This window comes from Roseovarius sp. AK1035 (assembly GCF_003288315.1).
GTDB classification, from domain to species: Bacteria; Pseudomonadota; Alphaproteobacteria; order Rhodobacterales; family Rhodobacteraceae; genus Roseovarius; species Roseovarius mucosus_A.
This window is the reverse complement of the sequence record NZ_CP030099.1, coordinates 2269967-2382521: the sequence shown is the minus strand read 5'-3', so window position 1 is coordinate 2382521 and position 112555 is coordinate 2269967. Positions and strand designations below refer to the sequence as shown.

Sequence of the window (112555 nt, the reverse complement as noted above, 5' to 3'; positions counted from 1 at the left end):
TCTTGGCAGAGGAGACGCGGATCATGTCCTTCTGAGGGATGATCTGCGGGGCCGCCTCACATTCCCGCCCGGTGTAATCGGTGAATTGGTCCTGAACGGGACGCGTTTGCGAGGCGGTCCACCATAGTCGATAACGTCGGCATCTTGCCGACGTCACGCCGCCTCGCCATCGGTGAATTGCAACCGCGCGAGCCGCGCATAGAGGCCATTCTCAGCGACAAGGCTGTCATGCGTGCCCTGCGCGACAATGCGGCCCTGATCCATCACCACAATGCGGTCGGCCTTTTTTACCGTCGCCAGACGATGGGCCACGATAATCGTGGTGCGGGTGCGCGCCATCGCTTCTACCGCTGACTGCACCGCGCGTTCGCTCTCGGCATCAAGCGCCGATGTCGCCTCGTCCAGCAACAGAACTGGCGCATCTCGCAGAATAGCGCGGGCAATGGCGATGCGCTGTTTCTGCCCACCGGACAGCATCACACCACGCTCGCCCACATAAGTGTCATAGCCGTCCGGCAAGCGGCAAATGAAATCATGCGCATTGGCTGCGTGCGCCGCGGCCTCGATCTCGGCGTCGGTCGCATCTAGTCGGCCAAATCGGATGTTGTCGCGTGCCGAGGCGGCAAAGATCACCGGGTCCTGCGGCACCAAGGCCAGATCACGACGAAATTCGTGCCGCGCCATATCGGCAAGCGACACGCCATCGAGCGTGATTCGCCCTGCATCCGGATCATAGAAGCGCTGGATCAACTGAATGACGCTGGTCTTACCCGCCCCAGAGGGACCGACAAGAGCGACCGTTTCGCCGGGACGGATCGTCAGGCTCACGTGATCCAGTGCAGGGATGCCGGGGCGCGATGGATAGGCGAATTGCACATCCTCAAAGGCGATCTCACCCCGCACCGGGCGTGGCACAGGGGATGGTCGGGCGGGATCGCGCACCGGATCTTCGGCTTGCAACAGCTCGACCAGACGCTCGGTTGCACCTGCCGCGCGCTGCAATTCGCCCCAGATTTCCGAGAGCGCCGCAACCGCCCCTGCGACCATCACCGCGTAGATGACAAATTGCACCAAACTACCTGCGGTCATGCCCCCTGCGCGCACATCGCGTGCGCCGATCCAAAGCACGCCCACAATCCCTGTAAAAACGAGAAAGATCACGATCACGGTCATCAGCGCGCGGGTATTGACCCGGCGGCGTGCGGCGTCATGGCTGCGTTCGGTCACATCACCAAATCGCGCGCGGCTCTCGCGCTCATGGGTGAAAGCCTGCACCGTCTGCACAGACAAAAGCGCCTCTGACGCATTGCCCGAACTCTGCGCGATCCAGTCTTGGTTCTCGCGGCTGAGCACGCGCATCCGTCGGCCAAGCGTTAGAATGGGCACGATGACGAGGGGTACGATCAACAGAACTAGACCCGTCAGCTTGGCTGAGGTCAGCATCATCAACCCCATGCCCCCGATCAGGATCAGCAAATTTCGCAGCGCGATCGACACCGAAGAGCCAATCACTGACAGGATCAGCGTGGTATCTGTCGTGATCCTGCTCAGAACCTCGCCCGTCATCAGCCGCTCGAAAAAGGCTGGGCTCATGCCGATCACGCGGTCAAACACGGCCTTGCGAATATCGGCGACGACGCGCTCGCCCAACCGGGTCACCAGCAGATACCGCAACCCGGTGCCTACCGCCAAAAGCGCCGCGATCAGCACGGCCGCCGCGAAATACTGGTCAAGGATAGCGCCGTTCTCAGCGCTGAAATTATCCACCACCCGGCGCACTGCCAGTGGCAGCATCAAGGCCACGCTTGCGGTGATGACCAACGCCAGAACCGCGGCAGTCAGCAGTTTACGATAGGGGCGCAAGAATGGCCACAGTTCAGCCAACGCGCCCACATGTTTCGATTTCTCGCGATCCAGCAGATCAGCCCCGTTTTCGGCCCTGCGCACCATAGATTTTTATTCCTCATCCTTTGGCCAAGGTTCTTGGCGGGCGATGAGGCCGTGGTCAAGGGGACAGATCAGCCACAAGGGCCATGGTAGGGGGAATTTGGTGGAGCGGGCGGCGGGAATCGAACCCGCGTCTCTTGCTTGGAAGGCAAGGGTCTTACCATTACACAACGCCCGCGCTCTTGCGCTAGTTAGTAGAGGCGCGCCCAAGGGTCAAGCCCGGCTGTCCGGACTTTTGCCACGACGCGTCTTGACCAAAAGCGCGCCCAAACGCTGATGCACGCGCTGAATAGTCGCACTGAGCGGAACCCGTCGCGAGTCGGCGAATTTGGCCAAGCCGGGCGCGCATATCTTTACTTGAAGCGCCCGCGCAATGGCTGCAAAGTTGACCGGCGGGGGCCTTGGGATGGTCGACGCGCTCAATCCAACACCTAGGGAGCCCCGTTATGGCCATTCCTGATACCCTTGCTGCCCGGCTGATTGAGACTGTAAAAGGTCATGAGTTGAACGGTAGTTTCTTGATGCTTGGGCGGCAGCGCTGGATCGGGTCAAGGCGCGGTGCGTCATCGCGGGTGTTTGCGCAAGCGTTGGCAGACCACTTGCCGGGCCTGAGCGAGGCCGATCTGGTTCCCGAAGGTGCAACCTATTCCGAACCCTTCTTCGAGAAACTCGGTTTTGCCTCGGTCGATTCCATGGATTACTCGGATTTTGAAAAGGCCAGTATCATTCAAGACCTCAGCGCCGAATTGCCCAAGAAACTGGAGCGCAAATTCGACGTGATCTATGACGGCGGCACCTGCGAGCATATCTTTGATTTGCCCACCGCCTATCGCAATATTCACAAGATGCTGAAACCCGGTGGCGTGCTGATAGGGCACAGCCCCTGCAACAACTGGGTCAATCATTCATTTTACCAGATCAACCCCGAGATGGTCTATGGCTTTTGGGAGGCGACACTGGGCTATGAGGTGCTGCATTGCGCATTGCAACCGATCAAGCCTGCGCATGCCCGAAAGGTGGTGACAACCACCAATCCCAATGTGACCGGCAAGCGCCCGCGTCTGTCGGGATCATTGGCAGAGGGCGGGATCATCCTCGATTATGCGGTGCGCAAGCCGAAGCGCTCAACAAAATCAGCAGACAAGGTGTATCAATCCGATTACGTCAACCGCTGGACCGCGCCAGATCAAGAGAGCACAGAAGACGCCGCCTGAGGCGTGAAAGCGTTTCGGGTTGCGGCGATCTTGGGCTAGGCTGATCCTGTCTCAGTGACAAGGGATACGCCAGATGACAGATACGAATGCGCCTCTCCCCGACCTGCGCGACCTGCCTTTTGACATAGACCTGCGCCGCCTCAATCTGGGCGTCGGCTATGTGGCGCTTGGTCTGCCTGGATCACTTGGGCTGGTGTCCCTGCTGACCAACACCTGCTTCAACGCCTCGATCAGCCACTATTACTTCAGCCGGATCGGCGGGGATATCCTTGTGGGCGCACTCAGCTTTATCGGCCTGTTGCTCATGTTCTTTTACAGTTTTCGTGCGCCGGGGCGCGAGGGGTGCTTGGGCTGGCATTGGTATGATGTGGTACTACTAAAACTGGCCGGGGTGGCCGCCGTCATCGTGGCCTTCGTGCCGACCACCGGATCAGGGTGCACCTATTCCGGCGAGGTGGCGCGTGTGTTCCTGACCAATGCCAGCGGCTCAGAGGGGTTTCACCCGCCGGGCGGCACGGTCGCGGGCACGATCAGCTATGATTTTTGGGCCAGCTTTGCCGCCCTCGGTGCAGATGTGCCAACCGTTCTCAAAATGATGCATTTCGGCGCGGCGGGGGTGATGTTTTTGGTGCTTGGGTATTTCTCAGCCTATGTCTTTACCCGTGAAAATTCCACCGCCGCGCGCCTTGCTGGCAATCGCAAGGACCGGCGCAATCTGTGGTATCGCACGCTTGGGCGCATCATTTTTGCCGTGGTGGGCGTGCTGGCGATCAAGGCCGCGCTGCTTGAGATGATCCTGCCTCTTGGCCTTGCTCAGAGCATCGAGGCCATCTGGGACAGTCTCCGCCTAACCTTTTTGTTTGAATCCCTCGGCCTATGCGCCTTTGGCCTCAGTTGGATGATCAAAGGGCGGTTCATCGCAGCCTTCGAGGATGCCGCCGCCCGCCCTCAGCCTCGCGCTGCGTAAAGCGCCACAGCCGCCGCGTTGGACACGTTGAGCGAGCCGAAATCGCTGGCGAACTCGATCCGCACCAAGGCATCGCACACCTCGCGCGTCCTCTCGCGCAGCCCCGGCCCCTCGGCGCCGAGCACAAGGGCAACCGGACGGTCACGCTTGCCCTCAAGAGCGGCCTCAATGGTCAGTTCCGCCTCACCGGCCAGCCCCAGCACCGTATAGCCCATGGCCTGCAACTCGATGATCGCATCGGCCAGATTGCGCACTCTGAGGTAAGGCTGGCGTTCGAGCGCGCCGCTGGCGGTCTTGGCAAGCGCCCCGGTTTCGGGTGCGGCGTGATGGCGGGGGGCAATTACTGCCCGCGCGCCAAATACTTCGGCAGAGCGCAGAATCGCACCCACGTTGTGCGGGTCTGTGACCCGATCCAAAAGCACCACGCGGGGCGCGGTGCGACCATCCCCCAAACAGACCTCAGCCATCGGGCCCCAATCCAGCGGCTTGACTTCTAGCGCGGCACCCTGATGCACCGAACCGGGATCAAGCGGCGCGTTGAACTTGCGCGGATCGACCTCTTCGGGTGTTATGCCGCTTGCAGCAATCGCCGCCTCCAGCTTGTCAGCGGCGTTTTTCGTCACGATCAGCCGCAGTTTTTCGCGGGCCGGGTTTTCCAGCGCATCACGCACCGCATGCAAACCAAACAGCCACACAGTCTCAGAGGCTGCCGCCCGCTTGGCCTGTTCCTTGTCGATCACCCAACGGGGTTTTTTCATGGCTGTAAGGCCCCTCTTTTCCGGCCCGTGACAATGCGACGGGCGGCCACTGCTTGCAAGCGATTTTCCGGTTGACGCAGCATCCGGCCACTAGTAATCAGCCCCCCACGTCCGGCGCGCAAGTGCTGGGAAAGTGGGCGACAGGCCGCAAGGTGTGGCAGGGGACTGTAACTCCCTCGCGGAGACGCACGCCAGGTTCGATTCCTGGGTCGCCCACCACTTTCCCTCTTAATTTCAAGGGATCACGGGCCCGCCTCTGTGCAGAGCATTGGCGCCTTTATGTGCTATTGCGTTGACGTCGCGCCTGATGTCCCTAACTTCTGACAAGCGGAGACAGCGCGGCGTGCCCTCTGCCGATCAAGATCAAGGTAAGAGGCGAGACCGATGTGCCAGATATGCTGCCCTTCCCCTTCAAACAGCCACGACGAAATTGATTGCTGCCTCTGCGGCGCCCCCACTACTCAAGCGGCCTTTGCCCGGATCGAGGCAGACCTCAACCGCCGCGCTATGTTGGGTGGTCTGGCGGCGGTGGTGGGTCTTTATGCGGGGTTTGGTCTGGCGTCAAAACCGGCTCGGGCACAGGCCCCCGGTCGCCCGCTGCTCTTGACCAACCTGCGCTATTTCAACGGCCATGACCTCTCTCTGATCCAAGGCCGCGAGATCTTGATCGACGGCGGGCGGATCACCGGCCTGCCCGCCGCCGGACAGGGACCGACGGAGGCTGAGCGCATTGACTGTGGTGGTCGGGCGGTCATTCCGGGCCTGATCGACGCACATTGGCATAGCACGCTGGTCGGTGTGACCCAACTGCAGGCCATGACAGCCGACATTGGTTTTGTGCATCTGATGGCCGGGCGCGAGGCAGGGGCCACGCTCTTGCGCGGCTTCACAACCGTGCGCGACACCGGCGGCCCGGCTTTTGGCCTCAAGCTGGCCATTGATCGCGGTGCTTTGCCCGGACCGCGCATTCTTGCGTCGGGCGCGATGATTTCGCAAACCTCGGGGCATGGCGATTTCCGCATGACTTCGGAACTTCCCCGCGCCGACGGCGATCTGAGCTATAGTGAGCGGGTCGGCGTGGTGGCCATCGCAGACGGGCGCGCCGAGGTGCTGCGCCGCACCCGCGAACAATTGATGAAGGGCGCAAGCCAAATCAAGATCATGGCCGGCGGCGGTGTCACCTCGCTTTATGATCCGCTCGAAAGCCTGCAATTCACCGAAGACGAAATGCGCGCCGCCGTCGAGGCCGCAGAAGATTGGGGCACCTATGTTTGCGCCCATGTCTATACGCCCAAAGGTATCCAGCGCGCCCTGCGGGCTGGGGTGAAATCCATTGAACACGGTCAGTTAGCGGATCTTGAGACGGTTCGCCTGATGCGCGACATGGGCGCGTGGTGGTCGATCCAGCCCTTTTTGGCCGATGAGGATTCCAACCCAAGCAGCGATCCAAGACAGAACGCCAAGCGGCAGGAAGTGTCGGTAGGCACCGTGCAGGCCTTTGAAATGGGCCGCACTGTGGGGGTCAACATGGCCTTTGGCACCGACATCCTGATGAACCCCACAGGGGCCAGCAGTCAGGGGCGGCAATTGGCCAAGCAGACCCGCTTCATGCCCCCGCTCGAGGCGTTGCGCATGGCGACAGGGGCGGCGGGCGATCTGCTGGCGCTCTCTGGGGAACGCAGCGGCTATGACGGACAACTTGGTGTCATCGCAGAAGGGGCGATGGCCGATCTTCTGGTGGTCGAGAGCGATCCCGAGGCAGGGCTTGACTGGCTTGATACGCCCGAGCAAAGCCTTGCAATGATCGTCAAGGGCGGTGCGGTCGTGAAGGATCAACTCTGATGTTTGCGCGGTTCGCAGCCCTGTTGACGATACTCAGCCTCGCGCCGCCTGCACATGCGCAAGACTGGAACGCCCAGATCACGCCCTATGCATGGGGGACCGGCATTGGTGGGACGATCACACCCCGTGCAGGCGGCCCGTCATTGCGCTTTGACAAAGGGCTGTCAGACGTTCTCGAAGATCTCGATACGGCGTTCTTTCTCACGGGGTATGCCCGCTATCAGCGTTTGGTGGTGATGGGCGACCTGTCCCATTCGGCAAGTTCGCGACGCGGAACCGTGCCGTTGCCACCCCCTGCCCCCGGCCTGCCCGCGCGTGGCCGGATCGAGCAATCCTCGCTGACGCTTACCGCAGGATATCGGGCGCTTACGACGCCTGATGCCATGGTTGATTTCATGGCAGGCCTGCGCCACTGGCAGGTTGAAGGACGCGCCACCACGCCGGTGCCGGGGCTTGCCGCCGGGATCGACGTGAGCTTTACCGATCCGATCCTCGCCGCGCGGACCAATCTGCGGCTCACGGACCGCTGGTCCTTTATCGGTTACGTCGATGTCGGTGGCTTTGGGGCGGGCTCAGACATGACATCTCAGCTTGTCGGCACGCTCAACTGGCAGGCCAGTGACCGGCTCTGGCTCTCGGCAGGATACCGGCATCTTTACGTCGATTATAGCAAGAATGGTCGAAAGTTTGACGCGACATTCTCTGGCCCACTTGCGGGATTAACCCTGCGCTTTTGACACGCAGCGCGCGCTGACCTGCGATAACCGCTTTATCTGTGCGGTGGAAAACCCCATAGTGAGTGTGGCAGTCAGGCAGGATCACGACAAGAATGGCCCCCAAGACAAAGGTCCCCGAGACAGAGGTGCCTCAGACCTACAATATCCTGATCGTCGGTCAGGCCGGTCGGTTGCAATACGAGGCTATTCTCTTTGCAGCGTCACTGCGCGCCACCTCACCCGGCTTTGCGGGGCGTCTTTTTGTGGCAGAGCCGCAGCCCGGGCCGCTCTGGGGCGACGATCCACGCATCAAGGACGAGGACAGCCGCGCGCTCTTGACTGATCTCGGCGCGGAATTCGTGGCCTTTGAAAGCCGCCATTTCGGCGCAGCCTATCCCTATGGCAACAAGATCGAGGCGCTGTTCGCGCTGCCCAAGGGCGAGCCCTTTGTGTTCTTCGACACCGACACGCTGATCTGCGGCGATCTTGCCTCTGTTCCCTTCGATTTCAGCCGCCCCACAGCCTCTTTGCGCCGCGAAGGCACATGGCCGCAGATCGAGCTTTATGGCCCAACCCATACCCAGATCTGGAAATCGCTCTACGACAAGTTCGGCCTCACTTTCGAAACCTCTCTCGATCAGGGCCAGCCAGAGGGCTATTGGCAACGCTATCTCTATTTCAACGCAGGCTTTTTTTTCTATCGCTGCCCGCATGTCTTTGGCCGACGCTTTCTCGACTATGCGCTCAGCATACGCGATGACGGGCCGCGCGAATTACTCCTGCAATCCCTCGATCCTTGGCTCGATCAGGTGGCACTGCCCTTGGTGATCCATTCGCTTGGAGGCGGGCGGGACACGCTGCCACCCGACCTGCTGGATGGTCAGATCAGTTGTCACTATCGGTTTTTGCCGCTGCTTTATGCACGCGAGGCCGATCATGTGGTCGAAGTTCTGCAAGAGGTGACGGCCCCCAACAAGATCAAGCGCGTGCTGAAGAATTACGAACCTGCGAAGCGGATGATCTATCAGGGCCGTGGAATGAAGGTGCGCGCGCTTTTTGACCAAAACGATCTGCCCCGTCGCGAGCAAGTGATCCGCAATACCATCAAGCGCAACGGGTTCTGGATGCGCTAAGGCAGATCCACGCACCGCCTTGGCTCAGGGCAAAACCTGCAACCAGATCCAAGCCGTAACGATCGTCAAGCCAGTGGACAAAAGAACGCTCGAGGCCGCCACACGCTTGGCGTGACCATAGATATTGGCAAAGACATAGGCGTTGACCCCCGGTGCCATAGCCGCCGTCACCACCGCCGAGCGCACGCCCTCAACCGGCAGCCCGATCCCCAGACCAAGGCCAAAGGTGATCGCCGGATGCGCCACCAATGAGATCAGGCAGACATAGAGGATCACCCGCAAATCGCCTTCGGGACGGTATTGCACCAGCACGCCCCCCAGACCAAAGAGCGCCGCCGGCAGCGCCGCGCGCGCCATAAGATCAAGCCCATCCTCCACCGGCGCAGGCAGAACCAAACCCGACAGGTTGACAACAAACCCTGCCGCGACGCCCATGATCAGCGTGTTGGAAAACATCGCCTTGAGCACTTTGACAACAACCTTCGGCCCCGCCGTTCCGCGCGCCTTGACGATTTCCATCACGGTGATGCCCAGACCGTAGCAAAACGGCGAGTGCACAGCGATGATGGCGAAATTGGCGGCCAAGGCATCCGCCCCATAGGCACGTTCCATGATCGGCAGGCCCAAAAGCAGCGAGTTGGAGAAGAGGCAGCAAAAGCCGATAGCGACGGCATCCTCCCATGTCCGGCCAAAGATCAGCCTTGCGCCCAAAAGACCAAGAGCAAAGCCGGAACTCGCCCCGACGTAGAAACTGAGCAAGAGCCGCCAATCGAAACTCTGCCCCAGATCGAGGCGCGAAATGGCCGTAAACAGCAAACAGGGAATGGCGAATTTCTGGGTAAAGCTCATCAGGCCATCCACGCCCGCCTGACTGAACCAGCGCCGCCAAACCGCGAGATAGCCAAAGCCGATCACCAGAAAGACCGGCAGGATGATTTCAAACAGCGCCTGCATCGCGCTTAGACCGTGTAACGCAGGATCATCCCGTCATAGGCGGGGGTCACATGCGCCGGTGTCTCCTCTGCCACAGTCTGATAGTCGAGATCGATATGCATATTGGTCAGGACAGCCCGGCGCGGGGCCGCGCGCGCGATCCATTCAAGCGACAGCGCCAGATGGGCATGCGTCGGATGCGGCGTGCGGCGCAGCGCATCCAATATCCAACAATCCAGCCCGCTCAGCACTGGCCAGACATCCTCGGGAATGGCGGCCACATCAGGCAGATAGGCAAGATCACCCACGCGAAAGCCAAGCGAGTCAATCGATCCGTGATTGACCTGAAACGGTGTGAGCGCGATAGCCCCTCCCGCACCCTCGATCTCAAACGGACCGTCGATCGTGTGCATGTCAAGAATGGGGGGATAAGGGCTATCCGCGGGTTGGACAAAAGCATAGCCGAACCGAGAATAGAGCGCGTTTTGCGTGTCGCCATCGGCCCAGACCGGCAAACGCTTGCGCATGTTGAACACGATCATCCGCAGATCGTCGATGCCATGAACATGATCGGCGTGGGAATGGGTATAGACCACCGCATCCAGCGCGCCGATGCCTGCATCCAGAAGTTGCGCGCGCAGGTCGGGCGAGCTGTCGATCAGCACGCGGGTAATGCCCCCCTCGGTCTCTCGTTCGATCAGAAGGGAGCAGCGGCGGCGCGTGTTGCGGGGGTTGGTGGGATCGCACTCGCCCCAATGCCCCCCAAGGCGCGGCACCCCCCCTGACGATCCACAGCCCAGAATGATAAAACGCAACTCTGCCATCACAGCACCGCCTTGGTAAAAAGTCGCTCAAAATTGGCCTCGGTCTGCGCGGCAAATTCGGCCCAGCCCATGCCGAACACTTCGGCCGCCTTTTGGCCCGTGTGAAGCGTATAGGCGGGCTCATTGCGGCGGCCACGATGGGGGGGCGGCGCCAGGTAGGGCGCGTCGGTTTCCAACAGGATTCTCTCTGCCGGTGCACTTGCAAAGATATCGCGCAAGTCCTGGCTTTTGGGGAACGCCGCAATGCCTGACATCGACAGGTAGAACCCCAGATCAAGCGCAGCGCGCGCCAATTCAGCGCTGGAAGAAAAGCAATGCATGACGCAGGTATACGCGCCGTTGCGATATTCCTCGGCCAGAATGCGCGCCATGTCGTCATCCGCGCTGCGCGCATGAATGATCAGCGGCAGTCCCGTACGCCGTGCGGCCTCGATATGCACCCGCAGGCTTTGTTTTTGCACCTCGGCACTCTCGGCAGTGTAGTAATAGTCGAGCCCCGTTTCGCCGATGCCCACAAACTTGGGATGTTCCGCCAATTTTACCAAATCATCGACGTTCACCAAGGGGCTCTCGGCCGCGCGCATCGGGTGAATACCCGCCGCATAAAACACCGGCGCATGCGCCTCGGCAATTGCGCGCACGCGCGGCTCTTGGTCCAGACGGGTGCAGATCGTTACCATGCGATGCACACCCGCAGCCACAGCGCGGGAAATGACCTGATCCCGCTCCTCGTCGAAATCAGGGAAGTCGAGGTGGCAGTGGCTGTCAGTGATGCGAATGTCGGTGCTCATGCCTGTCCTCGGGCGCGGGGATTAGGCCCCGGCGGTTTGCTGAATCCTGAACACCGTATCTAGGACCAGGCTGGCAGGGTCAAGGTTGACCGCCCGCCCATGCCGGGCCCGTGCGCCGATGGTTTCGGCACAGTCGGCCCATGCCCGACCCTGATAGGCATCAGGTGCCAGCCGTGCCAGCATCGCGGCCTCGCCCGCTGCGGCCTCGGCGGAGGGGGGCTGGCCTGTGGCGCCTGTCCGCGCCAAGCGCGCCAGCAAAAGATCGGTGAGAGAAAACAGCAGATCCAGCCGGTCTTCGGCCCCGCGCGTCGCCGCCGCTTCGGCCAGCCGCAGGGCGCGGGGGCGATCAAGGCGCGGCAGGCTTTCCATCAGGCCCACCAGCTCTGCGTAGAGTTTGAGCCCGCCCAGATTGAGCAGCCGCACCGCCGCCCCAACCGAGCCGCCTGAAAGCTCCGCCAAGGCCGCCGGATCGCCCTCGGGCGCTATTCCTGCCTGCTCCAGCGCCTGCGCCATCTCTTGCGGTCCCAGAGGGGCCAACCGCAATGTGCGACAGCGCGAGCGGATGGTGGGCAATAGACCAGAGGGCTGATGCGATATGAGCAACAGGACCGTGCGCGCAGGCGGCTCTTCCAGCATCTTGAGGATGGCGTTGGCCGCTTGGGTGTTAAGATCATCCGCGGCATCGACAATCACAACCCGCCGCCCGCCATCTGCGGCAGAGAGGGCAAAGAAATTGCCCAACTTGCGCACCTCGGAGACGCGAATTTCGGCGGCCAGCCGATCGCCCTTGTCAGTGGGGCCGCGCCGCAGCAGAAATAGCCCCGGATCGGACAAAGCCAGCAATCGCCGCGCCACCGGATGATCAGGCGCGACATCCAGCGTTGCGGGTGGCGGCGGCGCGCCAAAGAGCCCCTCGTCCTGCACCAGCGGGGTTGCCAGCAAAAACCGTGCAATGCGCCACGCCAGTGTCGCCTTGCCTACACCACGCGGCCCGGTGATCAGCCAGCCGTGATGCAGCCGTCCGGTGTTGAAGGCCTCGAGAAATTCGGCCTCCGCCGCACTTTGACCAAACAGTTGCACCGTCTCGCGTGGATGCGGCGCGCCCTCGACGCGGTCAGGTTCAGGCAGCAGGCCATCGTCGTTCATGGCAGGTGCGCCTGCACCACACGGGCGACGTCCTCGGCCACGGCGTCCATGTCTCGCGCGCCGTCGATCACCGTAAAACGTGCGGGGAATTCCTGCGATAGGGCCAAAAACCCGGTGCGCATCCGCGCCTGCATCCCCTCGCCAAAGGATTCAAACCGCGCCTCGTCGCCCCCGCGCGACAGCGCCCGCCCAAGGCCCACACCGGGATCAATATCAATCAGCACGGTCAAATCCGGCTCTCGCCCGATCATCAGCGCATGTAACTGATCGACAATCCCACGCAAATCAGCGCGGCCAAGACCCTGATACATCCGCGTGCTGTCGGCAAAGCGGTCGCAGATCACCACCGCACCACGGGCCAGAGCGGGGGCGATCACCCGCTCTAGATGATCGCGCCGCGCGGCGGTGAAAAGCAGAATTTCGGTTTCGGCGGACCAGCGGTCCTTGTCGCCTTCGAGCACCAGACGCCGAATTTCCTCAGCCCCCGGACTGCCCCCCGGCTCGCGCGTCAAGACCACATCGCGGCCCTTGGCGCGCAGCGTCTCTGCCAGCCGTCGCGCCTGTGTGGATTTGCCTGACCCGTCAATCCCCTCAAAGCTGAGGAACAGCCCCTGCCCGCTCAAAGCGCCCCCTCGGGGCCCTGCTGCAAGCGCGTCAAAAGCACGCCTGAAACAGTGCGTATCCGGGTCATGAACCCACCCTGCGCCACATCCTCGGCAGCCACCAAAGGCACGCGCGTGGACGGCAGCCCCTCGGGCGCAAAGACCAATTCGGCCAGCACATCACCTTTGGCCACCGGCGCGCGCACCGGGCCGGTATACACCACCTCGCCCTTTAGCTCACCGCCATCAAGCACCGGAAGCAGGGTCGAGACATCCTCGGCCACGGTCAGACCCACGCTGGTGGCCTCGCCCATCCAAACCGCAGCGCGCGCAACCTCCTCGCCAGCCGTGAGCACGGATTTCTCTGCAAATTGCCGAAAGGCCCAGTTTACGATCGACTCGGATTCGCGCGCCCGGTCCTGCGCTGTCGCCAGCCCCGAGATCACGAAAACCACCCGCCGTTCACCCTGCTTGGCCGATCCGGTCAGGCCAAATCCCGCCTGTTCTGTATGCCCAGTCTTAAGACCATCCGCCCCAATCCCCAGCCCCAAGAGCGGGTTGCGGTTGCTGATATTGCTCGGTGCGCGACCGTCAAAGCGAAACTCGGTTTCGGCGAACATCGGATAGAATTCTGGGAAATCCTCAATAATGTGGCGCGCCAAAAGCGCCAGATCACGCATGCTCATGACATGCCCCTCGGCGGGCCAACCGCTGGCATTGCGGAAAATGGAGTTGGTCATGCCCATTTGCTGCGCGCGCTGCGTCATAAAGCGGGCAAACCCGGCCTCGGTCCCATCTGGGCTGAGGGCCTCGGCGATCACCGCGCAGGCATCATTGCCGGAGAGTACGATAATACCGCGCAACAGGTCCTCGACCCGGACTCGGTCGGTGGTGTCAAGAAACATTGTCGAGCCACCATAGCTCATGGCGTGCTGGGATACAGGCAGACGCTCGTCCAGCGTCAGTCGCCCACTGCGCACGGCCTCAAAAGCCACGTAGAGCGTCATCAACTTGGACATTGACGCGGGCGGCATGGGTGTGTCGGCGTTCTTGTCGAGCAGAACCGTCCCGGTGGTCACATCCATGACATACGCCGCCTTGGCACTGGTTTCAAAGGCCTGCGCAGGCAGCGCCACCCCAAGACAAAGCGTTGCAGCAGCAATATGGCGGATAAGGCGCATCAGACCCTCCTAATCTTAGTTGGTGACGGCATAGGCGTCTTCAAAACCGATGCCTTGGATCTTTTTGAGCAAGGCTGCCCGCTCCGAGGAACTGGTTGCAGGCCCCACGATCACGCGCCAGAATGCTTTGCCTTGGCTGTTTTGCTCTAGCACCGTCGGCACCATCCCGGCCTGCCGCATCGCCGTCGCAGTATTTCGAGCGTTTTCTTCAACGCTGAAAATCCCGATCTGGATAAAGGGCTTATCAAGCCCAGAGGCGCGAGGGGGAGTGGGAGTGGCCGCAGGAGCAGGGATTGGCGCCGCCGCAACGGTTGGTTGCGTTGCAGTCGCTGGCGTTTCCGCAGAAGCCTCGGCCGCATCAATTGCCGCCGCCGCCCCGGCGACGGGATCAAGCGCCGTCGCTTCGATCTCGGACGGTGCTGCAAGAACCTCTGCCGCATCCGGCGCGGTCTCGGGCTCGGGGGTTTCTTCTTTGGCCTCTTCTCGGCGCAGGGCGGTTACATTGAGCTGTACCGGCGCCCCCGCCAGCATACCAAGTGCGGCTGCGGCATCCGAAGACACCTGTAACGCCGGTCCGGGAATATCTCGCGCGCGCCGGAACAACGCGCCGATCACGAATTTCGAATCCGCCGTGCTGCGGATGATGACCCGCTCCGGTTCTTTGACGTCAGGATGTGCCACCCAAACCCCGCCGAGCGATGGCCGCCCGTCCCAAAGGCCCATATCTGTCACCTGAAAGACATCCGGGGCCTCGACATCACGCTCCACCAGCTTGACCGACTGACGTGCAGGCGTCGCGCCCCCCGTCGAGGATTGCGCGGCGCTGTCGGGCTTGAGCCATGAGGGCGCGCCCTCTTCGCATCCAGCCAGCAGCATCATCGCCGCACCGACGAGGACGAGCCGCGATAGCCGCACCTGTCCGCCCTTGCCCTGTTCCGCAATTGTCATCTCTTGCCCCTTGCCCTTTGCCCCGTGCCCGTATGCGCAAGTTTTCAGCGGTGTTAGCCGGTGGTCCGGTCTTGCCTGTTATCGTCCCGGTCCTGTCGCGCGCCCGCACTCTAGCGCCTTGCCCCCCGCGTGAAAAGTGCGCAGGCGTTCGATGCGCGATTTTCCCCAGCATCCCCCCCTTTCAGAATCGCCCGGACCTCTATAGGCACAGTCGCACCACACAGTGGCGCACTGCCGGGCCGAACCCGGCCTGGATGCGCCGGTGTCGTCTAAGGCATGGAAGCTTGGCAGAGTGGTCGATTGCACTGGTCTTGAAAACCAGCGTACCGAGAGGTACCCAGGGTTCGAATCCCTGAGCTTCCGCCAAAAACCCCTGATTTCAAAGAGTTAAGTGAAGCCTTCGGGCGCTCTCCTCCTTTGAAGCCCCAAACCACAAAAATGATCGGATAAATCCATCTTTCTGGTTGGCGGCAAAATTTGAGTTGGGCTTTGAGACGCGGCTTTACGCGACATCCCTCACGCTAGCGGCATCTGGCAAGGGCATAGTCATGTCTGGGAGATTTGAGGCTCAAAGAACCCACTGCCTCAGATTTGTCCAAAGATTTTCCAGACCGGCCGCGCCGCGCCTCAGCCCTTGCTGCCGAAGGGCCCAAATGGACGTTTGTCGCTCCTCTCACGGTTTGCGGTGCGCAAGCCGTGACTTCAGACGCTTTCTGGCCGTGGTATTTGCGGTGTTATCTCAAAAACGCCTCTATCGGCAACGCGGCACCGGATTCTTGAAACGAAAAAATTCAGTGCGACTGCCACTCTTTTGGCACGACAAAACCCTCTGTTTCGACTTCATGTGTAATGCGCTCTATGTCCTGCGCGAAGATCTTGGCAAAGAAATCGGGCATAGGGCGCGAAGCACTTTCAGTGAAGCGGCGGTTCAGCAGGGGTTGCGGATACTGAAAGGGCGCCACACCAAGAAACTCTTCGATGCGCGCCAGAGTACCGCGCTGGTCGGCATGAAGATCTTCATAGAACATTACCATGCGTTCCTGCTCTTTGAGGCCAGATTTCATGCGCCGTAGAACCGCCCCGTACTCCGCATTGTCCCATATATGCGGTAAACGCACGAAGGTCTCATAATCACCGGCGGTCCACTCATCAAGGAGGTGCAGTTTGCCGGTCAGTTGAAGATGAAACTTGGTGTGGCTCCACAGCCGCTTGAGCGGATGCCGCATCGTATAAAGAACGCGCAGCCGCTCGCAGTCGGCAGAAATCCTAGGCCATGCCGCCTCGGGCACAAAGGCATGAAGATTAGAGAAATCACAGGCCCAGACCTGATGATCCCGCAACTGGAACAGATTGCGATACCAGAAATCATCCAAAGGGCTGTTCAGATAGTTCGACACCCAATGCAAATTCGCGCGGATGCGGTCGATATTCGCCTTTTCTGGATCATAGCGGAACAGGTAGCGATCCTTGGCGTCCTTGAGCCGTCGCTTTTCGTTCAGGTAACTGTTGTCCACATACCTATGATAAAAATAATGCAGTTCCTTTTCGGGCGTGAAATGAAGCTCTGGGTGACGCTCCAAGACTGCATAGAGCCATGTTGTGCCCGCTTTCATCGCGCCGATGCTCAGGAAAAGGTTTGAAAACAACTTGTTATTCATTCTAGAGCAGTCCCGTTTTTCTCGACCCATCACTATCTCGCGTCGCATTTAAGGTAAACAGTGGAATGCTTCCGGTTGAGCGGAAAAATGACGGCATGGGAGGATACTTGCTTAAATGACGTTACGTAGATGTCAGTTGGATACCACCGGCATCTTGCAGAGGCGCATCGGCTCGGTGTCCGCAGTTGACATTTTTTGACCTGCGCAAGAAGGTGAGCGCGTGCGTAAGATCGAATGAAACTGCGCGTCAAGCAGTCGGTCATTCGGAGGGAACACCTTGCAACAATCCGATCTTTTCGGTCTCTGCACGATCTGTGGTCACGTCGGCACTATGCTTCGCGGCGATCAGCGGTCTGTGCGGGAATCCTATGCCTGTTCGAACTGTCGCTTTACGTTGCGCTGGCGAGACCAGGCTGGCGTCATCGTAGATGAGTTCGGTCGCGGACGGGCGATTTCTCTTGATCAACTTGTCGAGCGCGGCCTGCTGAATGACATATCGATCTACGAACCGGCGCTGCGGGGGCCGTTCGTTGCACGCCTCAAAGGCTTGCAAAACTACGTCCGGTCCTATTTCCGCCCCGATGAGCCGCTTGGCGACGTCTCTTCGGACGGCGTGCGCAACGAAGATTTGACCCGGCTGACTTTCCAAGACAACAGCTTTGATCTGATCATCACCAGCGATGTGATGGAACATCTTCCCGATATCGAGAAAGCCTTTGCCGAGACGCTGCGTGTGCTTCGGCCCGGTGGCATCCATGTCTTCTCTATCCCGAATGACTATCCTCTACCGGATCGCACCGAGACACGGGCACGACTGGAGCAGGGAACGTTGGTTCATCTCAAACCCGAGCGCTATCATAACGCTGGGGATGGGACAAAATGCTTGGTGTTCACCGACTACGGGAGCGATCTGTCGGAGATCATCCGCTCTTTGGGGGGGCATCTGGCCGTGGTGAGACGCAGCGGCGTGCAGGAGCCCTGTTACACCAATGCGACATTCGTGATGCGCAAAGTCGCATCGCCAGAGATGCGGAGCGTTCACAGTGCCGTGCAACCGCCTGTGCAGGAGCGTGCCAAGGATCTGGAATGTCCGATTTGCAAGGGCTCCGAGTACGAAGACTTCAACGGTCGCCAGAACGCGCGGTGCTCGACATGCAGAGCCGTAGAGCGCAACCGGCTGATGTGGATGATTTTGGATCGGCTGGGCGGTTTTGAACCGGGCAAGCGAGTGCTGCAGTTGGCACCGGAACCAAGCCTTGCGCGAAAGTTCAACGACTTGTCCGGCGATGCCTACCACGGGGCCGAAGTGAACGCGGAACGTTTCCAGAAAAGCCAAAACAAAAGCATCCGCATGTTGGATTTATGCACGGACCTCGCGGCGATCCCGGATGCCAGTTATGATGTGATCCTTCACAACCATGTTCTGGAGCATGTCCCGTGCGACGTGCGCGAAGTCTTGCGTCAGTTGGACCGGATATTGGCACCGGGCGGGCTGCATTTCCTGTCTGTCCCGATCCGTGGCGAGAAGACTGACGAAGATCTATCGCCTGATCTGACGGATGCTGAGCGCCTGGCACGCTTTGGCGAAAAGGATCACATGCGCATTTTCGGGTCAAGCGATCTGAGGGATTTGCTGCAAGAGGTTTGGGGAACAGGCCCACATCTGATCGAGCCAATTGAGATCTTTGACCGCGACGACCTGCGGCGCGCAGCGATCCCCACGGCGGCGCGTCAAGGCGCGTCGGGGCATAGCGTATTCCACTATTGCAAGGGGGCGCATCCGCCTGCGGTGGTCTTGGCCGAAGCCCGATCCAAGAGCGCGCCAAAACCTGAGAGGACCATCGCACCGGGGGCTTCGGCGGCGGTTCGGACGGCGCGCAACGAGGTGGATGCTAGCTATCCTGCGGAAGACGCGCCACCGGGGTCGCAGCTCATGTTGGGATTAGAGGCGCTGAGACGCGACAATCCATGGCCGGATTTCCCATGGGAAGACCACGCACCATTCAAGCTGGCGCTGGACGCGAATGGCGATGGGGGACGCGACATCGTGTTGCGTGAGATCGTCGCAAAGGACGTGCGTCTCATGGTTGAGGTGGGCTGTTTCTTGGGGGGATCGGCGCTGCACTGGCTGACGGCAAATCCTGATCTAAACTTGATTGGCGTTGATCCTTGGGATGGCAACTGGGCGGATTACGTTTTGGGGATGGCACATCATCCGTCGATGTCGCTCCATGTTGAACATCTGTCAGATACCGAAGTGAAACGCATCGCCCGCCTCTTGTCCGACTATGGGAATTTTGCTGTCGCCCTGAACAATCTGCGGGACTTCAGGCATCGCTTCTATCCGGTTCGTCGGTTCTCGCCTGAGGCGCTCTATTACCTGAGGCGCCGGGAAATTCCGGTGGACATGATCTATATCGACGCGTTCAAGCATCGGGCCGATCTTGATGCGGCTTATGCGCTCTATCCCGATGCGATCTTGTGTGGTGATGACTGGCTCTGGCCGGACGAATCCGGATGCTTTGTGATGCAGGAGGCAATCAAAGAGTTCGCACGCGACCATGGGTTCGAGATCGAGGCAAAACGGCAAACCTGGGTGCTGCACAAGTAAAAAAGCCTAGACGCGGCAGGGACATGAGAAGGCGTCACGAGGCTTGGATGCAGTAATGGCCGCTGTCGCGAAGCGTTATGGCGAGGATCGCTTGATCGGTCGTGGCAGGCCCGTTGAGTATGACAATGGATCGGGCGCGAATTGCGTCACACGGCACTGCAACGGGTGTTCGACCGAGTCTTTGAATTCCAAAGCAAATGTGTTTGGGCAAGCTTCGTGTGGTTTGACGCCTTGGCACTGGAACGCGGGGTGGTTCTGCCCTGTGCGGCGCGACAGGGGGGGCGGGTTACACGTCCTCTCTCCCCAGTCGTGATCTGATCGGCGTCTGGCCCAATTGATTGCAAGACCGGGATAATTCGGGGATACTTAGGCCAACCCACATCTGGCCCATAACGAAATAACGCAGGTGATTCATGCCCAGCCGAACACCTCTAATCCAACCCGCTGACAAGGGCGTGATCCGCGGCGGGATGGCGGCATATATCACCACAGTGATCAAGGTGCCGGATCCCGTTTCGACGAAGGACCGTTTCGATGTCTACGGGCTTGATACCACCGAAACCACAAACATCGGCGCCCAGAAGAACGAGCAGTTCGCCATTCAAGTGAACCCTAATGAGGTTTTTGACAATCCGAGCGTCAGGGCCCTTGGCCACCATCTCGCTCATCCGATTGGCGAGAGCCGAGCGACGACATAGCCATGGGCAACGCTTGCGGCAAAAGACCGCTCGATATCATGATCACCGGCATGTTCGACATGCCGAATTTCGGCGATCTCATGTTCCCCGTGGTTGCCGCACATGAACTGGGCCGTCGCGGATGTCGCGTGCATGCGATGTCACCGACCGGGGCAGAAACCGGCCTGCGCGAGGCGATGGCATCTCGCGACCTTGCCACAGCCTTTGATCCGCTTGCCCCGTGTGATGGCCTACTCATAGGCGGCGGATATATTGTGCATACCCATCGCATGGACCCGCTCAAAGAGTATCGCGAGGGTGGGATCGGCGCTGCGATTGGCCCCTTGACCTGGCTCGGGGCCACGTTGGCGGCGGCGTTGCGGGATGTGCCTGTGGCGTGGAATGCCCCCGGCGTTCCGCACCCTCTTCGGCCCGGACTAAAGCCGCTCGCGGCGGCGGCCTTTGACTGTGCCGATTACCTTGCACTCCGGGATGCCGGTTCGATCCGGATGGTGGGCCTGTCAGAGCATCCAGAGGTCGAGATCGTTCCAGATACGATTCTGGGCCTTGAAACAGTCTGGCCAAAAGCAGAACTGGCCCAAGATTTTGCCCGGGTCTGCGCCACTCTGGGCGTGACACGGACAGACCGGGTGCTGGCAACGCATGTTCGGCGCCGATCGCTTGGGGAGGCATCGCTGTGCGACCTCGCCGAAAGTCTGGCGCAGATGTGCACGCGCCTTGACGTATCGCCGATTGTGATCGGGCTTGGCACAGCGCATGCCGACGACCGGATGGCGCGCGAACTGACGGCAGCACTTGTGGCGCGGGGGGTGGCCGCCGCAGCCCTTGACCGGCCGCGCGGGCTCCGGGATATCGCAGCACTTCTTGCGCATGCGCGTGCCTATGCCGGGTCATCGCTACACGGCTATATCACCGCCGCTGCGTATGGTGTGCCTGGGCTTTTGGTGGCGCGCCCGGCCTACCGAAAGTTCGACGGCCTTGTCAGACATCTGGGGCGTAGTTGCGACCTGATGAAGGATTGGCCAGAGGCGCTTGCCGCGCTGGAACAGGCTGTGCAAGGCCCATCACAGCCCATACCGCCAGATGTGCTCGCCAGACTTGATCGCCATTGGGACAGAGTTGCCGAGACATTTCGGGCCGGACCAGACGCGAAACGGCGTGAGCGGCTCGCGTTCGCAGCGCTCGCCTTTCGTGAAGGTCTGAGGCAAGATGGGTTGAGCTGGGCGATGACGCCTTTCAGCACGCCGCAGGACCGCAAAGCCGCCCTGACGGGGCAGGACATACACGAAACGGAGCCATTCTAGCCCATGCCCTCGACGGATGCCTATTCCTCACAACGCCATGCGCTTACCCCCGAATCCTGCGCCTCTTTCGGGCATGATGGCGTGCTCTGTCCTCTCGACGTCATGTCGGAAGAGGAGGCCGCGACGATACGCGCGCATATCGAGGCACAGGAGGCGCAATCGCATGGACGCCTCTCAGGATTGACACGGGTCAAGCCGCATTTGCTTCTGCCGTTTCTTTGGGACATTGTGCATGATCCGCAGATCGTCGGCCCCGTTTCAAGCCTGCTGGGGCCTGACATTTATTGCATTGGATCAAGCATTATCGACAAGCCGGCGGGATCTGACGGGTATGTGGCCTGGCATCAGGACGCAACCTTTTGGGGACTGAGCGACGCAATTGGTGCGACCGCCTGGTTGGCGCTGAGTGCTACCAATTCCGAGTCGGGCTGCATGGAGGTGATCCCGGGCACACACACGCGGCAATTGGCGCATCTCGATACGCAGGATGCCCGCAACATGCTGGGTGCGCGCGAGGCAGTACGGCAGGAAATCGACCGCTCTCTTGCGCGCGCACTGGTGCTTCGACCGGGTCAAATGTCTTTGCATCATCCGCTCGTCTTGCACGGGTCTGGGCGCAATCTTTCGTCGGATCGACGGCTTGGGTTCGTTATCCGCTATGTACCAGCCACCATCAGCCAAGATGGGGCCACCGTAACACTGGTGAGCGGGCGCAATATATCGGGGATGCCGCTAGAAACCGCACCAGAGGGCGCGCTGAGCGCTGACGCGCTCGCACGGCATGCGGATGTCATCCGCCAGGCCGGGCGGGTGATCCGCCGCGCGAAAGAGGCCCACCTTAGGCAGGTTGATCCATCACCGGAGACTGGGACATGACCGAGGATATCATGCAGAGCTACGCGAGGGACGGCTATGTCTCGGCTGTCCCGGTGATGACCGAGGCGGAGGCGGCAGAGCTTGTCGCAAAGTTCGAGCAGGTGGAAGAGCGGCTCGGGCCAAGTATTTTCAAACTGCTGAACGTCAAAGGGCATCTGCTCTTTCCGTTTCTTTGGGATGTTGTGCAAGATGCGCGGATCGTTGCGCGCGTTGCCGAAATCCTGGGGCCTGATGTGCTGTGCTGGGGATCGAGTTTCTTTTGCAAGCAAGCGGGCTCTGCCGATGTGGTGCCGTGGCATCAGGATGGAACCTGCTGGGGGCTGAATGCGCCAAGGGGGTTGACCGCTTGGCTTGCTCTTACGCCAAGCACGCCGGAAACCGGGTGTTTACGTGTCATACCAGAGAGCCATACCGCGGCGGTGCCCCATGCCGTCCGAAATGCCGCGTCCTCTATGCTGCCATTGGGCGAAGAAGTGCGAGAGCCAGTAGACGAGACGCGCGCAGTGGATTGCGTGCTCAGACCCGGAGAAATGTCGCTCCACCATGTGATGCTGGTGCATGGCTCAGCGACGAACCGCGCAACCACGGGCCGCAGAATTGGGTTTGCCATCCGGTATATCGCCGGGGATGTGGCGCAGCGTGGCACGACCAAGGGCTATGCGACAATGGTCCGCGGTCAGGATCACGGCACCTATTTGCTCGAGGCAAAGCCCAAGATCGATCTAGAGCCAGAGGCCCTCAGGAGACACCGCGACATCCTGCGCCATTCCGCCGGGATTGTGATGCGCGAGGCGGCGACCTTGGACGCGGACCCGCGGTAGGGAGGGCCGACCCTCGCTTTGGCGTTGAACCATTGGGGGATGCCATCTTTCCGCGATGCGCGCGGGGCCAATCAGACTTTGGACGAACCATAGTCCATCGTGGCGGTTGTGGCGTCGTAAACCCAACCGCGCGCGCGCTGCTTGCGCGGGGGATGGCCGCGCAGGGCGACGTAGGCGCGTGTGGCCTTTTTGACCATCTCAACCGCCCGCATCTCGTCCGAGGTCGACGTGCCGCCGTGAAACTGGTGAAAGGTAGCCACGCCCGACATGCGGATGAACTGGGTGCCCGGGTGTCTTAGGGCGCGGTCCAGCATATCCGGATTGCACATCCCACCGCCGGCCTCGACAAAGGCAGGGTCATAGCCGCTCAACGCAGCCCAGTTATTGCGATGCAGGAACAAGGCGTTTGATTCCAGCATGGGCGCTGTTGGCGAGGGCTCTTCCGGCCAAGACACGGCGAACAGATCGGCCGAGGGTTCTGGCCAGCCAGCCGCCGCAAGCAGCGCATCTTCTGCTGCGCGATCATATCCTTGTAGCGCGGCGGTGGCTTGGCGCTCTGATCCGAATTGCCGATTGGGGATGGCGATGACCGGCGCCTGATGGGCCTTGGCCGCGCGGGCGACACTGGCCAGTAGATTAGGCGAGGCCATGCGAGCGCCGTCGATCCAGGCACCGATGATCTGCCCACGCGCAAGCGCAAGCGCCTCATTCATGGCACCCACGGGCGAGGGCGCGGGGTGGCGGGCCGCGAGGATGCGCGGCGCGGGCTTCATCGTGGGGGAGAGGGGAAGACGGTCTGAGCCGTTGTCGACAACGATGATCTCCCAAGTCAAGTCATCTGCCCCCTGCTGAAAGGCACGGGACAACGACCAAAGGGTGCGCGGAAGTTCCCGCTCCATGTTCCAGCAGGTGATGGCTATGGAGATGTCTGGGGTCGATAAACCTGTCACTTTGGCCGGGAAAACTTTACTCATATCCTTGATCGATTCCCCTGCCCCATCCTGTCCAGAGCTTTTCATGCCCTCACCTGTCCCCCCAACGCAAGATGCTCCGCGGTTGGCCGCCCCGCCTGCGCTGGACCCCAACGCCGATCCGTTGCTGGTTGGGCTGCCAAAACAGCGCGGATATGGGCAGTGGATCGTCTCGCGGATGTGCGATGTGCGGACCGTTCTGACCGATCCAACCACGACGGTGGATATGCTGACCCCCAAGGCGATGGCGCGGTTTATGTCGCAACAGGGGGTTACACTTGAGCAAACGATGGAAATCGTAAGGATCGTGGCGCGCGCACATCGGGTTCCCAACGACGCAGAAAGACGTGATGCCATTGCAATCACGCGGCTTTTTCAAGGCACGCTTCAGGATCTGGACATGGCGTCCGCGCTTGGGGCTATTGCCTCAACCGAAGGCCGCACGGTCGATGTGATGGCGGACCTCTTGCGCCCCATACTTGGCGCATGTCGGGCAACGGCGTTGGCCATCGACCCCGAGTTGGGTCAGAGGGTCGAAGACGGGTTGCTGGCGATAATGCTCACGGTCGAGCGGCACGGGCCGAGCGATCTTGCACCTGTTGAACCTCTGGCGCGTGCCGTGATGCAGGACCTGTCAATTTTGGAGAAAACACGCGGCAAGGCGCGTGAAATGCCGATCACGCATTGGATTTTTCCTGCGTTTCTGGCGCTTTTGCCGATCACCTACACAAGCGTGTCGATGCTGGCCCATTTGGCGGAGACCCCAGAGCTTCAGGAGACATTGCGCGCGCGGCCCGAGCTGCGCCCCGGCTATATCCGAGAGGTGGAGCGGCTGATGACTTCAATCCGATATGGAACACGGCAAATCGGAGCGACGGGGTTGAACCTTGGCGATGTCTGGCTACCGCCGCGCAGTCTTGTGGTGCTGGATTTTTCCGCTGCGAACCGGGACCCTGCGCTCTGGCAAGAGCCTGACACCTGCCTGTTGGATCGGCCCCGTCAACCAACGGCCACGTTTTCTCTTGGCCCACTGGCGTGTGTTGGGGGGCAGGCAAGTCGTCAGTTCCTGTCTCTGCTTCTGGATGCGGTGATGCAACGTGTTCGAGTGTCTCTGCCGCAGCCCGGAGCCGAGCCTGATCGGCTGGTAACGCAGTGGTCGATTACACGGGGATACCGCCTGTGTCGGCTCTGCCTGTCGACCCTATGAAAGCGGCTAAAGCCGTTGATTTTTCTCAGATTAGCATTCTGTGCCGCCCCGGTTTGAGCAACCGCTTTACACGGATCCAGACATCTTGGAGCGCAGGCGTTGGTCAACCTCTGACCAGATTGTGTCCATACGGTTTTGCCAAGACAGGGAGGCTCTCAGATCGGGGGGCAAGAACCGCCGCCCCTGTTTTGCCACCCTGACCAACGCCGCCTCGATTGCGGTCACAAAGCCATCGGCACCTTCTGCGATGGTCAGATCGTCGCGCAGATCATCGAGATTGGCAATGTCCGTCGCGACAACAGGCAAGCCAAGCGCCCGATAGACATAGACCTTGAGCGGATTCATCCGATCCGACAGATCCGAGCGCTCGTGCGGAACAATTGCCACGTCGAAACCCGCAATGCAGGCCCGTGCCTGATCGTAAGGGCGAATGCCAAGCAGATGAACATTCGGCAAGGCGGTCATCCGTTCCCGGTGTGCAGGGCGGGACAGCTTGCCGATCAGAACGATTTGCCACTGCGGTCTTGCCTGCGCCAGTGCCTCGACCAGCTCAAAATCAAAGCGGTCGTCCATATTGCCGCAATAGCCGATCACCGGGCCACCCAGAAGGGTGATTTCGGGGGCGGCCACGGGCATTTCGGCGCGCATGTCGATGCCATTGGGTACGAGCAGAGGCGCAAGCGACTCTTGTTTCAGGGCCTCTTGCATGGCGGCGCAGTTCGTGATCGCGACATCCACGGTCTGCGCCATGAAGCGATAGTTTTGTTCAATTTTCCGGCGCCGCTGCTCGGACATGGGCCAGCAGCGTTGGTCGTCGATATAATCACCGATGACAAAGGGAAAACGGAGCCGTTGCTGAACCTGTTCGAAGCCCTGAACCACCGGACAGACCCACGCAATACAATTGTTGCGCATGTCGAGATCGTCCATCCAAGCTTCGACCGCGTTTGGGAAGCTTTCATGGCTGTGAACCGGGCGGCCCAGCATGGTCTGACCCGGAGTTCCGATTAAAAAGCTGCGACGATGAATATTGCCCTCGTCGGCCAAACCCGTCATCCGGGCCAAAGTGGTCGCGGCGATGATCGGCCCTTCGGCGTTGACGGGCGCACGCATCGGGTTTGTGTGAACCCGGAGGTCCGTCACAGGAAAGGGAGCGTCGATGTGCAGAATACGCCCGACTTCCGGCCTGAGCGAGAGTTCGTGCAACAGCATGTCTTGCCGACGTCCATAAAGACCTGAATCATTCTGTTTCCAGAAGAAAACCACGTTGATCGGTTGGTCAGGGTCCACCAGAGGCGCAGGTGCGGTTGCATGGGCCAGCCATGGTGCAGTGAGAGTGCCAATATCTGACGAGAGCACCCCAGGCATTTCGCGGCGCAGAAACGACAACAGGCCGGGCATGTCCGGGTAGACGCGCGGCGGGGCCGCATGCGCCGCCGCAATCGCCTGCAACGCTCTCGGAAGGTTCGCCTCATAGGACATCTCGTTGGCAAAGAACGGGTGTGCGTGACCTGATTGCCGATCAGCCGCAAGCGCGGCCTCAAGGCGATGGACCAAAATGTCGCCCTTTCGGATCGCCATGGCGGCGCCCGAGGCGATCACATCGGCAACGGGGCCTGCCTCGGTCACAAGAACCGGGGTCCCGACGGCAATGGCGTCAGTCAGCTTGGCAGGTGTCTGGCTTTGGGTTATCGGGCTATCGTGATCCTGCAAGAGCACCACCACATCCGCCACGGCATTTAGGTCCAGCACGCGCGAGAAGGGTTGCGCACCAATCCGGCGCAGTTTGAGGCCTGGTATGGCGGAGAGTTCGCGTTCCATGTCCGGGTCTGCCACCGAACCAACGATGCAGAGTTCCACATCCGGGCGGTTCAAGGCGACAACAGCATGTGCCAGTTCAACAAGGCCCTTGTGCCTCCGGGGGGTTCCAAGGAACAACACCACCCGATCCGAGGGCGTATAGCCAAGCTCTGAGCGCGTGGCGTCTCGACGTGCCATGGCGTTTTGCGCGTCGATTTGAGAGCGGCCGTGGCGAACCAATGTGGCGGTATTGCGGGACGCAAGGACCGGGTTGCAAGAGGTGACGGCATCAACAAATGGCAGAATGCCCATCCCAAGTTCTGTCCAGGTTCGACCATGCGGGCGATCCCAATCTTGCGGATTGAACTCTGCTAGGAAACTGTTGAAATCGCGTGGCGCAGACCCTTTGACAAAAGCCAATTCATCATCGTCTAGGTCGCAAATAATGCGGGCACCAAGGATTTCCCGGTATAGCAGGCCGATGAGAAGCCCCGGAAAGCGGGGTTTCGACACCCAGACCGTTGCTGCGGGCCAGGTCTTGACCAGCTTCAGGGCGCCTTCGAGGAAGTGGCGAAAATGAGGAGCGCGCCAGCCTGCGATCGGCACGCGGCGATCTGCTTCGGCCAGTGGCGACCATAGGGCATCCCCATAGGTGGGGAAGAGGGGCCCGGCCATGGCGGTGGGCCGGGTGTCGCAGATGGTTTCGGCCATGGTGATGCCGCGCCCGGCAACATTATGGCCAAGGTCCCATGACACGACGAGAACCCGGTCTTGTGGAGCGGCCTCAAGAAAGGTCGACGGGCCGGACGCTGGCCATATTTCGATCTCGACCGGCGCATTCCAGCTAAACTCACGGGCGTGCTCGGCCACGGCCTCATCCAAGCGCGTCTTGATCGCTGCCTTATCGGGCATCCGGGTCTGTGCCTCGCGGTAGAGCGCGATTGCACGGGCATAATCAAGCCGCGCCATGGCCAGATCACCTTCGACCATGGGGGTCCACTGAAAATCCGGAAAGCGCTCGCGCAGAACACCCAGATACTCTTGCGCCTTGTCCAACTGCCCCATGCGGGTCGAGAGCCCTGCAAGACGGATCAGCACAGTGCTGTGCGGTGGATGGAGTTGGGCGGCAGTTTCAAAGACGGCCATCGCCTCGACAAAGCGTTCCGCCTTGAACAGCGCCTCTGCGTCCTGAACCAGTGTCGCCAGCCGGGGGGCGGATTGGTGGTCAAATCCCACATTTGCAATGTGGTCAGTCATCTAAGGCAGGGCTCCTGTCGCATTTGGACGAGTTGAACCCACACTAAGACGCATCTGTGTCCGGGCCCCGCTCTTGCCAACACACTGATGTTCCGGCAAAAGAATGGCAAGTCGAATATCCGGATGCCGCCCATAAGCCTGAGCGCACGCCGCGCCCGGTCGCGCCACTTGGAGGTGGAACATGCCCAAAGAGCGCCCGCTTCGTCTTGCGATTTTTGGCACGTTTGATGTCGAGAACTATGGTGACCTGCTGTTCCCTTTGATCGCCAAGCAACGTCTTGGGCCTTTGGGTGTCGAAGTGGTTGCAATCTCTCCAACCGCCCATGCGACCCGCTACCGCGACGCCGTCTTGCCTCTCTCCTACTCGGAGTTTGTCCGAGATGTCGACCGCTTCGATGCCGTCCTGATCGGGGGCGGGAACATTGTGCATACCAAGGATTTCGAGTTGCCGGATTATTCGGCGACAGCCTATGCCGCGTTGTGGATCGGCGCCACCGCGCAGGCGGTGCGGCAGGGGTTGCCCGTCATTTGGAACGGGCCAGGCGTGTTGCAGCAGAGGGTGGACCGGCAGGCGCCTGAGTGGTTGCAGCGGACGGTGGATGCTGCAGACCGCTTTGTGGTGCGCGACAACGATAGTGCCAAAGGACTGGAATTGTGGTCAGGTCGAAGGCCGTCTGTGATCCCCGATACGGCCCTGGACCTTGCGCGCCTGTGGCCGCTTGCGTTGGTGAAAGACAGGTTCCGCGATATCCGCGCCAGTCTTGGGATACCTGACGAGAAGAGGGTTGTGGCGCTCCACGTCAAGGCGCGCAGTCTGGCAGGTGTCGACATCCCGAGCTTTGCAAACGCCCTTGAGGGCGCGCTGCGCAGGACAGGCACGGTTGCGGTACTGGTTGCGCTCGGAAGGTGCCACGGTGACCACGCGATTGCGGAGGAGATCCGCCGGCTGAAGCCTGATTGCACCTTTTCCATCACCGATACCGAGCATCTGATTGATATGGCGGCGGTCATCGCGGGCTCCGACGCCTATCTCGGCAGTTCGCTGCATGGCCATATCACCGCTGCAGCTTACGGGGTGGCATCAAAGCTCGTGGCGGTGCCCCTGCTCCACAAGTTTATGGGGCAAGCCGTACAAATGAACCGCGCGCAGGATATTGCCACCAGTTGGGCCGAGGCGCTCGACGCTCTGCCCAGCCTCTTGGCGAGTGATCCGCCGTGCTTGCCGGATGCCATTGCCGTGCAGCTTGATTCTCATTGGCAAGATGCGGCCAAACTCCTAACTTCTGGGCGCAAACATGTCCGATGTAAGGACGTCTTCTCTGGTGCTGATCCGGACGCCGCACTCGTTCGCGCGATCCGCGAGGAAAACATGCAAGCACTCGGCAGAGCTTCGACATCAAACCCGACCACGACACTCCCGGCGAAAAAAGGAAACTTCATGACCGAGACTTCGCAGACCCAATGGGACAGCGCCGCCGTCAATCAAATGATCTTAGGGGGAGATCTGGACGGGGCCTCTCGCCAGATTGATGCCATCCTCGACCAACAGCCTGATTTTCTGCCCGCGCGACTGGCAGAGGTGCGATATGCGCTGGCCAAGGGCGATGCGGCGCAGGCGGTCACGCTTGCATCTGCTCTCTCAGAGGCACGACCCGAGAATCCTTGGGTCCTGATGTCTCATCTGCAAAGCCTCTGTAAGGCTGCACAGCATGATGCGGCATGCACGCTCTTTCTGACCCGGTTGGCAGAGATCGAGATTGACGAGCCGATGATGACCACAGCGCTGAATACGCTCTTGGGCTCTGTGCCGCAAAAAAAACAGGTCACGTTTCTGAAATCGGTTCATGACTTGAAACCTGAGAGTTCCGTGGTGCAACTTCGGCTTGCGATGCGTGCCCATGTCAGCGGGGATACAGCCCTGACCATCGACATGCTCGAACGGGCGGAACGCGCCGGGCCGCTTCCAGCCTATGCCGCACGCATTAAAAGCCAGGTATTGCCACTCGTCGGCACGATGGATGCGGCGACCGATGCGGTGTTGTCGCTTTGGGAGGCGGGCGCGGAGGATGTTGAAACGCTCTGCCGTCTGTGTCGGTTTGCGGCGGCGGCAGGCCGCTTTGATCTGTCGCTCACGGTGTTGCGGAGGACGCTCGACCTGCATCCGCTCGAGTGGCGGTCTTTGTATCGGCTCAACCGGATTTTTCTCGATCATTCCGAGGATCGCGCCATTTTTGAGACCCTAGCGCAGATCGACGCCACGGCGCAGACCGGTGCGAACTGGCGATTGCAGTTCGCGTTGTTCAGCTTGCGCGTGGGTCAGGACGAGCATGGCCGGGCCGTGCTGGCAAGTTTGACGGATCATCCTGCCACCGGGCCGACAGCACGCAGCCTGTTGGCCGCTATATCAGCGCTCGGCTCGGCGGTCCCGCGTCCAGAAGTGACGCAGGATGCGGATGTTCGCATCGTCAAGAAAGCCGGCGCGCGCGGCACAATCCTTGTCTTTGGGGGGTTCCTCGGGGGGCTAAGCCACCTGAGTGATCGGCATCTCGACCTTCTTTTATCTGAGATCCCCGCAAATGTGATCTACCTGCGCGATCCATATGGACGGGTCTATTTGAACGGACTCCCTGAATTTGGTCAGACCGAAGCTGAGATGCAGTCTGGTTTGGCCCGACGTGTGGCAGAGCTTGGCGGCGGAAAGGTTTTGACCATCGGGGGATCAGCGGCAGGATATGCTGCGCTTCGCACCGGGTTGGCGATCGGTGCAGATGAGGTGATTTCACTGGCTGGCTTTGTGACACCGGCTCTGGCGGACCATGATGAACTGCCACATGTCCAGCAGGGGTTGGTGGAGCTGTTCAGCGGCGATCTGCAATCCTATGATCTTCGGGGCGCTCTGAACGCAAAACCCGAAACCAAACTGGTTCAGATCATTGGCGGCGATTACGCGCCAGATGTTGCCCGCGCGCAGGCCTTGGCGGGTCTTGGGAACGCTCAGGTCGAGATCCTTGCAGGGGTCGACACGCATCACGTCGCCCTGCCCGTGATTGCGGACGGGACGCTTAAGCGTCGCTTGCAAGAGTTCTTTTCGTGATCCCTCTCTGGCGTTGCGGGGGTTTTGCCTGATAGGCTTTGGGCCAGTTCAACGCCCTTTACCTCTGACACCATGAATTCAAGGACCAGCCCCAGATGCACGCAGCGCGCACGGATTTGAACGCATATCTCCAGACTGGCATTCACAAGGTCGATGGGTGGTGTATCCCCCAACTGTGGCAAAGCATATGGCCGCTGAGACAGGCCATCGGTGCCGGTCCGATTGCAGAGATTGGTGTTTTCGAGGGCAAGTTCTTTATCGGCCTCGCAAAATGCTTTGCCGAGAACCGCCACGATTCTGTAGCAATCGACGTCTTTGACCTCCAGCAATTCAATCTTGACGGGGCTGGCGTTGGAGTAGCCCCCTGAAAGTGGTCCACCAACTGGGATAGATTGTCCCGTGAATTGGAGGATCAGCGATGGCTGGAAAACGAGAGAAGCCCGAAGAGATCGTATCGAAGCTTCGGCAGGTTGAAGTTCTGCAAGGACAAGGCGCGACGATCGCCGAGGCGGTGCGCCAGATCGGCGTGACACAGCAGACGTTCTACAGGTGGCGTAAGCTCTATGGCGGGATGGGGAGGTCTCAGCTCGCACGCCTGAAGGAGCTTGAGAAAGAGAACCAGCGATTGCGGCGGGCTGTGTCCGACCTCACCCTGGACAAGCTGATCCTGACCGAGGCAGCAAAGGGAAACTTCTGAGCCCTTCGCGTCGCCGGAAATGCATCGACCATGTGCGGCGGGAACTTGGCGTATCAGAGCGCCGGGCCTGTCGCACACTGGGGCAGCACCGATCCACGCAGCGTAAGATGCCGCAAGGCCGTGCTGACGAGCAGCGTCTGACCGACGACATCATTGAATTGGCTGATCAGTACGGGCGCTATGGATATCGCATGGTCACTGGCCTGCTCAACAATGCAGGTTGGTGTGTGAACCATAAGCGGGTCGAACGCATCTGGCGGCGTGAAGGGCTGAAGGTCCCTCAAAAGCAGAAGAGAAAGGGGCGGCTCTGGCTGAACGACGGGTCGTGCGTGCGTCTGCGGCCCGAGCGCCCCAACCATGTCTGGTCCTATGACTTCGTCCAGGATCGCACCGCAGATGGCCGTGTCTACCGGACACTGAACATTATCGACGAATACACCAGGGAGGCGCTCATGATCCGCGTCGATCGCAAGCTCAACTCAACGGACGTGCTGGATGCACTGACCGATCTGTTCATCCTCCGCGGCCCGCCTGAATACATCAGATCCGACAATGGCCCGGAATTTATCGCTCAGAAGGTGCGGGACTGGATCGCCGCCGTCGGAGCGAAGACGGCCTATATCGAGCCGGGATCACCCTGGGAGAACGGATACTGCGAAAGCTTCAACGCCCGGTTCCGTGACGAGCTGTTGAACGGCGAAATCTTTTACAGCTTGAAGGAAGCCCAAATCCTGATCGAGCAATGGCGGGTTCACTACAACACGGTCAGGCCGCACAGCGCATTGGGCTATCGCCCACCCGCGCCCGAAAGCATCGTTCCGCTGGATCAAAGGCCCACAATGCACTAACAATCAAATCGGACCACCCGATGGGGGCAGACCAACATTGCATCGAACACAGGCTTGAAATACGGCGTGGTCGAAGAGCCACCTCACCTCGCAATCTTGCGGCTCTCGTCCAAACTTAGGTCAGAGTGGAAGCTTCTCCGCAAGACATCTCCCAATGCGAGCACTTGTTTTTATTCTGACTTTTCACTTCGCGCGTAAACTTATCTGTTAAGTTGCTGGACCCCCTGACGCAACCTGCTTATAGATGAGTGTAAAGTCGCGATATGCATTTAATCATCAAGGATAAACTGAAATGGGCTCATTTACGTCAACGCACTCCATTACGTACAGCAGCGGCTCGCCCTCAATTCAGAACGGAAACTTTACCATCACGGATGGCGATGCAGACACGACATTCGAAATCGGTGACACCTATTTTGAGCCAACCAATTCTCTGAATTATGAGTACCTCGGCACAATGGAGGTGGACGGCACGATCTGGCCGGTATTTGAATTTTTGGAATTTCCGGGTTTCTTTGCCGTCTTTCTTGATCAGGAACCTGTTGTTGTCCCGCCCACTTTGGCACTGAATAGTGGTGAAACATTTGATCGGGCCTGCTTTGCTGAAGGTACGCGGATTGCGACGGCAGAGGGCGACATCAATGTTGAGGATCTGGAAATCGGCACACAGGTCGTCAAGTCGGATGGCACCCTGACCCGGGTGATGTGGGTAGGAAAGCAGACGACGTCCACCCGCTTCGGGTCTGCCGCGCGCAATGACCTTATCCGTGTGGACCAAGGCGCGCTAGAGAACGGATTGCCGGTGCGCGACCTGACCTTGACGGCAGACCACGCTCTTTTCATCGATGGTTTGCTCGTCAACGCCGGTGCGATGGTCAATGGCTATTCCATCACGCAGGTTCCGTTGGCCGAATTGGGCGACAGTCACTCGGTTTACCATGTCGAGACTGAGAACCATGACGTGATCTTGGCCGAGGGTCTGCCGGTAGAGACGTATATAGACTACATCGGGAGGCAAGCCTTCGACAATTACCAAGAGTATGTATCGCTCTATGGCGACGCCCGCTCGATATCCGAGAACTCTACTCCTCGGATCACGACGTCTCGGTATTTGCCTGCTACACTTCGCAAACGTTTGGGCATCAAAGACGCCGCCTGATATTCAGCGTAATTTCACGCGTCCAAAGTGTGTAGGCCGCCGTTTTGCTGTCAGAGGTGGTTCAGTTGATCCACCTGCGCCAATTGGCGTGTCAGGCGATCGGACACTGGTCCAAATCGGATGAAACTTCTGTGACTGGGCATGGCTTGATCCTAGCCTTCGCTGATGCTTGCGATGATGTGGATCGAGTCACGCATGCCTGACGGTGCTGTTCTAGCGCTCGTCACAAGCGTTTGGCTATGGCTGTCCGGGTTGGATGTGCTGGATCGTGATACCTTGGTTCTCGGTCTATTCTCTCGGGTTGTCTCTGATCTACACGGGGCCATTTTCAACCCTAATTGTCCATCCTTGCCGAGGTTTCCGAAGATGCGGTTCGAACGTCAGATAGCCCGTTTGGCCGCTCGTAAAGAATCGACACTTATTCACGAGTATTGAACCACTTGGCGAATTGAGCGCTACTGACTGGGACCACGTGTAGAGTGAGACAGAAAAACGCAAAGGCACATGTATGACCAAGTGCGACCGTGACGATCATAGCGGCACTTTTGCTCAGACCCTGCGCAGTCTGGCGTTTCAACTTGAAGGCCAAACTGGTGACCAAGGTTGGCTTGCAGCCTTGCGCTTTGGCCTCGCGGGTGGTCTCGCCGAAGCTGGTGAGACCCACTTGGCCGAGTCTTTGTTCCGCCAGATCGTTGATGCAAATCCTCATCACCTCTGGGCGTGGGTCGGACTTGTTGAGATGACGCTTGCACGCGGAGAAGCGGACGCTGCTGCGGATATTGGGCACAAGGCCCTCGCAACCCTAGCCAATGAGCCAATTTTACATCGAAAGACTGCTGAAGCACTCGACCTTGCACAGAGGCATGTTGAAGCCATTGGGATCATGACATCGAGGACTATCGAAGCGCCAGATGATCTTGCTTTCGTCATCTCGTTGCACCGAAAGGCGGCAAAATTAGAGGATGCGACATCTTTTTGTGAGCGACTTTTAGCACTTCGCCCGGATCACGACTTGGCACATCTCGCGCGGATCGAAATCGCATTGCAATCCGGCGATTACGCAGGTGCTGTCAGTTTTGCAAACGAAGCGCTGATGCATCATTCGGATCATCCCGAAATCGTCTTGCGTGCTGCGCAAGCATGCCGTGGTGCCGGAGATTACCAGCGCGCCCTGCGCCTAGTAGAAAGCGCGCCTGAGGATACGCAGTTTGCTCCTTGGTTTTTACAACTGCGTGCCAACCTCGCCGAAGATCAAGGTGCCGTGCAAGACGCGCGGGTGCTGTGGTCTAAGCTAAAGAGCCTGAATTTGTCAGCATTCGATGTGTTGGCAGACGAAGCGATTGCACGTCTTGATGCCGCGCAAGCGACACAGACGAAAGACGCTCAAGGTCTTGTTGCGCCAATATGCGAGGACGAGCGCCATCTTGGCCTTGCTGCTCCAGAGTTCGACATCGACAGGTTTATGCTTCAGCTTGATGCGCCGCGGGCTCAAAATGGCCTCTCAGACGACGACGTGCTGCAGATCGTGGCCGGCTCGGATGACATCCCATGGTACCAGGCGCTGCAGATCGTGCGGCACGTCTGGCTAAATCGCTCTTCAGACCTTGCAGAGCGCCTAAGCAAATCTTTTGCTTCCCGTTCATGGCCTATCACTGACCTGCATGCTTTTGCGATCGAGGATCAGCTCTTGCGCAACGGGCCGCGCGCTGCCCTGGACTGGGTTCGGAGCCATCCTGTAGCGCGCCGAGAGTCTGAGGCAGCAGAGCGTCTGGGGCGTGTTCTCGTCTCTGGAGGATTTGGCATGCTGGCGGTTCGCTATCTCTGGGCTTGTTGCCGCCGCTGGCCCGCCGACCCCCAATTCTTGCGTCTTGCCACCCAAGCGCTGATTGCAACCGGTGCAGCCCACCGCGTTGCAGACCTTCTTGAGAAGGTTTGTTCGGGCGTCGATGAGGATTGGCGTTTAGCTTGTTACGTCTCCGCCGGGCTCTCCTTGGGGAAAATTGGTGAAACGCTGATGGCCTGTGAAACACAGGAGGCATCGGGGGCCGCACGAGCACCGGTTGTCGATATGATCGAGATGTCTCTTCTGGTATCCGATTTGAACACGGCAGAAGGCTTCGTTGCCAAGCTGTCGAAAGACGCGGGCCGTTTGGAAGAAGCTCTGATTAGTCGGCCTCGCGCTACCCGTGTTGGCACGTTGTTGAACGAAGCCCGTATTCTAGCAGCGTCAGGCTGGGACGAAGGCGATCTGGGCAGTAATATGAGCGCGATTGCCGATTTTTTCCTTCCGGCGCGGGCCAAAGTAGCAAAACAGGCATTGGACGTTGAGCCCCCACAAGATGTTTGTATCCCTAAAGTGCCCGATCTGATCCATGCTATTTGGTTTGATATTCCCGAAACAAGTTCGGAACGAGAGCAGCTGTTGGATGCTTGGCGTCAGGTATCGCGGCGTCAGGTGGTTCTGCATGACATTCGCAACGCACAAAGTTGGCTACGGAAAAACGCCGGCTCCGATGCCGCCCGGGCTTTTGCGAAGGCTCCTGATCGTGAACAAAAGGCTGATCTTCTGATGCTGGGCGTTCTTTTGGTCGAGGGTGGACTTACGCTGTCTGCGACGCAATGGCCAAGCAGAGATGTTGACCCGCTCATCGACCACACGAAAGAGGCAGGGTTTTTCATCGATGGTCGTGGGGCGGTTGTGACCGATCTGGTTATGGCAACGCCCGGCCATAGCGTTATCGAAACGGCCTTTGAAAAAGCAGTGGCCTCTTGCCTTGACCGAGAAAAGGATCATCGGTGGTTTAAAACCGGCCCCGGGCTATTGACGCGCGCTCTGGCGTTACACCTTTGTGATGAGGATTCAGAGGCTCGGGTGACACTGCGCGCGCTGTCTACGGTCCGGCGGCTCGTGCACCCTTACCGCCCAGCGATACGTCCAAAAATCGACGGTGGCGCGCAGTATCCATGATCGCGCGCCGGTCTCTGGGATAGTCTGGTCAAGGCCATTGCCGCAACCACCCACATTTCGGCCTGACGCAGACAATGTCTTGATCTGAAGCGCCGTCAGTTCTGGTGTGGGTTCGGGCATTTGCTGCCCCCACCCATGCCACCGCCAGCCGATCTATCAGCAGCATGGGAATACCCACATCTGCGACACTCAGGTCTCGCAAACTCGTACACAATTTATGAAAACAGACACATACGGAGCACGCCCCATGCGTCTGCCACTTACATTTAGGCAATGACCTTCCGCCACCCAATCCAAACCGAAGGTTAGGATTTGCCCCGCAGAGCTGCGCGAAGGGCATCGCCCAGGGCCCCTTGCGTGGCCTGCGGCTCAGATTTTGGTGGCCGCACCGGCGCGCTGGCAGGTTTGCCGGACTTCGCAGTTCTGGCCGCCACTGGCGCGTCCTTGGCGCGCGTCTCGGGCGCAGCGCCGTCTTTGCGCATGCTCAGGCCGATGCGTTTGCGCGCAACATCAACCTCTGTCACGCGCACCTTGACCACATCGCCCGCCTTGACCACCTCATGCGGGTCCTTGACGAACCGATCGGCCAATTGGCTGACATGCACCAGCCCGTCCTGATGCACGCCAATGTCGACAAACGCGCCAAAGGCCGCGACATTCGTCACTGTGCCCTCCATCAGCATACCGGGTTTGAGGTCTTTGATATCATCCACCCCATCGGCAAATCGCGCGGTGACAAAGCTTGGGCGCGGATCGCGGCCGGGTTTCTCCAGCTCTGTCAGAATGTCTCGAACCGTGGGCAGACCGAATTTGTCATCCACGAAATCCTCGGCCCGCAGACCGTTTAGCGCCTCGGGCGTGCCCATGATGGCGCGAATGTCGCGGCCACAGGCCTGCACGATCCGGCGCGCCACGCCATAAGCCTCCGGGTGAACCGAGGTGGCATCCAGAGGTTCCGCACTATCCCGGATACGCAAAAACCCGGCGCATTGCTCGAACGCCTTAGGGCCCAGCCCTGCCACTTTGAGCAGTGCCTTGCGCGACGGAAATGCGCCCTCAGCGTCACGATGCGCCACAATGGCCTGCGCCAAGGACGCCCCCAGCCCCGCCACGCGGGCAAGTAGCGGCGCCGACGCCATATTGAGATCAACACCAACCGCGTTCACCGCATCCTCGACCACGGCATCCAGCGCCTGCACCAGACGCCGCTGATCGACATCATGCTGATACTGTCCCACGCCGATGGATTGCGGCGTGATCTTGACCAGTTCGGCCAACGGATCCTGCAGCCGTCGCGCAATCGACACCGCACCGCGCAAGCTGACATCGAGCCCCGGAAATTCCTTGGCCGCCAGTTCCGAGGCGGAATAGACCGACGCCCCGGCCTCAGACACGATCACGCTCATCGGGCGCTTGGCCCCTTGCGGCAAGAGCTTTAGCGCCTCCGCTACCATACGCTCGGTCTCGCGGCTGGCAGTGCCATTGCCGATGGCGATCAATTCGACGCCATGTTTGCGCACCATCTCCAGCACAGCCACCTGCGCGCCGCGCAAATCGTTCTTGGGCTGGAATGGATAGAGCGTTGCAGTCTCGATCAGCTTGCCTGTGGCATCCACCACCGCAGCCTTGACACCAGTACGGATACCTGGATCCAGACCCAAGGTTGGGCGTGGTCCAGCCGGGGCGGCCAACAGCAAATCCTTGAGGTTGCGCGCAAACACGGTGATCGCCTCGTCATGGGCGCGGTTGCGCAATTCGCCCATCAGATCGACATACATCGACAGGCTCAGCTTGACCCGCCAGGTCCAAGCGGCAACGCTGCGCAGCCAGATATCACCGGGCGCGTTACCGGGAATGCCAATTGTCGCCTCGATCATACCCACGGCCCGCAGCGCGCCGGTGTCAGGATCGGGGGCAATATCGAGCGTCACGATCTCTTCCTTGGCGGCCCGCAGAATAGCCAAGGCGCGATGCGCGGGAATCTTTGCCCAAGGCTCTCGATGATCGAAGTAATCCGAGAACTTGGCCCCCACCTCTTCCTTGCCCGGCAGCACACGAGCGCTGATCACCGCTTCTGCGCGCATGAACTCGCGCAAACGGCCCAAGAGGGTGGCATTCTCGGTCAATTCCTCGGCCAGAATGTCGCGTGCGCCTTCAAGCGCCTCTTTCACTGTTGCCACGCTCTCGCTCAGGTATCCTGCGGCCAAATCCTCGGGCACCGCAGACCGCTCAGCCAAAATCCTGCGCAAAAGTGGCTCTAACCCGTTCTCGCGTGCGATCATCGCCTTGGTGCGGCGCTTGGGCTTGAAGGGCAGATAGATATCCTCGAGCACCGCCTTGGTTTCGGCCCCGGCGATAGAGCGGGCCAGCGGCTCTGTCAGCTTGCCCTGATCCTTGATGGAATTCAGGATCGCCACACGCCGCGCCTCTAACTCGCGCAGATACGTCAGTCGCTCAGCCAGATTGCGCAGTTGAGTATCATCAAGGCCACCCGTCACCTCTTTGCGGTAGCGCGCAACAAAGGGCACCGTCGCACCGCCATCAAGCAGCCCCACTGCGGCAACCACTTGATTTGGGCGCGCGTCGATTTCAGTGGCGATAATTCGGGCGATACGCTCGGCTGTGTCTGTCACTCTGGGCCCCCTCGGATGATCTGAGAGGTTTGTGATAAACGCAGATGACGCCGAGGCCAAGGGGCCGCGCGTGGTGGACCAGCGTCAGACCGAATCCGCGAGATGCGGCCCACGTCGTGGATATTGATCGAGCTTCGGTGTCTCGAAATAGCGCGGAGAAATTGCGAGGTCCGCCAGTGTGAAATCGTCAAATGTGTTGAGGAAATTGGTCAGGGCGAGGTTGAGCACGATGGGCAGCCGACAGCCTTTGGTGACCCGACAGGCATTGTCTGGAGAAAAACACTCGGCCAGAGCGAACTCAGGCTCCATCTTGCGCACCACCTGCCCAAGGTTGATTTCACCGGGGGAACGCGCCAACCGAAAGCCGCCGCTGCGGCCGCGGATCCCCTCCAGAAACCCCTCATGGATCAGTTGCAACACCACTTTCTTGAGATGTGCGCGAGAGATGTCATAGAGCTTTGCCGTCTCCTCGATGGTGGTCAATTCACCGGGTTTCAAGGTTGCGGCGTAAAGCAGAACACGCAGAGAATAATCTGTAAACTTAGTTAGACGCATAACGGCCTCCAGCTAACTGACATAATTCTGAAAGATTTTGAATTGGCAAGTGGTCAGCTTGTCACGTCTCATCACAAAAGAGTTATTTCATTTGACCCATATCAAGGTCGAGCTCTGCGACTCACGACATGCTGGCCCAATGATACGGAAATACGCCCTCTTTCTGCTGACCAGCCTCCTTGCGCTCTCCTTGGCGTTGGGCGCTTTGACTGCGGGCCGGGCAGCAGGTGTTGCCGCGTTCAAGGCCACTCTGACGCAAATGGTGATCTGCGCGGGGGCCGAGGGCGAGAAAACCGTGCATCTTGCCCGCGATGGCACGCCGGTAAACCTGCCGCATTGCGAAAAGATACTCTGCGACGAGTGTTTGCAGACCGGCTCTTACGTCTTGCTCACCGCAGAGTTCGAGCTTGGCGCGCAGCGCGTGACGGCTGCTGACCGGGATCAGCCCGGCGCAGACCTGCATCATCCCGAAATGATCCTGACCGCTCAAAGCCGCGCACCCCCGGCGGCAAAGGCGACAGCATGAAAGACCCCCTGATGCCCCTTGCTCTCTTCTTGCGCCGCCGCGCGTTCGGCCTTCTGGCACGTATCGCCGCCTTCTGGATCGCTCTGCTGGCTTTGGCCCCGGCGGTTCAGGCGCAATCCCCCTATCTTGAAACATATCTGGCCAAAGTGCCCGCCGCGACGCTGGTCGAGGGTGCAGACAGCTATGGCGCAATGCGCAACGACTTGCCCGTGGCCCCGGTGCTGCGTGGCGGAGAAACAATTGGCTGGGCTTTCATCACGTCCGATTTCGTGGGCACCACTGGCTATTCCGGCAAGCCCATCCATGTGATGGTCGCCGTCGGACTGGATGCCAAGCTGACCGGCGTAAAGCTGGTCAAACATTCAGAACCCATTGTCCTCATCGGTATCCCCGAGGCCAAGGTATCCAAACTGGTTGCGGATTTCGTGGGCCTTGATCTGGTGGCCGAGGCCGAAGCAGGCGGATCGGGGCATGAGCTCGACATCATCTCGGGCGCGACGGTCACGATCATGGTGATCGACGATTCGATCACCCGTTCGGGCATCCGTGTCGCCCGCGCGCTAGGGCTGGGGGGGCTTGCGCCACTCGCGGCCCACACCGGCCCAACATTCGAGCTGAACCCTGATGCGCAGGCGGCCAGCGATTGGTTTACCCTGACCGGCGATGGCACGCTGCGCCGCATGTCGCTGGATGTGGGGCAAGTCAACGCCGCCTTTGCCGCGATGGACGATCCCCGCGCCGCTGCCCGCCCGATCACCGCGCCCGAGGACGACACCTATATCGACATGTATGCCACACTCATCAGCGTGCCTGCCATCGGGCGGCAACTGCTGGGCGAGGCGGAATTCGCCAATCTCGCCGACTGGCTGGACGAGGGGGAACACGCCATTCTGGTCGCCGCCCGTGGTCTCTATTCCTTTAAGGGGTCGGGCTATGTGCGGGGCGGGGTGTTTGATCGCATCATTCTGGTGCAGGGCGAAGATTCCGTGCGGTTCCGCGACCGGGGCCACCGCCGCGTGGGCGAGATCATGGCCGATGGCGCGCCCGCGCTCTCGGAAATGGACATCTTCAAGATCCCCGCCGATGCTGGCTTTGACCCCGCAGAGCCGTGGCGCCTGCAACTTTTGGCGCAGCGCGATGTCGCAGCCATCGAGAGGGTCTTTACCACCTTCGATCTGGGCTATCAGTTGCCGGCCGCCTACCTGCGCCCGGTGGCCGCCCCGACACCAGCACCGCCGCTGGCGCAAGAGACCGCAACCGAGAGCGCCGCGCAAACCGCCCTCTGGTCCCGGATCTGGCGCGACAAGACCGTCGAAATCGTGGGCCTTGGCGTGATGCTGACAGTTCTCACGCTCGCGTTCTTCTTCCAAAGCTTTCTGGTGCGCTCCGAACGGGTCACAACCTGGTTCCGCATGGGGTTTCTCACCGTCACGCTGGTCTTTCTGGGCTGGTATGCCAATGCACAGCTGTCGGTCGTCAACCTCATGGCGCTCTTTGGTGCGCTGACCTCGGATTTCAGCTGGCAGGCGTTTTTGCTTGATCCGCTGACCTTTATCCTGTGGTTCGCTGTCGCCGCCGCGCTGATCTTTTGGGGGCGCGGGGCCTATTGCGGCTGGCTTTGCCCCTTCGGCGCGCTGCAAGAGCTGACAAACCGCATCGCGCGCAAACTGGGCGTGCCGCAATGGACCCTGCCTTGGGGCCTGCATGAACGCCTCTGGCCGATCAAATACATGATCTTTCTTGGCCTTTTCGGGGTCTCATTGGCCTCGATCGAACAGGCCGAACATCTGGCCGAGATCGAGCCGTTCAAAACCGCCATCGTGCTCAAATTCGCGCGTGCCTGGCCCTTTGTCGCCTATGCATTGGCCCTTTTGGCGGCAGGCCTCTTTGTCGAGCGGTTCTACTGCCGCTACCTCTGCCCGCTTGGTGCCGCACTCGCGATCCCTGCCCGCCTGCGCATGTTCGATTGGCTCAAGCGCTACCGCGAATGCGGCAACCCCTGCCAGACCTGCGCCCATGAATGCATGGTTCAGGCCATCCATCCCACTGGCGAGATCAACCCGAACGAGTGCCTGAACTGTCTGCACTGTCAGGTCCTCTACCAGTCGGAAGCCAAATGTCCGGTCGTCATCAAGAACGTGAAGCGCCGCAAGAGCGCCTCTGAAAGCGCAGCAGCGCTGGACCGGATGATCGCAAACCACCCCAACATGAAGAAAGGACAATAATCATGTCAAACGATGTCAAGAAATCCGGGATCAGCCGCAGGGGCCTGTTGGGCGCCACTGCTGGCGGGGCTGCGGCCCTTGGGGCCATGGGTGCCTCGCGCATGGCGCTTTTGGGTGGGGCCGCCGGTGTGGCGACCGCCGCTGCAACCGCGCCGACAACAGCCAAAGCGGCTGCGGCCTCATCGCATCTGGCCCCCGGCGAACTCGATGAATATTACGGGTTCTGGTCTTCGGGTCAGACCGGCGAGGTGCGTATCCTCGGCATTCCGTCGATGCGTGAATTCATGCGGATCCCTGTGTTCAACCGCTGTTCGGCAACCGGCTGGGGTCAGACCAATGAATCCCTCAATGTGCTGACCGAGGGCATGTCAGAGCGCACCAAGCACTACCTCGCCGCTAATGGCAAAAAGGTGCATGACAACGGCGACCTGCACCATGTCCACATGTCCTTTACCGAGGGCAAATATGACGGTCGCTTCCTCTTTATGAACGACAAGGCCAATACCCGCGTCGCGCGTGTGCGGCTGGACGTGATGAAGGCTGACAAGATCCTCGAAATCCCCAATGCCAAGGCGATCCACGGTCTGCGCCCGCAAAAATGGCCGCGCACCAACTATGTTTTTGCAAATGGCGAGGATGAGGGCCCGATGGTCAATGACGGCCAAATTCTGGATGACCCGTCGCAATATGTGAACTTCTACACCGCCATCGACGCCGACAAGATGGAAGTGGCGTGGCAGGTGATGGTCTCGGGCAACCTTGACAATACCGATGCCGATTACGACGGCAAGTATGCCTTCTCGACCTCTTACAACTCGGAAATGGGTATCTCGCTGCCTGAGATGACGGAAGCCGAGCGCGATCACGTCGTCGTCTTCAACCTTGCCGAAATCGAAAAAGGCATCGCGGCGGGCGATTTCATCGAATTGAACGGCGTCAAGGTGATCGACGGGCGCAAAGGCCAGAACAAGGACTATACGCGCTACATCCCCGTGCCAAACAACCCGCATGGCTGCAACATGGCACCAGACAAGATCCACCTCTGCATCGCCGGAAAACTCTCGCCTACTGTTTCGGTGATCGACGTACGCAAGTTGGATGCCGTGTTCTACGAGGGGGCCGATCCACGCTCTGTCGTGGTGGCCGAGCCGGAATTGGGCCTCGGGCCGCTCCACACCGCCTTTGACGGCAAGGGCAACGCGCTCACCACGCTCTTTCTCGACAGTCAGGTGGTGATTTGGAACATTGAGGATGCAGTGCGGGCCTATGCGGGCGAAAACGTCGATCCGATCCGCTCCAAGGTGGATGTGCATTACCAGCCTGGCCACAACTCCACCTCCATGGGCGAGACGCTTGAGGCGGATGGTAAGTGGTTCATCTCGATGAACAAGTTTTCCAAGGATCGCTTTCTCAACGTCGGCCCTCTGAAACCCGAGAACGAGCAGCTTTTCTCGTTGGACGGCACCAACCTGACGCTCTTGCATGACAGCCCGACCTTTGCAGAACCGCATGACAGCATCATCGTCCACCGCTCTGTCGTGAACCCGCGCAATGCCTGGGACCGTAACGATCCGATGTGGGCTGATGCCCGCGCGCAGGCTGAAAAGGACGGGGTCAACATCGACGAATGGGCCGATACGATCATTCGCGATGGCAACAAAGTGCGTGTCTATATGTCGAGCGTGGCCCCCGCCTTCAGCATCGAAAGCTTTACCGTCAAGGAAGGCGATGAGGTGACGGTGATCATCACCAACCTCGATGACATCGACGATCTGACACATGGCTTCTGCATGGGCGATCACGGCGTGGCGATGGAACTTGCCCCGCAGGCCACCGCTTCGGCCACTTTTGTGGCGGCCAAGCCCGGGGTCTACTGGTATTATTGCCAGTGGTTCTGTCATGCGCTGCACATGGAAATGCGCGGTCGCATGTTCGTAGAACCGAAAGGCGCCTGAGCCATGCTGCGCCTCTTTCTCAGCCTGATCCTCTTGTGCGGCGCAGCGACCTTGGTCGATGCGGCGGAACGCCGGGTGCCAGCCGAGACCGGGGCGCTTACCTCTGCCATCGCCGGGGCACTTCCCGGCGATGTGCTAACCCTTGAACCGGGCCTGCATGCGGGCCCGGTAACACTCGATCACGCGATTACCCTCGACGGGCAAGGCAAAGCCACCATCGACGCAGGCGGTGTTGGCAGCGTTGTCACCATCACCGGCAGCGATATCACCGTGCGCGGCCTCACCCTGACCGGATCGGGCAGCGATCACGACGCTATCGACAGCGGCGTTCAGATCACCCGGAGTGCCGCGCGCGTGCTGGTCGAAGACAACGACATCTTGGGCAATCTCTACGGCGTCGATGTGCATGGTCCCAAGGACGCCACCGTGCGCGGCAATCGCATTGTCGGACGCACGGATCACCATATGAACAGCCGTGGCAATGGGGTTTATGTCTGGAATGCGCCGGGCACGATCATCGAGGATAACGACATCCGCCTTGGCCGTGACGGCATCTTTGTGAATGCCTCAAACGACGGCATCTTTCGCCGCAACCTGATGCGCGACCTGCGTTTTGCAGTGCATTACATGTATGCCAACAATTCCGAGGTGTCGGGCAATATCTCGATCGGCAACACCCTTGGCTTTGCGCTGATGTTCTCGAACCGCATTACCGTGCATGACAATCTCAGCCTCGCAGACCGCAGTCACGGCCTCATGCTCAACTACGCCAACAACGCCGATATTCGCGGCAATCTGGTGCGGGGCGGCGCAGAGAAATGCACGTTTATCTACAACGCTCACCGCAACCTGATCTATGACAACCGCTTTGAAGGCTGCGAGATCGGCATTCATTTCACCGCCGGATCGGAACGCAATGCGATCACCGGCAACGCCTTTGTCGGCAACCGGACGCAGGTGAAATACGTCGGCACCAAGAATGTGGAATGGAGCTATGACGGGCGCGGTAACTATTGGTCGGACCACCCCGCCTTTGATCTGGATGGCAATGGCATCGCCGATGCCAGCTTTCGCCCCAATGACCTGATGGACCACATCCTGTGGTCGCAACCCGCCGCCAGCCTCTTGATGGGCGCACCCGCTGTGCAACTGATCCGCTGGAGCCAGAAACATTTCCCCGCCTCCCTGCCCGGTGGCGTGCTGGACAGCGCGCCCCTGATGCGGCCCGTCCTCGTGACAGTGCCGGATACTATCGCCGCAATGGAAGCTGAGGCCATGACCGCCGCACGCAACAGAAAGACAGATGATGCCCCGTTTGACCCTCTCGCAAGTCACTAAGCGCTACGATGGCGTCACCGCGCTTGATGCGGTGGACTTTACCGTTGCCCCCGGTGAACGGGTGGCGCTCCTTGGCCACAATGGCGCAGGCAAATCCACGTTGATGAAGATCGTCCTTGGCCTGATTCCCGCCACCTCTGGTCAGATCGAGGTGCTCGGTGCCGCCCCCGGCAGTCAGGCCGCCCGCGAGGGCACCGCCTATTTGCCGGAAAACGTGGCCTTTCACCCGGCCCTGACCGGTCTTGAACAAATCCGCCTTTACCTGCGCCTGCGCGGTTGCGATCCGGCGCAGGCGATGGGCCTTTTGGAGCGTGTGGGATTGGGCGAGGCCGCCCGCCGCCGCATCGGCACCTATTCCAAGGGCATGCGCCAGCGTGTCGGGCTGGCTCAGGCCCTCATCGGCCAACCTCGCCTCTTGATCCTTGATGAGCCGACCAGTGGTCTCGACCCGGTGTCGCGCCGCGAGTTCTACGCCATCCTCGACGGTCTCGCCGCAGAAGGTGCTGCAATCCTGCTCTCTTCCCATGCCCTGACCGAGGTCGAGGCCCGCACCGACCGGATCGTGATCCTCTCCAAGGGTTGTCTGATGGCGAATGACACGCTTCATGCCCTGCGCCGTCAGGCCGCGCTGCCAATTCGGCTGCAAATCTCGGCACGCCCGGGCGCGGCGGATCAGGTGGCGGCGCAACTGTCTGGAGGGCGTCGCAACGGCGTCATGGTCGATCTGACCTGCGCCCATGACGAGAAGCTGACCCGCCTTGGCCATATTGCTGCGCTGAAAGGGCTGATTGAGGACGTCGAAATCATCCCGCCCAGCCTTGAAGACCTCTACAGCCATTTCAGCCGGAGAGATGACCAATGACCGCCTTCTTTCGCCCCGTCTTCGCCCTTGGCACCACCGAATTCCGCATCGCGCTTCGCAATCGTTGGGTGACGATCACCGTTGCGTTGATGGCGCTCTTTGCACTTGTCCTCTCGGCGGCGGGCAGCGCCCCAACCGGCGACGTGGGCGTGGATGCGCTCTCGGTCACGGTGGCAAGCCTGACGTCTCTTGGCGTCTATCTCGTGCCGTTGATGGCGCTTTTGATGTCCTTTGACGCCGTGGCAGGCGAGATCGAGCGCGGCACGCTTTCGCTGACGCTGACCTATCCGGTCTCTCGAACCGGCATCCTGATGGGCAAGTTCATCGCCCATCTGGCGGTGCTGACGATTGCTGTGGGCGCGGGCTATGGGTTGGCGGCCATCACCGCGCTTGCCACCGATCCCGAGGCGGTGACAGGCCTGCCCGCGCTTTTGCGCCTCTTCTGGTCCTCGATCCTGTTGGGGGCGGTGTTTCTCGCCTTGGGCTATGCGCTCTCGGCCATTGCGCGGCGTCCGGGGGCAGCGGCGGGGCTGGCAATCGGCGTCTGGCTGGCCTTGGTCGTGCTCTACGATCTGGGTCTTTTGGCGGCGGTCGTGGCAGATGGTGGCGGGGTCTTTACCGCCCGTGCCCTGCCGTGGCTTTTGCTGGCCAATCCCGCCGATGCCTTTCGCCTCTACAATCTTGCCGCATCCGAGGCGACGGCGGCGGCCTCTGGCCTTGGTGGGGCGGCCCAGACCATTCCGGCGGTCCACGCTTTGATCTCGGTCCTGCTTTGGCCCCTTGCTGCCTTTGGTCTGGCGGTCGCAGCGCTGCGGAGGGTCACACCATGAAATGGCTCCCATTCCTGTTCTTGCTCCTCGCCCTTGCCGCCTGCAAGGAAGAGGTGGCCACACGCCCTGACCCTGTGCCTTTGACGGCAGAGGCAACCGGACATTACTGCCAAATGGACCTGCTCGAGCATCCCGGCCCCAAGGCGCAGGTCCATCTTGAGGGTCTGGATCACCCGCTCTTCTTCAGTCAGGTGCGCGACGCCATCGCCTATCAACGCATGCCAGAGCAAAGCCACGCCATAACGGCCATCTACGTCAACGACATGGCCGCCGCCGCCAGTTGGGACCAGCCCGGCGCCGAGAACTGGATCGACGCAACATCGGCCCATTACGTGGTCGGATCAACGGCTACGGGCGGCATGGACGCGCCCGAATTGGTGCCGTTTCTCGACGCCAAGGATGCTGCCGCCTTTGCCGATACGCGCGGCGGGCATGTTCTGCGGCTGGCCGAGGTGGCGGATACCGATGTGCTATCAGCCGTGCCTATCGCCACCGGCATCACCGACCGCGACGAAGACGAAGATTTCGAAGCACGGCTAAAACACCTGTCCCGCGAAAGGCAGAACTGACATGACCCTCTCCCGCCGCCGTTTTTTGACCATCTCTGCCGCAGCGCTTTCGTGTTCCCGCTCTGCTCAGGCCACACCCCTGCACCGCTGGCAGGGGATCGCCTTGGGTGCACGCGCCACGATCACGCTCAGCCACCCCGAGGCAGAGCGGATCACAGAAACCGCCCGCGCCGAGATCGAACGGCTGGAGCAGGTCTTCAGCCTCTACCGCAGCACCTCCGCGCTGAGCCAACTGAACGCCAGCGGGCACCTCGACGTACCACCTTTCGAGTTGTTGGATTGCCTATCCATCGCCGCCACAGCACATCGCGCCACGGATGGGCTCTTTGATCCTACTGTTCAACCGCTTTGGGATCTCTACGCGCATAGCTATGGTGCAGGACATGCCCCGTCAGAGGCCGAGATTGCCAATGCCCGCGCCCATGGAACGTGGAGCGATCTGCGCTACAGCGCAACCGCCATCAATCTGCGGCCCGGTATGGCGCTCACGCTTAATGGCATCGCACAGGGCTATATCGCGGATCGCATCGCGCATCTTTTGCAGGCCGAAGGGCTGAGCGACATCTTGATCGACACCGGCGAGTTGCGCGCCCTTGGCGGGCATCCGGATGGCGGCGACTGGCCCGTGATCCTAGACACGCCCGGCCGCCCGCATCTGGGCCTGCGCGACCGCGCTCTGGCCTCCTCCGCCCCGCGTGGCACTGTCTTTGATGCAGAGGGCACAGCGGGTCATATCCTGGATCCCCGCACCGGCACCCCTGCTACGCCACGCTGGCACCTCATCAGCGTCACCGCACAAAGCGCCGCCATGGCTGATGCGCTCAGCACCGCCATGTGCCTGATGTCCGCCCAAGACATCAAACGGGCCGAATCTGCCATCTCTGGCGTCAGTGTGGTGCAGAGCGCCGCCGTCTGAGGCAGCTTACCCCAGCCGCGCCTTGACCTGCGGACCAACCGCACCGAAATCCATCTGGCCCGCGTGGCGTTCCTTGAGCTTGCCCATGATCTTGCCCATGTCGCGGATCGTGGTGGCCCCCACATCGGCAATCGCCTTGTCGATTGCGGCGGCAATCTCGTCTTCGGCCAATTGGCGCGGCAGGAATTCTTCGATGATGCGGATCTCGTCGCGCTCGCGCTCGGCCAGATCAAGCCGCCCACCCTCTTCATAGGCGCGCACGCTCTCGTTGCGCTGCTTGGTCATCTTGGCGAGAATGGCCATGATTTCCGCGTCTCCGACCGGGATAGTCCCGTCCGCGCTGCGCCCGGCAATCTCTTGATCCTTGATCGCCGCGTTGATCAGACGCAAGGTCGCCAAACGGCCTGCCGCCTTGTCGCGCATCGCCTGTTTCAGGGCCTGATCGACCCGTGCCCGCAGTTCCATTCCGTTTCATCCCCATGATCGTCACAAGAGCGGGAGCCTAGCGCCAAGCGTAGGCGATGGCAACCGCCGTGCTGGTCGCCCCAGCACCGCGATCAGACCCTTGACCCGCCCCCAGCCCACCCGTAGGTATGCGCAAATTTGCCCGAGCCGGAGACTCGCCCCCATGGCCCAAGCGTCCACCCCCCGTCCGACCGCCTGCCTAGCCCTTGCCGATGGCTCGCTGTTCTATGGCTACGGGTTCGGCGCGGTCGGCGTGACCACAGCGGAACTCTGCTTCAACACGGCGATGACCGGCTATCAAGAGATCATGACCGATCCCAGCTATGCCGGACAAATCGTGACCTTCACCTTTCCGCATATCGGCAATACCGGCGTGAACATCGAAGACGACGAAACCGCCGAGCCGGTAGCCGAAGGCATGGTGGTCAAATGGGACCCGACCGAGCCGAGCAACTGGCGGGCGCAGGAACATTTGACAAGCTGGCTTGCACGGCGGGGCCGCATCGCGATTGGCGGCATCGACACTCGCCGCCTGACCCGTGCGATCCGTCAGCAGGGCGCGCCGCATGTGGCCCTTGCCCATGATCCCAACGGCAAATTCGATGTCGAGGCTTTGGTGGGACGTGCGCGCAGCTTTGCCGGGCTCGAAGGCATGGATTTGGCCAAGGATGTGACCTGCGCGCAGTCTTATCGGTGGGACGAAATGCGGTGGGCGTGGCCCGAGGGCTATCTGCGCCAGACCGACGCGCGTCACAAGGTTGTTGCGGTCGACTACGGTGCCAAACGCAATATCCTGCGCTGTTTGGCAAGCGCAGGATGCGATGTGACCGTGCTGCCCGCAAGCGCCACCGCCGAGGATGTGTTGGCCCATTCCCCCGATGGCGTGTTCCTGTCCAACGGCCCCGGCGACCCGGCGGCCACGGGCAAATATGCCGTGCCCATGATCCAAGGTGTGCTTGAGGCGGGGCTGCCGCTCTTTGGCATCTGCCTTGGGCATCAGATGCTGGCCTTGGCACTTGGGGCACAGACCATCAAGATGAACCACGGCCACCACGGCGCCAACCACCCGGTCAAGGATCTGGAAACCGGCAAGGTGGAAATCACGTCGATGAATCACGGCTTTGCCGTCGACAGCCAGACTCTGCCCACCGGCGTGGTCGAGACGCATGTCTCTTTGTTTGATGGATCAAACTGCGGTATCCGGATCAAGGATCGTCCGGTCTTTTCGGTGCAGCACCACCCCGAAGCCAGCCCCGGTCCGCAAGACAGCTTTTACCTGTTTGAGCGATTCGCGGCCTCTATGGCCAAATAAGTCCGAATAATCCCTCGGCTGTTAACCTGTCGTTAAAACATCGTTAACCAAGCGCGCCCTAGTCTTTCCTCAGCCGCAAGGGGAAAGGTCGCGATATGGGAATTTCCGAACTGCGTCACATGCGGGCGCAAGGGTCTGGCGCGCGGGTGCCGATCAACCCACTGGGCCGCGAATTGGTGCGCGCCGGTAAGATCAGCCGTTCGGATGCCACGCTGGCCGAATTGGTGCGGCGGCATTGCGACACGTCGCTCGACCGCATTCTTCAGGCCGAGGGGCTGGCCACGGAAGACGACTTGCTCGCCGCCCACGCCCGCCGCCTCTCAAGCACGCGGCTGAGCGCCGAGGATGTGATGCGCGCAGAACTGGTTGAGTCCGGTCTTGATCCGCGATTTCTTTTGAAACATGGCGTGCTGCCGATCCAGTCCGCTGCTGGCGTTCCTGTTCTTGCCACTGGCGGGCCAGACAGCCTTGCCTCTCTGCGCCCTGCCCTGCCTCGCAAGCTGGACCGCGCGCGCGTTGTGATGGCCCCGCGCCACGCGATACAGGACCGCATCGCGCATGAGCATCGCGATATCTTGCGCAGCATGGCCGAGGCGCGCGTGCCCGAGATCGAGAGTTGTCGAACCTGGGGTGCCCATCAAAATCGCCGCCTGCACCTGACGCTCGCGGCCCTTGCGGTGCTTGTGGCGCTCAGCCTCGCCTTTCCGATCACGGTTTTTTCCATCTTTGCGGTCTGGGCCTGCTTTACGCTCATCGTCTCTGCCGGGTTGAAAATCGCGGCCTTTGTGGCACAGACCTCTGGCCGCTCTGATGCGCCCCCTGCCCCTTCCTCGCCACAGCCCCTGCCCAAGGTATCAATCCTCGTGCCGCTCTTTCGCGAAACCGAGATTGCCCATGCGCTTATCGCCCGCCTCAGTCGCCTGACATATCCGAAATGCCTGCTCGACGTGATCCTCGTGCTCGAGGAAGAAGACGCGCTGACCCGTCAGACATTGGCGGGAATTGATCTGCCGCCATGGGTGCGGCCCGTGATCGTACCCGATGGCAAACCACGCACCAAGCCGCGCGCGATGAACTACGCGCTAGATTTCTGTCAGGGCGACATCATTGGCATTTTCGACGCCGAGGATGCGCCCGAGGCCGATCAGATCACGATCATTGCGCGCCGCTTTCAGCAGGTGCCACAAGAGGTGGCCTGCCTTCAGGGCATTCTCGACTATTACAACCCCGGCCAAAACTGGCTGGCGCGCTGTTTCACCATCGAATACGCAGCATGGTTTCGCACCTTGATGCCGGGCATGGCGCGTCTCGGGCTGGCGATTCCCCTTGGCGGGACCACACTCTATTTCCGGCGTGACGTGCTCGAGGAATTGGGCGGATGGGACGCGCACAATGTGACCGAAGATGCCGACCTTGGCTTTCGCCTTGCCCGGCATGGCTATCGCACGGAAATGATCCATACCGTAACCGAGGAAGAGGCCAATTGCCGAGCCTGGCCTTGGATCAAACAGCGCTCTCGCTGGCTCAAGGGGTATATGACCACCTATCTGGTGCATATGCGGCAGCCCAGACTGCTTTATGCACAGCTTGGACCGCGCAAGTTCTGGGGGTTTCAGGCGCATTTCGTCTCGGCGCTTTCACAATTCCTGCTGGCACCGGTCCTTTGGTCCTTTTGGCTGGTTCTCTTTGGCTTGCCCCACCCGCTCGACACGGTCGTCCCACATGCGCTGCTGGTGGCGTTGGGCAGCCTGTTCTTGCTGGTAGAGGTTCTGAATGTCTCTATTCACATGGCTTCGGTCTCAGGGCCGCGACACCGGCATCTGATGGCATGGGCCCCGACGATGCATTTTTACACACCACTCGGGACAATTGCCGCCTATAAGGCCCTGTATGAGCTCATCTTAAAGCCATTCTTTTGGGACAAAACCACGCATGGCCTCTCGGTCACGGCGCGTGGTCAACCAAACTCAGACGGTGGATTTGACCTCTCCGGAATCAAGCTTGAGCCGGGTCACAAAGGCCTTTGAGATGTGATCCCGCAGGGCCTGCGCGGCCCCCGCACTATCATGTGCCTCAATCCCCGCCACGATCGCATCATGTTCGCGCAGCGCATCCTCATCCCGACCGACCGCCGCAAGAGACGTGGTCGCCAAAAGCGCCATGGATCGATGCACAAGGTCCAACTGTTGCACCAGAAAGCGGTTGTGCGAGGCAAGATGTATCTGCTTGTGAAACCGCCGATTGGCACGGGCGAGTTCCACCGGCTTGCCCAAGAGCGCGCGATCATCTTCCACCATATCCCGCAACACCCGCACCTCTTCGGGCGTGGCATGGCGCGCGGCCAACTCTGCCGCCAGCCCCTCCAACTCTGCCCTCACCACATAAAGCTCGGCCAACTGATTGTAATCCAAAGAGGACACGATCAGGCTGCGCCCGTCGCGGGTGAGCATGGATTGCGTTTCAAGCCGCTGCAACGCCTCGCGGATGGGCGTGCGCGACACACCAAAGCGTTCGGCCAGATCGCTCTCGACCAGACGGTCTCCGGGTTTGAAGATGCCGACATCGATTGCCTCAAGGATCAACGAATAGGCATCTGTAGGGGGCGGTTTCATCGGCATGTCCGTTTGTTCTGTGCATTGGCTGGGAACCTTACGCGCTTTGAGCGCGGGATCAAGCCTTGGGCGATTGCGCGCAATGTCGCGCCCGCTTATATCAGCGCCATGCCCAAACCTGATTTCACCCATATCCGCACCTGGGTCTTTGACCTCGACAACACGCTCTATCCGCCTTCTGCCCGCCTTTTCGATCAGATCGAGGCGCGGATGACCCGGTTTGTGATGGATATGCTGCGTGTCACCCATGCCGAGGCAGACCGGCTGCGACATGACTATTGGCGTGAACATGGCACGACGCTGGCGGGGTTGATGCGGCTACATGATCTCGATCCCGGGCCCTATCTTGAGGCGGTGCATGACATTTCGCTCGATAAGCTGGAACCGGATGCCGCGCTCAATACCGCCATTCGCGCCCTGCCGGGGCGCAAGATCGTCTATACCAACGGCTCTGCCCCCTATGCCGAGCGGGTGATCGCGGCGCGCGGGCTTTTGGGGGCGTTTGACGCCGTTTACGGCGTGGAACACGCAGGCTACCGGCCCAAACCGGAACCCGAGGCGTTTCGGACCATTCTGACACAAGACCAGAGCGCCCCCGATACAGCCGCCATGTTCGAGGATGAGCCCCGCAATCTCGCGGCCCCGCATGCCATGGGAATGCGAACCGTGCATGTCGCCCCCGAGCGGATCGAAGCCGAACACATCCATCACCACACCGATGATCTGGGCGGGTTTCTGGCGCGGCTCATCTAAGCGCTGCGGCGATACGTCCCTTTGATCGCGGGGGGCGGGACATATTTATGCATCACAAGAGTAATCTTTGATCCATGAGGCCCGCCATGACCGCGACGACAGCCCCCACCACTGCCGCCCACGACACCGCCAAAAGCCATGATCCCGATGCCGCCGCCGTTGGCCCGATCCTGCTCAGCGTGGCGGTTTTTCTGGCGGGATGGGCGACGAGCATTGCGATCTGGGGCATTCCGGGGCTTTATATCCCGGCACTGGCGCTGGTTCCGGTCATCTGGGTGATGCTGATCCTGATTTCTCGGGGCTGAGCCGACGCTAGATCCCATTTCGGAGACTTTGAGAATGACGCAGGCGTCGTATGATATCGTGGTTTCAGGCGGCGGTGTTGCTGGCCTGACCGCGGCTGCTGTCTTTGGCAGCGCGGGGTTTTCGGTGCTTTGCGTCGATCCAGCCCCGCCTGTGACGGCGCGCGATGCGGCTGGATCAGACCTGCGAACCACAGCATTCTTGCAGCCGGCGCAGGCGCTTCTTGATCGGGCGGGCCTTTGGGCACGTCTTGCGCCGCATGCCACGGACCTGCAAGTGATGCGGATCGTTGATGCAGGTGGCGAATTGCCCGAACCCCGCGTCGTGCGCGAATTCAACGCCAGCGATATTTCCGAGCGCCCTTTTGGTTGGAACCTGCCCAATTGGCTTTTGCGCCGTGAAATGGTGGCGCATCTGGAAAGCCTGCCCTCGGTCACGTTCAAACCCGGCACCGGCACCGCCACGCTCTTTACCCGCGAAGCCGAGGCGCGCGTGGGGCTGAGCGACGGCACCCGCGTGCGATGCCGCTTGGTGATCGCTGCCGATGGGCGGGGCTCTCCTATCCGCGAGGCGGCTGGAATTCACGTTAAAACAACGCGTTACGGTCAAAAGGCGCTTGCCTTTGCCGTCACCCACCCAATCCCGCATGACAATGTCTCGACCGAAATCCACCGTTCTGGCGGGCCGTTCACTCTTGTGCCCCTGCCCGATCACGACGGGCGGCCATCCTCGGCCATTGTCTGGATGGAAGAAGGGCCAGAGGTTGCGCGTTTGGCCGCCCTGCCGGAGCCCGAATTCGAGGCTGCGATGAATGTGCGGTCTTGCCATCTTTTTGGCCCGCTGACATTGGCATCACGCCGCACCGTCTGGCCGATCATCAGCCAAGTCGCAGAGCGCATGTCAGGCGAGCGCGTGGCGCTTGTGGCCGAGGCCGCGCATGTCGTGCCACCGATTGGCGCGCAGGGCCTCAACATGTCATTGGGCGATATGCGGGTGTTGCTGGAACTGGCCGAGGCGAACCCCGAGGCTTTGGGCGACCGCACCATGCTCGACACCTATCATCGTCGCAGGCATTTCGAGGTGCAGGCGCGCGTGACGGGGATCGACCTGCTCAATCGCGCGTCGATGCTGAGCACACAGCCATTGCGGGATGCGCGCGCACAGGCGCTGAGCGCGATTTACTCGCTGGCCCCAGTGCGCAAAACCCTGATGCAGATGGGTCTTGGCGCACGGGGCTAAAGCTCAGAGCACCTTGTCTAGGACCGTTTCCAACCGCTTGAGTGCGGCGGGCACGTCATAGAGTTTATCCAGACCAAAAAGCCCAAGACGAAAGGTGCGAAAGCCCTCGGGCTCGCCCACTTGCAACGGCACGCCGGCGGCAATCTGCATACCTTCTGCCATGAATTTCTTGCCGTTCTGGATATCGGGATCGCTGGTGTAGCTGACGACAACGCCGGGCGCGCCAAAGCCTTCGGCGGCGACAGAGGTCACGCCGCGCGCGGCCAGCATCGCCCGCACGCCATTGCCCAAGTCCCATTGCGCATCGCGCAGCCGCTCGAACCCATAATCGCGGGTCTCGATCATCGTGTCGCGGAAGCCGCGCAGCGCGTCGGTGGGCATGGTCGCGTGATAGGCATGGCCGCCATTTTCATAGGCCTGCATGATCGCGCGCCATTTCTTGAGGTCGAGCGCAAAACTGTCGGACGTCGTTTCTTCCAGCCGTTCCAGCGCGCGCGCCGAAAGCATCACCAAACCGGCAGAAGGCGAGGCCGACCACCCTTTTTGCGGCGCGGAAATCAGCACATCAACGCCCGTCGCGCGCATATCAACCCAAGCGCAGCCCGAAGCGATGCAATCCAGCACCAAGAGCGCGCCCACCTCATGCGCCGCATTGGCCAAGGCAGTGATGTAATCGTCAGGCAGGATCAACCCCGCCGAGGTTTCCACATGCGGGGCAAAGACCACGTCGGGTTTTGCTTCATGGATTTTTGCAACGACCTCTTCGATGGGGGCCGGGGCAAAGGGCGTGGTCGCCCCGTTGCCAGTTTGCCGGGCCATGCAGACGGTGGTGTCAGAGGTGAACTGTCCTGCGTCGAAAATCTGGCTCCAGCGAAACGAGAACCAGCCGTTGCGCACGACAAGCGCATGTGCGCCACGGCCAAACTGCCGGGCGACAGATTCCATCGCATAAGACCCGCCACCGGGCACAAGCGCCACCGCATCAGCGGCGTAGACATCCTTGAGCATGGATGAAATGTCGCACATAACCTCTTGAAAAGAGGCAGACATATGGTTGAGCGAGCGATCGGTGAACACCACCGAATACTCCAAAAGTCCATCGGGATCGACATGGTCAAGCAGGGCCGTCATGGAATGTCTCCTCTATCTTGCGGGCAAGATGGCGCGGGTTCACCCATAAGTCCAGTGCGGCACGTCATCCGATGGGGCCGGGGCGGCGCTCCTCGCTCAAAAGGACATTCGCCTCGACATCGCCCACCCCCGGCAGGGTCATGATCCGGCGGCGCAAAACACGTTCAAAATCAGAAATATCGCGCGCCACGACCCGCAGGCGATAATCGTAAAGGCCCAAGATATGCTCGACCGTCTGCACTTCAGGGATGGCGCTGACGGCGCGCTCGAAATCTTCCAGACTGACCCGGCCCTTGGTGGCAAGTTTGACGCCAAGGAATACCGAGACTCCGAAACCGAGCTTTTCGTGATCTAATTCAAGGCGTTGCCCCTTGATAACCCCCGTATCGCGCAACCGTTGCAGGCGTCGCCATGTGGCGGGCTGAGACAGGCCAAGGGCGCGGCCAATCGCGCTTGCAGATTGAGTGGCATCGCGCACCATCTCGCGCAGGATCAGCCGGTCGAGGGTATCAAGCTCGATCACAGCGGCAGCACCTCGTCGGATTTGATCCGCGCCACATGCATCAGCGCCTCGATATCGGCGATATGCGGCAGGGTCAGGATGGCGCTGCGATAAAGCTGTTGGTAATGCGCCATATCGCGCGCAATGACCGAAAGGCGAAGGTCAACACGGCCAAGAAATGTCTGTATTTCAATGACTTCAGGCACGTTCCTTGCGGCGTCGATGAACTCGTCAAAGGCGCGGGGCTGTGTTTTATCCAGCGTGATGCGCAACGACACCTCAACCTCATAGCCAAGCGCGCGCCAGTCGATCACGGCGCGGTTGGCCCGGATCACGCCCTCTTGCTGCATCCGCTCTAGCCGGCGGGCGCAGGTTGCCGAGGTCACGCCCGCGCGCTCTGCAAGGTCCGACGCCCCAAGGGTGGGGGCATGTTGATAGTGGCGCAAGATGCGGCGATCAGTATCATCGAGCATAGTTTCTTCCATATTCTAGCTTATGGAGAATGATTACGCTGAACTTTACCAGAAATAATCCGAAATCACCAGTCTCTTTCGCCCGGTCATGCCTATGATGCGCCTATCAACCGAAGAGGAGAACGCCATGCGCGTCTATTACGATCGTGACTGTGACATCAACCTGATCAAAGACAAAAAGGTCGCCATTCTTGGCTATGGCAGCCAAGGTCATGCCCACGCGCTTAACCTGCGGGATTCAGGCGCGAAAAATCTGGTCGTCGCCCTCCGCGAAGGCTCGAAATCGGCAAAGAAGGCCGAGGCTGAGGGTCTTAAGGTCATGGGTATCGCAGAAGCCGCAGCTTGGTGCGACCTGATGATGTTCACCATGCCCGACGAGTTGCAGGGCGAAACCTATCGCAAATACGTGCATGACAACATCCGCCCCGGCGCGGCGATTGCCTTTGCCCACGGCCTCAACATCCATTTTGGCCTGATCGAACCGAAAGAAAGCGTTGACGTCATCATGATGGCGCCCAAAGGCCCCGGCCACACGGTGCGCGGCGAGTATGTCAAGGGCGGCGGCGTGCCCTGCCTTGTGGCTGTCAACAATGATGCATCCGGTAAGGCCTTGGAAATTGGGCTTTCTTACTGCTCGGCCATCGGTGGCGGGCGTTCGGGGATCATCGAGACCAACTTCCGCGAAGAGTGCGAAACCGACCTCTTTGGTGAGCAGGCCGTGCTTTGTGGTGGCCTTGTCGAACTTATCCGCATGGGTTTCGAGACGCTGGTCGAAGCGGGCTATGCCCCTGAAATGGCTTACTTTGAGTGCTTGCACGAGGTGAAGCTGATCGTCGATCTGATCTATGAAGGCGGTATCGCCAACATGAACTATTCGATCTCGAACACCGCCGAATATGGTGAATATGTCAGCGGTCCGCGGGTTCTGCCCTATGAGCAGACCAAGAAAGAGATGAAGGCCATTCTGCGCGACATTCAGACCGGCAAATTCGTGCGTGATTTCATGCAGGAGAATGCCGTGGGCCAGCCTTTCTTCAAGGGCACGCGCCGCATGAACGACGCGCATCAGATCGAAGAAGTCGGCCAGAAGCTGCGCGCCATGATGCCGTGGATTTCCGCAGGCAAGCTGGTGGATCAAAGCAAGAACTGAAGTCCTTGAAATCCAAAGCGAAAGGGCATCCCCTGCGGGTGCCCTTTCGTGTCTGAAAGGCCCCTCCATGCAAGAGATTTCCGCACTCAACTGGCTGAGGATCGGTGCCTTGGGCGTGATCTGGGGCGCGTCCTTTATGTTCGTTTCGGTCGCGTTGACCGGGGCGGGACCGTTCTTCGTGGCGGCGGTGCGGATCGTGTTGGGGGCGGGGTTTTTGCTCTGCCTGCTGCGGTTCAAAGGGCGGAAATTGCCCGCTTTGCGCGGTCCGGACGGGGCGCGCATCTGGCAATTCGCACTTGTCATGGCGTTGTTTTCAAACGTTTTACCATTCATCCTCTTGTCTTGGGCACAGCAATCTGTGGCCTCGGGATTTGCCGGGGTGTGTATGGCGGCGGTGCCGCTTTTGATCTTGCCCTTGGCGCATTTTCTGGTGCCCGGAGAGCGGATGCATGTGCGGCGTTTGGTGGGGTTTGTTCTGGGCACGACGGGGGTTGTCGTGTTGATCGGGCCAGAAGCCTTCACTTCGACCGGTAAGGATCTGGAATCCTTGGCAAGACTGGCCTGCCTTGGGGCAGCGGGGGGCTATGCGATCGGCTCGATTGCTACACGTCTGTCGCCAGAGGTGGACCGTTTGTCGCTGTCCGCTTTGGTGTTGACGCTGGCAGCGGGGATGATTGTGCCCTTGGCGTTGGTGGTTGAGGGGTTGCCTACTGATTTGAATACAAAGAGTTTATTGGCCTTGCTCTATCTTGGCATCCTGCCGACTGGCGTGGCGCAACTGTTGCTGGTGCAGGTCAACCGCGAGGCGGGGCCGAGTTTTTTCAGCCTTGTCAATTACATGGTGCCGGTGTGGTCGGTGATCCTTGGGGCGCTCGTGCTGTCCGAGGTTTTGCCGCCAAGTTTGCTGGCGGCGATGACGCTGATTCTGGTCGGTGTTGGCATGAGCCAATGGGGCGCTTTGCGGCGGGTCTTTGGCGCAAGGTGAGCCTTACAGAGCTTACGAAATCACCCCGGATTTTGTAAGGTTCAGCCCCATGCGTGCGCCCAGATCAGGATTTGGTAAGAAACTGGCCGCATTCTGTGGACAAGTCACAGCCCTAAAGCTGATTTTGAAAAGCCTAGGCGCGCGGCGCGGCGAGAGTGGCGCGCCAGAGATCAAGTGCGGCGCGGGTCTCGGGGACGTCATGCACGCGCAGGATCTGCACCCCTTGTGCCACACCGCCCAAGGCCACGGCGAGAGAGCCGGGGATACGGTCAGCAGCAACCGGCGTGCGGCTGATCTCGCCGATAAAGCGCTTGCGCGAGGCCCCAAGGAGAACGGGACAGCCGAGGCTGTGAAAGAGCGAGAGGTTTTGCAGGAGGGTTAGGTTATGCGCAACGGTCTTGCCAAAGCCGATGCCGGGGTCGGTTATGATGCGCGCACGGGGGATACCAAGGGCCTCAAGCGCCTCGATCCGGGCGGCGAGCCAGTCGTAGACATCGAGCAGCACATGGTCATAGCGCGGGTCTTGCTGCATGGTCTCGGGCGAGCCTTGGGCGTGCATCACACAAACCGGCAGGGCATGGGTGGCGGCATAGGGGGCCAAGGCGGGATCATAGGTTAGCCCCGCCACATCGTTGATCAGATTGGCCCCCACCGCATGGGCGGCCTGCGCCACCGCCGCCTTGCGGGTGTCGATGGAAATGGGCGTGGTCAGGCCCGCGCGCAGGGCCGAGATGATCGGAGCGGTGCGGGTGATTTCATCCTCAACGGGCACGGGGGCGGCACCGGGGCGGGTGGATTCGCCGCCCACGTCCAAAATTGCGGCCCCGTCACTGGCCATCTGACGGGCATGGGCCAGCGCCACTTCGGGATCAAAATGCTGACCGCCGTCGGAAAAGCTGTCTGGGGTGACGTTTAGAATACCCATGATCTGCGGCGCGGTCATATCGAGCCCCGCCACCGGTGCGCGCGGCGTGGTCAGGCGATGCAGCGCCTCAATCGGCAGATCAGCGGCGGGCATGAGGTAAGAGAGCGCGGCGCGATCCAGCACCTCGACCGTATCGAACCAGCACCAGCCGCCCGCAAGCGTCAGCGCGCCAGCGGGGCGAGCGGGATCGGTGCGGGGGATGGGACGGTAATAGGGCATGTGGGGCCTCAACGCGGCATGGGGATCAGGCCGGTGAGGTAAGCGGGTGAACCTCTGCGGTCAAGCCCGCCTGCGCGGGATCAAACGCTGGCATCCGGGGCGGGGCGCACCTGAACGCCGTTGATGCGCCAGCCCTCTGGCGTCTCGATCATCTCATAGTCTACGATCCAGCCCGCGCCCGCCGCATCGACGACCCGCACGCCCTGCCAAAGCCGCCCAGCAATCTCGCGCATCTCAAGAAAGGTCACGTCAGAGGGGCGCCAGACCATCGGATAACCGTCGCGCACCATGGCGCCGAATTGCTCGGGGGTTGCGAATTTCTGCTGGATGAAGGGGCTGGCATAGCCATAGGCGCGGCTGACATCCTGTGCCAGAAACGCCTCGATCTGCGCGGTGATGACGGCCTGTGCCCCCTCTTGTGCGCGCAGGGGCACTGCGAGACCGAGCATCAGGATCAAAGACAGAATGATAGAGCGCATGGCACACCTCTCGCTATGCCAGAACTAGCCCCCTCTATGATTGCGTCAAGCGGTCAGGGTTTTTGCAGCGTTTCGAGATAGGCCACCAGATCAATCACCGGCTGGCTGGTCAGGATGATTTGTCCGCGCTCGGTCTTGAGGCCGGTATCGCGATCCTCAAAGAAGCTGCCATAGATCGGCATCGGGCTGCCGTGCGACACCAGCGGATCACGCCCATCAATGCGGCGCACCACCCGTTCAACCGGGAAATGGCCATTGTTCGTGGCCTTGAGCGCGGTGAGGTCAGTGGGAAGCAGTGTCAGCACCGCCCGCATCGGGCCAAAGCCGGTGGCGTCATGCCCATGGCAGGCGGCGCAATAGCGTTCATAGGTCTGGGTTCCGGCTCGGATGTCCTGGGCTTGCGTGGCGTTTGTCAAAGTGAGGCTTGCCAAGATTACGATCGAGAGTTTCGCGCGCATAAAAGGTCTCCTTGCGGTGTCCAAAGGCGGTGGTTCTCTTTTATAGGTCTGGAGCGTGCTCCATGCCTTGATCGGGATCAACCGGCCAGATCACGCACCTGCGCCCAGAGCGGATCCGGGACGGTGACGGGATCGCACGGCTTTTTGCCCTGCCCCGGCATGCGCGCGCCTGCGTCCGTGGTTGCGCCCTCGGCCACCTGCGCCAACCGGTCGAAGAAGACACCGGATAGGTCCGGGTCCATCAGCAGGTAATATTGCCCCAGATCATGCGGCGGGCCATCGGGTGCCTTGAGCGGGTTCACATCGCGGCTGACCACGCCGCCGGTCAGGCCTGCGGCCAAAAGCTCGGCCATGAGGCCAAGGCCCCAGCCTTTGGCCCCGCCGATGCTGACCAAGGAGCCGCTCAGCGCCGCCTCGGGATCGGTGGTGGGGTTTCCCTGAGCGTCAAGCGCCCAGCCCAGCGGGATAGGCTGGCCTGCCGCCTTGGCCATGGTGATCTTGCCCAGCGCCACGACTGTGGTCGATTGATCGAATTGCATGGCAAGACCGCCCTGCCCGTCTGGCACGGAAAAGGCGATGGGATTGGTGCCGATCACCCGCGTCTTGCCGCCCGGTGCGGCAACGATGGGCGAGGCATTGGTCATCCCCAATCCGATCAGCCCGCGCCGTGCGATCTGTTCGGTGAAATAGCCCAGTGAGGTGCAGGTATGGGCGTGACCGATAGCAAGGCTGGCGACGCCATTGATCCGCGCGGCTGCGGCGGCACGGTCGATGCCACGGGCAAAGGCGGGTTGGGCAAAGCCCATGCGCGCATCTACCAAGACCGCGCCGGGGCGCGGTTGGCTTACCTCTGGCTCGACCGTGCCGTTGACGCGGCCTGTCTGCAATTGCTGGCAATAGCTTTCTAGGTAGTAGAGGCCGCAGATGCGGTTGCCGATGCTTTCGGCGGCGCGCACAGCGCGGGCCACCTCGGCGGCGATCCAAGGGGCCGCCCCATGCCGAATGAGGGCTGCCGTGGTGCGCGTTTCGATCTCGTGCAAGGTGATATCGGCCATGGCTATGCCCTCTTGTGATAGCTGCGCGCCAGCTATGGGTGCGTGGGGTGGGCGCGGTCAATCCAATCCTTTTGAAGCAGAGTTCAGCCCCGCCGAAGTGACGGCGGTTGGCGGGGCCTTGCAGGGGATGGTGCGATGCTCTTGCCCCTTGGGGCCAAGGCGGGGTAAGAGCAGCAAAAGAACACACAAGGGAAAGGCAGCATCATGCGGCGTGTCGTTGTCACAGGTCTGGGTCTCGTAACCCCGCTGGCTGATGGGGTCGAACTGACCTGGAGCAGGCTATTGGCGGGGCAATCGGGGGCGGGAACCATCATCCGCTTTGACCCCGTCAATGTGGTGACGAAATACGCCTGCCAGATTCCCCTTGGCGATGGCACCGATGGCACCTTTCATTCCGATAAGTACATGGAGCCGAAAGAGCGCCGCAAGGTTGATGATTTCATCCTCTATGGCATTGCCGCTGCCCAACAGGCGGTCGAGGATTCAGGCTGGATGCCCGAGGATGAGGCCGCGCGCGAACGTACTGGCGTGATGCTGGGATCGGGCATCGGCGGGCTGCGCTCGATCGAGGAAACGGCCGGTATCATCCGCGAAAAAGGCGTGCGGCGGGTGTCGCCGTTCTTCATTCCCGGCGCGCTGATTAACCTGATCTCGGGTCAGGTGAGCATTCGCTATGGGTTCAAGGGACCGAACCATTCGGTCGTGACCGCCTGCGCCACCGGCGCGCATGCGATTGGCGATGCGGCGCGGCTTATTCAGTGGGGCGACGCGGATGTGATGGTGGCGGGCGGGGCCGAAGCCTCGATCTGCGAGATCGGGATTGCCGGGTTCAACGCCTGCAAGGCGCTCTCGACCAAGCGCGCGGATGATCCTCAGGCCGCAAGCCGCCCCTATGACGCGGACCGCGACGGGTTTGTCATGGGCGAAGGTGCGGGCGTCGTGGTGCTTGAGGAATACGAGCATGCCAAGGCGCGTGGCGCGAAAATCTATGCCGAAATTCTTGGCTATGGCCTGTCGGGCGATGCCTATCACATCACTGCCCCCTCCGAGACGGGCGATGGCGGGTTCCGGGCGATGCAGGCGGCGCTACAGCGCGCCGGTCTGAACCCATCGGATATTGATTACGTCAACGCGCATGGCACATCGACCATGGCGGATACCATCGAATTGCAGGCGGTTGAGCGGCTCTTGGGCAATGCGGCGGCGAATGTGACGATGAGTTCGACGAAATCTTCGGTCGGGCATCTTTTGGGGGCTGCGGGCGCGGTTGAGGCGATCTTTTGCATTCTGGCAATCCGTGATCAGGTGGCCCCGCCCACCATCAATCTGGACAATCCATCGGTGGAAACGCCGCTTGATCTGGCCCCCAATGCCAAGCGCGAGCGCAAGATTGACGTGGCGCTGAGCAACAGCTTTGGCTTTGGCGGCACCAATGCGGCGCTGATCGTCGGGAAACCGCGCTGATGTGGCGACACATCGTCTCGAATTTCCTGACGCTGCTGGTGGTGGCGGTGTTTCTGCTGGGCGGGGTGATCCTCTGGGGGCAGCAGCAGTATTCGGCGCGCGGGCCGTTGTCGGATGCGATCTGCCTGCGGGTTGAACCGGGCAGCACCATGCGCCGGGTCTCGAGCCGGTTAGAGAGCGATGGGGCGGTGACGAGCGGCGCGATTTTCCGCATCGGTGCGGAATATTCCGAGAAGGACGCGTTGCTTAAGGCCGGAAGCTGGCTGATCCCAGAAGCGGCCAGCATGGCGGAGATCACCGATATCATCACGCGCGGTGGGGCCAGCACCTGTGGAACCGAAGTTGTGTATCGCCTGGGCGTGACAAGCGCCGAAGTGGTGGTGCGGGAATTGGACGCCGCCACGGGCCGCTATGAGGAACGGGCCAAATTCGATCCAGCCGCCGAGGGCGAGGTTCCGGCGGAATTCACGCAGGTGCGCGAACAGGCCGATACGCGCTATCGCGTGGCCTTGGCGGAAGGCGTGACAAGCTGGCAGGTGGTCGAGGGGTTGAAATCCGTCGATGTGCTGACCGGCGAAGTGGCCGAGGTGCCAGCCGAGGGCACGCTTGCCCCCGACAGCTATGAGGTGCGCGCCGGCGACACGCGCGAGAGCGTGCTCACCCGCATGAGCGAGGCGCAGGCGGTTATTTTGGCAGCCGCGTGGCAAGGGCGGGCCGAAGGTCTACCGCTGCAATCCGCGCAAGAGGCGCTGATCCTCGCGTCGATCATCGAAAAGGAAACCGGCGTGGCGGATGAGCGGCGGCAAGTGGCCAGCGTGTTCGTCAACCGGCTCAACCGTGGCATGCGGCTCCAGACTGATCCGACGGTGATTTATGGCGTGACCGAGGGCAAGGGCGTGTTGGGCCGGGGTCTGCGGCAGAGCGAATTGCGCGGCGCGACGCCCTGGAACACCTATGTGATCGAGGGGCTGCCGCCCACGCCCATCGCCAATCCGGGCCGCGCTAGCATCGAGGCAGCAGTTGATCCCGACACCACGGATTACGTGTTCTTCGTGGCCGATGGCACCGGCGGCCATGCCTTTGCAGAGACTTTGGACGAGCATAACCGCAACGTCGCCCGCTGGCGCGCCATCGAGGCAGAGCGCGGGAATAACTGAGGGGTTAAGGGGCGTTTCCAAGCGGCGAGCCGCGCGGTCGCTGGGCCGGGGTCTAGCGAAACAACGGAATTGGATGCCACTTTATGCCAGCCAAGGCCATATGACCCAACAGAGTAGTGCTACGCCTCAAAATCGCTAGGCCGTCACACCAGAGGTGTGCCGATATAACGCGGCGCACCTTCGGTGCGACGGACGGCCCAGCGATCCCGCGGCGGCGCGTACCGCGCCTTGTTCCGCGCGGGTGACATACTGACCATGCGTTAAAGCCCCCTCACCGCCCCCGGATCCTTGGATCGAGCGCGTCGCGCAATCCGTCGCCCATATAGTTGATCGACAGCACCGTGAGCGAGATGCCTAGGCCCGGCCAGAACACGCGCTCGGGGTAGTCTTGTAGATACTGCGTGGCATCGTTCAGAAGCCGCCCCCATGTTGGGAAATCGGGCGGGAAGCCCAAGCCCAGAAACGACAGTGCGCTTTCAGTAATGATGGCATTGGCGATGCCGAGCGTGGCCGAGACCATGATCGGCGACATCACATTGGGCAGGATATGCCGGGTGATGAGGCCGAAATTGGTGGTTCCGATAGAGCGGGCGGCGAGGATGAATTCGCGTTCTTTCAAGGCCAGCACATCGCCGCGCACGATGCGGGCGGTGGGCATCCAGCTTGTCACGCCAATGGCCACCACGATGAGGATGAAAATACCCCGCTCGGGGCCGAACACGCCATTGAGCGCCTCGCGGAAGAGCAGCACCATCACCAAAAGAAGCGGCAGAAGCGGCAGCGACAGGAAGAGGTCGGTCAGCCGCATGAGCGGCCCGTCAAGGCGGCGAAAGAACCCCGCCAGAACCCCGACCAGTGAGCCCAGCACAAGCGCCAAGAGCATCGCCGTCAACCCCACCGCAATCGAGGTCTGCCCCCCCGCCATCATCCGCGCCAGCGTATCGCGGCCCAGTTGATCGGTGCCAAAAGGATGCGTCCAGCTTGGCCCCTGATTGCGGGCGCGAATGTCGATGAACGTGGCGTCATAGGGCCAGACCAGCGGGCCAAGAAAGACAGCGGCGATGATGACGAGCAGAACGATCCCGCCAATCAGCGCGCCCCGGTGGCTCTTGAACTGATCCCAGACATCGCGCCATTGGCTGCGCGGCGGGGCGGTGGGGCCGGTATCCTTGAGGGCCGCGATGGGGGTTTGGGGTTCAGTCATAGCGAATCCTCGGGTCGAGCACGCCGTAGAGCACATCGGCGACGATGTTGAAAAAGACGATCAGCACGGCAATCATGAAGGTCACGGTTTGCACCATCGGCAGGTCGTTGGCCTCGATCGCGGTGATCAGAAGCTGGCCAAGCCCGTTCACCTTGAAAATCTGTTCGGTGATGATCGCCCCGCCAAAGATCGACGGCACGCCAAGGGCGATGACCGTGATCACCGGGATCATCGAGTTGCGCAGCACATGCACCATGACCACCGCCCATTCCGACAGCCCCTTGGCACGCGCCGTGCGCACGTAATCCTGACCCAGATTGTCGAGCATCGAGGCGCGCATGAAGCGGCTGATCTGGGCTGTCGTTTGCAGCGCCAGAACCATGACCGGCATGACCATCTGCATCAGTTGCTGTTTGAACGTAGCCCAGTCCACCACCACCAGCGTGGTATCATAGATCGAGGGCAACCAGCCCAGTTGCACGGAAAAGATCACGATCACCAACACGCCGGAAAAGAACGGCGGCACGGAATAGCCGACCATGGTGATGAAAGTGCCGGTCTGATCGAATACGGAATATTGCCGGTAGGCGGAATAGATGCCGATGGGCAGCGCAATGAGGATGCCCACCACATAGGACATCGCCACCACCCAGAGGGTCTGCGGCATGCGCTGCACGATCACATCCATCACCGGCGAGCGGAATTGCCAGCTGAGCACGCGCTGCTGCCCCTCGGCCATGCTCGTGCCAAAAAGCCAGTCGACCAGCATCATCGGCTCGACCACAAAGAATTGCCACATCCATTTGACGAAACGGATATGCGTGGGCTCGCCCAGACCAAGCGCCAGACGCATCTTTTCTTTGACGTCGGGGGGCACGGTCAGCGGCACCTGCGCCATCGGGTCGCCGGGGGCCAGTTCGAGTAGGAGAAAGATCACGAGGCTGATGAACAGCAGCGTCGGGATCGCGAGGACAAGCCGTCGGATCGTATAGGTCAGCATGCGCGGCGCCTTTGCGGGTCGTTCTTATCGTTGTCGGGCAAGCAAGGCGCCGCTCCGGAGAATGCCCCGGAGCGGCCTTTGGCGTCAGATCACTTGATCCGGAACCAGTCGGCGGCGTTCCACAACTCGGTGTCCCAGGTGTTCAGCTCTACTCCGCCCAACGAGTTGGAGCGGGCCGAGACGCGGCCACGGTCCACCAGCGGCACGATGGTGTAGCTGTCCTTGGTCAGCATGTCGTTGAGTTTCTTGGCAATCTCGCCGCGCTTGTCCAGTTCGGCGGTGCGGCCCAACTCTTTGACCAGCGCATCATAGGCGGGATCGCAGAAGCGGTTGATATTCTCGCCCTGCCACTGGGTTTCGGGGCGCGGGGCCTTTTCGCAGGTGTAGCCTGCCAGATAGCTTTGCGGATCGGTGCCGTCGAAGTTGTTGGCATACATTTCCACATCGGCATAGAATTTGGGGAAGGTATCGGGGCTGCCCGGATCGCTGCCAAAGAACACCGAGGCAGAGATGTTGCGCAGTTCGGTTTCAACGCCGATTTCGGACCACCACTGTTTGATCAGCGCCTGAAAATCCTGACGCACGGCATTGGTCGAGGTCTGGAATAGCAGCGACAGTTTCTTGCCATCCTTTTCGCGGATGCCGCCTGCGCCCACGGTCCAGCCTGCCTCTTCCAAGAGCGCCTTGGCGCCTTCGATATCCTGCGTCAGGCAATCGGTATTGTCAGAGGCAAAGATTTCCGGTGCCGGCACCAGGTTGCAGGTGGGCCGCCCCGCCTTGCCATAGCCGATTTCGGTCAGCAATGCGCGGTCGATCGCCATCGAGAGCGCCTTGCGCACGCGCAGGTCGGTCAGGATCGGGTGCGGGTGCTTGGCGGTGGCGCGCTCGCCTTCGGGCAGATCGGGCGACGGATCGGTCATGTTCATCTCGATCCGTTCCACCAGCGTGCCAAAGGCTGACATGGCCACGCCTTTGCCCGCCGCCTCCATATTGGCGATCACGTCGGGGGCAAGTTGCAGGTTCCATGCATAGTCGAATTCGCCGGTTTCCAGCACCGCGCGCCCTGCCGCCGTGGCATCGCCGCCGCCCTTAAAGGTCATCGTGGCAAAGCGCGGCTTGGCCGGGTCGCGGTAATTGGGGTTGGCCGAGAGCGAGATCACGTCATTGGGGCGGAATTCATCCACCTTGAACGGGCCGGTGCCGATGGGGGCGAAATTGGCATCGGCGCATTCCTGCGCCTTGGCCCCCAGACAGTCGGCGAATTGCGCGGCCTGAATGATCGGGGCCTGACCGCCCATGAAGGGGCCATAGGGCACCGGGGTGGGCTGGGAAAAGTTTACCTTGACGGTCAGATCGTCGATCACTTCGACCGAGGAGACACCTTCGTATTTGCCAAGCTGGGCACAGCCGCCTTCGGGGTGCATGCAGTATTCGGCGGTGAATTTCACGTCATTGGCGGTAAAGGGCGTGCCATCCGACCAGGTGATGCCCGGCTTGATCTTCCAGGTGATCGAGGTGAGATCCTCGGACACGCCGCCATTGGCGACGGTGGGGATTTCTTCGGCCAGATAGGGGATCATCTCGCCCTTGGTGTTGTAACGGCCCAAGGGTTCGATCACGAGGCTGGCGGCCTCAACCTCTTTGGTGCCGCCCGAAAGATAGGGATTCATGATGGACGGCGCTTGCCAATAGATCAGGTTCACATGGCCATCCGCGCCACGCTCTGCCATCGCGACAGAGGCGAGGCTGGTGGCGGCGGTGGCGCCAAGCAATAGGGATTTCAGGGTCATGGCTTTGGTCTTCCTCCGATGTTGGACAGCGATTTTTGGGCCGTCTCATTCGTTGATCCGCGGCACGTTAGGCTTGGCCGGGCGCATGCCGTGTCTGGTGCGGGGGTCCCACAACCTTGACTGGCATGGGCATCTCAGACCGGAACCTGATAAAATGCAAGCATTCCATTTGCGCGATTGGTCAACATCGCGTGCAACGTGCGGCGTTGTTTGACAGGGGCGCGCGAAAGTGAGTAGCGTTTAAGCATCATCCCCTGAATACAGAGGCAGCGCCCATGCTGGATACGCCCATTGTCCAGATCGAGAATCTCCGGGTTGCGTTTGAAACGCGGGATGGCCCGGTGGTGGGGGTCGAGGATGTGTCCTTTGCCGTGAACCCCGGCGAGACGGTCTGTATCGTGGGCGAGAGCGGGTCGGGCAAATCGGTGTCATCGTTGTCGTTGATGCGGCTGATCGAGTATGGCGGCGGCACGATTGCGGGTGGGCGTATCCTGTTTGACCGCAAAGAGGGCGGCACGGTCGATCTGGCCAAGACGGATCAGAGCCTGATGCGCACGATCCGGGGCAATGAGATCGGGATGATCTTTCAAGAGCCGATGACCGCGCTTAACCCGGTTTTTACCGTGGGGCGGCAATTGTCCGAGGGGCTGCGCGTGCATCGCGGCCTAGACAAGGCGGCGGCACGGGCGCAGGCACTAGAGCTATTGCGCGAGGTGCGTATCCCAGAACCGGAGCGGCGGTTGCAGCAATATCCGCACGAGTTGTCTGGCGGGATGCGGCAGCGGGTGGTGATCGCCATGGCGTTGGCGTGCAAGCCGCGCCTGCTTATTGCGGACGAGCCGACGACCGCGCTTGACGTGACCATTCAGGCCGAAATTCTGGCGTTGATTGATCGGCTCAAGCGCGAAACCGGCACGGCGGTGATTTTCATCACCCATGATATGGCCGTGGTGGCGCAGATGGCGGACCGGGTGGTGGTGATGTTTCGCGGCACCAAGGTCGAAGAAGGGCCGGTTGCACAGATATTCGAAGCGCCAAGCCATGACTATACCAAGGCGCTGCTCGCCGCTGTGCCCAAGCTGGGCGAGATGCGCGGCAAGGTCTGGCCAGAGCCGATGCGCCTTTTGGGATCGGACGCGCAAGAGATCAAACCGATCAAGGGACACGACAAAGAGCTGTTGCGCGTCAAGGGCTTGACCACGCGGTTTCCGGTCAAGGGCGGGTTCTTTCGCCGGACGCTGGCCAATGTGCATGCGGTCGAGGATCTGTCCTTTACCCTGCAAAAGGGGCGCACGCTGTCGCTTGTGGGGGAATCGGGCTGTGGCAAATCCACTGCGGGCCGCTCGATCCTGCGGCTGGTCGAGCCGATGGCCGGCGAGGTGGTGCTGGACGGTGTCGATATCATGGCGCTTGCCCCGCGCGATCTGCGCCGCGCCCGCGTGGATATGCAGATGGTGTTTCAAGACCCGTTCGCCAGCCTCAATCCGCAGATGAAGCTGGCGGCGCAGGTGGCCGAGCCGATGAAGAATTACGGGCTGGTGTCCGCCTCAGAGATCGAAGACCGGGTGGCGATGCTGTTTGACCGGGTGGAATTGCCGCGCTCTTTCCTGCGGCGCTTTCCGCATGAGTTGAGCGGCGGACAGCGGCAAAGGGTGGCGATTGCCCGTGCGCTGGCCCTCAACCCCAAGCTTATCGTCGCGGATGAGGCGGTGAGCGCGCTCGATGTCAGCGTGCAGGCGCAGGTGCTCAACCTCATGATGGAATTACAGGCCGATTTGGGCCTGAGTTACGTGTTCATCAGCCATGACATGGCCGTGGTCGAACGCGTGAGCCATGATGTGGGCGTCATGTATCTGGGCCGGATTGTCGAACGGGGACCGCGCGCGGCAGTGTTCGAAAACCCGCAACATCCCTATACGCAGGCCTTGATGAAGGCGGTGCCGATTGCCGATCCAAAGCTGCGGAAATCCGAAAAGGATCTGAATTTCAAGCCGATCCCCTCGCCCATCCACCGGGTCGGATACGATCCGGGACCGTCGGTGTATAAAGAGGTGGATCCGGGGCATTTCGTGCTGACCTCAGAAAGCGGGTATTGAGCATGGCAGCGCGATTGACGCCGGTCGAGATCATGGAGCGGCTGGTGGGTTTTCCGACTGTGAGCCGCGACAGCAATCTGCCTTTGGTGGAGTGGGTCGAGGAGTATCTGGCCAGCCACGGGATAGAATCGCATCGCCACTATGACGAGACGGGCGAGAAGGCTGCGATTTTCGCGCATGTCGGGCCTTGGGTGGCGGGGGGTGTCGTGCTCTCGGGTCATACCGATGTGGTGCCAGTGGATGGCCAGCCCTGGGCCAGCGATCCTTTTGCCGTGGTCGAACGCGACGGTAAATATTACGGGCGCGGGTGCTGCGACATGAAAGGATTTGACGCGCTGGCGATCTGGGCCTTGGTCGAGGCGCATCATTCCGGCGTGGCGCGGCCCCTGCAACTGGCGCTGAGTTATGACGAAGAGGTGGGCTGTCTGGGCGCGCCACCGATGATTGAGCGCATGCTCGAAGTGCTGCCGCGCGCGGAGCTGGCCATTATCGGCGAGCCGTCGATGATGCAGGCGGTCACGGGCCACAAGGGCGGGATTGGCTATGACGTGCATGTGGTGGGCTATGAGGTTCACAGTTCGCTGATGCACACCGGCGTCAATGCGATCATGGCCGCAGCGCCCTTGATCGACTGGGCCAATGCCCGCAATGCCGAAAACCGGGCACAACCGGCAACAGAGCTGGCCGCGCTGTTCGACCCACCCTGGACCACGCTGCATGTGGGGCAGATTTCGGGGGGCACGGCGCATAACATCACCGCCAAGGACTGCTGCTTTGGCATGGATATGCGGATGGTGCCGGGCGAGGATGCCGAAGACTGGGGTGCCCGCTTTGAGGCAGAGGTGCGCGCGGCAGAGGCGGCAATGCAGGCGGTGCGCCCTGAGGCGCGGATTGACCTGCGCCCCCGTTTCCGCGTGCCGGGGCTGCAACCCGAAGAGGCGGGCGCGGCAGAGGGCCTCGTGCGCCAGATCACCGGCGACAATGGCCGCCATGTGGTCAGTTACGGCACCGAAGCCGGGCAGTTTCAAGAGGCGGGCTATTCCGCCGTGATCTGTGGCCCCGGCGACATCGCACAGGCGCACCAGCCCGATGAATATATCACCGTGGCACAGTTCGAGGCGGGGCACGCGTTCATGCGCGCGCTCTTGGGGCGGTTGGCGGGGTGAAGGCCCCCTGCCCCTTGCCCCGCCCCCTGCCCTAGGATACTCCGACGCCATCAAGCATTTCCTCTCAAAGGTGCCCTGCCCATGCGTCTGAGCCGTTATTTTCTGCCCGTTCTCAAGGAAACCCCCGCGGAGGCGCAGATTGCCTCGCATCGGCTGATGCTGCGGGCGGGGATGATCAAGCAGGCGAGCGCCGGGATTTATTCCTGGCTGCCCTTGGGCTTCAAGATCCTGCGCAAGCTGGAAAACATCGTGCATGAAGAACAGGTGCGCGCTGGCCATATCCCGGTTTTGATGCCGACGCTGCAATCGGCGGATCTGTGGCGGGAATCCGGGCGTTATGACGATTACGGCGCGGAAATGCTGCGGATCAAGGACCGGCATGACCGTGACATGCTCTATGGTCCGACCAACGAAGAGCTGATCACCGATATTTTCCGGGCGCATGTCGGCAGTTACAAAGACCTGCCGCTCACGCTTTATCATATCCAGTGGAAATTCCGCGACGAGGTGCGGCCCCGCTTTGGCGTGATGCGCGGCCGCGAATTCCTGATGAAGGACGGGTATAACTTTGACCTGACCAAGGAAGACGCACTGCACGCCTATAACCGCCATATGGTCAGCTATCTGCGCACCTATGAGCGGATGGGATTGCAGGCCATTCCGATGCGGGCGGATAGTGGCCCGATTGGTGGCGATGACACGCATGAATTTCTGGTTCTGGCCGATACCGGCGAATCAGAGGTGTTCTATGACAGCGCCATCACTGATCTGCGCCTTGGCGGTCGTGTGGTGGATTACGCCAGCCGCGCCGAATGCGAGGCCATCGTCACCGAATGGACCACGCCCTATGCGCGCACCGACGAGACGCATGATGCCGCGCTTTACGAGGCGATCCCCGAGGCGCGCCGCCGCGCCAGCCGGGGCATCGAGGTGGGCCAGATTTTCTATTTCGGCACCAAATATTCCGAACCGATGGGGGCCAATGTGCAGGGGCCGGATGGCAAATCCGTGCCGGTCCATATGGGCAGCCATGGCATTGGCGTGAGCCGCCTGATCGGGGCCATCATCGAGGCCAACCATGATGACAAGGGCATCATCTGGCCCGAAGGGGTGACGCCGTTCCATGCGGGCATCGTGAACCTCAAGCAAGGCGATGCCGAGGCGGATGCCGCCTGCGAGGCGCTTTATGCGTCGCTGGTGGCCTTGGGGATGGAGCCGCTTTACGATGACCGCGACGAGCGGGCGGGCGGCAAGTTTGCCACGATGGACCTGATCGGCCTGCCGTGGCGCATCACCGTGGGGCCGCGTGGATTGAAGAATGGCGTGGTCGAACTGACCAGCCGCCGCACGGGCATCAGCGAGGAATTGCCGCCCGAGCAGGCGGTGGAAAAGTTGGCGCAGATCTATGCGGGGCATGTGCTGCGGCCAAGTTTGTGAGGGTGTGAGCGGGGAGAGCCGCGCGGTCGCTGGGCCGGGGTCTAGCGATGCAACGGATTTTGCTGCCACTTTATGCTAGCCAAACCCTTATGACCCCTCAGCAATGCGATCCCTCTCAAAATCGCTAGGCCGCGGGACGGCCCAGCGATCCGCGCGGCGGCGCTACGCGCCTTGTTCCGCGCGGGGGAGATCCAAGCCCCCCCTCCCTTGACGCCCCTACCCGAAACCCCCACTCTCCGCCCGAACCCCAGACCGAAGGAGCCGGAATGGCCAGAACACCCGCCCCTTTTGCCGCCTTTGAATGGCTGATCGCTTGGCGCTATCTGCGCGCCAAACGGGCCGAGGGCGGCGTCAGCGTGATGACTTGGATCAGCCTGATCGGCATCACCCTTGCGGTCTTTGCCCTTATCGCCACGCTGGCCGTGCGTTCGGGCTTTCGTGCGGAATTCGTCGATACGATCCTTGGCGCCAATGCGCATGTCACCGTCTATAATTCCGGCGCGGTGGATGCGACGGGCCGGGTGGACCGCAGCCTAGAGGATTATGCCGCCATGGCGGACCGCGTGCGCGCGGTGCCCGGCGTCACGCGCGTGGCCCCGCTTGTCAAAGGGCAGGTCATGGCCAATGCCCGCGACCGCAACGCAGGCGTGCAGGTGTATGGCATCACGGCGCAGGATCTGGCGACCATCCCCCGCGTCGCCGACCCCGAGACCGGCGTCGGCGACATCGCACGCTTTGACCAAGGGATCGCCATCGGTTCCGGCGTGGCGCAGGAACTGGGCGTCACTGTGGGCGACCGGATCAAGCTGATTTCCCCAAACGGGGTCAAAACGCCCTTGGGCACCAGCCCGCGCGTCAATGCCTATGAGGTGGTCTATATCTTTACCGCCGGGCGCTATGACATCGACCGGGTTCGCGCCTATCTGCCCTTTGCCGAGGCGCAGAGCTTTTTCAACCGCGACGGGCGCGCCGATGAGTTGGAGGTGATGGTGGCCGAGCCTGAGCGCGTCTACGACCTGACCGTGCCGCTCCTGGAGGCGGCGGGTGAGCGCGCCTTGCTCTGGACGTGGCAGGATGCGAGCGGGTCATTCCTGCGTGCGCTCGAGGTCGAGGATAACGTGATGTTCGTGATCCTCTCGATCCTTGTGCTGATTGCGGCGATGAACATCACAAGCGGCCTGATCATGCTGGTCAAGAACAAAGGCCGGGATATCGGCATCCTGCGCACCATGGGCCTGACCGAGGGGTCGATCCTGCGGGTGTTCTTTATCTGCGGGGCCTTTACCGGGATGATCGGCACGGCGATGGGGGTGATCCTGGGCTGTCTTTTCGCGCTTTATATCGACCCGATTTTCAGCTTTGTGAATATGGCGATGGGCGGTCAGGTCTGGGATCCGTCGATCCGCGGCATCTACCGGCTGCCCGCGCAACTGAGGTCCGAGGATGTGCTGTCGGCGGTGATGCTGTCGCTGGGCCTCAGCTTTGTCGTGACGATCTTTCCGGCGCGGCGGGCGGCACGGATGAACCCGGTGGAGGCGCTGCGCTATGAGTGAGGCCATGCTGCGCCTGTCGGGCGTCGAGAAGATCTATAATCGCGGGCAGACCTCTGAGGTCCGGGTGTTGAACGGCGTTGACCTGACCCTTGCACGCGGCGAGATGGTGGCGCTGGTCGCCCCGTCAGGCGCGGGCAAATCCACGCTGCTGCATATCGCGGGGCTGCTTGATACGCCCGACGCGGGGCGGGTCGAGATCGGGGGCGAGGATATGACCGGCCTCACGGACCGGCGGCGCACCATGGTGCGGCGGCAAGAGGTGGGCTTTGTCTATCAGTTCCACCATCTTCTGCCCGAGTTCAGCGCACTGGAAAACATCGTGCTGCCGCAACTGGCCAATGGCGTGGCGCGGCGGGATGCCGTGGCGCGGGCGCAGACGCTATTGGAACAGGTGGGCGTGGGGGCGCGCGCCGGGCACCGGCCTTCGGCCATGTCGGGGGGTGAACAACAGCGCGTGGCCTTTTGCCGGGCGCTGGCCAATGGGCCCCGCGTGCTTTTGGCGGATGAACCGACCGGCAATCTTGATCCAGGCACCTCGGATCAGGTCTTTGCCGCGCTCACGGGGTTGGTGCGGGGCACCGGTCTTTCGGCGCTGATTGCCACGCATAACCTTGATCTGGCGGCGCGTATGGACCGTATCTTGCGGCTGGATCAGGGGCAGGTTGTGCCGGGCTGACGCCCGCCACTCACAGCCCCGATTGCGCCACATCCTGAAAGAGCACCGGCACGCGGCAGGATTTGGGGGGCGTTTCGCCAATCATCAATAGGTCCGACGCCTCGATATAGCCTGCGAACCATGCGGCGAGCGCCACCGGATCATCGGTCGCCACACCCGGCCCGTCCACGGCATCAAGCACGATCTTGGACGGGGCCCAGACGCTGATCTGGCCATGTTTCATCGACCAATCCAGTTCGGTGCGCGTGGCCACCACGACGCAGCGCTCATCCCGCCCGGCCAGAACCCAAGCGTTCTGCTCCATCGCCAAAAGATCGACACGGCGCTGTGTCATGCGGTGGCCGGTCTGGGGCGGCACTTCGTCGGCCCGGCCCACACAGAGGATCACCGGCTCGGCCCGCGCCTCAAGCTGATCGAGCCAGCGCGAGAGGTTGGGCGAGCGGATCGCGGTATTGGTCAGGAACACCACATGCGGATGCGGCGTCGTCGCGGCATGGGGCGTGATCGGCTTGGTCTTGAGGTCGTTCACAGAGCGTACAATCTCGACCCCAAGCGCGCCCGGCCCGCGATCCAGCTTTTCGATCCGCACAAAGGTGCGCACCGCCTGCGGCTCCCAAAGGATGCGCTCGGCGATGCGTTCGGCGAGGGTTTCCAGCAGGTTCAACCGCTCTTCTGCCAGTTCAGCGGCAATCGCCTCTGTCACCTTGTCATAGCTCAGGATGCGGTCCACATCATCCTCGATGGCATCGGTCAGCGGGCGCACCTCGACCACGACATTAAAGCAGATGCGCTGCGTCGTGCCGCGCTCGGCCTGAAAGGCGCCGATCTCGACCTCGACCACGTGATCGCGCACGGAAATTCGATCAAGCGGCCCATCGGGCGAGGTGGCGCGCGCGCGGGCAGAAGGATGCTCAAAGGCGAGGCGAATTTCGTGGGTCATACTGTCGGTCCTGCGTAGCTTGGCCATTGGGATAGCATGCAGAACCAAGCCGCCGAAAGGGTGAATGCGACCGCCTAGCGTGCGAGGGCGTCAGGAACCCGCGCAGCATTCTTTCTGTTGGCCCAGCGTTCCGCCACGCTGCAAGCCCCGAAACGCAACAGACCCCGGAACGCTCCGGGGTCTGTTCTTCGCACGCTAGGCGCCCGGGATGGGGGCGCAGGCCGCTGGCCTCATACCTTGCATGCGGGGCAAGGCGTGTCTGCGGCAGAGGGCTGTCGCGGAGACTGGACAAGGACAGGGTGCGACCCGGCGTGCGGAACCCCTTGGGTGGATGTGTGCGGCGTTTCTGTCAGGGCCTCGTGCAGGCCATCAAGATCGGCACTGTGAAACAGGCGCGAGGACATCACCGAGAGATAGAGATAGGACATGGTCAGACTTTCAAGACTTGGGTGTGCGATCAGCCGGTGCGCACCGTGTCCGGGGTGCACCGCGCCAGCATCAGGCGGGTGACGTGAATGGCATCCTTGAGCCCGAGGCGTTCCTGTTTCAGCCGCTTCAACACGGCCATGTCGGGCATCGGACGCTGGTGCTCTGTTGTGATCAGGGCATCAATGTTCTGATGGCGGCGGCGCAGGGTGGCCATCCGGCTAAGCAGCGATTGGGGCGAAATACGGCGCGGCGTCATGCGGGGTCTCCTTGTTGGGGCATCAGCGGGGCATCGTGCTGACACTTGGGATATGGGCAGAACCAACGCAGATAAAATCCAATGGGATATTAAAATTCGATAGGAGTTTCCTATCTTAGGATCTGACAAGGGGGGTGACATGGCACAAGACATAACGCTCAGGCAATTGCGATATTTCATCGCCCTGACCGAGACCGGGCATTACCGCAAGGCCGCCGAGCGTGTGGGCGTCAGCCAACCCTCGCTGAGCCAGCAAATCCTTGGTCTGGAAACCGCGCTTGGGATGACGCTGGTCGAGCGCGGGCATCGTGGGGCCATCCTGACACCGGGCGGGCGCGAGGTTCTGACCCATGCCCGCAAGATGATCGAAGAGGCCGAGGTTCTCGGCAGTCTGGCCCAATCCACGCGCGAGGGCATGGCTGGCACCATCCGTCTTGGGGCCAGCCCGACGCTTGGCCCCTATTTCCTGCCCTATGTGGTGCGGCGATTGCGGCGGACCTATCCGGGGCTCAAGCTCATTATCCGCGATGCCGCACCCACGGTATTGCAAGAAGAACTGCTTGAGGGGCGGCATGATCTGATCCTTGCGCAACTGCCGCTCAACTCGGGCGATATTGCCGTAGAGCGCCTGTTTCGCGAACCGCTCAAGCTGGCGGTGGCGCAGGATCATCCGCTGGCGGGGCAAGCCTCGGCGCAGGATGCGGATCTGGCGGGTCAGGATATTCTGGCGCTGCCGCGCGGCTATCCCATGCATATGCAGATTGTCACGCTCTGCGAAGAGGTGGGCGCGCAGCTACGGCAAGAGTATGAGGGCACCAGCCTCGACGCCCTGCGCCAGATGACCGCCCTGAACATGGGCATCTGCTTTCTGCCCGCGCTTTATGTACAGTCCGAAGTGTCCCCCGAAACCGGCGACGTGGCGATCCTCAGCTTTCGTCAGGACAGGTTCCTGCGCTCGGTCGGGGTGGCGTGGCGCAGGCGCTCGGCGCATGGGCCGATGGTGGAACGCATCGTGCGGGTGATCCGAGAGGTGGCGCGCGACCGCTTTGCCGCTCTGGTGCGGCTGGAATGATTACCGGCGACGCTTGGTTGAACCACGAAGGAAGGGCGCAGCCAAAAGACACCAACCCAAGACGGCCTGCCCATGCGCTGCAAGGCTCTGAGGGCCTTGCAAGACCAAAAGCACAATCCCCTCACTTGGGTTGCGCGGCGGCCATATCACCCATTGAGCAGGCAGGCTTGGGATCAGCAGGCGGTAGTATTCGTAATAGAGCTGGGGCGAGAGCCAGATAAAGAGCCAGAACAGAACCAGAGCCCCCAAAAGCCTGGTCCAGATGCCCCGATGCCGCAACAAAACTCTGGCGGCCAGAACGAACAGAATGAAAAGAAAACCGCTCAGCCCAACAAGGCCGATCTGCCCCCCGGTGGACAGATCGAAAAAGGAGTCCTGTGCATACATCGGCCTTGGTTCTCAAACTCGGCGGCGCGGGGACGTTGCGCGTTTGACCATCATGGGGCAAGCAGTAAGACGAGAAAAAACCGCCATTTCCAGCGGTTTTCAATGTTGTGATGCGCCGCCAGATCACTTGAGCGGGGCGACACCCAGAATGACGCTGAACTGCTCGCAATAAATATAGAGCTCTTGGAAGTCGTCGGTATTGATCCCGGCGGGCACCTCGAAACTTGCAGCCCCTTTCTTGACGGTCAGCTTGTCGTGGATCTTGGAACCCTTGGCATATTGCTCGCCATTGCCAAAACCGATCTTGATATCCGGTGGGTTCTTGCTGGGATCAAAAAGATAGTCATCTGCAAGATGAACGACGGTTTTGCCATCCTTTTTCTTGATCTTGACCGTTCCCGACACGGTATAACCCTGCCGACCCGAAAGCGTGCCCTTGCGGATATCCGAGGCCGCAAAGGATGGCGCGGCCCCAAGCGCTGTGGCGGCAGCGGCCAGAGTGAGGCCAGCGAAGTGACGACGCGTGATAAGCATTGAAATCTCCCTTTAGACTGTGTGGAAATTGCACTTAGGCACCGCTTGGCCGCATGGCAATCGCGGGGCCGGTCACAGGTGATCACCGGCGATCACCTTGGTGATAGCGCGCCAATCGCGGGGCCGCGCATCGGCTGCGATGCTTGGGCAATGCCGCACGCCGCAGGGTTGGGCTGCCGCCATGCAAAAGGCCCCGGATCTCTCCGGGGCCTTTGTGTTTCATGCGGTCCGCCTTAGTGTGCGGGCTGCTTGTCCCAGTCTTCGCGCTTGGGAAGCTGCTCAAAGGTGTGCTCCGGCGGCGGCGACGGCAGGGTCCATTCCAGCGTGTCGGCATATTCGTTCCACGGGTTCGGCCGGGTCTCGCGGGCGCCCCGGAAGAGGGCATAGATCACGAGGCCAAAGAAGAACACGAACGACGCGAAGGACAGGAAGGCCCCAATCGACGACCACCAGTTCCACAGCGCAAAGGCCTCGGGATAGTCGATATAGCGGCGCGGCATGCCCTGACGACCCAGGAAGTGCTGCGGGAAGAAGGTAAGGTTCGCACCGATGAACATCGCCCAGAAGTGCAGCTTGCCACCCCATTCAGGGATCATGCGCCCGGTCATCTTGGGGAAGTAAAAGTAAATCCCCGCAAATATCGCGAACACGGCCCCCAAGCTCATCACATAGTGGAAATGCGCCACCACATAGTAGGTGTCATGATAGGCGCGGTCCACGGCAGCTTGGCTGAGGACAATGCCGGTCACGCCGCCCACGGTGAAGAGGAAGAGAAAGCCAAAGGCCCAAAGCATCGGTGTGCGGAATTCGATCGAGCCGCCCCACATTGTGGCGATCCAAGAGAACACCTTGACGCCCGTCGGCACCGCGATGACCATCGTCGCCAGCATGAAATAGCTCTGCTGCGTCAGCGACATGCCCACGGTGTACATGTGGTGCGCCCAGACGACAAAGCCCAGAACCCCAATCGCGATCAGCGCCCAGACCATCGGCAGATAGCCAAAGATCGGCTTGCGCGAGAAGGTGGCGATCACATGGCTGATGATGCCGAAACCGGGCAGGATGATGATATACACTTCCGGATGGCCAAAGAACCACAGGATGTGCTGGTAAAGGATCGGATCGCCGCCGCCCGAGGGATCAAAGAAGGTGGTCCCAAAGTTACGGTCGGTGAGCAGCATGGTGATCGCCCCCGCCAGAACCGGCAGGCTGAGCAGGATCAGCCAGGCGGTGACAAAGATCGACCAGGAAAACAGCGGCACCTTGAACAGCGTCATGCCCGGCGCGCGCATGTTGAGGAAGGTGGTGATCATATTGATCGCCCCAAGGATCGACGATGCGCCCGACACGTGGACCGCGAAAATCGCAAGGTCCATCGACATGCCTGCCTCATTGGTCGAGAGCGGCGGATAAAGCACCCAACCCACGCCCGAACCCAATTGGCCATTGCCACCCGGCGCCAAGAGCGAGGCCACACCCAGCGAGGTGCCCGCAACATAGAGCCAGAACGACAGGTTGTTCATACGCGGAAACGCCATATCCGGCGCGCCGATCTGCAAGGGCATGAAATAGTTGCCAAACCCACCAAAGAGGGCGGGAATGACGACAAAGAACATCATCAGCACGCCGTGATAGGTGATCATCACGTTCCAGAGGTGACCGTTGGGCGTACATTCGGCAACATCAGAGGCGATGAACCGTGCGCCTTCCATGCACATGTATTGAACGCCCGGTTCCATCAGTTCCATCCGCATATAGACGGTGAACGTGACCGAGATCAGGCCGACGAACGCCGAAACGATCAGATAGAGGATACCGATATCCTTGTGGTTCGTAGACATGAACCACCGGGTGAAAAACCCGCGCTGATCTTCGTGTTCGTGGCCGTGAATGGCTGCATCTGCCATTGTGTGCCTCCTGCTGGTGTTGGTGCGGGGCATGGGGAGCGCTTGAGTCTCACATGCCCGTGATGTTTCAGGGTTTTAGAATGTCTGGGGGGGCGCGGCAATGCGCGAATTTGATGCAGATCAAAGAATTTTGTCGCACCCCCTTGCGAGAGGGGGCGGGGATAACGGGGGGATTTGGGGGCGTCGCCCTCGGGTGCGGGCGCGAGGACCTCTCCCCTCACGCACCCCCGTCATCCTCGGGCCTGACCCGAGGACCTCTTACCGCCAAAGATCCTCGGGTTACGCCCGAGGATGACGCCACTTGAAGGCAGTCTTTACCCCTCAGGCCGGGGCGGCGGCGTGTAGGCGTCGGGGTTGGCGCGCCATTTGCGGCCTTCGGTTTCCCAAATGCGAGGGCCATCAGATGATAATTCTGTGTCCGGCCAAAGTGGGGTCGAACAATGCACTTAGACAGTTTGACAGTCAAATCATCAAAGCCGGTGCTTCCCTGCGCATTGGAGATCGTTACTCCTTTAAAATCCGGAGCCTTGAGAGCCTAAATGATAACGTTGATATCCAAAGGTACCCCTCCAAGGTCCGTCCCCTCCATTAAAGCCCAACGCAGGTCTGCGCCAACTATGCGCGCCTTCCGGAAGTCTGCGCCCTCCATCCGCGAACCAACAAGTTTTGCCCCCTCCATCCGCGCGTCCCTGAAGTCTGCAAACTCCATCATTGACTAGCTGAGGTTGGCACCCGCCATGCGCACTTGGCGGAGGTCTGCGCCCTCCAACCGCGACCAGTCAAGGACGACCCCAACCATATGCGCTCCAGTAATTTCCGCCCCCTCCAGCTGCGATAGAGCAAGGTTTGCTCCATCCATCCGCACCCCACTTAGGCATCCCCCCTCCATTCGAGATGCGCTGATGTTTGCTCCCTCCATGCGTGCCCAGCTGAGGTTCGCTCCTTCCATCCGTACATCGTTAAGCAGCGCTCCAGAGAACACCGCGTCAGAGGCATCGGGGCGCTTTGCTGAAAGATCGGCACCTTGCAGATTGGCCCCGCGTAGATCGAGCCGATAGCCGGAGTAGGTTCGGAGGCGTTCGCGCCATGCAGAGAGTTTTTCACTGAACCTGTCGATTTCTGGCACTGTTTGGGGTGCGTCGTCTTTTACTTCTGGCAGTTCTGGACACGCCAGATCAAAAGGCCATACGATTCCCTCCTCCGGCGGGTTGGGCCATGCGGCCTCGACACGGCGCTGATCCGTGGTGCGACGGCCCAACACCAGCAAAGCTTGCGCAATATCGGCCCGGGGTTTTGGCAAGTCCTTTGCCCATTTTCGCGCCTTGGGTGTACGAAAGGGGCCATCGTCGAACCTGTCTTTCCGCGCCTCTATATGCAGTTTGCGCTCTTCGTCTGTTGCATCGTGCTTTAACGATTTCCACTTTGGAAGGGGAAAATCGCGCGGCGCTCTGGCGTTGGAATTCTCCCGCACATAGGCGCATAAAATCTCCATCACCCGCACATGATCGCGTCCCTTGTCATAGCGCGTGCTGTCCTGCGCGATGCGTTCCAGCGACAGGATCGCGCCGATGCGGACCTCGATAGCGGGAACAGTACGCTCTGCCTGAATAGGCTTGTTATCATCGCCCATGGTGTAGACCTTCTCGGTCTTTTCCGCCCCCAACTGCTCCACCGCCTTGTTGATGCGGTCGGTGATATGGCCCTCTTGCTGGAAATCCACCGTGCGCTGTTTCAGCACCGTGCCCCAGACCACGAAGGGCGCACCCAGAAGCGCCGCGACCAGAGCGCCTGCGCCCAGTGACTGTCTGCCCGCAAACGCGGTGTGGCCACCCGAGAGCATCTGCCAGACCTGCCAGAGCGTGCCACCAAAGAGCAAAAGCCAGATCGGCACCATTGCCCAGCCAAAGGCCTTGAGCAGGGCCAACGGCGAAGGTTTGCGGGTTTCCGTTTCTGTCGCGACCCAGACGATCACACTGGCCACGGCAATGCCCAGCGCAAGAAGAATGATCTGCCCTTGCTGCGCGCTGAGCGGCAATGTGATGGTCAAATCCGTCTGATCCATGCGCGCACCCTTACCAACCCGCCCGGCAACCTTGGCGAGATCGGTGCCTTGGGGCAAGGGGGAGGTTTTCGGGAAGCCAGAGGTCCTCGGGTCAGGCCCGAGGATGACAACACTACAAATGCCCCCTCACCCTTTCGCCGCGAACACCTCTGTTATCCGCGCAAGTTCCGCCTCCAGCCCATAGGGCGCATTGACCACAAATAACCCCGAGCCAACCATCCGGTGACCGGCGCGCACGGGGGGAAAGGCGACCTCGTGGCGCAAGCCCTCTGGAAAGGCCGCGCCAAGGTGGATCAGCATCCCCTCATGCGCCCCGCTCGTCAGGATCGGATACCAGAGCATCAGGATGCCCACATTCCACTTGCGGGCGATCTGGGTCAGGTGGCGGGGGATGCTCTCATACTCGGTCTTGACCTCATAGCTGGGGTCTACCAGCAAAAGGCCGCGCCGGGGTGTGGGCGGGCACAGCTCTTGCGCCATCTCGAACCCGTCCTGCTGGCGGATCTGCACGTCAAAGCCTGCCAGATTGCGCCGCAGATGCGTGTTCTCGCCGGGGTGCAATTCGGCCAGATGCAGGCGGTCCACCCGGCGCAGGCTCTGCGCGGCGATCAGGGGCGAGCCGGGATAGGCGCTGGCCCCATGCGCCGCGCGGTTCTGGGTCAGACAGCGGCGATACGGGTGGTCGGCGGCAAAGCGCGCCTCAAGCCGCGCCACGCCCTGCGCCGCCTCGCCAGTTTTCAGCGCCGCGGCATCGCCCAGATCATAGAGGCCGCGCCCGGCGTGGGTCTCGATATAACTGAGCGGTTTTGGCTTTTGGCACAGATAGTCCAACACCCAGGCAAGCGCTGCGTGCTTGTGGACATCCGCCGGATTGCCCGCGTGGTAATGGTGCTGATAGCTGAGCATGGCGGTTGGTAGCAGGTCGCGGTGGTGTGGAAAAGAGGGCGCTTGGCGTTCCCGTCCCGGGCTTGACCCGGGACCTCTCACCCCAAACCTTGAGGCCCCGGCTCAAAGACCGGGGCGGCACAGGCTACCCCACCACCGTGCCGGGCGGGCGCAGGGCATCCGCCAATTCGCCGTATAGCGCCATCCGCTCCTCTTCGGACAGGAACGCGCCAATCTCAACCTCGCGGCCTGATCCCTTGAGCGTAATGTAATGCGCGACCGGCCCGCCGGTGTCATGCATATTGACCTGCGCCCAATAGCGGTTGCAGGCCCATTCCTGCACATCGCCGCGCGGGTTGGTGCGCACCAGATGCACCTCTTCGGGCGCGATGGTCAGAACCTCGGTCAGCCGCGCGGTGCGATAGCTGTGCTCCAACGCCCACCACATCCCCGCCACCGCCATAAGCAGGAACGGCAACAGCCCCCAAAGCACCGCCGTGCCAAGAAGCGGATAGAGCGGCACGGTGATCAGCGTGAACGTGGCCAGCACAAAGGCGGCAAAGCCCCGGCGCGGCAGCGAGCGGTGCGGCCAGAGCGAGAGCGTTCTATCTGTATCAGCCTCGGTGCGAGGCGCGGTCCATTCATACGGCATGCGAGGGGTTTTAACCCGAAGCTTAGAAATGAAAAGGGCGCGGAGAGCCTGTAAGCCGGATTCTGTCCACCCCGGACCGTAATCCGAGGCTGGATGACCATTCCTCTTGGGACGCTGTTGCCAACGCCCCTCTAGCTGCCAACCCGGACCGCCGGGCCAAGACGTGCCTGCGGGCGGTATCCCGGACCAGGGTCCAGGACCAGCCCCCGCGCGCGGTCCCTATTTGGCATTGCTCCCGGTGGGGCTTGCCGTGCCGGTCCGGTTGCCCGTCCCGCGGTGGGCTCTTACCCCACCGTTTCACCCTTACCTCAGATCACTCTGGGGCGGTCTCTTCTCTGTGGCGCTTTCCCTTGGGTTACCCCAGCCGGGCGTTACCCGGCACCGTTGTCTTGTGGAGTCCGGACTTTCCTCGACACCCTTGCAGGTGCCGCGGCCATCCGGCCCTCCGCGCAAGGGCTGACTTAGGCGCTTGGGGCGGCGCGGTCAACGGCGAAGCGCGCGGCGAGGTCCGCCATCATCGCGCAATCCTGCGGGTCAAGCGGGCCGGTGACATGCGGGCGAAACCGCAGGCGAAAGGCGCGCAGGATATCGGCCTCGCTCACACCTTCGGACCGGACATAGCCAAACCGCGCGGCATCGTGTGGAAATTGCTCTGGGGCAGCCTCAGATCCCTGCGCAGGCCAGATCGACAGCCCCTGCCGCGCCAACCGCCGCCAGTCAAAACGCGGCCCCGGATCGCATTTGCGCGCGGGCGCCATATCGGAATGGGCGATGACACGGGCAGGCGGGATAGACCACCGCGCCATGATGCCCACCATCAGACCCTCCAGCGCCCGCATCTGCGGCTCGGGAAACGGATGCAGGCCGGTATTGGCCAGTTCAATGCCGATAGAGCGCGAGTTGACATCTGTCACATCCCCCCACTGCCCTGCCCCGGCATGCCAGGCGCGCGCGCCCTCGGCAACCAGATGCCAGAGGCGGCCACGCTCGCAGATCAGGTAATGCGCCGACACCTCGGCAGAGGGATCACACAACCGCTCCAGCGCCACCTCGGCCGTGACCATCGCGGTATAATGCAGCACGATCATATCCGGGCACACGCCCCCCCGGCGCAGGCCGATATTGGGCGAGGGGTGCCAGATCACGCGCGCGTCAGCCGCGCACCGCGTTGCGGAACGGGCGCGGGTCCCAGTTGCAGGCATAGCCATCGCCATCGGGGTCCAGCCCCTGACGATCCCGCTCGGGCCCGCCGCGCCGCAGGAAATCAAGCTGCGCCTGATCGGCAGAGGGGTATTGGGCGCAATTGCGCTCGAATTTCGAGCCGGAATTGATGCTAAGGCGTCGATAGACCGGCGTGCCCACGGCATGTTTCGTGCTTAGCGCGAAATCCACGATATTGGGGCCCACATCGCTTGGGCGGCTGCCAATCGCCTCCGGCTGCACCACCTGATATTGCGCGCGGTTGTTGGCGATGCGCGCCGCGTCCTCGGCAATCGACCGCTCGGCACCGACAGCGTCAAAGTTGTTTTCCTGCGAAATGCCAGCGGCATTCTCGACGGCGGGCGGTGGGTTAGAGGGGCTGGCCTGAAGCGGTGCAACACCGGAATTCGCCGCCGCCGCATCAAGCGCTGCGCGCGCTTCGGCGGCAATGGTGGCGGCATCGTCGGCACCTGCCGTGGTCTGACCTGTCGCACTCAGCGGCTCGGACGAAACGGCATCGGGCGGCGGCAGAACGCCGCGCGCCAGCGCTGCCTCGCGCGCGGCCTTGTCGCGCTGATAGGTGTCATAGTTCTGAAAGCCGACCCCGGCACCGCTATCGGGCACAGCGGGGGCGCAGGCCACCAGCGCCATCAGCGCAACCAAACCAAGTGTGAACCGCATCTCTTTCATCCTGCCAAAAGCCGTATCGACCGGGGCCTTACCACCATTTTGCGGGCTTTGCCACAAAACCTGCGGCCTGTTCCAGCGCATAGGCGGTGTTAAGCAGATCGCCCTCTTCCCAAGGCCGCCCAATCAGTTGCAAACCCAGCGGCAAGCCCTTGCCATCCAGCCCCGTTGGCACGGCAACACCCGGCAAACCGGCCAGATTGACCGTCACTGTAAAGACATCGTTCAGATACATCTGCACCGGATCGGCATCCGTCATCTCGCCCAGCCCAAAGGCAGCGCTTGGCGTGGCCGGTGTGAGGATCGCATCGACACCGGCGGCAAAGGCCTCGTCAAAATCGCGCTTGATCAGGGCGCGCACCCGGCGGGCGCGATTGTAATAGGCGTCATAGAACCCGGCCGACAGCACATAGGTGCCCACCATCACGCGGCGCTGCACCTCATGACCAAAGCCTTCGGCGCGGGTTTTTTCGTACATTTCCGTGATGCCATCGCCCTGCGCCAGCTTGGCGCGGTGGCCATAGCGCACCCCGTCATAGCGCGCGAGGTTGCTTGACGCCTCAGCCGGGGCAATCACGTAATAGGCGGGCAGCGCGTATTTGGTGTGCGGCAGAGAAATATCGCGGATCTCCGCCCCCGCCGCGCGCAGCATCTCGGCCCCGTCAGACCACAGCTTTTCGATCTCGGCGGGCATGCCGTCCATCCGGTATTCGCGCGGGATGCCGATCACCTTGCCGCGAATATCCCCCGTCAGCAGCGCCTCGAAATCGGGCACGGGCAGATCAGCCGAGGTGCTGTCCTTGGGATCATGCCCGCACATAGCCCCCAGCATGATCGCGCTATCGCGCACCGTCTTGGTCATCGGCCCAGCCTGATCGAGGCTCGAGGCAAAGGCCACAATGCCCCAACGTGAACAGCGCCCATAGGTGGGCTTGATGCCGGTGATGCCGGTAAAGGCCGCAGGCTGACGGATCGAGCCGCCAGTATCCGTGCCGGTCGCCCCAAGGCAAAGATCGGCAGCCACGGCACTGGCCGACCCGCCCGACGATCCACCGGGCGTCAGCGCGGTTTCGTCATTGCCACGCCGCCACGGGTTGACGGCATTGCCATAGCACGAGGTCTCATTGCTCGATCCCATGGCAAATTCGTCCATGTTGAGCTTGCCCAGCATCACAGCGCCCGCATCAAACAGGTTCTGCGTTACGGTCGATTCGTATTCCGGCTTGAAGCCTTGCAGAATGCGGCTTGCCGCTTGGCTCGGCACGCCCTTGGTGCAAAAGAGGTCTTTGATACCAAGGGGAATGCCGCACATCGCGGGCGCATCGCCCTTGGCAATCCGCGTATCCGCCGCCTGCGCCTGCGCGCGGGCAACCTCGGGTGTGTGATGCACAAAGGCGTTCAGCGCCCCTGCCCCATCGACCGCCGCAAGACAGGCCTCGGTCAACTCAAGGCTTGTCACATCCCCTTTGCGCAACGCATCTCGCGCCTCGGCAATCGTCATCCGGTTGAGATCGGTCATTATTCCACCACCTTCGGCACGGCAAAGAACCCCTCGCGCGCATCAGGCGCGTTCGACAGCACCGCCGCCTGCTGATTGCCATCGCTCACCACGTCCTCGCGCCGCTTGAGGCGCATGGGCGTGACGCTCGTCATCGGCTCTACACCCGTGACATCGACCTCGTTCAACTGCTCGATAAAGCCGAGAATGGTGTTGAATTCATTGGCCAGCGCCGGCAGCGCCTCTTGCGGCACTGCGATCCGCGCCAGTTTGGCCACCTTGGCGGCGGTTTCGAGATCAATCGACATGAGACTCTCCCGTGATCCGTTTGGCTTGCGTTTAGCGCCGGGGCCGCGCGGGCGCAAGCGGATCAGGGTCACGCATCTGCCCCTTTCCTTGGCTGACACGCTCGCTAAGGTAAGGGCGAGGATGAACACAAGCGGAGGTGACAATGCACATCACATGGCTCGGCCATAGCTCTTTTCGGATCGAGATCGGCGGACAGGTCCTGCTCCTTGACCCTTGGCTCAATGGCAACCCGATGCTGCCCGAGGATCAACACGGCCCCGCCACTGAAGGGGCCACCCATATCCTATTGACCCACGCGCATTTCGATCATGTCGCCGATGTGCTGCCGCTGGCCAAGCGCCTCGGCGTGCCGGTGGTTGGGCAATATGACCTCATGTCTCATTGGGAGGCCAAGGAAAACATCGCCACCGTCGGTTTCAACAAGGGCGGCACGATCGATCTGGGCGGCGTTCAGATAACCATGGTGCATGCCACCCATTCCACCTCGATCGCCACGGATGCCGGGCCGCAGGTTACAGGCAGCGAATGCGGCTATATGATCGCCGGTGAGGGGCATGTGATTTATGTTTCGGGCGATACCGATGTGATGGCCGATATGGGCGTCTTCAACGCGCTGCATGCGCCCGATATCGGCATTCTCTGCGCGGGCGGGCATTTCACCATGGATATGCGCCGCGCCGCCTATGCGGCCAAAACCTTTTTTGAGTTCAAGACGGTGATCCCCTGCCACTACCGGACTTTCCCGATTCTGGAGCAATCCGCCGAAACGCTTATCGCGGCCCTGCCCGGTGTCGATGTGATCGAACCGCAGGTGATGCAACCGATCACGCTGTAAGCGCGGCACCTTTAACCGTTCCAAAAATACTCGGCTGACGCCCTGGGCTTGTCCCGGGGCTTCATCCCCCGCTCACCGTTTGGCGCGCCGCCAGCCTGCCGCGCGGGCCTCGGCCTCGGAACAGAACCAGCGTTCGCCCTTGGCCTCGGTGATGACGGTCGCGTCATAATCCGCCTGCCCCGGCATGTGATAAATCTGATTGCCAGACCCGCTGCGATTGCCCTTGATCACACAGCCCGCTTGCGGCGCGGGCGCGTTTGCTTGGGCCTCCGCCGCGCGCTCTTCGCGCACCATGCGGCGATGATCCTCGGGGCGTGCCATCAGCACCTCATGCAGACCGCGCCCCGCAATCACAGCCGCCTTTTCATCTAGATCATAGGCCATCGAATATTTGCGATAGGCCAGCGCCAAGCCATCCGCCACCAGCATCCGGCCCACATCCTGCCCCACCACAGTGCAACGTGCGACGGTGCGATCATAGCGGTCCTTCTCCACCGCCTGACAGCGCGCCTCGCGGTTCTCGATCCGGGCGCGCACCTCTTCGGCCACCCATGTGCCGCAATCCCAGGTCGCGCCATCGGGGTTGGTGCAAATCTGCCCAAGTTCCGGCGCGTCGATCCCGTGCAAGCGCACGCGAACCTCGCCCACATCAAGCGTGTCGCCGTCGATCACCCGGACAAGGCCGCCAAACCCCTCAGCCCCGGCAGAGAGCGGGACCAGACCGAGAACGATGAGTAAACAAATCCTTAACATACCCCCTTATGCCGGAGGCCGCCCCCCGGCTGCAAGACAGAAGGTGAACAAAAGGTTAACGGCTCAGCGCTGGCTTTGCGCCCAGTCGGGATGCATCCAGGGCTCTGCATTCTCGGGCGGCAGCGGGCTGCGGCCCAGCACGGCATCGGCGATCTTTTCGCCCACCATGATCGACGGCGCATTGAGATTGCCATTGGTGATGCGCGGAAACAGGCTTGAATCCGCCACGCGCAGCCCCTCGACCCTGATCACCCGGCCCGCTGGGTCCACCACCGCCATCGGATCGCTGGCGCGCCCCATCTTGCAGGTGCCGCAGGGGTGATAGGCGCTCTCGGCATGCTCGCGGATGAAATCATCCAACGCGTCGTCGCTCTCTACCGCCGCACCCGGCTGAATCTCATGGCTCACATAGGGCGCAAAGGCGTCTTGCGCGAAAATCTCGCGCGTTAGGCGGATACATTTGCGGAAATCCTCCCAATCCTGCGCTTCGCTCATATAGTTAAAGCGGATCACCGGATCATCGGCAGGGTCGGCGCTGCGCAGGGTCACAGCGCCGCGCGACGGGCTGCGCATCGGCCCGACATGCGCCTGAAAGCCATGCCCCTCGGCCGCCGCCTTGCCATCGTAGCGCACGGCGATGGGCAGGAAATGATATTGAATATCGGGATAATCCACGCCCGCACCGGATCGGATAAAGCCACAGCTTTCAAACTGGTTGCTGGCCCCCGGCCCGCTTTTGTTCAAAAGCCAGCGCGCGCCCACCCACGCCTTGCCAAAGAGGTTCCAGTATTTGTAAAGGCTGACGGGCTGGCTTGCCGCCATCTGGATATAAAGCTCCAGATGATCCTGAAGGTTCTGGCCCACACCCGCACGATCCGCGACCACCGGAATGCCATGTTCCGACAGATGCGCGGCAGGGCCAATGCCCGACAGCATCAGGATCTTGGGCGAGTTGATCGAAGACGCGGCAAGGATCACCTCGGCATGCGCGCGCACCACCTCTTTGCGCCCCTTGATCAGCACCTCGACGCCCACCGCGCGCCCCTCTTCGATCACCACGCGACTGACAAACCCCCGGATGATATCGCAATTGTCGCGTTTCAGCGCCGGCTTGAGATAGGCATTGGCCGCCGACCAGCGCTGCCCCTTCCAGACGGTCATCTCAAAGGGGCCAAACCCCTCTTGCTGGTGGCCGTTGTAGTCATGCGTCTCGGGATAGCCCGCTTGCTTGCCCGCCTCGACAAAGGCGCGCACCAGCGGATTATCGCGCCGCCCCCGGCTGACATGCAGCGGGCCATCATGGCCGCGCCACCCCGCATCGCCGCCATGCCCGCCGTCGTGCCAGTTCTCCATCCGCTTGAAATAGGGCAGCACATCGGCATAGCCCCAGCCATCGCAGCCTTGATCGCGCCAGTGGTCATAATCGCGCGCATGGCCGCGCACATAGACCATGCCATTGATGCTGCTGGAGCCACCAATCACCTTGCCACGCGGACAGACCAGACGGCGATTGCCCAAATGCGGCTCGGGCTCGCTCAGATAGCCCCAGTCATAGCGCTTCATGTTCATCGGGTAACTCAGCGCGCCGGGCATCTGGATAAAGGGGCCAGCATCCGTGCCGCCATGCTCGATCACCAGCACGGATTTCCCGGCCTCGGCCAGACGATAGGCCATGGCACAGCCCGCGCTGCCTGCGCCCACGATGACATAATCGGCTTGCATCAGTCTCTCTTTCCTTGCGCGCGATCTCCGCCGAAACCGGCAGAAATCGAGTATTTACAGAAGGATGAACGCATCACTCGCCCCGCGGAAAGCGTTTGCTTTCCTCCAGCACGTTGAGGTCCATGTGATTGCGCATGTACCGCTCGGATGCCTTTTGCAGGGGCTGGTAATCCCAAGGGTAATACCCGCCCTTGCGCAGCGCCTCGTAGACCACCCAGCGCCGCGCCTGACTTTCGCGCACGGCGGCGTCAAAGGCCGCCAAATCCCAGCGGGCCTCGGCCTTGGCCTGCAACTGCGCCAATGTCCCGGCATGGGCCGGATCATCGGCCAAATTGGTCAACTCATGCGGGTCGGCCTCCAGATCAAAAAGCTGATCGGGGTCTAGCGCGCAGCGGTTGTATTTCCACTTGCCATAGCGCAGCGACACCAGCGGCGCTTGTGACGCCTCGGCGGCATATTCCATTGCAACAGGGGCCTCGCGCCTGCCGCCCTGCCCAAGATAGACCAGCGATTGCCCTTCGGTCCAAGGGGCCACCTCAGACATATCCGCCCCCGCCAGTTCGCAAAGCGTCGGGCAAACGTCGATATTGCTGACCGGATCGGTGATCAGCCCCGGTGCCATGCCGGGCGCCGAAATCATCAGCGGCACGCGGGCAGACCCCTCGTAGAAACACATCTTGAACCACAGCCCACGCTCGCCCAGCATATCGCCATGATCCGAGACAAAGAGGATGATCGCCTCTTGCCGTGTGCTCTCCAACGCCTCCAGAATCTCGCCAATCTTGTCGTCGAGATACGAGATATTGGGGAATTAGGCCCGGCGAGAGCGGCGGATATCCTCTTGCGAGATGTCGAAGTTGCGCCAGTCGTTGGCGTCGAAAATCCGCCGCGCATGGGCATCGTGATCGGCATAGTCCATCGCGGGCACGTCAGGCAGCAGATGGTCGCAGTCTTCGTAGAGGTCCCAGTATTTCTTGCGCGCCACATAGGGATCATGCGGATGGGTGAAACTGACCGTGAGACACCAAGGCCGCGCATCCAGCCCCCGCGCCAGATCATAAACCTTGGCGCGCGCGTTATGCGCCACCTCGTCATCATATTCCATCTGGTTCGAGATTTCCGCGACACCCGCGCCCGTCACCGACCCCATATTGTGATACCACCAGTCGATCCGCTCGCCCGGCTTGCGATAATCCGGGGTCCAGCCGAAATCGGCGGGATAGATATCGGTCGTCAGCCGTTCCTCGAACCCGTGCAACTGATCGGGGCCCACGAAATGCATCTTGCCGCTGAGGCAGGTCTGATAGCCCGCCCGACGCAGGTGATGCGCAAAGGTGGGAATATCGGCGGCGAATTCGGCGGCATTGTCATAGACGCGGGACCGCGACGGCAAAAGACCCGACATGAAGCTGGCCCGTCCCGGCGCGCAGAGCGGCGAGGCAGTATAGGCATTGGCAAACCGCGTCGACCGCGCCGCCAGCGCCTTGAGATTGGGGGCGTGCAGCCACGGGGCGGGACCATCGGGAAAGAGGGTGCCGTTGAGCTGATCAACCATGAAAATCAAGATATTGGGCGCAGTCATTCTTTGTCCTTCTGGGGTAGGCTGGTGTCGAGGTAATGCAGCAGCACATCAATCGCGAGGCCGGGTTGCATCGGCCCTTCGCGCAGCGCCTGACGGATATAAAGCCCGTCAATCATCGCCGCGAGGCCGCGCGTCAGCGTGCGCGCCTCATCGGGGGCCAAGGCGCGAAAGGCGTGATGCAGGTTCGACCGCAACCGCCGCTGATAGATATGCAGCAACCGCCGCGCCTCGTCCGAGCGCTGCGCCTGCACATAGAAATTAAGCCAGGCCGAGACCATTTCGCCGCGGAACTGCGCGGGGGTGAAACTGGCGCGGATGATGGCCTCGATCCGCTCCCGCGGGCTTTTGGCCATGATCAGCGCACCGCGCACCTCGGCCCCGTAAAGCGTCAGGATATGGCGCATCGCGGCCACGAACATCTGTTCCTTGGACCCGAAATAATGATGCGCCAGCGCGCTCGACATGCCAGCGCGCCGGGCGATCTGCGCCACGGTCACATCAAGGCTGCCATGCGCGCCGATCTCAGAAATCGTGGCCTCTACCAGCGCCGTGCGCCGGATCGGCTCCATCCCGATTTTCGGCATGCCCCCCCTCCAAAGACCTGTTGCCAGACTGGCCTAATCGTGTTTAATTGACTCGTCAATCAATAAAAAACACGAGGGACTGCATCACAACACTGCCCCCCTGCCAAAATGACGTTGTATTTCATCACAGCGTCATATTAGCCTTGGCAGGTATAAACCGACCGCCACGCGGCAGGGGGCCGCGCGATCTCGCGAGGTCACTCCAGAGAACAAAAGGCCGGTTCGGAAAAGCAAACCAAAGGGAGAAGACCAACATGACCATCCTCAATTCCGGCCGCATCAACCGACGCGGTTTCATGGCCACCACGGCCGGGGCAGCCCTTATTGCGGGCCTGCCCCTGCGGGCCAAGGCCGCGCCGTCGCGCGGCGGGCATCTGCGCGCGGCCATCGGCCATGGCCAGACCACCGACACCCTCGATCCGGGCACCTGGTCCAACAGCTTTACCACCTCGCTCGGCTTTGCCATTCATGGCCGCCTGACCGAAGTGGCCGCCGATGGCTCGCTCATCCCCGAAGTCGCCGAAAGCTGGGAAGCCTCGGCAGATGCGTCGGTATGGCGCTTCAAGCTGCGCTCGGGCGTGGCCTTCCATTCCGGCAAAAGCCTGACAGCGGCGGATGTGGTCAATTCGATCAATTTCCACCGCGGCGAAAATTCGACCTCGGCCGCAGGCCCGCTGGTGGCCCCGGTCACCGATATCACGACCGAAGGCGATGACATCGTTGTCTTCACCTTGGATGGCGGCAATGCCGACTTCCCATACTTCCTCAGCGACTATCACCTCGTGATCTGCAAGGCCGAAGGCGAGAGCATTGATTGGAAATCGGGCGATGGCTGCGGCAGCTATGTGCTCAAGGATTTCAATCCCGGCGTGTCCTATGCGCTCGAACGCAATCCGAACCACTGGCGCAGCGATGTGGCATGGTTCGACACCGCCGAAGTGCTGGCCATTGTCGACCAGAACGCGCGCACCACGGCGCTTGTCTCGGGCGATGTGGATGTGGTCGACCGGCTCGACCTCAAAACCGTGGGTCTACTGGCGCGCAACCCCAACATCCAGATCAATTCGGTCGCAGGCACGCAGCATTTCACCTTTGCCATGGACACCCGAGCAGAGCCCTACAACAACCCCGACGTGCGCCTTGCCCTGAAATACGGCATCAACCGTCAGGAACTCGTGGACAAGATCCTGTTCGGCTATGGCTCGATCGGCAATGACCACCCCATCGGTCGCGGGCAGCGCTTCTTCAACACCGAGCTTGAGCAAAAGAGCTTTGATCCCGACAAGGCCAAATTCCACCTCAAGCAGGCGGGTCTTGACAGCCTTGAGGTCAAACTGTCGGCGGCGGACGCAGCCTTTGGCGGCGCGGTCGATGCAGCGGTCCTCTATCAGAGTTCGGCAGCACAGGCGGGCATCACCCTGACCCCGGTGCGCGAGGCGAACGACGGCTACTGGTCGGACGTCTGGATGAAAAAGCCCTTCTCCGCCGTTTACTGGTCGGGTCGCCCGGTCGAAGATCAGATGTTCGCCACCGCCTATAAATGCGGCGCGGCGTGGAACGATACCTTCTGGTGCAACGACCGCTTTGACGAGCTGATGCTCAAGGCCCGCTCGGAACTGGACGAGGACAAGCGTCGCGAAATGTATTTCGAGATGCAGGCGATCTGTAGCGACGATGGCGGTCAGATCGTGCCGATGTTTGCCAATTACGTCTTTGGCAATTCCAACAATATTGCGCATTCCGACACGCTCGGGGCGAATTGGGATGTGGACGGCATGCGCTTTATCGAGCGCTGGTGGATGGCCTGATCCATCCCGCCTGACCTAACTGCAAGGCCCGGGGTAGCCTATCCTCGGGCCTTTGCCAAACCGGGCCCTGCCCCGGAATAATCAACCATGGGAGAAATATCACATGAGCTTCAAGACAACCTTGACCGCTATCGCCCTTGCCACCGCCGCTACCGGACCGGCCATGGCCAATTGTGACAGCGTGACCTTCGCCGATGTCGGCTGGACCGACATCACTGCCACCACCGCCGCCACCTCTCTTGTGCTCGAGGCGCTGGGCTATGAGACAGAAGCCAAGGTGCTCTCGGTGCCCGTGACCTATACGTCGCTCGCCAAGGGCGATATCGACGTGTTTCTGGGCAACTGGATGCCCACCATGGAGGCAGATATTGCCCCCTACCGCGAGGCTGGCACCGTTGACACGGTTCGTGCCAACCTCGTCGGTGCAAAATACACGCTGGCCACCAATGCCGCCGGGGCCGCGCTTGGCATCAACTCGTTTGAAACGATTGCACAGCATGCCGATGCGATTGAGTCCACGATTTATGGCATCGAGCCCGGCAATGACGGCAACCGTCTGATCCTCGATATGATCGAGGCGGATGCCTTTGGCCTCAAGGGGTTCGAGGTCAAGGAAAGCTCGGAACAGGGGATGCTGGCGCAGGTCAGCCGCGCGGATCGCCGCGAAGAGCCCATCGTGTTCCTCGGCTGGGAACCGCATCCGATGAACGCCAATCACGAATTGACCTATCTGACCGGCGGCGATGACTGGTTCGGCCCTGATCTGGGCGGGGCCACGATTTATACCAATACCCGCGCAGGCTATGTCGCGGAATGCCCCAATGTGGGCAAGCTGCTGGAAAACCTCGAATTCTCGCTGGCCATGGAAAACGAGATCATGGGCGCGATCCTGAATGACGGGGCCAAGCCCGAAGACGCGGCAAGCAGCTGGCTCAAGGCCAATCCGGATGCCATCGGCCCTTGGCTTGACGGTGTGACCACCAAAGACGGCGGCGATGCCATGGCCGCCGTAAAAGCGGCCCTCGGCCTCTGAGCATGGCGCTCAGGGATGACATCCTCGCCCTGATCAAGGACCAGCCCGGGATCACAGACGCGGAAATCAAGCGTAGGATCCCGGGGACAGGATTGCGCCATCAACAGGTTAATGCACGCTGCCGCTTGCTTGCCGAAGAAGGCCTTATTCGTAGGATCAAGCCATCAAGGGGAGCAATCGGCAATTATCCCGAGGCGTCGTTGGAAAAGCCTGAGGGCAGCCCCCGACCGCGGGTGGGGGAGAAGCCCCCGCCCGGGGGGGCGGTCGGGGGCTGCCCGGCGGAGCCGCCGGGCGCAACTATCCAAGCTGTCGCGCCTACATGCATCAACATCGAATTTTTTTGGCAAAGCGTAGGCGAAATTCAGTTTCTAGATGAGTCTCTGCACTTTCCGCACCTGCCTGCACGCGCTGGACTCTACCGCATAAGATTGCCGGTGAGCCGATCCGTCTATGTCGGCGAAACGGTTAATCTGCGACGACGAATGCAGAATTACCGCAGGCCCGGGGCAACTCAGACGACGTCGGTTTGGGTCAACGATCATTTGCGAAACCGGCTCCGCGACGGCGAGCTTGTGTTACTCGAGACCTGCACCGATGCCATGACGACCACCGGCACCATCCGGCAGGGTGCCGATCTCAAATCCAAGATTGTTCGCGTCATGATCGAACATGCGGCTATCCTGTATGAAAAACAAGCAAACTGGATTCCACTGAACAAGGCGAACTGATGGACTGGCTGAGCGATCACAAAATCCCCGTGGGGAAATGGGCCGAAGGCTTTTTCCTCTGGCTTCAGGACAATGCGGCGGGCTTTTTCGACATGCTGTCGGTGCTGATGGAAGGGCTCATCGACGCCTTTCTCTGGGTGCTGCAAACCCCGCATCCCATGGTCATCATCGGCGTCTTTGTCGCCCTGACATGGGTCTTGCAGCGCAGTTGGAAAACCTGCCTGTTCGTGCTCTTGGGCTTTCTCTTCATCCTCAACCAAGGCTATTGGGAAGAAACCACCGAAAGCCTGACGCTCGTCATCTCGTCCTGCGTATTCTGCATGGCGCTTGGCGTGCCCCTTGGCATCGCCGCCGCGCACCGCCCCCGGCTCTATGACGGGATGCGCCCTGTGCTCGACCTCATGCAGACGCTGCCGCCCTTTGTCTATCTCATTCCTGCGATTGTGTTTTTCGGTATCGGCATGGTGCCGGGGCTGATCGCCACGGTGATCTTTGTCGTCCCTGCCCCCATTCGCCTGACGCATCTGGGCATTTCCAACACGCCCCAGCCGCTGCTAGAGGCGGCACAGGCCTTTGGCGCCACCAATCGCCAGACGCTCTGGAAGGTGGAACTCCCCTACGCCCTGCCGCAGATCATGGCGGGGCTCAACCAGACCATCATGCTGTCGCTGTCCATGGTGGTGATCGGCGCGCTGGTGGGCGCGGATGGCCTCGGCGTGCCGGTGCTGCGCGCGATCAATACCGTCAATATCGCGCTAGGCTTTGAATCCGGGCTGATGATCGTCGTCGTGGCCATCGTCCTTGACCGCATGCTGCGGATGGAGGGGCGCAAGTGACCGATACAATCGTCAATTTCAACAAGGTCTCTATCGTCTTTGGCGATGCGCCCGAAACCGCCCTGCCCTTGATGGATCAGGGCATGACCCGGCCAGAGATCCAGCAGAAAACCAGTCAGGTTCTCGGCGTGCATGATTGCGACCTCGCGGTTGCGCCGGGCGAAATCCTCGTGCTGATGGGCCTTTCGGGGTCGGGCAAATCCACCCTCCTGCGCGCCGTCAACGGCCTCAACCCGGTGGTGCGCGGCACGGTCGAAATCCACGACGGCAGCGGCATGGTGGATGTGACCAACGCCACCCCCGCCACCCTGCGCCGATTGCGCCAGCATCATATCGCCATGGTGTTCCAGCAATTCGGCCTCCTGCCCTGGCGCTCTGTGCGCGAGAACGTGGGCCTCGGCCTTGAACTTGCAGGCATGCCCAAGCCCGAGCGCGCCGCCCGCGTCGACCGGCAACTGGCCCTCGTCAACCTCTCCGACTGGGCCGAGCGCCGCGTGGGCGAGCTGTCGGGCGGCATGCAACAGCGTGTGGGCTTGGCCCGCGCCTTTGCCACCGATGCCCCGATCCTTCTGATGGACGAGCCGTTTTCGGCCCTCGATCCGCTGATCCGCAACCATCTTCAGGATGAACTCATCGACCTGCAAAAAACCCTTGGCCGCACCATCATCTTTGTCAGCCATGATCTGGATGAGGCGTTCAAACTGGGCGACCGTATCGCCATCATGGAGGGCGGGCGCATCGTGCAATGCGGCACGCCGCAGGATATCTTTACCAATCCCGCCACCGACTATGTGGCGGAATTCGTGGCCCATATGAACCCTCTGGGCGTGCTCTGCGCCCGCGACGTGATGGAACCGGCCAGCGGCACGCCCGACACCTGCGTTGGCCCCAACGCCAGCATTCAGGACGTGATGGAAAGCGCCCAAGGCCATGACCGCCCCGTGGGCGTGATCGAGAATGGCCAACTCTTGGGTCAGATCACCCGCAACCGCATCTTGGCCAAGCTGCTTGATCCGCGCGCCTAGGCGGGTGCCCCCTCAGACCTTGGTCGCCGAAACCGTCGGTGTGATCCGCCGCTTCAGCACCGCCTCGCGCCAGCTGATAAAGCTGACCGCGCCCACAATCACCATGCCGCCCAGAACCACGAACACATCCACCCCCTCGCCAAACACCAGTGCCCCCAAAAGCACCGCCCAGACGAGTTGCAGAAAGGTCACCGGCTGCGTCACCGCCAGAGGGGCGGCTCGAAACGCCAGCGTCATGGTGTAATGCCCCGCCGTGGCCAAGGTGGCCACCGCAAAGAGGATCGCCAACTCCCATGGCGTTGGCGTGACCCAGACTGCCGCCGCCAAAGGGGCCAGACCAAGCGTGACCGTGATCGACAGCATCGCCACCACCACGCCAGGGCTGCTGCGCCCCGACACCACCTTGGCAATCAGATAGGACGCGCCAAAGAAGATGGCGGCAAAGATCATCGCCAGATGCCCCGGCCCCACTTCGCGAAATCCGGGCCGCAGGATGATCAGCGCACCGATCAGCGCAACACCCACCGCCAGCACCCGCCGCAACGCCAAACGCTCGCCCAAGAACAGCCCCGCCCCAAGGGTGACATAGATGGGGGCCAGATAATTCATCGCGGTCACATCGGCGATGGGAATCCGCGCCATGGCATAGAACCACAGCGCCACGCCCACCGTATGCACGACCCCGCGCGCGGCAAAAAATCCCCAGGTCCCACGCGCCAACCGCAGCCGCCAAAGCGATCCCAGCATCGGAAGAAGAAACACCAGCCCCATCGCATAGCGCAAAAAGGCCGCCTGTGGTGCCGGCACGCGCGTGCCCAGCACCTTGACCAGCGCGGTCACCCCCACAAAGAGGATGCCGGTCACCACCATCCAAAAGATGCCCCAGCCCGGCCGTGCCGTGCTTTCTGCTCTGCTTGCCTCTTGCGCGCTCATGCTTGCATTAATTCATGCCTCTGGCCGCCTGTCGAGACTGGCTTGGCGCTTATCCATGCGCATAGCGCAACACACCCTGCCGCCTCACGCATGGCTTAGCCTCGCAACAGGCCAAATGCGATGGCCCACATCACACAGCCCACCCCGGCATCCAGCACCCGCCAACTGGCGGGCCGCCGAAAGAGCGGCGCAAGAAGGCGCGCGCCATAGCCCAGCGAAAAGAAGAAAACAAAACTCGCACAGACCGCGCCCAGACCAAAGACAAACCGGTTCTCATATTGCGTCGATATGGACCCCAGCAAAACCACCGTATCCAGATACACATGCGGATTAAGCCATGTCAGCGCCAGACAGGTCAGGACAGCGCGTCGCAAACTGCCTGCCCCCTCGCCCGCCTCCAGCGCCGCCGCGCCGCGCCACGCGGCCAGAAAACTGCGCGCGCCATACGCCAGCAAAAAGGCAGCACCGCCAAAGCGCATGATCCGCTCCAGCCCCGGCACCGCCTCGGCCAGAACGCCAAAGCCGGTCACACCCGCCGTCACCAGAATGGCATCGGAAATGGCGCAGACCAGAACCACCGCCAGCACATGCGCGCGCCGCAACCCCTGCCGCAGCACAAAGGCATTCTGCGCCCCAATGGCCATGATCAAACTTAAGCCAAGCGCAAATCCCGCCAGTCCCGCCTGCATCCGCCTACCCTTTCCTCGGTCTTCAAATACGCAAATCCGCGTCTGTCGCAGGGGCTTGCCTAGCGGTGCGGCGGGCATTACTCAAATTCAATATGCTAATTTGAGATAAGAGTATCTAATGTCCTTGCCGCCTGATCATCTCGTCACGCTCTCGGCCATTCTGCAAACCGGCAGTTTCGAGGGCGCAGCACAGGCCCTCGGCCTCACACAATCGGCCATCTCTCAGCGGCTCAAGGTGCTGGAAACCCGCGTCGGCGCGCAGCTTGTCCATCGCACCACCCCCTGCACCGCCACGCCGGCCGGTCAACGCCTTGCCGCCCATGCCGATCAGATTGCCCTGCTCGAGGCGCGCCTTCGCGAGGACCTCACAGGTCTTGCCCCCGCACCGCAAACCCGGCTGCGGTTGGCGGTCAATGCCGACAGCCTCGCCACATGGCTGCCGCAGGCTTTGGCCAGCCTGCCCGATCACCTCTTTGATCTGGTGATCGACGATCAGGATGTCTCGCATGACCGGCTCTTGCGCGGCGAGGTTCTGGGCGCGCTCACCACCCGTGCCAGCCCCCTGCCCGGCTGCGATGTCGTCGCACTCGGGCTGCTGCGCTATCAGGCCGTCGCCAGCCCCGATTTCATCGCCCGCCATTTCGCGGACGGGATCACGCCGGGCCGTCTTGGTGTAGCGCCCATGTTGCAATTCAACAGCCACGATCAGTTGCAACATCGCTGGATCACGCAGGCAACCGGCGTCACGCTCAGCCCCCCCTGTCACCGGCTTCCCTCGTCCGAGGGGTTCGTCACCGCAGCCCGTCTTGGCATGGGCTGGGGCATGGCCCCCGAAGCGCTCTTGAGCGACGACCTGGCGCGCGGCACACTCCACCTTCTGCGCGCCGATTGCCCGCTCGACACGCCGCTCTATTGGCAATGGAGCCGGTTGCTCGGCACGGCACTCGCGCCTGTGACCCGCGCTTTGCGTCGTGGCGCGCGGCGTAGCCTGCGCATGCCGCAGGACCTTACAAAATCACGGGAGACTCTGTAAGGTCTGTAATCTCGGCCAAGGCCCGCTCGACCAGTTCCGGCCCCGCGCCGGGCCGCGAAGCACCTTCTGACAAGTGCCGCCGCCACGCCCGCGCGCCCGGTTTTCCCGCGAACAGCCCCAACATATGCCGGGTGATCTGGTTCAACCGCCCACCGCTTGCGAGATGCGCCTCTATATAGGGGAGCATGGCGTGCACGGCACCCTCTGGTGTGGTGTCTGGACCAGAGGTGCCAAAAATCCGCCGATCCGCCGCACACAGAATATCCGCAGGCTGATGATAGGCGGCCCGCCCCACCATAACACCGTCAAGCCCCTGATCAAGCAGGCTAACCGCTTGATCCAATGATGTAATTCCGCCGTTGATCGAGATGTGGAGATTGGGAAAAAGCATCTTCATCCGTTGCACCAGATCGTAATCCAAGGGTGGAATATCGCGGTTTTCCTTGGGGCTTAGACCGTCAAGCCAGGCCTTGCGCGCATGGATTTGCACCCGCTGCACACCCGCCGCAACGACATGTGCCAGAAACTCCGGCAACACCTCCTCTGGGTTCTGATCGTCCACCCCGATCCGACATTTAACTGTGACTTCAACAGGTTGCGCCTCGCGCATGGCCACGCAACAGGCGGCCACAAGGGCCGGTTCCGTCATCAGGATCGCCCCGAACCGCCCCGATTGCACCCGATCCGACGGGCACCCACAATTGAGGTTGATCTCCGCATAGCCCGCCTGCGCCCCCATCCGCGCCGCCTGCGCCAACTCCGCCGGGTCCGATCCCCCCAGTTGCAAAGCAACCGGATATTCCTCGGGACTATGCTCCAACAAATACACCGCTCCCCCCCGCACCAAAGCAGGCGCGGTGACCATTTCAGTATACAGCAATGTCTGCCGACTGAGCAGCCGGTGCAGGTAACGGCAATGCCGATCCGTCCAGTCCATCATCGGTGCACAAGATAGACGCGCTGCCGCGGCGGCTGCGTTTCTAGGCATTCATAGGTCTCCTCGGGCCCGCCATCTTTTACGACTCACCAGCAGTGTACACCATACGCATACGGCGGATGACCTGCCACCCTGCCCCGAACGAAGACAGGCGAACGGCGGTAAGTGCGCGGGGTCTGAAGTGGGCAAAGGTCATTGTCTGCCTGGTGGGTGTGTCCGATCCTCCAGAAAGCAGGCCCAGATGGCTTTTCACTCCGCTATTCAGTTTCCGGACATTGAGAGCGCATCGGTGTCTTGATTTCCTACCGACAGAACGCGACCGAGGAACTCACGTATCAGCGCTGCGATTTCGGCAGCGTGCGTCTCCAACGCAAAATGTCCCGCATCCAGCAGATGCACCTCGGCGTCCGGCAGATCACGCCTGTAGGCTCTTGCGCCCGCAGGAATGAACGCCGGATCATGACGCCCCCAAGTGGCCAGCAATGGTGGACGGTGCTGGCGGAAATACGTGTGGAAATCCGGATAGAGCGCCACGTTGGTGCGGTAATCGCGGATCAGGTCGAGCTGGATTTCCTCTGCGTCGGGCCGCGCCATGTAAGCGATGTCGAGTTCGTATCCATCGGGCGCAAGACGCTCGGGATCGGCTCCGGTGCCGTATTGCCAGTTCCTGATCGTGTCGGGGGATAGCGAAGGTCGGCAGGCCTCGCGGTTGGCGTCACTCCCGTCGCGCCAATAGGCCTCCCACGGTCCCCACTGGTCGCTGAAACCGTCGGTATAGGCGTTGCCGTTCTGGCTGATGATCGCAGAGACCCGTTCCGGGTGACGCATCGCGAGGCGCAAACCTACCGGCGCGCCATAATCGAAGATGTAGAGCGCGTATCGATCGAGCGACAGGGCTTCCGTGAACCCGCCGATCACATCGGCGAGCCGGTCGAAGGTGTAGGTGAACGTCCCGCGCGGCGGTGCCTTGGTCTGCCCGAAGCCAGGCAGATCGGGGGCAATGAGCCGATAGCGATCAGCCAGAAGCGGCATCAGGTCGCGAAACATGTGGCTGGCCGTCGGGAACCCGTGCAGAAGCAGGATCACCGGGGCATCGGCTGGGCCTGCCTCGCGATAGAATACGTCGACATCGCCGATCTGTCGGGATCTGTAGCGGATTTGCGCAGGGGTGGTTGTCATATTGGGTTTCCTTTCTTGGTTTTGACCGGGTTTGTCCCTAGGGTAAGTGCCTCGTCTCGGGCACTTCATGGCCGATCAGCGGGCGTCAGGCTTGGCCGGGAATGCGAGCGATGACCTTGATCTCGAAATCGAAACCGGCGAGCCAGTTCACCCCGACCGCCGTCCAGGTCGGGTGGGGAGCCGCCGGGAAGTAGCGGTTCTTCACCGGCATGATCGCATCGAACTGCGTGTCAGGGTCTGTGTGGAATGTGGTCACGTCGATGATGTCGTCGAAGCTTGCCCCCGCCGCCGTCAGCACGGCGTCGAGGTTTCGGAACGCAAGGTTAACCTGCTTCGCGAAGTTGGGCTCGGGCGAGCCGTCAGGAAGGCTGCCGACCTGCCCGGAGACGAACAAGTGATCGCCGGAGCGAACGGCAGCGGAATAGCCGTGTGCCTCGTAAAGCGCGTGTCGGTTTTCGGGGAAGATGGAGTTTCGGTTGGACATGGATCACTTCCTTTGAGGGCGAAGATGTTTGCCGGTTGCAAAAAGGGGGTGAAGGCGCGGCGTCGACGCCGCGCCGCCAATCGCCTAGCCCGTGATGAAGGCCAGCAGGTCGGCGTTCAGCACGTCGGCGTTGACCGTCAGCATGCCGTGCGAGAACGCCGGATAGGTCTTGAGCGTGCCATTGGGCAGCAGTTTGACCGCCTTTTCGGCCGAGGCCGCAATCGGAACCACCTGATCGTCCTCGCCATGCAGGACGAGCGTCGGCACGGTCATCGCCTTCAGGTCCTCTGTCTGATCGGTCTCCGAGAAGGCCTTGATGCCGTCGTAATGCGCCTTGGCGCTGCCCATCATGCCCTGCCGCCACCAGTTCTGAATGACGCCCTCGTGGACCGTCGCACCCTCGCGGTTGAACCCGTAAAACGGACCGGCGGGCACGTCGCGGAAGAATTGCGCGCGATTTCCGGCGAGAGCCGCGCGGAAACCGTCGAAAACCTCCATCGGCGTGCCCTCGGGGTTCGCGTCGGTCTGCAGCATCAGCGGCGGGATGGCGGCGACGAGAACGGCCTTGGCCACCCGGCCAGCCGGTCCACCGTGCCGCGCCACGTAGCGCGCGACCTCACCGCCGCCGGTGGAATGGCCGATGTGGACCGCGTTGCGCAGGTCCAGCGCCTCGGCCAGGGCAAAGGCATCTGCGGCGTAGTGGTCGATGTCGTGGCCGCTGTCGACCTGCTCCGAACGGCCATGTCCGCGCCGGTCATGTGCCACCACCCGGTAGCCCTTTGAGAGAAAGAACAGCATCTGCGCGTCCCAGTCGTCGGAGCTGAGTGGCCAACCGTGATGAAAGACGATCGGCTGGGCGTCGCGCGGACCCCAATCCTTGTAGAAAATCTGCACGTGATCGTCGGTGGTAATGTAGCCCATGGAAAGGTCTCCTGATGGCAGGTCGAGAGGTGTGGGTTCGGCGGCATGAGCGGCGCCCAGTTGAAGGCCGGCGCTCGCGGTGAGTGCGGAGCCCGCGAACAGGGCGTCACGACGATTGAGCGTCAGGCGCGGTTGACGACTGGAAGACATGGTTGAGCTCCTTTCGTTGCCCAAAGGGCGACCGGACCACGTGCGGAATGTCGCGAATTGGCTTTGGTCAGGCGACCTCGGTTTGGGTGATTTCCGTTTTCGCGGCTCATTGCGTGGCGAGTGACGGGAATATCTTCGTTGTGGGCCGTCTGCGTTAGTCGCGATCGGCTTGCATTTCTTTCAACGAATCGTTGAAGCTGGGAGTATGGAAACTCTTTCGAATCTTGAAGCGTTTGTACGAAGCGCAGAGTGCGGCAGCTTTTCCGGGGCTGCCCGCATACTTGCCCTGACGCCAGCCGCGGTCAGCCGCAGCGTCGCCATGCTGGAGCGTAATCTGGGCGTCCGGCTGTTCCACCGTTCGACGCGCGGACTGAGGCTCACCGAGGCGGGGGAAAGCTTTCTCGCCTCGGTGGGAGAACCGCTCGACAGGCTTCAGGGCGCCATTTCAGCGGTCACCGCACAGGGGCCGACGCCCGCTGGTACGCTCAAGCTCAGCATGCCGCCTTCGTTCGGGCTGGCGCATGTGTTGCCGCTCCTGCCCGGCTTTCTTGCGCAATATCCTCTGATCCGGGCCGAATGGCATTTCGAGAACCGCGTCGTCGATCTGGTCACGGAAGGGTACGATGCCGCCATCGGCGGCGCGATTGAACGCGCGCCGGGGACGGTCGCCCGCAGGCTCGCGCCGCTCCACGTCGTCGCTGTCGCCTCGCCAGCCTATATGGCGGGCCGACGCGGTCCGACCGATCCGGCCGGGCTTGCCGAATTCGACGGAATTGCGATGCGTGTCCTGCGAACTGGTCGTATCCGGCACTTGATCATGCGCAACAGAGCCGGACAAGAGATGGAGGCAGCGCTTAACGAAACTGTCGTCGTGAACGAACCAAGCGCGATCCGCGAGGCAGCAAAACTAGGGCTTGGCATCGCCCTCCTCGCAGTGGCCGAGGTCTTGTCGGACCTCGAGGACGGTCGCCTGATCCGCCTTCTCCCGGACTGGTACGCGGACGACGGCGGGATTTCGGTGTACTACGCCTCGCGGAGCTTTCTTCCGGCCAAGACACGCGCCTTCATCGACTGGATTGATGCAGCGTTCAAGGAACAGCGTCTTCCCGAGCGATTCAACGGTTAACCGCTCCGGCACTCGTCCGCTCGCGTCCGGAGATGACCTCGACCCATGAACGGTTGGCGCGCCAAGTCGGGCGCGTGGCTGGAAATCATACGCCTGTTTCTCGAAACACGGCGCGAATGACCTCTACAACATGTTGGACGGCAGTGTCGCGGTTCTGCCGGGCGTGCCAGGCAATGTGCAAAGGAAAACCATCGACCGAAACCGGCGGTTGGTGAAACACGAGATCGAATTCGACCTTCGTTGCCACGCTCTGCCGGGGAAGCATGGCGATCAGATTGGTCTCTGCCAGCACCCTCGGCACAAGCTGGAAGGAGGGAACGGTGAGACCGACGCGGCGTCGCCGCCCGGAGGCCGCCAATTGCGCGTCCAGCGGAGTCCGGAGATCGCCCTGACCAGATACGACGACATGCGGCCAGGCCAGCCAGGCATCTATGGTGAACCCGGCAGCGGCAGGATGATCGCGTCGCATGGCAACCACGTAGTCGACGTCGATCAACTTTCGAATCTCGATGTTCTCGATCTCGCGATCCAGGACAGCGATGGCGATGTCCGTCGCCCCGTCCAGAATTTCGCGCGTCACGGCCTCTTGGCCCTGCCACGGCTTGAACACGATGGTGACGCCCGGCGCAGTCCTTGAGATATCCTCGATCAAGGGGCACGCCAGCAGGGTGGCAGGATCGTCGGCTGCAGTGATGCGGACCACGCGTTCGATCCGGTCCAATGGCACCTCTCCGCGATCGATCAGAGCATCCACCTCCGACAGGATGGACCGCAACGGCGCGCGCAGTGTCTGTGCCAAGACCGTGCGGGTCATGCCGCCGCGCCCACGCTCGAGCAAGGGATCACCGAACAGGTCCCGGCATCTTTGCAGGGCGCTCGAGACGGCAGGTTGCGACATGTTCAGGCGATGCGCGGCACGGCTGACATGCGCCTCGTCAAGCAGCGCATCAAGGACGACAAGAAGGTTCAGGTCGATGCCACGTAAATTCATAAAACAAATAATAAGTTATCTTTTATATCCATTGGAAGAATTTTTTACGCTGAACCATCTTCGGATCATTCCCAAGCCGAAGGAGGCTCCCATGACCCAGACTCTCATCCTGCTTTTTCACCCCGACCTCGGGAGATCGAAGGCCAATGCAGCCCTGCAAGCCGCCGCCCGCACTGTCTCAGGTGCGCAAGTGGTGGACATGTCGGCGCGTTATCCGAGCGGCGTTATCGACATGCATGCCGACGGCGAAGCCGAAGCGCGCGCGCTTCTGGAAGCCGACCGGATCGTTCTACAGTTTCCGATCCAGTGGTATTCGACGCCCCCTCTTCTGAAGGCCTGGCAGGATGCCGTGCTGACGCGTATGTACTACATCCATGCCGCGACAGAGGGTGACAGGCTGGCCGGCACGCCGCTGATGATCGCCGCAACGGCGGGCAATGCGCCTGCGGCCTACGGTCGCGACGGTGCGAACCACTTCACGATGGATGAACTCATGGCGCCGCTCAAGGCGACAGCGCTGCGCTGCGGCCTGCCGTGGCATTCTCCGCATCTGGTGTTCCGGGCCGACAAGCTGAAGTCTGCGGAACTGGCAGCCGCCCAGGAAAGCTATGTCCGCGCCCTGAAGGACTTTATCGCGACACCGACCATCCTCGATCAGAGGGCGGCCTGAACCATGACAAAAACGACCCACGACACCCTCGCCGAGCTTCGTCTCGGCACGCCTGCTCCGTTCATTGCCGCAGCATTCAGCCTGCCCGCACTTCTCGCCGTTCAGTTCCTTCTGGCCGGGCAGGCGCTCTTTGCCGGGCTGCCTTGGGACCTGCACGGCGCATTTGGCGGCGTCATTGCGATCCCGGTCTTTACGCTCCTCTGGTGCTCCCTCATCGTGCGGCGTCTGAGAGGGTTCGGATGGTGGGCCGGTGTGATCGGCCTCCTCTACGCGCTCCAACTCGCGCTGGCATCGTTCGGCTCTGGGGCTCTTGCGCTTCACCCTTTCAACGCGGCGCTCTTGCTGACGGCCTCACTTATCGTCCTGTTCAAGGTCGAGCGGCGCCGTTCCGCACGGGCCATCAGAGACTGACCCATGCACAACTTCTAACGAAAGATCCCGCGCACATCCGGTACGAGCAGCCCTCATGAGCCGATCCGGAACCGCCCATCGGAGAAAATCCGCATGTTTTCGAGCTTTTACAGTTGTTGCTTGCCGTTCGGACCCGGGCTGACCTAAGTCGCATCCGAAAAGGCCGGGCAAGAGGGCCCCAGCCAAGAAGAAACCCAAGCATCTTGAGGTGGCGATATGAGGATTCTTTTGGTCGAAGACGAGCCTCGGCTTGCTGAATCTTTGCGAAAGGTCCTCGAACGTGAGCGGTTCATCGTGGATCACGCAAGCGGAGTGGAATCCGCACGGGAAGCCAGCAAGCTTGGAACGTTCGATCTGGTCCTGCTCGACAGGTCTTTGCCCGATGGCGAAGGCCTCTCGTTGCTGCCCTCTTTGCGGGCTGACAACCCTGGGATCCACGTCATCGTCCTCAGCGCACGCAACGGCGTGAATGACCGTGTCGCGGGCCTTGACGGCGGCGCGGACGATTACCTCACCAAACCCTTTTCCATCGACGAGATGCTCGCCCGCATCCGGGCGGTCTTTCGCCGTCCTGCGAAACTGGCCCACGCGACAATCCGTGCCGGATCGCTCGTTTTTGACCTCGCCTACGAGGAAGTGGAGGTGGACGGCGCTAGGATCGACCTGCCGCGGCGCGAATTGCGGGTCCTTGCGGCGCTGATCAAGCGTCGCGGGCGCACCGTGCAGCGCGAGGCACTGGAGAACGCGGTTTTCGGCTTTGACGACGAAATCCAGTCCAACACGCTCGACTCTCATATCTCCCGTCTGCGTCGGAGATTGACCACAGCTGGCGCTAGGATCGAGATCCACGCCATTCGCGGGGTCGGCTACCTGTTGCGCGAAGCCCCATGACGCGGTCGCCGTCGCTCAAGCGACCACTGATCGTCTATCCGCTGGTCTTCCACTTCCTCACGCTTCTTGTCTCCTTCGCCATCCTGATCGCAGTCGCGCTCCGCGTCGACAGCGGCGGGCCCTACACCGATGAACAGATCATCCCGATCATCGCGCAAGCGGTGGAGCGCGATGCCACAGGCGGCCTGACCGTCGTGATGACGCCGGATCTGGCCGACCTGCGGGGCAAGGCGCCAGACCTTTGGTTCGTGGCCGAGGACGACGGGGGGGCGAGCGTGGTCTTCGGTAGGGTGCCCGAACATTACGCGTCTCTGCTGGGCCGCCTGAGCGACCTGTCCTATGCGCAGATGCGTGACCGTGTCGCGCCCCACGATCTGGCAGCGGTGATCCGGAGGGAGAATACGGACATAGGCACCCTGACCATCCTTGGACATGGTCCGCTGTCGGAACTGGGTTTTATGGTGGTGTTTGCGACCAACACGATCATCCTGCCGATCTTCATCTTGCTGACGCTGACCTCGCTGGTCGTCACACCCTGGATTGTCAGACGATCGCTCGCAGGCGTGTCGCGTATCGCGCGGGAGGCAGAGGGGATCAACGCGGACAGCCGAGGGCGCCGTCTGAGCGAAGCCTATGTCCCGCAAGAGATCGCGCCGCTTGTGCGGGCGGTGAACGACGCCCTGCGCCGCCTTGACGACGGATACGAACGCCAGCAGCGGTTCATCGCGTCGGCCTCGCACGAACTGCGCACGCCCATCGCCGTTCTGGCGAGCAAGGTCGATGCGGCCGACAGCACGGCCGTCCGGGCCTTGGCGCTGGACGTGCAACGGCTCGCGACCATGACTGAACAACTTCTCGACCTGCACCGCCTTGAGAACAACCGCCAAGACGAGGCAATCGACCCTGCGGAGGTTGGCCGACGCCTTGTCGGAGATATGGCACCGCTCGTCATCGCCAACGGAGGTTCCATCTCGCTTGATGTCCTGGGCAACGAACCCTGTATCGGCGACGCGGCAGCGTTGGAGCGCGTGCTGATGAACCTTGTTCAGAACGCCATCGATCACGGCGGGACCAATGTTGTCGTCCGCGTTCTTGGGACGGCCTTCGAGGTCGAGGATGACGGCCCGGGTATACCGCCCACCGAGCGTGAGCGCGTCTTCGAGCCCTTTCACCGCCTTCGACCACGCACCACCGGGAGTGGCCTCGGCCTTAACCTCGTGCGGGAGGTCATGGATCAACATGGCGGCCGCGTGGAGATCCGAGATGCGCCCGGTGGCGGCACAGTCTTTCGCATTGATCTGGGCACCGTTTAAGGCATGGACGGGTGCGACCGTCCATGCCACGACCGACCGCTTTCGAATGTCGGGGAAGGGCCGCTTTTGACAGAGAGCGGCAATACAAGAAAACGCCTCTCGCTGCGCATCATTGCGCC

The 112555-nt window shown here is 61.4% G+C and carries 103 protein-coding genes, 3 tRNA genes, 1 other RNA gene and 1 pseudogene (2 of these 108 cut by a window edge); 54 read left to right on the top strand and 54 right to left on the bottom strand.

Annotated elements, in window-relative coordinates; translation table 11 throughout:
• Positions 1–35, top strand: partial view of a hypothetical protein gene (locus RAK1035_RS11380; protein ID WP_008280136.1) — the 3' end only. 400 nt of this gene lie to the left of the window's left edge; only the last 35 of its 435 coding nucleotides appear in the window; its start codon lies off the left edge, out of view; the stop codon is at positions 33–35.
• A 118-nt stretch (positions 36–153) separates the two neighbouring features.
• Here the strand turns inward: RAK1035_RS11380 and RAK1035_RS11375 are convergent, their stop codons facing one another.
• Together RAK1035_RS11375 and RAK1035_RS11370 are read right to left on the bottom strand one after the other, a co-directional pair.
• Entirely contained in the window at positions 154–1950 is a 1797-nt protein-coding gene (locus RAK1035_RS11375) for an ABC transporter transmembrane domain-containing protein (RefSeq protein ID WP_008280135.1), read from the bottom strand.
• A gap of 101 nt (positions 1951–2051) precedes the next feature.
• Positions 2052–2125 (bottom strand) — tRNA-Gly (locus RAK1035_RS11370).
• 268 nt (positions 2126–2393) lie between these two features.
• On the opposite strand from RAK1035_RS11370, the gene RAK1035_RS11365 reads away from it, so the two are divergent.
• Positions 2394–3161, top strand: coding sequence for a class I SAM-dependent methyltransferase (locus RAK1035_RS11365; protein ID WP_008280134.1), 768 nt, complete (start codon positions 2394–2396; stop codon positions 3159–3161).
• 73 nt (positions 3162–3234) lie between these two features.
• Entirely contained in the window at positions 3235–4128 is an 894-nt protein-coding gene (locus RAK1035_RS11360) for a hypothetical protein (RefSeq protein WP_008280133.1), read from the top strand.
• On the opposite strand, the gene rlmB is transcribed toward RAK1035_RS11360, so the two are convergent.
• A complete protein-coding gene (gene rlmB, locus RAK1035_RS11355; RefSeq protein ID WP_008280132.1) occupies positions 4110–4886 on the bottom strand; it encodes a 23S rRNA (guanosine(2251)-2'-O)-methyltransferase RlmB in 777 nt (258 codons plus the stop codon). The two genes, RAK1035_RS11360 and rlmB, sit on opposite strands and share 19 nt — an antisense overlap.
• A gap of 135 nt (positions 4887–5021) precedes the next feature.
• Here rlmB and RAK1035_RS20220 point away from each other — a divergent pair.
• From RAK1035_RS20220 to RAK1035_RS11340, 4 genes are all read left to right on the top strand, one after another.
• Positions 5022–5105 (top strand) — tRNA-Tyr (locus RAK1035_RS20220).
• A 165-nt stretch (positions 5106–5270) separates the two neighbouring features.
• Positions 5271–6728 carry a metal-dependent hydrolase family protein gene (locus RAK1035_RS11350; RefSeq protein ID WP_037297182.1) on the top strand — a complete coding sequence of 486 codons (1458 nt, stop codon included), beginning with the start codon at positions 5271–5273 and terminating at the stop codon, positions 6726–6728.
• Positions 6728–7465, top strand: a complete 738-nt coding sequence (locus RAK1035_RS11345) for a hypothetical protein (protein WP_008280130.1) — start codon at positions 6728–6730, stop codon at positions 7463–7465. Before RAK1035_RS11350 ends, RAK1035_RS11345 begins: the two co-directional genes overlap by 1 nt.
• A gap of 92 nt (positions 7466–7557) precedes the next feature.
• On the top strand, positions 7558–8577 hold the full coding sequence (locus RAK1035_RS11340) for a hypothetical protein (protein ID WP_008280129.1): 1020 nt from the start codon (positions 7558–7560) through the stop codon (positions 8575–8577).
• Positions 8578–8601: 24 nt separating this feature from the next.
• Here the strand turns inward: RAK1035_RS11340 and RAK1035_RS11335 are convergent, their stop codons facing one another.
• Genes RAK1035_RS11335 through RAK1035_RS11305 form a run of 7 tightly spaced genes read right to left on the bottom strand, consistent with a single transcriptional unit; the run spans position 8602 to position 15002 of the window.
• Entirely contained in the window at positions 8602–9531 is a 930-nt protein-coding gene (locus RAK1035_RS11335; protein ID WP_008280128.1) for an AEC family transporter, read from the bottom strand.
• A gap of 5 nt (positions 9532–9536) precedes the next feature.
• Positions 9537–10334, bottom strand: a complete 798-nt coding sequence (locus RAK1035_RS11330; RefSeq protein WP_008280127.1) for an MBL fold metallo-hydrolase — start codon at positions 10332–10334, stop codon at positions 9537–9539.
• Positions 10334–11125 (bottom strand): TatD family hydrolase, encoded by a 792-nt coding sequence (locus tag RAK1035_RS11325; RefSeq protein ID WP_008280126.1) that lies wholly within the window; start codon positions 11123–11125, stop codon positions 10334–10336. The genes RAK1035_RS11330 and RAK1035_RS11325 overlap by 1 nt, the downstream gene beginning before the upstream one ends.
• A 21-nt stretch (positions 11126–11146) precedes the next feature.
• Entirely contained in the window at positions 11147–12271 is a 1125-nt protein-coding gene (locus RAK1035_RS11320) for a DNA polymerase III subunit delta' (protein WP_008280125.1), read from the bottom strand.
• A complete protein-coding gene (tmk, locus tag RAK1035_RS11315; RefSeq protein ID WP_008280124.1) occupies positions 12268–12894 on the bottom strand; it encodes a dTMP kinase in 627 nt (208 codons plus the stop codon). The genes RAK1035_RS11320 and tmk overlap by 4 nt, the downstream gene beginning before the upstream one ends.
• Positions 12891–14054, bottom strand: a complete 1164-nt coding sequence (locus tag RAK1035_RS11310; RefSeq protein ID WP_008280123.1) for a D-alanyl-D-alanine carboxypeptidase family protein — start codon at positions 14052–14054, stop codon at positions 12891–12893. Before RAK1035_RS11310 ends, tmk begins: the two co-directional genes overlap by 4 nt.
• 15 nt (positions 14055–14069) lie before the next feature.
• Positions 14070–15002, bottom strand: coding sequence for an SPOR domain-containing protein (locus tag RAK1035_RS11305; protein WP_008280122.1), 933 nt, complete (start codon positions 15000–15002; stop codon positions 14070–14072).
• 278 nt (positions 15003–15280) lie between these two features.
• Between RAK1035_RS11305 and RAK1035_RS11300 the strand changes: the two genes are divergently transcribed.
• Positions 15281–15368, top strand: a tRNA-Ser gene (locus tag RAK1035_RS11300).
• 425 nt (positions 15369–15793) lie between these two features.
• On the opposite strand, the gene RAK1035_RS11295 is transcribed toward RAK1035_RS11300, so the two are convergent.
• Positions 15794–16660 (bottom strand): sulfotransferase, encoded by an 867-nt coding sequence (locus RAK1035_RS11295; RefSeq protein ID WP_008280121.1) that lies wholly within the window; start codon positions 16658–16660, stop codon positions 15794–15796.
• Positions 16661–16937: 277 nt separating this feature from the next.
• Here RAK1035_RS11295 and RAK1035_RS11290 point away from each other — a divergent pair, with 277 nt between their 5' ends.
• The 5 genes from RAK1035_RS11290 to RAK1035_RS11270 all read left to right on the top strand — a co-directional run bounded on the left by RAK1035_RS11290 (position 16938) and on the right by RAK1035_RS11270 (position 22970).
• A complete protein-coding gene (locus RAK1035_RS11290; protein WP_050775733.1) occupies positions 16938–19271 on the top strand; it encodes a methyltransferase domain-containing protein in 2334 nt (777 codons plus the stop codon).
• Positions 19272–19684: 413 nt separating this feature from the next.
• Positions 19685–19969, top strand: a complete 285-nt coding sequence (locus tag RAK1035_RS11285; protein WP_008280119.1) for an acyl carrier protein — start codon at positions 19685–19687, stop codon at positions 19967–19969.
• Positions 19970–19971: 2 nt separating this feature from the next.
• Positions 19972–21273 (top strand): polysaccharide pyruvyl transferase family protein, encoded by a 1302-nt coding sequence (locus RAK1035_RS11280; protein WP_008280118.1) that lies wholly within the window; start codon positions 19972–19974, stop codon positions 21271–21273.
• A 3-nt stretch (positions 21274–21276) separates the two neighbouring features.
• Positions 21277–22149 carry a phytanoyl-CoA dioxygenase family protein gene (locus RAK1035_RS11275; RefSeq protein ID WP_008280117.1) on the top strand — a complete coding sequence of 291 codons (873 nt, stop codon included), beginning with the start codon at positions 21277–21279 and terminating at the stop codon, positions 22147–22149.
• Positions 22146–22970 (top strand): phytanoyl-CoA dioxygenase family protein, encoded by an 825-nt coding sequence (locus tag RAK1035_RS11270; RefSeq protein ID WP_008280116.1) that lies wholly within the window; start codon positions 22146–22148, stop codon positions 22968–22970. The genes RAK1035_RS11275 and RAK1035_RS11270 overlap by 4 nt, the downstream gene beginning before the upstream one ends.
• A gap of 71 nt (positions 22971–23041) precedes the next feature.
• On the opposite strand, the gene RAK1035_RS11265 is transcribed toward RAK1035_RS11270, so the two are convergent.
• Complete coding sequence (locus tag RAK1035_RS11265; RefSeq protein WP_157132396.1) at positions 23042–23944, bottom strand: glycosyltransferase family 2 protein; 903 nt, start codon at positions 23942–23944, stop codon at positions 23042–23044.
• Positions 23945–23987: 43 nt separating this feature from the next.
• On the opposite strand from RAK1035_RS11265, the gene RAK1035_RS11260 reads away from it, so the two are divergent.
• Positions 23988–25148 carry a cytochrome P450 gene (locus RAK1035_RS11260; protein WP_157132395.1) on the top strand — a complete coding sequence of 387 codons (1161 nt, stop codon included), beginning with the start codon at positions 23988–23990 and terminating at the stop codon, positions 25146–25148.
• Between the two features lie 66 nt (positions 25149–25214).
• Here RAK1035_RS11260 and RAK1035_RS11255 read toward each other — a convergent pair whose 3' ends face one another.
• Complete coding sequence (locus RAK1035_RS11255) at positions 25215–28205, bottom strand: glycosyltransferase (protein WP_008280113.1); 2991 nt, start codon at positions 28203–28205, stop codon at positions 25215–25217.
• A gap of 181 nt (positions 28206–28386) precedes the next feature.
• Here RAK1035_RS11255 and RAK1035_RS11250 point away from each other — a divergent pair, with 181 nt between their 5' ends.
• The 5 genes from RAK1035_RS11250 (at position 28387) to RAK1035_RS11230 (ending at position 36971) form a co-directional block, all read left to right on the top strand.
• Complete coding sequence (locus RAK1035_RS11250; RefSeq protein ID WP_008280112.1) at positions 28387–31299, top strand: polysaccharide pyruvyl transferase family protein; 2913 nt, start codon at positions 28387–28389, stop codon at positions 31297–31299.
• A 95-nt stretch (positions 31300–31394) separates the two neighbouring features.
• The gene (locus RAK1035_RS11245; protein ID WP_008280111.1) at positions 31395–31667 is read left to right on the top strand and encodes a hypothetical protein; all 273 of its coding nucleotides are present in this window, start codon (positions 31395–31397) and stop codon (positions 31665–31667) included.
• Between the two features lie 50 nt (positions 31668–31717).
• A protein-coding gene (locus RAK1035_RS11240; protein WP_085976969.1) for an IS3 family transposase occupies positions 31718–32844 on the top strand; the annotation gives its coding sequence in 2 pieces (ribosomal slippage) (positions 31718–31982 and positions 31982–32844; 1128 coding nt in all).
• 292 nt (positions 32845–33136) lie between these two features.
• A complete protein-coding gene (locus tag RAK1035_RS11235) occupies positions 33137–34003 on the top strand; it encodes a Hint domain-containing protein (RefSeq protein WP_008280110.1) in 867 nt (288 codons plus the stop codon).
• A gap of 508 nt (positions 34004–34511) precedes the next feature.
• On the top strand, positions 34512–36971 hold the full coding sequence (locus RAK1035_RS11230) for a tetratricopeptide repeat protein (RefSeq protein WP_037297174.1): 2460 nt from the start codon (positions 34512–34514) through the stop codon (positions 36969–36971).
• Positions 36972–37276: 305 nt separating this feature from the next.
• On the opposite strand, the gene RAK1035_RS11225 is transcribed toward RAK1035_RS11230, so the two are convergent.
• Together RAK1035_RS11225 and RAK1035_RS11220 are read right to left on the bottom strand one after the other, a co-directional pair.
• The gene (locus RAK1035_RS11225; protein ID WP_008280105.1) at positions 37277–39604 is read right to left on the bottom strand and encodes a Tex family protein; all 2328 of its coding nucleotides are present in this window, start codon (positions 39602–39604) and stop codon (positions 37277–37279) included.
• A gap of 84 nt (positions 39605–39688) precedes the next feature.
• Positions 39689–40159 (bottom strand): RrF2 family transcriptional regulator, encoded by a 471-nt coding sequence (locus RAK1035_RS11220; RefSeq protein WP_008280104.1) that lies wholly within the window; start codon positions 40157–40159, stop codon positions 39689–39691.
• A 139-nt stretch (positions 40160–40298) separates the two neighbouring features.
• On the opposite strand from RAK1035_RS11220, the gene RAK1035_RS11215 reads away from it, so the two are divergent.
• The 8 genes from RAK1035_RS11215 to RAK1035_RS11180 are packed head-to-tail and all read left to right on the top strand — an operon-like array spanning position 40299 to position 49380.
• A complete protein-coding gene (locus RAK1035_RS11215) occupies positions 40299–40685 on the top strand; it encodes a hypothetical protein (protein ID WP_008280103.1) in 387 nt (128 codons plus the stop codon).
• A complete protein-coding gene (locus tag RAK1035_RS11210) occupies positions 40682–42910 on the top strand; it encodes a NosR/NirI family protein (RefSeq protein WP_008280102.1) in 2229 nt (742 codons plus the stop codon). The genes RAK1035_RS11215 and RAK1035_RS11210 overlap by 4 nt, the downstream gene beginning before the upstream one ends.
• Positions 42911–42912: 2 nt before the next feature.
• Positions 42913–44865, top strand: a complete 1953-nt coding sequence (gene nosZ / locus RAK1035_RS11205) for a TAT-dependent nitrous-oxide reductase (RefSeq protein ID WP_008280101.1) — start codon at positions 42913–42915, stop codon at positions 44863–44865.
• 3 nt (positions 44866–44868) lie between these two features.
• Positions 44869–46203 (top strand): nitrous oxide reductase family maturation protein NosD, encoded by a 1335-nt coding sequence (locus RAK1035_RS11200; RefSeq protein WP_008280100.1) that lies wholly within the window; start codon positions 44869–44871, stop codon positions 46201–46203.
• Positions 46172–47065 (top strand): ABC transporter ATP-binding protein, encoded by an 894-nt coding sequence (locus RAK1035_RS11195; RefSeq protein WP_008280099.1) that lies wholly within the window; start codon positions 46172–46174, stop codon positions 47063–47065. Before RAK1035_RS11200 ends, RAK1035_RS11195 begins: the two co-directional genes overlap by 32 nt.
• Positions 47062–47895, top strand: a complete 834-nt coding sequence (locus RAK1035_RS11190) for an ABC transporter permease (protein WP_008280098.1) — start codon at positions 47062–47064, stop codon at positions 47893–47895. The genes RAK1035_RS11195 and RAK1035_RS11190 overlap by 4 nt, the downstream gene beginning before the upstream one ends.
• Positions 47892–48464, top strand: a complete 573-nt coding sequence (locus RAK1035_RS11185; RefSeq protein ID WP_008280097.1) for a nitrous oxide reductase accessory protein NosL — start codon at positions 47892–47894, stop codon at positions 48462–48464. Before RAK1035_RS11190 ends, RAK1035_RS11185 begins: the two co-directional genes overlap by 4 nt.
• 1 nt (position 48465) lies before the next feature.
• Complete coding sequence (locus tag RAK1035_RS11180) at positions 48466–49380, top strand: FAD:protein FMN transferase (RefSeq protein WP_008280096.1); 915 nt, start codon at positions 48466–48468, stop codon at positions 49378–49380.
• A 6-nt stretch (positions 49381–49386) separates the two neighbouring features.
• Here the strand turns inward: RAK1035_RS11180 and RAK1035_RS11175 are convergent, their stop codons facing one another.
• Complete coding sequence (locus tag RAK1035_RS11175) at positions 49387–49845, bottom strand: GatB/YqeY domain-containing protein (RefSeq protein ID WP_008280095.1); 459 nt, start codon at positions 49843–49845, stop codon at positions 49387–49389.
• 163 nt (positions 49846–50008) lie between these two features.
• On the opposite strand from RAK1035_RS11175, the gene carA reads away from it, so the two are divergent.
• Positions 50009–51157, top strand: coding sequence for a glutamine-hydrolyzing carbamoyl-phosphate synthase small subunit (gene carA, locus RAK1035_RS11170; protein WP_008280094.1), 1149 nt, complete (start codon positions 50009–50011; stop codon positions 51155–51157).
• A gap of 95 nt (positions 51158–51252) precedes the next feature.
• Entirely contained in the window at positions 51253–53184 is a 1932-nt protein-coding gene (locus tag RAK1035_RS11165) for a glycosyltransferase family 2 protein (protein WP_008280093.1), read from the top strand.
• Here the strand turns inward: RAK1035_RS11165 and RAK1035_RS11160 are convergent.
• Positions 53125–53775 (bottom strand): GntR family transcriptional regulator, encoded by a 651-nt coding sequence (locus RAK1035_RS11160; protein WP_008280092.1) that lies wholly within the window; start codon positions 53773–53775, stop codon positions 53125–53127. The genes RAK1035_RS11165 and RAK1035_RS11160 overlap by 60 nt on opposite strands.
• Positions 53776–53877: 102 nt before the next feature.
• Here RAK1035_RS11160 and RAK1035_RS11155 point away from each other — a divergent pair, with 102 nt between their 5' ends.
• The 3 genes from RAK1035_RS11155 to RAK1035_RS11145 all read left to right on the top strand — a co-directional run bounded on the left by RAK1035_RS11155 (position 53878) and on the right by RAK1035_RS11145 (position 56064).
• Complete coding sequence (locus tag RAK1035_RS11155) at positions 53878–54522, top strand: pyrimidine 5'-nucleotidase (RefSeq protein ID WP_037297349.1); 645 nt, start codon at positions 53878–53880, stop codon at positions 54520–54522.
• Positions 54523–54608: 86 nt separating this feature from the next.
• Positions 54609–54827, top strand: coding sequence for a hypothetical protein (locus RAK1035_RS11150; RefSeq protein WP_008280090.1), 219 nt, complete (start codon positions 54609–54611; stop codon positions 54825–54827).
• 34 nt (positions 54828–54861) lie between these two features.
• A complete protein-coding gene (locus tag RAK1035_RS11145; RefSeq protein WP_008280089.1) occupies positions 54862–56064 on the top strand; it encodes a UbiH/UbiF family hydroxylase in 1203 nt (400 codons plus the stop codon).
• Between the two features lie 3 nt (positions 56065–56067).
• Here RAK1035_RS11145 and RAK1035_RS11140 read toward each other — a convergent pair whose 3' ends face one another.
• The 3 genes from RAK1035_RS11140 to RAK1035_RS11130 form a co-directional block, all read right to left on the bottom strand.
• Complete coding sequence (locus RAK1035_RS11140) at positions 56068–57195, bottom strand: aminotransferase class V-fold PLP-dependent enzyme (RefSeq protein ID WP_008280088.1); 1128 nt, start codon at positions 57193–57195, stop codon at positions 56068–56070.
• 64 nt (positions 57196–57259) lie between these two features.
• Entirely contained in the window at positions 57260–57718 is a 459-nt protein-coding gene (locus RAK1035_RS11135; RefSeq protein ID WP_008280087.1) for an Lrp/AsnC family transcriptional regulator, read from the bottom strand.
• A complete protein-coding gene (locus RAK1035_RS11130; RefSeq protein ID WP_037297168.1) occupies positions 57715–58170 on the bottom strand; it encodes an Lrp/AsnC family transcriptional regulator in 456 nt (151 codons plus the stop codon). Before RAK1035_RS11130 ends, RAK1035_RS11135 begins: the two co-directional genes overlap by 4 nt.
• 127 nt (positions 58171–58297) lie before the next feature.
• On the opposite strand from RAK1035_RS11130, the gene ilvC reads away from it, so the two are divergent.
• The gene (ilvC, locus tag RAK1035_RS11125; RefSeq protein ID WP_008280085.1) at positions 58298–59320 is read left to right on the top strand and encodes a ketol-acid reductoisomerase; all 1023 of its coding nucleotides are present in this window, start codon (positions 58298–58300) and stop codon (positions 59318–59320) included.
• Between the two features lie 67 nt (positions 59321–59387).
• Positions 59388–60305 carry a DMT family transporter gene (locus tag RAK1035_RS11120; RefSeq protein WP_008280084.1) on the top strand — a complete coding sequence of 306 codons (918 nt, stop codon included), beginning with the start codon at positions 59388–59390 and terminating at the stop codon, positions 60303–60305.
• 133 nt (positions 60306–60438) lie between these two features.
• Here the strand turns inward: RAK1035_RS11120 and folP are convergent, their stop codons facing one another.
• The 4 genes from folP to RAK1035_RS11100 all read right to left on the bottom strand — a co-directional run bounded on the left by folP (position 60439) and on the right by RAK1035_RS11100 (position 63441).
• Entirely contained in the window at positions 60439–61449 is a 1011-nt protein-coding gene (gene folP, locus RAK1035_RS11115) for a dihydropteroate synthase (RefSeq protein ID WP_008280083.1), read from the bottom strand.
• A gap of 80 nt (positions 61450–61529) precedes the next feature.
• Positions 61530–61928: a DUF4864 domain-containing protein gene (locus RAK1035_RS11110; RefSeq protein ID WP_008280082.1), complete on the bottom strand. Its 399-nt coding sequence runs from the start codon at positions 61926–61928 to the stop codon at positions 61530–61532.
• A 53-nt stretch (positions 61929–61981) separates the two neighbouring features.
• A complete protein-coding gene (locus tag RAK1035_RS11105; protein ID WP_008280081.1) occupies positions 61982–62386 on the bottom strand; it encodes a c-type cytochrome in 405 nt (134 codons plus the stop codon).
• 77 nt (positions 62387–62463) lie between these two features.
• Entirely contained in the window at positions 62464–63441 is a 978-nt protein-coding gene (locus RAK1035_RS11100; protein WP_008280080.1) for an Ldh family oxidoreductase, read from the bottom strand.
• 204 nt (positions 63442–63645) lie between these two features.
• Between RAK1035_RS11100 and fabF the strand changes: the two genes are divergently transcribed.
• Together fabF and mltG are read left to right on the top strand one after the other, a co-directional pair.
• The gene (gene fabF / locus RAK1035_RS11095; RefSeq protein WP_008280079.1) at positions 63646–64905 is read left to right on the top strand and encodes a beta-ketoacyl-ACP synthase II; all 1260 of its coding nucleotides are present in this window, start codon (positions 63646–63648) and stop codon (positions 64903–64905) included.
• Positions 64905–66062 (top strand): endolytic transglycosylase MltG, encoded by a 1158-nt coding sequence (gene mltG, locus RAK1035_RS11090; RefSeq protein ID WP_008280078.1) that lies wholly within the window; start codon positions 64905–64907, stop codon positions 66060–66062. Before fabF ends, mltG begins: the two co-directional genes overlap by 1 nt.
• 271 nt (positions 66063–66333) lie before the next feature.
• Here the strand turns inward: mltG and RAK1035_RS11085 are convergent, their stop codons facing one another.
• The 3 genes from RAK1035_RS11085 to RAK1035_RS11075 all read right to left on the bottom strand — a co-directional run bounded on the left by RAK1035_RS11085 (position 66334) and on the right by RAK1035_RS11075 (position 70056).
• Positions 66334–67266, bottom strand: coding sequence for an ABC transporter permease (locus RAK1035_RS11085; RefSeq protein ID WP_008280077.1), 933 nt, complete (start codon positions 67264–67266; stop codon positions 66334–66336).
• Complete coding sequence (locus RAK1035_RS11080) at positions 67259–68266, bottom strand: ABC transporter permease (RefSeq protein ID WP_008280076.1); 1008 nt, start codon at positions 68264–68266, stop codon at positions 67259–67261. Before RAK1035_RS11080 ends, RAK1035_RS11085 begins: the two co-directional genes overlap by 8 nt.
• An 89-nt stretch (positions 68267–68355) precedes the next feature.
• On the bottom strand, positions 68356–70056 hold the full coding sequence (locus RAK1035_RS11075; protein ID WP_008280075.1) for a peptide ABC transporter substrate-binding protein: 1701 nt from the start codon (positions 70054–70056) through the stop codon (positions 68356–68358).
• Between the two features lie 275 nt (positions 70057–70331).
• Between RAK1035_RS11075 and RAK1035_RS11070 the strand changes: the two genes are divergently transcribed.
• The 5 genes from RAK1035_RS11070 (at position 70332) to RAK1035_RS11050 (ending at position 76984) form a co-directional block, all read left to right on the top strand.
• The gene (locus tag RAK1035_RS11070; RefSeq protein ID WP_008280074.1) at positions 70332–72152 is read left to right on the top strand and encodes an ABC transporter ATP-binding protein; all 1821 of its coding nucleotides are present in this window, start codon (positions 70332–70334) and stop codon (positions 72150–72152) included.
• A 2-nt stretch (positions 72153–72154) separates the two neighbouring features.
• Positions 72155–73318, top strand: a complete 1164-nt coding sequence (argE, locus tag RAK1035_RS11065) for an acetylornithine deacetylase (protein ID WP_008280073.1) — start codon at positions 72155–72157, stop codon at positions 73316–73318.
• 81 nt (positions 73319–73399) lie between these two features.
• Complete coding sequence (gene proS, locus RAK1035_RS11060; RefSeq protein ID WP_008280072.1) at positions 73400–74755, top strand: proline--tRNA ligase; 1356 nt, start codon at positions 73400–73402, stop codon at positions 74753–74755.
• A gap of 266 nt (positions 74756–75021) precedes the next feature.
• The gene (locus tag RAK1035_RS11055; RefSeq protein ID WP_008280071.1) at positions 75022–76308 is read left to right on the top strand and encodes a lipoprotein-releasing ABC transporter permease subunit; all 1287 of its coding nucleotides are present in this window, start codon (positions 75022–75024) and stop codon (positions 76306–76308) included.
• Positions 76301–76984: an ABC transporter ATP-binding protein gene (locus RAK1035_RS11050; protein ID WP_008280069.1), complete on the top strand. Its 684-nt coding sequence runs from the start codon at positions 76301–76303 to the stop codon at positions 76982–76984. The genes RAK1035_RS11055 and RAK1035_RS11050 overlap by 8 nt, the downstream gene beginning before the upstream one ends.
• Before the next feature lie 10 nt (positions 76985–76994).
• Here the strand turns inward: RAK1035_RS11050 and RAK1035_RS11045 are convergent, their stop codons facing one another.
• Positions 76995–77924 carry a dihydroneopterin aldolase gene (locus RAK1035_RS11045; RefSeq protein ID WP_008280068.1) on the bottom strand — a complete coding sequence of 310 codons (930 nt, stop codon included), beginning with the start codon at positions 77922–77924 and terminating at the stop codon, positions 76995–76997.
• 457 nt (positions 77925–78381) lie between these two features.
• Entirely contained in the window at positions 78382–78609 is a 228-nt protein-coding gene (locus tag RAK1035_RS20215; protein ID WP_037297165.1) for a YdcH family protein, read from the bottom strand.
• 139 nt (positions 78610–78748) lie between these two features.
• Between RAK1035_RS20215 and RAK1035_RS11035 the strand changes: the two genes are divergently transcribed.
• Positions 78749–79681, top strand: a complete 933-nt coding sequence (locus RAK1035_RS11035; protein ID WP_008280066.1) for a hydrogen peroxide-inducible genes activator — start codon at positions 78749–78751, stop codon at positions 79679–79681.
• Here the strand turns inward: RAK1035_RS11035 and RAK1035_RS11030 are convergent, their stop codons facing one another.
• The 13 genes from RAK1035_RS11030 to gatC all read right to left on the bottom strand — a co-directional run bounded on the left by RAK1035_RS11030 (position 79682) and on the right by gatC (position 89801).
• Positions 79682–80068 (bottom strand): hypothetical protein, encoded by a 387-nt coding sequence (locus RAK1035_RS11030; RefSeq protein WP_008280065.1) that lies wholly within the window; start codon positions 80066–80068, stop codon positions 79682–79684. It abuts the gene before it with no gap.
• Positions 80069–80191: 123 nt separating this feature from the next.
• A complete protein-coding gene (locus RAK1035_RS11025; RefSeq protein WP_008280064.1) occupies positions 80192–80602 on the bottom strand; it encodes a DM13 domain-containing protein in 411 nt (136 codons plus the stop codon).
• Positions 80603–80684: 82 nt separating this feature from the next.
• Positions 80685–80825: a hypothetical protein gene (locus tag RAK1035_RS20210; RefSeq protein ID WP_157132394.1), complete on the bottom strand. Its 141-nt coding sequence runs from the start codon at positions 80823–80825 to the stop codon at positions 80685–80687.
• 10 nt (positions 80826–80835) lie between these two features.
• Positions 80836–82509: a cytochrome c oxidase subunit I gene (gene ctaD, locus RAK1035_RS11020; RefSeq protein WP_008280062.1), complete on the bottom strand. Its 1674-nt coding sequence runs from the start codon at positions 82507–82509 to the stop codon at positions 80836–80838.
• Between the two features lie 535 nt (positions 82510–83044).
• Positions 83045–83158, bottom strand: coding sequence for a pentapeptide repeat-containing protein (locus RAK1035_RS20695; protein WP_368074247.1), 114 nt, complete (start codon positions 83156–83158; stop codon positions 83045–83047).
• A gap of 66 nt (positions 83159–83224) precedes the next feature.
• On the bottom strand, positions 83225–84571 hold the full coding sequence (locus RAK1035_RS20200) for a pentapeptide repeat-containing protein (RefSeq protein ID WP_050775732.1): 1347 nt from the start codon (positions 84569–84571) through the stop codon (positions 83225–83227).
• A 126-nt stretch (positions 84572–84697) separates the two neighbouring features.
• Positions 84698–85477: a 23S rRNA (adenine(2030)-N(6))-methyltransferase RlmJ gene (locus tag RAK1035_RS11010; RefSeq protein WP_008280059.1), complete on the bottom strand. Its 780-nt coding sequence runs from the start codon at positions 85475–85477 to the stop codon at positions 84698–84700.
• A gap of 124 nt (positions 85478–85601) precedes the next feature.
• Complete coding sequence (locus RAK1035_RS11005; RefSeq protein WP_008280058.1) at positions 85602–86108, bottom strand: DUF2244 domain-containing protein; 507 nt, start codon at positions 86106–86108, stop codon at positions 85602–85604.
• A gap of 35 nt (positions 86109–86143) precedes the next feature.
• Positions 86144–86557: RNase P RNA component class A (gene rnpB, locus RAK1035_RS11000), an RNA gene on the bottom strand.
• 12 nt (positions 86558–86569) lie between these two features.
• On the bottom strand, positions 86570–87196 hold the full coding sequence (locus tag RAK1035_RS10995; protein WP_050775740.1) for an N-acetylmuramoyl-L-alanine amidase: 627 nt from the start codon (positions 87194–87196) through the stop codon (positions 86570–86572).
• Positions 87197–87260: 64 nt separating this feature from the next.
• A complete protein-coding gene (locus RAK1035_RS10990) occupies positions 87261–87989 on the bottom strand; it encodes a hypothetical protein (RefSeq protein WP_037297337.1) in 729 nt (242 codons plus the stop codon).
• A 37-nt stretch (positions 87990–88026) separates the two neighbouring features.
• Positions 88027–89514: an Asp-tRNA(Asn)/Glu-tRNA(Gln) amidotransferase subunit GatA gene (gene gatA, locus RAK1035_RS10985; RefSeq protein WP_008280055.1), complete on the bottom strand. Its 1488-nt coding sequence runs from the start codon at positions 89512–89514 to the stop codon at positions 88027–88029.
• On the bottom strand, positions 89514–89801 hold the full coding sequence (gatC, locus tag RAK1035_RS10980) for an Asp-tRNA(Asn)/Glu-tRNA(Gln) amidotransferase subunit GatC (RefSeq protein WP_008280054.1): 288 nt from the start codon (positions 89799–89801) through the stop codon (positions 89514–89516). The genes gatA and gatC overlap by 1 nt, the downstream gene beginning before the upstream one ends.
• A 143-nt stretch (positions 89802–89944) precedes the next feature.
• Here gatC and RAK1035_RS10975 point away from each other — a divergent pair, with 143 nt between their 5' ends.
• Entirely contained in the window at positions 89945–90637 is a 693-nt protein-coding gene (locus RAK1035_RS10975) for a metal-dependent hydrolase (protein WP_037297163.1), read from the top strand.
• Positions 90638–90709: 72 nt separating this feature from the next.
• On the opposite strand, the gene RAK1035_RS10970 is transcribed toward RAK1035_RS10975, so the two are convergent.
• From RAK1035_RS10970 to betI, 4 genes and pseudogenes are all read right to left on the bottom strand, one after another.
• Entirely contained in the window at positions 90710–91390 is a 681-nt protein-coding gene (locus tag RAK1035_RS10970) for a thermonuclease family protein (protein WP_008280052.1), read from the bottom strand.
• Between the two features lie 63 nt (positions 91391–91453).
• A complete protein-coding gene (gene betA / locus RAK1035_RS10965; protein ID WP_008280050.1) occupies positions 91454–93112 on the bottom strand; it encodes a choline dehydrogenase in 1659 nt (552 codons plus the stop codon).
• A 73-nt stretch (positions 93113–93185) separates the two neighbouring features.
• Positions 93186–94694, bottom strand: a pseudogene (gene betC, locus RAK1035_RS10960) (choline-sulfatase).
• Complete coding sequence (gene betI, locus RAK1035_RS10955; RefSeq protein ID WP_232279164.1) at positions 94691–95278, bottom strand: transcriptional regulator BetI; 588 nt, start codon at positions 95276–95278, stop codon at positions 94691–94693. Before betI ends, betC begins: the two are co-directional and overlap by 4 nt.
• A gap of 254 nt (positions 95279–95532) precedes the next feature.
• Between betI and RAK1035_RS10950 the strand changes: the two genes are divergently transcribed.
• The 5 genes from RAK1035_RS10950 to choV all read left to right on the top strand — a co-directional run bounded on the left by RAK1035_RS10950 (position 95533) and on the right by choV (position 100708).
• The gene (locus RAK1035_RS10950; protein WP_008280046.1) at positions 95533–97086 is read left to right on the top strand and encodes an ABC transporter substrate-binding protein; all 1554 of its coding nucleotides are present in this window, start codon (positions 95533–95535) and stop codon (positions 97084–97086) included.
• Positions 97087–97189: 103 nt separating this feature from the next.
• Positions 97190–98119: a choline ABC transporter substrate-binding protein gene (choX, locus tag RAK1035_RS10945; protein ID WP_008280045.1), complete on the top strand. Its 930-nt coding sequence runs from the start codon at positions 97190–97192 to the stop codon at positions 98117–98119.
• Positions 98120–98121: 2 nt separating this feature from the next.
• Entirely contained in the window at positions 98122–98847 is a 726-nt protein-coding gene (locus tag RAK1035_RS10940) for a hypothetical protein (protein ID WP_008280044.1), read from the top strand.
• Positions 98847–99683 carry a choline ABC transporter permease subunit gene (gene choW / locus RAK1035_RS10935; RefSeq protein WP_008280043.1) on the top strand — a complete coding sequence of 279 codons (837 nt, stop codon included), beginning with the start codon at positions 98847–98849 and terminating at the stop codon, positions 99681–99683. The genes RAK1035_RS10940 and choW overlap by 1 nt, the downstream gene beginning before the upstream one ends.
• Entirely contained in the window at positions 99680–100708 is a 1029-nt protein-coding gene (gene choV, locus RAK1035_RS10930) for a choline ABC transporter ATP-binding protein (protein WP_008280042.1), read from the top strand. Before choW ends, choV begins: the two co-directional genes overlap by 4 nt.
• Before the next feature lie 12 nt (positions 100709–100720).
• Here choV and RAK1035_RS10925 read toward each other — a convergent pair whose 3' ends face one another.
• Together RAK1035_RS10925 and RAK1035_RS10920 are read right to left on the bottom strand one after the other, a co-directional pair.
• On the bottom strand, positions 100721–101641 hold the full coding sequence (locus tag RAK1035_RS10925; RefSeq protein WP_008280041.1) for a DMT family transporter: 921 nt from the start codon (positions 101639–101641) through the stop codon (positions 100721–100723).
• 95 nt (positions 101642–101736) lie between these two features.
• Positions 101737–102330 carry a LysE/ArgO family amino acid transporter gene (locus tag RAK1035_RS10920; protein WP_008280040.1) on the bottom strand — a complete coding sequence of 198 codons (594 nt, stop codon included), beginning with the start codon at positions 102328–102330 and terminating at the stop codon, positions 101737–101739.
• Positions 102331–102448: 118 nt separating this feature from the next.
• Here RAK1035_RS10920 and RAK1035_RS10915 point away from each other — a divergent pair, with 118 nt between their 5' ends.
• Positions 102449–103363 carry a LysR family transcriptional regulator ArgP gene (locus RAK1035_RS10915; protein WP_008280039.1) on the top strand — a complete coding sequence of 305 codons (915 nt, stop codon included), beginning with the start codon at positions 102449–102451 and terminating at the stop codon, positions 103361–103363.
• Here RAK1035_RS10915 and dusA read toward each other — a convergent pair.
• The 4 genes from dusA to RAK1035_RS10895 all read right to left on the bottom strand — a co-directional run bounded on the left by dusA (position 103338) and on the right by RAK1035_RS10895 (position 107034).
• Positions 103338–104351, bottom strand: coding sequence for a tRNA dihydrouridine(20/20a) synthase DusA (gene dusA / locus RAK1035_RS10910; RefSeq protein ID WP_037297159.1), 1014 nt, complete (start codon positions 104349–104351; stop codon positions 103338–103340). The genes RAK1035_RS10915 and dusA overlap by 26 nt on opposite strands.
• A 210-nt stretch (positions 104352–104561) precedes the next feature.
• Positions 104562–105479, bottom strand: coding sequence for an alpha/beta fold hydrolase (locus RAK1035_RS10905; RefSeq protein WP_008280037.1), 918 nt, complete (start codon positions 105477–105479; stop codon positions 104562–104564).
• Between the two features lie 85 nt (positions 105480–105564).
• A complete protein-coding gene (locus RAK1035_RS10900) occupies positions 105565–105963 on the bottom strand; it encodes a RidA family protein (RefSeq protein WP_008280036.1) in 399 nt (132 codons plus the stop codon).
• 84 nt (positions 105964–106047) lie between these two features.
• A complete protein-coding gene (locus tag RAK1035_RS10895; protein WP_232279163.1) occupies positions 106048–107034 on the bottom strand; it encodes an alpha/beta fold hydrolase in 987 nt (328 codons plus the stop codon).
• 205 nt (positions 107035–107239) lie between these two features.
• Here RAK1035_RS10895 and RAK1035_RS10890 point away from each other — a divergent pair, with 205 nt between their 5' ends.
• Entirely contained in the window at positions 107240–108160 is a 921-nt protein-coding gene (locus RAK1035_RS10890; RefSeq protein WP_008280034.1) for a LysR family transcriptional regulator, read from the top strand.
• A gap of 85 nt (positions 108161–108245) precedes the next feature.
• On the opposite strand, the gene RAK1035_RS10885 is transcribed toward RAK1035_RS10890, so the two are convergent.
• Positions 108246–109151, bottom strand: coding sequence for a LysR family transcriptional regulator (locus tag RAK1035_RS10885; RefSeq protein WP_008280033.1), 906 nt, complete (start codon positions 109149–109151; stop codon positions 108246–108248).
• 91 nt (positions 109152–109242) lie between these two features.
• On the opposite strand from RAK1035_RS10885, the gene RAK1035_RS10880 reads away from it, so the two are divergent.
• The 4 genes from RAK1035_RS10880 (at position 109243) to RAK1035_RS10865 (ending at position 112436) form a co-directional block, all read left to right on the top strand.
• Positions 109243–109821, top strand: coding sequence for an NAD(P)H-dependent oxidoreductase (locus RAK1035_RS10880; RefSeq protein ID WP_037297157.1), 579 nt, complete (start codon positions 109243–109245; stop codon positions 109819–109821).
• A gap of 3 nt (positions 109822–109824) precedes the next feature.
• Positions 109825–110232: a DUF6220 domain-containing protein gene (locus RAK1035_RS10875; protein ID WP_008280031.1), complete on the top strand. Its 408-nt coding sequence runs from the start codon at positions 109825–109827 to the stop codon at positions 110230–110232.
• A gap of 216 nt (positions 110233–110448) precedes the next feature.
• Positions 110449–111123 (top strand): response regulator transcription factor, encoded by a 675-nt coding sequence (locus tag RAK1035_RS10870; RefSeq protein ID WP_008280030.1) that lies wholly within the window; start codon positions 110449–110451, stop codon positions 111121–111123.
• Positions 111120–112436, top strand: coding sequence for a sensor histidine kinase (locus RAK1035_RS10865; RefSeq protein WP_008280029.1), 1317 nt, complete (start codon positions 111120–111122; stop codon positions 112434–112436). The genes RAK1035_RS10870 and RAK1035_RS10865 overlap by 4 nt, the downstream gene beginning before the upstream one ends.
• Before the next feature lie 109 nt (positions 112437–112545).
• On the opposite strand, the gene RAK1035_RS10860 is transcribed toward RAK1035_RS10865, so the two are convergent.
• A protein-coding gene (locus tag RAK1035_RS10860; protein ID WP_008280028.1) for an NAD(P)H-binding protein crosses the window boundary here: on the bottom strand, positions 112546–112555 show its end. The gene runs 872 nt beyond the window's last position; the window shows 10 of its 882 coding nt (coding positions 873–882); its start codon lies beyond the right edge, outside the window; the stop codon is at positions 112546–112548.

What these genes read in the sequence shown, in the direction of transcription:
- RAK1035_RS11375 (WP_008280135.1), bottom strand. Translation starts at nt 1,950, where the DNA reads ATGGTGCGCAGGGCCGAAAACGGGGCTGATCTGCTGGATCGCGAGAAA.
- RAK1035_RS11365 (WP_008280134.1), top strand. Translation starts at nt 2,394, where the DNA reads ATGGCCATTCCTGATACCCTTGCTGCCCGGCTGATTGAGACTGTAAAA.
- RAK1035_RS11360 (WP_008280133.1), top strand. Translation starts at nt 3,235, where the DNA reads ATGACAGATACGAATGCGCCTCTCCCCGACCTGCGCGACCTGCCTTTT.
- rlmB (WP_008280132.1), bottom strand. Translation starts at nt 4,886, where the DNA reads ATGAAAAAACCCCGTTGGGTGATCGACAAGGAACAGGCCAAGCGGGCG.
- RAK1035_RS11350 (WP_037297182.1), top strand. Translation starts at nt 5,271, where the DNA reads ATGTGCCAGATATGCTGCCCTTCCCCTTCAAACAGCCACGACGAAATT.
- RAK1035_RS11345 (WP_008280130.1), top strand. Translation starts at nt 6,728, where the DNA reads ATGTTTGCGCGGTTCGCAGCCCTGTTGACGATACTCAGCCTCGCGCCG.
- RAK1035_RS11340 (WP_008280129.1), top strand. Translation starts at nt 7,558, where the DNA reads ATGGCCCCCAAGACAAAGGTCCCCGAGACAGAGGTGCCTCAGACCTAC.
- RAK1035_RS11335 (WP_008280128.1), bottom strand. Translation starts at nt 9,531, where the DNA reads ATGCAGGCGCTGTTTGAAATCATCCTGCCGGTCTTTCTGGTGATCGGC.
- RAK1035_RS11330 (WP_008280127.1), bottom strand. Translation starts at nt 10,334, where the DNA reads ATGGCAGAGTTGCGTTTTATCATTCTGGGCTGTGGATCGTCAGGGGGG.
- RAK1035_RS11325 (WP_008280126.1), bottom strand. Translation starts at nt 11,125, where the DNA reads ATGAGCACCGACATTCGCATCACTGACAGCCACTGCCACCTCGACTTC.
- RAK1035_RS11320 (WP_008280125.1), bottom strand. Translation starts at nt 12,271, where the DNA reads ATGAACGACGATGGCCTGCTGCCTGAACCTGACCGCGTCGAGGGCGCG.
- RAK1035_RS11310 (WP_008280123.1), bottom strand. Translation starts at nt 14,054, where the DNA reads ATGCGCCTTATCCGCCATATTGCTGCTGCAACGCTTTGTCTTGGGGTG.
- RAK1035_RS11305 (WP_008280122.1), bottom strand. Translation starts at nt 15,002, where the DNA reads ATGACAATTGCGGAACAGGGCAAGGGCGGACAGGTGCGGCTATCGCGG.
- RAK1035_RS11295 (WP_008280121.1), bottom strand. Translation starts at nt 16,660, where the DNA reads ATGAATAACAAGTTGTTTTCAAACCTTTTCCTGAGCATCGGCGCGATG.
- RAK1035_RS11285 (WP_008280119.1), top strand. Translation starts at nt 19,685, where the DNA reads ATGCCCAGCCGAACACCTCTAATCCAACCCGCTGACAAGGGCGTGATC.
- RAK1035_RS11280 (WP_008280118.1), top strand. Translation starts at nt 19,972, where the DNA reads ATGGGCAACGCTTGCGGCAAAAGACCGCTCGATATCATGATCACCGGC.
- RAK1035_RS11275 (WP_008280117.1), top strand. Translation starts at nt 21,277, where the DNA reads ATGCCCTCGACGGATGCCTATTCCTCACAACGCCATGCGCTTACCCCC.
- RAK1035_RS11270 (WP_008280116.1), top strand. Translation starts at nt 22,146, where the DNA reads ATGACCGAGGATATCATGCAGAGCTACGCGAGGGACGGCTATGTCTCG.
- RAK1035_RS11265 (WP_157132396.1), bottom strand. Translation starts at nt 23,944, where the DNA reads ATGAGTAAAGTTTTCCCGGCCAAAGTGACAGGTTTATCGACCCCAGAC.
- RAK1035_RS11260 (WP_157132395.1), top strand. Translation starts at nt 23,988, where the DNA reads ATGCCCTCACCTGTCCCCCCAACGCAAGATGCTCCGCGGTTGGCCGCC.
- RAK1035_RS11255 (WP_008280113.1), bottom strand. Translation starts at nt 28,205, where the DNA reads ATGACTGACCACATTGCAAATGTGGGATTTGACCACCAATCCGCCCCC.
- RAK1035_RS11250 (WP_008280112.1), top strand. Translation starts at nt 28,387, where the DNA reads ATGCCCAAAGAGCGCCCGCTTCGTCTTGCGATTTTTGGCACGTTTGAT.
- RAK1035_RS11245 (WP_008280111.1), top strand. Translation starts at nt 31,395, where the DNA reads ATGCACGCAGCGCGCACGGATTTGAACGCATATCTCCAGACTGGCATT.
- RAK1035_RS11235 (WP_008280110.1), top strand. Translation starts at nt 33,137, where the DNA reads ATGGGCTCATTTACGTCAACGCACTCCATTACGTACAGCAGCGGCTCG.
- RAK1035_RS11230 (WP_037297174.1), top strand. Translation starts at nt 34,512, where the DNA reads ATGACCAAGTGCGACCGTGACGATCATAGCGGCACTTTTGCTCAGACC.
- RAK1035_RS11220 (WP_008280104.1), bottom strand. Translation starts at nt 40,159, where the DNA reads ATGCGTCTAACTAAGTTTACAGATTATTCTCTGCGTGTTCTGCTTTAC.
- RAK1035_RS11215 (WP_008280103.1), top strand. Translation starts at nt 40,299, where the DNA reads ATGATACGGAAATACGCCCTCTTTCTGCTGACCAGCCTCCTTGCGCTC.
- RAK1035_RS11210 (WP_008280102.1), top strand. Translation starts at nt 40,682, where the DNA reads ATGAAAGACCCCCTGATGCCCCTTGCTCTCTTCTTGCGCCGCCGCGCG.
- nosZ (WP_008280101.1), top strand. Translation starts at nt 42,913, where the DNA reads ATGTCAAACGATGTCAAGAAATCCGGGATCAGCCGCAGGGGCCTGTTG.
- RAK1035_RS11200 (WP_008280100.1), top strand. Translation starts at nt 44,869, where the DNA reads ATGCTGCGCCTCTTTCTCAGCCTGATCCTCTTGTGCGGCGCAGCGACC.
- RAK1035_RS11195 (WP_008280099.1), top strand. Translation starts at nt 46,172, where the DNA reads ATGCCCCGTTTGACCCTCTCGCAAGTCACTAAGCGCTACGATGGCGTC.
- RAK1035_RS11190 (WP_008280098.1), top strand. Translation starts at nt 47,062, where the DNA reads ATGACCGCCTTCTTTCGCCCCGTCTTCGCCCTTGGCACCACCGAATTC.
- RAK1035_RS11185 (WP_008280097.1), top strand. Translation starts at nt 47,892, where the DNA reads ATGAAATGGCTCCCATTCCTGTTCTTGCTCCTCGCCCTTGCCGCCTGC.
- RAK1035_RS11180 (WP_008280096.1), top strand. Translation starts at nt 48,466, where the DNA reads ATGACCCTCTCCCGCCGCCGTTTTTTGACCATCTCTGCCGCAGCGCTT.
- RAK1035_RS11175 (WP_008280095.1), bottom strand. Translation starts at nt 49,845, where the DNA reads ATGGAACTGCGGGCACGGGTCGATCAGGCCCTGAAACAGGCGATGCGC.
- carA (WP_008280094.1), top strand. Translation starts at nt 50,009, where the DNA reads ATGGCCCAAGCGTCCACCCCCCGTCCGACCGCCTGCCTAGCCCTTGCC.
- RAK1035_RS11165 (WP_008280093.1), top strand. Translation starts at nt 51,253, where the DNA reads ATGGGAATTTCCGAACTGCGTCACATGCGGGCGCAAGGGTCTGGCGCG.
- RAK1035_RS11160 (WP_008280092.1), bottom strand. Translation starts at nt 53,775, where the DNA reads ATGCCGATGAAACCGCCCCCTACAGATGCCTATTCGTTGATCCTTGAG.
- RAK1035_RS11155 (WP_037297349.1), top strand. Translation starts at nt 53,878, where the DNA reads ATGCCCAAACCTGATTTCACCCATATCCGCACCTGGGTCTTTGACCTC.
- RAK1035_RS11150 (WP_008280090.1), top strand. Translation starts at nt 54,609, where the DNA reads ATGACCGCGACGACAGCCCCCACCACTGCCGCCCACGACACCGCCAAA.
- RAK1035_RS11145 (WP_008280089.1), top strand. Translation starts at nt 54,862, where the DNA reads ATGACGCAGGCGTCGTATGATATCGTGGTTTCAGGCGGCGGTGTTGCT.
- RAK1035_RS11140 (WP_008280088.1), bottom strand. Translation starts at nt 57,195, where the DNA reads ATGACGGCCCTGCTTGACCATGTCGATCCCGATGGACTTTTGGAGTAT.
- RAK1035_RS11130 (WP_037297168.1), bottom strand. Translation starts at nt 58,170, where the DNA reads ATGCTCGATGATACTGATCGCCGCATCTTGCGCCACTATCAACATGCC.
- ilvC (WP_008280085.1), top strand. Translation starts at nt 58,298, where the DNA reads ATGCGCGTCTATTACGATCGTGACTGTGACATCAACCTGATCAAAGAC.
- RAK1035_RS11120 (WP_008280084.1), top strand. Translation starts at nt 59,388, where the DNA reads ATGCAAGAGATTTCCGCACTCAACTGGCTGAGGATCGGTGCCTTGGGC.
- folP (WP_008280083.1), bottom strand. Translation starts at nt 61,449, where the DNA reads ATGCCCTATTACCGTCCCATCCCCCGCACCGATCCCGCTCGCCCCGCT.
- RAK1035_RS11110 (WP_008280082.1), bottom strand. Translation starts at nt 61,928, where the DNA reads ATGCGCTCTATCATTCTGTCTTTGATCCTGATGCTCGGTCTCGCAGTG.
- RAK1035_RS11105 (WP_008280081.1), bottom strand. Translation starts at nt 62,386, where the DNA reads ATGCGCGCGAAACTCTCGATCGTAATCTTGGCAAGCCTCACTTTGACA.
- RAK1035_RS11100 (WP_008280080.1), bottom strand. Translation starts at nt 63,441, where the DNA reads ATGGCCGATATCACCTTGCACGAGATCGAAACGCGCACCACGGCAGCC.
- fabF (WP_008280079.1), top strand. Translation starts at nt 63,646, where the DNA reads ATGCGGCGTGTCGTTGTCACAGGTCTGGGTCTCGTAACCCCGCTGGCT.
- mltG (WP_008280078.1), top strand. Translation starts at nt 64,905, where the DNA reads ATGTGGCGACACATCGTCTCGAATTTCCTGACGCTGCTGGTGGTGGCG.
- RAK1035_RS11085 (WP_008280077.1), bottom strand. Translation starts at nt 67,266, where the DNA reads ATGACTGAACCCCAAACCCCCATCGCGGCCCTCAAGGATACCGGCCCC.
- RAK1035_RS11080 (WP_008280076.1), bottom strand. Translation starts at nt 68,266, where the DNA reads ATGCTGACCTATACGATCCGACGGCTTGTCCTCGCGATCCCGACGCTG.
- RAK1035_RS11075 (WP_008280075.1), bottom strand. Translation starts at nt 70,056, where the DNA reads ATGACCCTGAAATCCCTATTGCTTGGCGCCACCGCCGCCACCAGCCTC.
- RAK1035_RS11070 (WP_008280074.1), top strand. Translation starts at nt 70,332, where the DNA reads ATGCTGGATACGCCCATTGTCCAGATCGAGAATCTCCGGGTTGCGTTT.
- argE (WP_008280073.1), top strand. Translation starts at nt 72,155, where the DNA reads ATGGCAGCGCGATTGACGCCGGTCGAGATCATGGAGCGGCTGGTGGGT.
- proS (WP_008280072.1), top strand. Translation starts at nt 73,400, where the DNA reads ATGCGTCTGAGCCGTTATTTTCTGCCCGTTCTCAAGGAAACCCCCGCG.
- RAK1035_RS11055 (WP_008280071.1), top strand. Translation starts at nt 75,022, where the DNA reads ATGGCCAGAACACCCGCCCCTTTTGCCGCCTTTGAATGGCTGATCGCT.
- RAK1035_RS11050 (WP_008280069.1), top strand. Translation starts at nt 76,301, where the DNA reads ATGAGTGAGGCCATGCTGCGCCTGTCGGGCGTCGAGAAGATCTATAAT.
- RAK1035_RS11045 (WP_008280068.1), bottom strand. Translation starts at nt 77,924, where the DNA reads ATGACCCACGAAATTCGCCTCGCCTTTGAGCATCCTTCTGCCCGCGCG.
- RAK1035_RS20215 (WP_037297165.1), bottom strand. Translation starts at nt 78,609, where the DNA reads ATGACGCCGCGCCGTATTTCGCCCCAATCGCTGCTTAGCCGGATGGCC.
- RAK1035_RS11035 (WP_008280066.1), top strand. Translation starts at nt 78,749, where the DNA reads ATGGCACAAGACATAACGCTCAGGCAATTGCGATATTTCATCGCCCTG.
- RAK1035_RS11030 (WP_008280065.1), bottom strand. Translation starts at nt 80,068, where the DNA reads ATGTATGCACAGGACTCCTTTTTCGATCTGTCCACCGGGGGGCAGATC.
- RAK1035_RS11025 (WP_008280064.1), bottom strand. Translation starts at nt 80,602, where the DNA reads ATGCTTATCACGCGTCGTCACTTCGCTGGCCTCACTCTGGCCGCTGCC.
- RAK1035_RS20210 (WP_157132394.1), bottom strand. Translation starts at nt 80,825, where the DNA reads ATGAAACACAAAGGCCCCGGAGAGATCCGGGGCCTTTTGCATGGCGGC.
- ctaD (WP_008280062.1), bottom strand. Translation starts at nt 82,509, where the DNA reads ATGGCAGATGCAGCCATTCACGGCCACGAACACGAAGATCAGCGCGGG.
- RAK1035_RS20695 (WP_368074247.1), bottom strand. Translation starts at nt 83,158, where the DNA reads ATGGAGGGCGCAGACTTCCGGAAGGCGCGCATAGTTGGCGCAGACCTG.
- RAK1035_RS20200 (WP_050775732.1), bottom strand. Translation starts at nt 84,571, where the DNA reads ATGGATCAGACGGATTTGACCATCACATTGCCGCTCAGCGCGCAGCAA.
- RAK1035_RS11010 (WP_008280059.1), bottom strand. Translation starts at nt 85,477, where the DNA reads ATGCTCAGCTATCAGCACCATTACCACGCGGGCAATCCGGCGGATGTC.
- RAK1035_RS11005 (WP_008280058.1), bottom strand. Translation starts at nt 86,108, where the DNA reads ATGCCGTATGAATGGACCGCGCCTCGCACCGAGGCTGATACAGATAGA.
- RAK1035_RS10995 (WP_050775740.1), bottom strand. Translation starts at nt 87,196, where the DNA reads ATGATCGTGCTGCATTATACCGCGATGGTCACGGCCGAGGTGGCGCTG.
- RAK1035_RS10990 (WP_037297337.1), bottom strand. Translation starts at nt 87,989, where the DNA reads ATGCGGTTCACACTTGGTTTGGTTGCGCTGATGGCGCTGGTGGCCTGC.
- gatA (WP_008280055.1), bottom strand. Translation starts at nt 89,514, where the DNA reads ATGACCGATCTCAACCGGATGACGATTGCCGAGGCGCGAGATGCGTTG.
- gatC (WP_008280054.1), bottom strand. Translation starts at nt 89,801, where the DNA reads ATGTCGATTGATCTCGAAACCGCCGCCAAGGTGGCCAAACTGGCGCGG.
- RAK1035_RS10975 (WP_037297163.1), top strand. Translation starts at nt 89,945, where the DNA reads ATGCACATCACATGGCTCGGCCATAGCTCTTTTCGGATCGAGATCGGC.
- RAK1035_RS10970 (WP_008280052.1), bottom strand. Translation starts at nt 91,390, where the DNA reads ATGTTAAGGATTTGTTTACTCATCGTTCTCGGTCTGGTCCCGCTCTCT.
- betA (WP_008280050.1), bottom strand. Translation starts at nt 93,112, where the DNA reads ATGCAAGCCGATTATGTCATCGTGGGCGCAGGCAGCGCGGGCTGTGCC.
- betI (WP_232279164.1), bottom strand. Translation starts at nt 95,278, where the DNA reads ATGCCGAAAATCGGGATGGAGCCGATCCGGCGCACGGCGCTGGTAGAG.
- RAK1035_RS10950 (WP_008280046.1), top strand. Translation starts at nt 95,533, where the DNA reads ATGACCATCCTCAATTCCGGCCGCATCAACCGACGCGGTTTCATGGCC.
- choX (WP_008280045.1), top strand. Translation starts at nt 97,190, where the DNA reads ATGAGCTTCAAGACAACCTTGACCGCTATCGCCCTTGCCACCGCCGCT.
- RAK1035_RS10940 (WP_008280044.1), top strand. Translation starts at nt 98,122, where the DNA reads ATGGCGCTCAGGGATGACATCCTCGCCCTGATCAAGGACCAGCCCGGG.
- choW (WP_008280043.1), top strand. Translation starts at nt 98,847, where the DNA reads ATGGACTGGCTGAGCGATCACAAAATCCCCGTGGGGAAATGGGCCGAA.
- RAK1035_RS10925 (WP_008280041.1), bottom strand. Translation starts at nt 101,641, where the DNA reads ATGAGCGCGCAAGAGGCAAGCAGAGCAGAAAGCACGGCACGGCCGGGC.
- RAK1035_RS10920 (WP_008280040.1), bottom strand. Translation starts at nt 102,330, where the DNA reads ATGCAGGCGGGACTGGCGGGATTTGCGCTTGGCTTAAGTTTGATCATG.
- RAK1035_RS10915 (WP_008280039.1), top strand. Translation starts at nt 102,449, where the DNA reads ATGTCCTTGCCGCCTGATCATCTCGTCACGCTCTCGGCCATTCTGCAA.
- dusA (WP_037297159.1), bottom strand. Translation starts at nt 104,351, where the DNA reads ATGCCTAGAAACGCAGCCGCCGCGGCAGCGCGTCTATCTTGTGCACCG.
- RAK1035_RS10905 (WP_008280037.1), bottom strand. Translation starts at nt 105,479, where the DNA reads ATGACAACCACCCCTGCGCAAATCCGCTACAGATCCCGACAGATCGGC.
- RAK1035_RS10900 (WP_008280036.1), bottom strand. Translation starts at nt 105,963, where the DNA reads ATGTCCAACCGAAACTCCATCTTCCCCGAAAACCGACACGCGCTTTAC.
- RAK1035_RS10895 (WP_232279163.1), bottom strand. Translation starts at nt 107,034, where the DNA reads ATGTCTTCCAGTCGTCAACCGCGCCTGACGCTCAATCGTCGTGACGCC.
- RAK1035_RS10890 (WP_008280034.1), top strand. Translation starts at nt 107,240, where the DNA reads ATGGAAACTCTTTCGAATCTTGAAGCGTTTGTACGAAGCGCAGAGTGC.
- RAK1035_RS10885 (WP_008280033.1), bottom strand. Translation starts at nt 109,151, where the DNA reads ATGAATTTACGTGGCATCGACCTGAACCTTCTTGTCGTCCTTGATGCG.
- RAK1035_RS10880 (WP_037297157.1), top strand. Translation starts at nt 109,243, where the DNA reads ATGACCCAGACTCTCATCCTGCTTTTTCACCCCGACCTCGGGAGATCG.
- RAK1035_RS10875 (WP_008280031.1), top strand. Translation starts at nt 109,825, where the DNA reads ATGACAAAAACGACCCACGACACCCTCGCCGAGCTTCGTCTCGGCACG.
- RAK1035_RS10870 (WP_008280030.1), top strand. Translation starts at nt 110,449, where the DNA reads ATGAGGATTCTTTTGGTCGAAGACGAGCCTCGGCTTGCTGAATCTTTG.
- RAK1035_RS10865 (WP_008280029.1), top strand. Translation starts at nt 111,120, where the DNA reads ATGACGCGGTCGCCGTCGCTCAAGCGACCACTGATCGTCTATCCGCTG.